A 115,343-nucleotide genomic window follows, 5' to 3' on the forward strand; every position below is an offset into this window, starting at 1 on the left:
GTGGGCCGGCCCGGCCGGGGGGTCACTGTGGGGGGGGGCCCCCCCGGCCCCCCCCCCCCCCCCGGCCCGGCCGGGGGGCGCCCCCCCCCCCCCGGGGGGCCCCCCCCCCCCCCCCCCCCCCCGGCGCACGTCTTGCGTAGGGCGGGCGGCTGCCCTTCAGGGGCCGGTCAGTCGCGGTCCAGCAGCGCCCGCAAGGCCTCGACCGCCGCGCGGTCGACGGCGCCGGAGCGGCCGGTGGTGGCCCGCCAGCCCACGAATCCGTCCGGACGCACCAGCACGGCGCCCCCGGGCATGAGCCCGTAGCGCTGCCTGAACTCGCCGTCGCGGTCGGTGTGCCGGTGCCCCGGTCCGACATGGACCGTCCTGAGGGTCACGCCGAGGGCGCCGGCTTCCTGTTCGACGGCCTTCGGCCAGGGGCCCGCCGCCGCGTCCACGAGCAGGGTGAATCCGTCGGCGAACAGGTCGGAGACCGGCAGCGGCCCGTCGGGACCGTCCAGGACCAGGTGCGGGGCGCGCGTTCCGGGGGCTCCGCTCGGATGCCCGGGGTCCTCGACCAGCACGCCAGGGGCGCCCTCCTCCCGGGCGAAGGCACCGGAGGGATAGCAGTAGCCGAAGGTCATGGTCGTCTCGCCGAGCAGTTCCTTGGCGACCTCGTGGTACTCCTTGCCCTCGCGGACCGCGAACCGCAGCATCGACTGCCGCACCGTCTCCTCGGCGACCGGACGCCGCTCCGCGTCGTAGCTCTCCAACAGGGCGGGGCCCGCGGTGCCGGACAGCACCAGGGCCAGCTTCCACGCCAGGTTGTAGACGTCCTGGATACCGGTGCTGGCGCCGAAGGCCCCGGTCGGCGGCATCACATGGGCGGCGTCCCCGGCGACGAACACACGCCGGGTGGCGAAGGAGTCGGCGACCCGGGCCGAGATGTCCCAGGCCGGCATGTCCACCGACTCGATCTTCAGCTGGAGGTCGGGCACACCGACCGCGGCCCGCACCAGGGCGGTGCAGCGCTCCTCGGTGAAGTCCTCGGGACCCTGCCCCTGGTCCGGGAAGAAGGAGACGTTGATGACCCAGCGCCGGTCGTTGTCCAACGGGATGATCGTTCCGCGCACTTCGGGGTTGTTGACGTAGGCGGCCACGAGCTTGCGGCCGCGCAGCACCTCGTCGAGGTCGGCCTCGAAGAAGAAGCTCACCAGGTTGGTGATGGTCCCGCGCCCGTGGGTCCCGATGCCGAGCATCTCGCGCAGGGGGCTGCGGCTGCCGTCCGCGGCGATCACATAGCGGGCACGGATCTGCGACGTGGTGCCGGTGGACAGGTCCGTGACCCGCGCCAGCACGCCGTCCGTCTCCTCCTCAAGCGCGTCCACGCGGGTGTGGAAGCGCACGTCGGCACCGGCCTCCACGGCCCGGGCGCGCAGGATGGGCTCCAGTTGGTTCTGGTCGATGAGCGTCCACTGCGCGGGGCTGATCCGGCCTATGTCGTCGGGTGAGGCGTTCGGCATGCGCATCCGCTCCGTGCCGGCCAGGGTCTCCACGTGCACCAGGTCGGTGTTGCCGGAGATGGGCGAACGCCCCGCCCGTACCCGCTCCTCCATGCCGACGGCGCGGTACAGCTCCATGGTGCGCGGGTTGATCGCGCGGGCCTTGGGATGCGTGGAGGTGTCGGTGTGCCGCTCCACCAGCAGGGCACTGACACCATGGTGGGCGAGGAAGACGGCCGCGGACAGTCCGGTCAGCCCCCCGCCCACGATGAGCACCGGCGTCTGTTCCGTCTTCATGCTGCCGCCTCCTTGTGGGCCGACACGAGGGTGTGGGTGCCGAGCAGCGGCTCCGCGCCGTCCGGGACGAAGCCCGCCGCGCGCAGCAGGTCCCGGCAGTCCGCCACGCGGTACTCGGAGCCGCCGGGGCTGACCAGCCGCATGTGCAGGCTGCTCAGCAGCCGTTCGGGGTCGCTGCGGTCGTCGTCGATCATCCGGTCGTAGACGAGCACCGTGCCGCCCGGACGTACCGCCTCGTGGACCCGGCGGAGCAGGACCAGGCGCTTTTCGGGACCGAAGCCGTGCAGGATGTGGCCCAGCACGACCACGTCCGACTCGGGCAGCGGGTCGGTGAAGAAGTCCCCGCCCACGAAGGTGATCCGGTCGGTCGTGCCGAGGGCGGCGACGTGCTCGGTGAACAGCGGCCGGGTGCGTTCCAGGTCGAAGCAGGTCGCCGTCAGATGAGGGTGGGCCCGGGTGAGTACGGCGGCCAGGTTGCCGCGTGCCCCGCCGAGGTCCGTGACGGATGTGTACCGGCTCCAGTCGACGCGCCGTGCCAGTTCGGCCCCCATCCGGTCGCTGTAGGCGTCGAGCCCCGCGAGGAACCGCTTCATCTTCGCGGGGTCGGTGTGCCGGTCCCCGACGAACCCGCCCTTGTCCGGGTCGAGATGCTGGGCCTCGCCGCTGCGCAGCGCCTCGGTGAGCCGGCCCCAGGTGCCGTACAGCGTCTCGTTGGTCAGCTCGACGAACCCGCCGAGGTATGCGGCGGAGTCCGGCACCAGATAGGTCTGCGCCAGCTCCGAGTTGCGGTACCGGCCGTCGTGGCGTTCGAGCAGACCGAGCCCTGCCAGGGCGTCGAGGAAGTCGGGGAGCATCTCGTCGTGGGTGCCGGTGCGGGCGGCCACCGCGGGGGCGTCGAGCGGGCCGGCGGACAGGGCGCCGAACACGCCGACGGCCACCGCGCTGTGCAGCGTCTTGGCGGCGCAGTCGGCGATCATCAGCCTGATCAGCGGCCCGGGGTCGACAGCCGCCTCCGTCCGGGTGGGGTCTTCGGTTGTGGTCACTCGGGCCTCCTGATCGCCATCGGCGTCCATGGTCTGTGCTGTTGCCGACGATGGCCGCGGGGTGTCGAGAGGGGCTCGAAGCGTGCTGAAGCGGCCGGGACGGCGGGCGTTGCACGGGTGACGCACGCAGCCCTCCCCGCGCGGCTTCGCGCGGGGAGGGCTGCTGGAGAGGCCGGGCTGGAGTCAGTGCTCGGCCGCCGTGCGGAGATGGTCCTCGGGCGTCTCCTCGCCGTTGTCGTGGTTCCCGGAGCGCAACGGCAGGTTCTTCATCCGCAGCGCCAGGACCAGGCCGACGACGAGGACGGGCACGGCGGCGAGGAAGACCGGGCCGAGCGCATGGGTGTACGCCTCCTTGACCGCCTGCCGCACGGATTCGGGGAGGCCGCCCAGGACCTTGTGGGAGGAGAGCGCGTCACGGTCGGTCCCGGCCAGCGCTCCGGCCGGGACCCGCCGGGTGAGCTCATGGGTCAGACGGCTGTAGAAGAGCGCGGCGAACGCCGAGATCCCCAGGGTGCTGCCCAGTTGGCGGGTGAAGGACACCGTGGCGTGGACGGCGCCGATGTCGTCGCGCGGCGCGGTGTTCTGCGCGGCCATGGTGAGCGTCTGCATGTTGAGCCCCGCGGCGATGCCGAACAGCAGCATGTACGCGATGACGACGCCCCTGGGGGTGCCGGTGTCCATGGTGGAGAACAGCAGCGCGCCGCCGATGCCGACGGCCATGCTCAGCACGGGGTACCACTTGTACCGGCCGGTCTGGTTGATGACGCGTCCGCTGACGATGGAGGAGGCGACGAGGCCGAACATCATCGGCAGGAGCAGCAGCCCCGACACGGTGGGGGTGGCCCCGATGACCACCTGCACGTACAGGGCGAGGAAGTTGACCACGCCGAGGAAGACGACTCCGGCCACCAGGCTGACCAGGACGCTGATGGTGAAGGTGGAGTCGCGGAACAGGTGCAGCGGGATGACCGGTTCGGGGGCCCGCCGTTCGGCGGTCACGAACAGGACGGCCGCCACGGCCGCGACAGCGGCGAGGCCGATGATCTGCGGAGACGCCCAGCCGTACTGTCCGCCGCCCCAGCTGGCGAGCAGCGTGAGCGCGACGATGGTGACGCTGAGGGTGACGAACCCGGCGTAGTCGATGTGCGCCTGACGCTTCCTCGGCGGCAGGTGCAGGCTGGTGCTGATCATGCCGAAGACGACCAGCCCGATGGGCAGGTTGACCAGGAAGACCCAGTGCCAGCTGAGCATGTCGGTCAGCACACCGCCGATCGCGGGTCCGCTGATCGCGGCCGCGGCGAAGACGATGCCGAACAGGTTGAAGTAGCGGGCACCTTCGCGCGGACTGAACATCTCGCCGATGATGGCGAGCACGGAGACGAACAGGCCGCCCGCCCCGATGCCCTGGAGGACCCGGAAGAGGATCAGCTGCTCCATGGTCTGCGCGGCGCCGGAGGCGGCGGAGCCGACGAGGAACACGGCGATGGCGATCAGGAAGACCTTCTTGCGGCCGAAGAGATCGCCGAGCTTGCCGTAGACCGGCGTGGTGACACTGCTGGAGATGATGTACGCCGTCGTCACCCAGGCGAAGACGTCCAGGCCGCCGACGTCGGCGACGATACGGGGGAGGGCGGTGGCGACGATCTGGGCGTCCAGCATGGCCAGGAACACGGCCAGCAGGCACGCCACGATCACGCTCTTGACCTTGGTCTCCGGTGCCCGCGGCGCAGCGCCTCCGGGGCCGCGGGACCCGGTGGTCGGGGATGACACGCAAGTGACCTTTCGATGAGGTGCAGTGGCCGGCCGCATACGGGGGACTGATGCGGCCGGCCACCGTCTGGGAGTGCTGACGGAGGGACCGTCAGGGGATCAGGACGACCTTGCCGAGCTGAGCCCGGGCCTCCATCAGTTCGTGCGCCTTGACGGCGTCCGTGAGCGGGAGCCGCTCATGGACGATCGGGCGCACCTTTCCGGAGCCGATCATGTCGAGGAGGTCCCGCTGCCCCGCCGCGATGGCCTCGGGCCTGTTGTAGAGCATCGCGTAGAGGGCGAAGCCGGCGATGGTCTTCATCCGGCTGAGCATCAGCGGGTTGACGGGCTGGACGTCGCCGCCGGCCGACCCGTAGAAGACCAGTCGGCCGAACTGGGCGGTCAGGGCGATGCTCTTGATGAGGATGTCCCCGCCCACGGTCTCCAGGACGACATCGGCGCCGCGTCCGTCGGTGGCGGCGCTCACCTGCTCTTCCCAGTCCGCGTCGGTGTAGTTGACGGTGACGTCGGCGCCGAGGCCGCGGACGAAGTCGAGCTTGGCCTGCGTGCTCGCGGTGGCGATGACCTTGCCGGCGCCCATCGCCTTGGCGATCTGCACCGCGAGATGGCCGACACCGCCGGACGCGGCATCGATCAGCACGGTCTCGCCGGGCTTGAGCTGGCCCGCTTCCTTGAGCGCGTGGTAGGCGGTCTGGGCCGGGCTGGGGAGCAAGGTCGCCTCGGCGGCGTCCATGGTCTCGGGAATGGCGATGGCCCAGGCGGCGTCGGCGACGACGTGGTCGGCGTAGGCGCCGCGGTCCACATCGGCCACCACGCGGTCGCCGATCTTCAGCTGGGTGACGCCCTCACCGAGGGCTTCGACGGTGCCGGCGACGTCGCCGCCGGGGGCACCCGGCAGTGTGGCGTGACCGCCGATGGGGATGCCCTGACGGCGCTGGACCTCGGCGAACGTGACGCCGATGGCTTCTGAGCGGATCAGCACTTCGCCCGGTCCGGGCTGCGGCTTCTCCACCTCTTCGACACGCAGCACCGAGGGGGCGCCGTGTTCGTAGTGGCGGATGATTCGCATGGTTGTTCTCCCAACTAGGAGGTGTCGTTCGAACCGCGGACGATCGCGGCTCCGCCCAGGGATCCGGGTTTCTTTATATGCACTAATGCATGTGTGTGTGAGTCTACATATTTGCTCGGGGCGTGCAAGCCCTTTGGCGTGCGCGGTGGTCAGTCGGTGCCGAACCAGGTGGCCAGTGCGGAGCCGAGCGACTCGCGCACCGACGCCTCGGGCCGGTTCCGGTCGACGGCCCAGGCGACGTAGCCGTCGGGCCGGACGAGCAGGCCGGCCAGTTCCGGCTCGGCGGCACAGGTCGCCCGGACGTGCCGCACCCGTCCGGCCCAGGAGACCCCCGCGCTCCACTTCTCGTGGGCCTGGGAGATCTCCGGGTGGCCCGTGAGGTCGAGGAGGAGGCCGGTGGCCCGCTTGAGATGGCCGGGCAGGGTGCTGACGGTGCCGTCCTCGGCGACCAGTTCGAGGTCCTTGGCGAAGTCGCCGAGCAGGCGGTGCTCGGGGCCGTCGATGTCGTAGCGGACGGTGACACCGCTGAGCATCTGCGCCAGGTGCAGGTTCACCTGGTCGAGGCGCATGAGGTCGGTGAACAGTTCGCGCAGCGGGGTGACGTAGGGGTCGGGGTTCATGAGGGCGATCTGGGCGCGGGTGTTGGCGAGCACCTTGCGGGCGGGGGCCTGGCGTTCCTGGTCGTAACTGTCGAGCAGGCCTTCGGGGGCCCAGCCGTGGATGTCGGCGGCCAGCTTCCAGCCGAGGTTGAGGGCGTCCTGGAGGCCGAGGTTGACGCCTTGGCCGCCGACCGGGAAGTGGGTGTGCGCGGCGTCACCGGCGACCAGGATCCGGCCCGCGCGGTAGCGGTCGGCCTGGCGTGCGGAGTCGGTGAAGACGGACAGCCAGCGCGGTGAGTGGGCGCCGAGGTCGCTGCCCCAGATCTCGCGCAGGCTCGCGGTCAGTTCGTCCAGGGTGAGTTCGGTGCCCGTCTCTCGCTCGGCTTGGAAGTCGAACGTGGACACGCGGTGGTAGGTGTCGTCGAGCGGTACGCAGAAGAGCAGTCCGCGTTCGGTGCGCTCCATGCCCATCGGCGCGTTCTCCCGGTCGGGCAGGATCACGTCGCCCAGGCGGGCGGTGACCCGGCCGCCCGTGCCCGGGAAGGCGATGCCCGCCTGTCGGCGCACCAGGCTGTGCCCGCCGTCGCAGCCGACGGCGTACCGGGCGCGCAGGGTGTAGGTGCCGTCGGGGCCGGTGACCTCGGCCTCGACGCCGTCGGCGTCCTGGCGTACGGCGGTGACCTCGTGGCCGCGGCGGATCTCCGTGTCGACCTCGCGCGCCCGCTCTTCGAGGAGCCGCTCGGTCCTGGTCTGCTCGGAGAGCAGGGCGTATCCGTGCTCGCTGTCCAGGGCGGAGAAGTCGACCCAGGCGTCGAGTCCCGCGAAGTGGCCGTTGTTCCAGGAGCGCGCCCCGTCGCGGAAGCGCTCCAGCAGGCCGCGCCGGTCGAGGGATTCGAGGGAGCGGGCGTGCAGGCCGAAGGCCTTGGAGTGCGGGGTGCGCTCGGTGAGCTGTTCCAGGACCACGGCGCGGACCCGGGAGATGCGCAGTTCCGTGGCGAGCAGCATGCCGACGGGGCCGCCGCCGACGACGAGCACGTCGTAGTCGAAGTCCTGGTCCGTGTGCTTCGTGGCCATGACCGGTCCTTTCGGTGGGGGAGGGACGGTGTGCGAGGGGCGGTGGTGCAATTTATGTTCGACTGCATGTATGTGTCTTGTGTCATGCAATAGAGTGAGAGCATACAGATGCTCGCTCGATGGAATCAAGTCGCCTAGAATGCGCGCATGGAGACCTCGACACAGAGCCCGACGGCGGCGTCAGACCTGCTCGACGCAGTGGGTCCCGCGTTCTCGCGGCTGCGCCGGACCCATGCGCTGAATGTCGAGAAACAGGTGTCCCGCAAGGACATGACAAGGACCCTGGTGCTCAACATCGTCCAGGACGGACCCGAGCACGAGGGTCAGGAGATCACCGTCGGAGTGGTCGGCGAGCGGCTCGCCGTCGATCCCTCCGTGGCCAGCCGGATGGTGTCGGACTGCATCACGGCCGGCTATCTGATCCGCGCCGCCTCGCAGAGCGACGGTCGGCGTACGATCCTCCAGCTCACCCCCGAGGGCTTGGAGATGCTGGCCCGCTTCCGCAGTCACCAGCGGGCCGCGTTCGAGCGCATCACCGAGGACTGGCCGAGGCAGGAGCGGCTGGAGTTCGCCCGTCTGCTGATCAAGTACGTCGACTCCGTGGCCGAACTCCGCTCCGAAGCGGACGAGCCCGCCTGAGGCGGGAGCGCTGCCCGGGCCCCGGCGGTCCTCGGAGCCGGCGTCCGTCGGCTCAGCCGCGCGCGAGAACGCCGCGCAGCACCTCGGTCAGCGTCGCGGTCCCGGCGCCGGCCGGATCGGCGCCGCGTGACCTCCAGGCGACCACACCGTCCGGCCGCACCAGCACCGCGCCCCCGGACAGGACGCCGTAGCGCTCGGCCCAAAGCCCCTCCGGGTCGGCGAGGACGTCCGCACCACCGCCGCCGCCCGGCACCACCCGGTGGGCGGTGATCGGCACCAGCAGCTGCGCGGAGGCGTCGGCCGCCGCGGTCAGCCACGCCCCGCCCCGGTCCCCGGCCAGCAGCACGAAACCGTCGCCGAACAGGTCGAGGGTGGCGACGGGGGCGCCTTCCCGGGCCAGCCGCACATACGGTGCCCGGGTGCCCGGCTCGCCCCGTAGCGTGCGCGGGTCGCCAGGCGCGGGCCGCGCCCCGGCGCCCGCCTCCGGGACCACGGCGGCGGACCGGTAGGCCTGTCCCATCGTCACGGTGAGCGCGTCCGCCGCCGCGGCCCGCTGCTCCTCGGTCGCGTCACCGGAACGCACCGCCAGCTGCAACGAACCCTGCTCCGCCGTGTACGCCGCGACCGGCCGACGCTCGCTGTCGTACGTCTCCAGCAGCCCCTCGCCCGCCGTGCCCCCCGTCACCAGGGCGAGCTTCCAGGCCAGGTTGTGGGCGTCGGCGATCCCGGTGTTCGCCCCGTAGCCCCCGGTGGGCGGCACGACGTGCGCGGCGTCACCGGCGAGCAGGATCCGGCCGTGCCGGAAACCCTCCGCGACCTGCTCCGCCATGTCCCAGGGGAAGCGGGAGCGGATGGTCACCGGCACGTCGGGCGCGCCGACGGCCGCGCTCACCAGTTCGGCGCAGCGGGCATCGGTGAAGTCGTCCAGGCTCTCGCCGTCCTCGGGCCGGTAGCCGACGATCAGGGTGCCGCCGGTCAGCGTGTCGTCATGCACCAGGATGCCCGTGACCTGGGGGTTCTTCACATGGACGACGCTGTAGCGCCGATCGCCGAGGACGGTGCGGAGGTCGGCGCGGAAGGCGATGCTCACATGGTGGGACAGCACTCCGCGGCCTTGCCGGGGCACCTTGAGGGCCTCGCGCACGGTGCTGCGCGGCCCGTCGCAGGCCAGCAGCCAGTCGGTACGGAAGGTGCGCGTGCCGTTCTCGTCGGCGAGGACCGCGGTGACGCCTTCGGGATCCTCCGCGAAGGAGAGGAGCTCGGTGCCGAACCGCAGATCCGCACCGAGCGCCGCGGCCCGCTCCCGCAACAGGGGCTCCAGCCGGTCCTGCGGAAGCAGCAGGAGCCGGGACGGAGTGAGATCTCCCAGTCCGTCGTCGCCCGCCAACTCTTCGCTGCTGAAAAGCACTTCACCCGCGAGGGAGGTCACCCCCGCCCGGGTGCGGTGCGTCGCGTAGCCCGCGGCCTCCCGGAGGGCGGACTCCTCGACACCGACCTGCCGCAGCAGTTCCGCGGTGCGCGGGTAGTAGCCGACCGCCCGGGGGTGCACGGAGGTTCCGGGGTGCCGCTCCACGAGGGTGCACGGCGTTCCGTGGTGGGCGAGGAAGAGGGCGGCGGACAGGCCCACCAGGCTGCCGCCCACGATCAGTACGGGTGCGTCACTGGAACCCATAAGGCAAACCTCTCTCGGACTCTCGGATTCTTGGGCTGCCGGAAACGGGCGAGGGCGTTCCGGCCGTCAGACCTTGAGGGCGTACGTGGACCAGTAGGAGTCGGCCTCGAAACCCAGCCTGCGGTTGAGCGCGACGACGGCGGTGTTGCCGACGTCGTTGAAGACTTGGACCAGCAGCAGGCCAGGACGGTCCTGGGCCGCCCGGACCAGGAGGTCCGCCTTCAGACCGGTGCCCAGGCCGTGCCGTCGGTGCCGCGGCAGCACCACGGTCTCGCCGGCGTCGGCCATGGGGCTGTCGCGTGTGAACAGCGTGCTGTAGCCGACGATCTCGCCGCGGTCCGCGCCGTGTTCGGGCAGGGCCGCGACCGTGTGCGTCCGGTGTCCCGCCCGCTCCGCCTCCGCCTCCCGGGCCCGGACGTCGGCGGGGGACGGGCGGCGCGTCCGGGGCCGGCCGTTGACCCGTTCCTCCAACGCGCTCCAGGCGCGCGCGTAGGACTCGACGAGTCCATCGGGGCAGGGGCCGGTCCAGTGCGCCAGACGGTAACCGGACGGTGGCCGGGCCGCCGCGGCCTTGAGGACCTCGTGGGCCGGCCCGGCCAGACGCAGCCGGTTGCGCACCGTCTCGCCGATCCGCTCCGCGCCGAGTCCCCGTGCGAAACCCTCCGCGGCCGTGCCGCTCGGTGCGTCCGCCAGCATCAGGTCACGGCCACGCTCACGCAGCGCGCTGCCGCCCGCCGCCGCCAGCGCCCGGCCCGCACCCCGGCGGCGGAAGCCCGGGAACACCCACAGGGAACCATGCCCCGGGCCGGCCGGATCCCCCAGGTCGAGGCCGAGCTTGAGCACCCCGGCCGGGGTCTCCGGGGCGCTGCTGTCGTAGGCGGCGAGGACAATGCGCTCGGTGCCGTGACGGCGTTGGAAGAGCCGCGCGAGCAGCGCTTCGGTCACCGGCGGATCCGCCGGCAGCTCCAGGCGCATGGTCTCCCGGAAACCGGGGAGCAGGGCGGCGAGGGTCGCCGGGTCGTCACCGTCGAGGCTGCGAATCTCCATGACGGGTACCATCTCCCGCCGTTCTCGAAGCGCCGTCGAGAGCAACTCGACGGCGCCCCCGCCCCGACGCGCCCGGCTCAGTCGCCGTTCACGGTGATGGCCTGGACCGGGCAGGCTCTCGCCGCCTCGTGTGCGGAGGGCCCGTGGGCCCCGTCCGTCCCGCCCGGGAGCAGCCGGCTCACCCCGTCGTCGTCCTGGGTGAAGACGGCCGGCGCGGTCAGGGCGCACAGGGCGGCGCCGATGCAACGGTCGGTCGCGATACTGATCTCCACCCGGGCCCCCGTCACCACTCGACGGTGAGTTCGCCGATGCCCTGGAGCACGTACGGCGCGTTCAGCGGCAGTTCGTCGGAGCGTACGGGCACCCTGAGGCCGGGGATGCGCCGGAAGAGCGTGCGCAGAGCGATCTCCATCTCGGCCCGTGCGAGGTTCTGGCCGATGCACTGGTGGATGCCGTAACCGAACGCGACATGCCGGCCGGACGAGCGGGTGACGTCGAAGACGTCGGGGTTCTCCCAGGCGTGCGGATCGCGGTTCATCAGCATGGTCGACATCGCCACACCGTCTCCGGCCCGGATGGTCCGCCCGGCGATCTCGATGTCCTCGACCGCGACCCGCATCAGCACATCGCCGATGGAGGTGAACCGCATCAGCTCCTCCACGGCGCCCGGCAGCAGCGCGTCGTCCCGGCGCAGCAGCGCCAGCTGATCCGGGTGCTCCAGCAGGGTGACGGTGCTCAGCGCGATCATGTTGGACGTCGTCTCGTGGCCCGAGACGAGCAGCAGCGAGCAGATCATCGCCAACTCGTCGCGGTCGACTGAGCCGTCCTCAAGCTGATGGGCGATCAGGTCGTCGATGACGCCGTCGCCCGGGTGCTTCTCCTTCTCGCCGACCAGGTCGTGCAGATAGCCGAGGATCTCGGTGAAGGCCTTGCGGGCCCGCTCCGCCTCGTCCTCGCCGGCCGAGGACAACACCAGCCGGGACCGCTCGTCGAAGTACCCGCGGTCCTCGTAGGGCACGCCGAGCAGGGCGCAGATCACCGCGGAGGGCAGCGGAAGCGCGTACTGGGAGAGGAGTTCGGCGGGGCTGCCGCGGTCGAGCATCTCGTCGATCAGTCCGTCCGCGATCCGCTCGATCTCAGGGCGCAGTGCGGCGATCCGCCGGATGCCGAAACCGGGGATCACCATGCGCCGCTGGCGGGCGTGCTCGGGGTCGTCGACGCCGACCAGCGGCGGGGCGGCGCGCTGCTGGGTCTGGGCGGCGATCCGCGGGGCCAGGAAGGGGAAACCCGGGTGCAGGACGTTCGAGGACAGCCGAGGATCGGGGAACAGGGTCCGGCCGACCTCGTTGCCGACGACCAGCCAGATCTGCCGTCCGTCGTACAGGGTGACCTTGGTGAGCGGACCCCGCTCACGCAACTCCTCGTATCCCACCGGCATCTGATAGGGGCAGGTCCGGGTCATCGGGTACGCCGGCGCCTCGCCGGCCACGGGCGGGCTGGTGGTCTCTGTCATGTCGGTCTCTCCTCGGTCGTCTCGCGATGGACGCCATTGAGCCCTGCCGCTCTCAAGGGGACTTGGAAGATCCCTGGAGGGAGGCAGGGCCCGGTACGGCCGCGGTGACGGGACCTCAGGCCCCGCCGGTGATCCGCAGGGTCTCGCCGTGGGTGTTGCCGTTGGCCGCGGAACCGAGGAACACCACCGCGTTGGCGACATCCCGCGGCACGGACATCCGGCCCGACGGCAGGGTCTTCCCCTTCTCCTCCAGGAAGCCGGCCGGCACGTTCGCCCGGACCGTCTCGGTCGCCGTCTGGCCGGGCACCGCCATGTTGACCAGGATTCCCTCGGGACCGAGTTCCCAGGCGAGGCTGCGCATCAGTCCGAACAGCGCCGACTTGCCCGCGCCGTAGGCGCCCGCCCCCGGCTTGCCGGCGTCCGCGAGGCCCGCGCCGACCAGGACGACCCGCCCCCAGTCACGGCCGCGCATCACCGGCAGCACGGCCTGCACGGTGTGGAAGACCGCCTCGACGGAGGTCCGCAGCACCTCCTGCCACTGCTTCGCCGGGACGTCCTCGAACCGGGGGACGGGCCGGCCGGGCCGCGGGATCGCGTCGCTCCACACGACGGCGTTGGCCACCAGCACGTCGATGCCGCCCCACTCCTCGGCGACCCGGCTCACGGCATCCCGGATGGACCGCTCGTCGGCCAGGTCGTAGCGGACGACCAGGGGAGTACCGCCCGCCCCCGCGACCAGCCGGGCCGTTTCCCGGGCGCCGTTCTCGTCGGTGTGGAACGTGATCGCGACGCGGGCTCCCTCCTCGCCGAAGGCAACGGCCGTGGCCCGCCCGATACCCGACGAGGCACCGGTCACCAACACCACTTTGTCCTTCAGATCCGTCTTCATGAAACCGCCTTGGTCGTCGTCTTCATGAAACCGCCTTGGTCGTCCGGACCCCGCTGCCCACGCTCTGCGCATGCCGGAAGACGTTCTCCGGGTCGTACACCTGTTTCACCTTCAGCAGCCGGGCATGGTTCTCGCCGAAGTAGTCCGTCTCCCATCCCTCGCTCACCCGGGAACTGGGGAAGTTGATGTACGAGCCGCAGGCCAGCGGAGCGAGTGCCGCGCCCGCCCGGTCGGCCCAGGTGGTGAGGCGGGCCGGTGCGCCCGGGTCCGCCGCGATGTCCCGGCACGCCATCTGGTAGCCGATCAGGAACTGCGCGTCGCGATGCGCGTAGGCCGTCTCCGTCCGGGCCGTCCGGTTCGCCGCGCCGCCCAGAGCGATGGCCAGGAGGTACCGCTCGGACCGCTCCTTCTCCAGAGAGGCGTCCCAGGCGTCGAGCAGCGCGGCGGACTCCGCCCGGGTCGCGGCCCGGCCGGTGAGCCGGTAGCTCTGCCGGGTGTACGGATGACGGTGCCCCCGCGCCTCCGGTCCCGAACCGGTGCGATGGCACTGGGCGACCGTCTGCGAACCGCACAGGGCCTCGTGCATCACGTCCGCGTACGGGCCCGTGGGATGCACGGTGCGACTGATCGGCTTGGCACCGGCACGCTCGGCCAGGGCGTCGAGTTCCAGCGCCAGCCGGGGAGCCGGACCCAGATGCACGCCCCACACCCGCACCACGGGCCGCCCCCCGGGACCGAACATGCCCGGCAGGACGACCAGGGAAGTGCCGAGTTCCTCCGGGCCCGCCACGGCCCACTCCTGCCAGGCGGTGAGGACGTCCACGGCGTCCTCGTAGGCCCAGAGCGTCTCGAAGCCGGTCATCGTCGGGGCGTCGATCGGCCGGACCTCGAACTCGGTGACGATGCCGAAGCTGCCGCCACCGCCGCCGCGCAACGCCCAGTACAAGTCGGGCTCCTCGACGGAGGAACAGCGCACCGTGCGCCCGTCGGCCAGTACGACCTGGGCCGCGGCGATCCGGTCGCTGCCCACGCCGAACCCGCGGGTCTGCCAGCCGAGGCCGCCGCCGGTGAGGAAGCCGCCCGCGCTCACCGTGGGGAACGTGCCGGTGACGATCTGCCGGTGCTGCGTCTTGAGCGCGTCGAGCGCGTCCAGCGACTGGACTCCGCCGCCGAGCCGGACGAGCGGGCCGTCGGCCACGGCGTGGTTCATCCGGGACAGGTCGATCACCAGACCTTCACCGGTGGACCATCCGTTCATGCTGTGGCCGTTGCCCCGGACGTGGACGCGGAGCCCCTGTTCCCGGGCGTGCCGGACACAGGCGCCGACATCCCGTGCCGACGCGCAGTACGCGACGGCGTGCGGCCGGACCGCGTCGTACTCGGTGTTCTGCAACTGTGTGGCCTGCGGGAAGCGCGGGTCGGAGGGTTCCACCAGCTCACCGCGCAGCCGGTCGCGCAGCATCAGCCGTCCACGCCGAACTTGTCGGCGGTCACCTTGGAGCCCGAGTGACCGCGCAGCTGGGTGCCCTGCGGGTCGAAGAACCGCGCGCCGCCGGTGCCCTGCCAGCTGGTCTCCGACACGAACTCGCCCTCCACCCGGACGTGGGCCTCGCCGATGTGCTTGCCCTCGGGGTCGGCCGCGAGAATGTGGAAGCCGTACTCGAAGGTGTTCGGGCCGGTCGAGCGCCAGGTGCCCAGGCCGATGTTCTTGGTGTTGAGCTGGGTCGACACGACCCCGCCGTCGGCGGAGAAGGAGACGAGCCCGGGGACTGCCTTGCCGTCGTCGTCCAGTTGGGTGGTCCAGGTGCCGACCAGTCGTGCGTCGCTCATCGCAACTCTCCAGGTGATGTCGCAGGGACGGTGCTCGCGGTCAGGCTTCAGGCCGCGTCTGGAAGGGAACTTGAGAGGTGGTGTAGAGCCGGCGGAGGTCTTCGATGTCCGCCGCGGAGTAGCCGAGCGGATCGCTCGGGTCCGGTTGTAGGTACAGGCCGACGCGCATGGCGCCGAGCGCGATCAGTGAATTCAGCGCGGGGCGCAGGAAGTAGCGGACGAGCAGTCGGCCGACCTGGCCGAGCCGGCCCAGTCGGATCCGGGCCAAGAGGTCGGCGAGCGGGCGCTGTTCGGGCATGGTGCTCCCTCCGAAGGACGGGGTGCGCACTGCGTCAGCGGGCGCGGACGGCCATTTCGAGACCGCCGCCGAACGACACGGGCAGGGAGACGTACCCGCTGCCCGGCATCCGCAGATACTCCAGGAACTGCGTGCAGCGTCCGGCGCCGTGTGCCACGACCACCGCGCCGGGCAGCATCCGTGGCTCCAGCAGGCTCAGCAGCGGAAGGTACGACTCGGGCGCGGACCCGAGCAGGAGCAGGTCGACGGGGCCGGGCACACCGGGCAGCAGGTGCTCGGGACGGCCGACCCGTACCTCGGCGTGGCGGCCGTAGCCGGCCGCCTCGACGGCCGCCGTGGCCGCCAGGGCGCGCTCTGACTCCGGGTCGCAGCACACGAGCCGCCCACGCCCGTTGTCGCTCAGCCCCGCCGCCAGAGCGACGACGGTGGACGGCTCCGGGCAGCCCGCCTGGAGCAGGTTGAGCGGCCCGACGGCCAACACCAGCTGCCGCAGGAGGGTTTCGAGGACGGCTTTCCCACTCGGTGCCGCTGCTGACGGGCTCGGGTGGAGAAGGGATGGGGATGCGGAGTTGGGCATGCGGAACTCCCCCGTCGTGAGCGTCGAAAGGCCGACGGCGGTCGTCCGCCGGCCTGTTGAACCTCACGCCCGAGCCTTGCAGACCGGTCCCGTCCCAGGCCACGCCCGTGGACGGCCGGCCGAGTGAGACTCCAGCGGTTCTCCAACCCGGCCCCGTGCGGGGGCAGATGCCAGAAGAGCCGGACCGTCACGGTCCGGCGGTACAGCGCGGTGACCCGTCCGCGCGACCGGGCGGGGGACCGGTCTGCTTTCTCCGGCCCCCCGCCCGTAACGGAACTACCAGCGTCAACGCGTGGTGCTCCTCAGGGCCTTCGCGATCACCGCCGTCACCGCGTCCGGGTGGGAGACGAGGGTGAGGTGGGAGCCGCCGTGGAAGACGGTCACGTGCGAGTGCGCGCGACGGGCCATCGCGAGCTCCGACTCCGGGGTGATGATCTTGTCTCCGGTGGAGATGAAGTACCAGGACGGCAGGGTCTTCCACGCCGCGTAGCGCGACGGCGTGTCGATGGCGGGCGTCGCGGTCATGGTCTGGGCGGCCCACAACTGGCGTGCCCGGTCCTTCGGCAGGTCGTCGCCGAAGTAGTTCACGAACGCGTTCTCCGTGAGCAGCAGGTTCGTGTTCCCGTCCGGGGTTCCGGGGACCTGCTCGAAGAGTTCGGAGGCGGGCTGGGTCGCGATCACCGAGGTGCTGCCGTCGAGCGCGCTCAGGGGCTCTCCTACGGCGGGCGCGGCGGCGTCGACGTAGACGAGGCCCACGACGTTGTCCGCCTCGGCCGCGGCGTTGCTGATCACCGCGCCGCCGTAGGAGTGGCCGACCAGCAGCACGGGGCCGGGGATGGCGCGGACGAAGGCGGCGACCTTCTCCGAGTCGGTGGTGAGGTTCTCGACGGGGTTGTCGGCGGCGCGCACCGCGCACCCGGCGCGTTGCAGTTCACTGATCTCGCCGTTCCAGCTGGAGGAGTCGGCCCACGCGCCGTGCACGAGGACCACGGTGACCGGCTGGCGACCGGGTGCCGTGCAGGGGAGGGGGCCGGGGCCCTGGGCGTGCGCGGCGGTGGGCAGACCGGCGTGGCCGGTCCCGACGAGGGCCAGTGCGGCCGTGAGGGCCACCGCTGCCGCGATCGCGCGAGGACGGCGGAGACGAGACAGTCCGAGCATCGGTTTCTTTCTCTTCCTTGAGTCGGAGTTCTTGTGTGTATGTGTGTGGGGGAAGGGGGGAGGGCTGCCGGTGGCGTGGGTCAGGCGCCCTCGTATCCGTGGCCGACCATCGACAGCGGGTCGACGAGGGAGTCGAAGGTCCGCTCGTCGACGTGGCCGCTCGCCAGGGCGGCCTCCTTCAGCGTCCGGCCGCCGGCGAGCGCGGACTCGGCGATGTGCGCGGCGTTCTGGTAGCCGATGACCGGACTCAGCGCCGTGACCAGCATCAGGCTCTCGTTCACGTACTGGTCGATCCTGGTGCGGTTGAGCCGGGTGCCGCTGACGGAGAAGGTCCGGAACTTCTCCATGCCGTCCGCGAGGATCCGCGCGGAGTGCAGGAAGTTGCTGATGACGACCGGGCGCATCGCGTTGAGTTCGAAGTTGCCCTGGCTGCCGGCGAAGGCCACCGCGGAGTCGTTGCCGAGGACCTGGACCGAGACCATGACGATCGCCTCGCACTGGGTCGGGTTGACCTTGCCGGGCATGATCGAGGAGCCGGGTTCGTTCTGCGGCAGCAGCAGTTCGGCGAATCCGGTGCGCGGGCCCGAGGCCAGCCACCGCATGTCGTTGGCGATCTTGATCAGGGCGACGGCCAGCCCGCGCAGCGCCGCATGGGCCCGGACCATCGGGTCGAGCGAGCCCAGCGCCATGAACTTGTTCTCGGCCGTGACGAACGGCTTTCCCGTCAACTCGGCGATCTTGGCGGCGATTTCGCGGCTGAAGCCCTCCGGGGCGTTCAGTCCCGTCCCGACGGCGGTGCCGCCGGCCGCCAGCGCGAGCAGCCCCTCCCGGGCGTGCTCGATCTCCTCGACACAGGCCCGCAGTTGGGCGGCGTAACCGGACCATTCCTGTCCGACCGTCAGGGGCACCGCGTCCTCCAGGTGGGTGCGCCCGATCTTGACGACGCCGGCCCACTCCCGCGCCTTGGCCGTGATCACGGCGGCCAACTCCCTTGCCTGGGGCAGGAGATGGTCGTCGATCTCCTGTACGGAGGCGATGTGCATGGCGGTCGGGAAGGTGTCGTTGCTCGACTGCCCCATGTTGACGTCGTCGTTCGGGGCGACCGGCAGCTGGGTTCCCGGTGTGCCGCCCAGCAGTTGTGAGGCGCGGTTGGCGAGCACCTCGTTGACGTTCATGTTGCTCTGGGTGCCGGAGCCCGTCTGCCAGACGAAGAGCGGGAAGTGCGCGTCGAGTTCGCCCGCGACGGTCTCCTCCGCGGCCCGCACGATCGCCGCCCTCTTCCACTCGGGCAGCCGTCCGGCGGCGGCGTTGACCAGCGCCGCCGCCTTCTTCACATAGCCGTAGGCGCGGTAGATCTCCTTGGGCATACGGTCGCCGCCGATGGAGAAGTGGGTGAGCGACCGCTGCGTCTGCGCGCCCCAGTAGCGGTCCGCCGGCACCTCGACGGTGCCCATGCTGTCGAATTCCTTCCGCGTTCCGCCGGCCCGGATCCCGATCGGCAGGTCCACCAGCACCGGTGCCGGGCGGGCCGCACCGCTCATCGCCGCGCTCCGTCGACGCCGTTGGGATAGACCGGCTGCCACATGGCGTCCTGGACGGCCTGGACCAGGTTGTCGTGGGTCCTCGTCGCGACTCCGTCCGCTACGGCGGCCTCGGCCACGGCGATCGCGACGGTGGCCGACGACGCCCGCAGGTTCTCGACGGGAGGCAGCAGCGCGGCGCCGGGCCGCGACACGTCGACCTGGCCGGCGACCGCCTCGGCGGCGGCGAGCAGCATGCCGTCGGTGACGTGCCGGGCGCCGGAGACGATCGTGCCGAGACCGAGTCCGGGGTAGAGGAGCGCGTTGTTGGCCTGCCCGATCGTGTAGGTGACGCCCTTGTACTCCACCGGCGGCACCGGGACGCCCACGGCGATCAGCGCCCGGCCCTCGGACCAGGGCACCGCGTCGGACGGCATGACCTCGATACGGCTGGTGGGGTTGGACAACGGCAGCAGGACCGGCCGTTCCACCCCGCGTGCCAGGGCCCGGACGACGTCCTCGGTGAACGCGTTGTGGGCGGTGGAGGTGCCGATGAGGATGGTGGGCCGGACGTGCTCGACCGTGGCGAGCAGGCCGGTGTCACCGTCGGCCCAGGAGCCGACCTCGGCCGCGGACCGTGCGTAGACCCGCTGGTAGTCCGGCAGTTGGTCCATGTCGTCGGTCACCAGGCCGTGGACGTCGACGAGCCAGATGTTGTTCCTCGCCTGCTCGGGTGTCGCACCGTCGCGCAGCATCGCCGCGTGGATCTGGTCGGCCATGCCGGTCCCCGCGGTGCCGGCGCCGAAGACCACGAGCCGCTGCTCGGCCCAGCGCTGTCCGGTCACCTTCAGGGCGGAGAGCACGGAGGCCATGACGATGGCCCCGGTGCCCTGCATGTCGTCGTTGAAGATCCGGTACGTGCCGGCGTTCTCCACCAGGATCCGCCGCGCGTTCGACGGTCCGAAGTCCTCGAAGTGCAGCAGCGCGTGCGGGAAGAGCTCCGCGGCCGTCCTCAGATAGCGGCCGATGAACTCGTCGTAGCGCGCGCCGGTCACCCGCGCATGGCGGTTCCCGAGGTAGCGCGGGTCGTTGAGGAGTTGTTCGTTGTCCGTGCCGACGTCCAGGTTGACGGCGATGACACGGGCGGGGTCGATGCCGGCGGCGGCCGTGTAGACGGCGAGCTTCCCGATGGAGATGTCGGTTCCGTTCACGCCCCAGTCGCCGATGCCGAGAATCGCCTGCGCGTCGGACACCACGATCAGGTCGACGTCCTCGGCGCCCAGCCCGAGCGACGCGAAGGAGACCCGTACCTCCTCCGGCCGGTCGATCGACAGGTAGACCGCCCGTGAGTCGCGGAAGTCGGTGGACCACTGCTCGACGGCGTCGCCCACGGTCGGGTCGTACACCACCGGCAGCAGTTCGGCGAGATGGTCGCCCAGGAGCTTGTAGTAGAGCACCTGGTTCTGGTTGAGGACCCGGTTGAGATAGACGTACTTGTGCAAGTCGGAGGGCTGGTCGCGGAGTTGGGCGTACGCGCGGGCGGCCTGCTCGTCCAGTGTCTCCACCGTCGCCGGCAGCCGGCCGACGATCCCGAGTTCCGCGCGCTCCGCCGGCGAGAAGGCGGTGCCACGATTGCGATAGGGGTCCTGTAGGACGGTTGGCTTGATAGGCATGGCGTTCCTCCGAAACGGTGGGGGGAGTCCTCAGCCCGATACCGGCGTCTCCGGGTCCATGTCGTACGACCGCTGGATGGCCGGGTGCCGCGTCCCCGAGCCGTCCGTGACCTTCCGCCTCCACGGCACCTCCTGGAGGCTCCGGGTCTCCTCGATCATCGACTTCGGCTCCAGGTTGCGGAAGCTGTCGACTTCTCCGGCGGCGACGGCCGTCAGCGTCACGTAGACGGCCTCCGGGTCGAACTGGGCCCGGGGAAAGGCGAGTTCGGAGTGGTCGAAGAGACGCTCCGACGCGTCGTCCGGCCAGCTCTCCCAGGTCTGGAACATACGGTCGTTGAAGCCGGTCAGGAACGGTCCAGGGTTGACCGTCGCGACCTCGACGCCGTACTCCTGCAATTCGTAGGCCATGGTCTCGGCGATCGCCTCGACCGCGTGCTTGGACGCGGCGTAGATCCCGGTGAAGGGATTGACGTTCAGGCCCTCGCGCGAGGAGACCCAGACGATACGGCCGGCCCGCCGCCCGGCCATCTGCTTCGCGATGCCCTGGGTGAGCAGGAGCGGTCCCGTGACGTTGACCTCGAACTGGTTCCGGATGTTCGCCTCGGGGATGTCGACCGTCGAACCGCCCTCGCCGACACCGGCGTTGTTCACCAGGATCTCCACGCCCCAGCCGAGCGCCTTACGGCGGTCGCCCGCGTCGGTCACGTCGAGTTTCTCCACCCGCAGCTTGACCCCGCGCTCGGCCGCACGCCATTTGAGGGTCTGCACCTGGGCCCAGATCTCGACGGCGGCGATGACGTCGAACCCCTTCTCCGCCAGGCGCATGGCCGTCTCGTAGCCGAAACCGGTACCGGCTCCCGTGACGAGGACGTTCCGCAAGTTCGCGTTCCCCATGGGGACTTGACTCCTTCCGCGTGGAAAAGGGATCAGGACTGGACGAACGCCAGCAGGTCCTTGTTGATGACGTCCGCGTGGGTCGTCGGCATGCCGTGCGGCAGACCCGCGTACGTCCGCAGTTCGCCGTTCTCGACGAGTTCCACCGCGCGCGGGCCCGACGTGGCGTAGGGCACGATCTGGTCGGCGTCACCGTTCATGACCAGGACCGGGACGGTGATCTTCTTCAGGTCCTCGGTGTAGTCCTCGTGGATGAACGCGTCGACGCATTCGTACTGGCCCTTGGCGCCGCCCATCATGCCCTGCCGCCACCAGTTGGCCACGACCGCCTCGGACGGCTCGACGCCCGGCTGGTCGAAGTTGTAGAACGGGCCCGACGGCACCGCACGGTAGAACTCACTGCGGTTCGCGGCCAGTTGGGCCTGAAGTCCTTCGAAGGCCGCCCTCGGGACGCCGGCCGGGTTGTCGGCGGTCTGGATCACCGACGGGGTCACGGCGGCGATCAGCGCGACCTTGGCGACGCGGCTCTCGCCGTGCCGGCCGATGTAGCGCGCCACCTCGCCGCCACCGGCCGAGTGCCCGACGTGGACCGCGTCGCGGAGGTCCAGGTGCGCGGTGAGGGCGGCCAGGTCGTCGGCGTAGTGGTTCATGTCGTTGCCGGTGTCCGTCTGGGCCGAACGGCCGTGGCCGCGCCGGTCGTGGGCGATCACCCGGAACCCCTGGCGGAGGAAGAACAGCAGCTGCGCGTCCCAGTCGTCGGACGAGAGCGGCCAGCCGTGGCTGAAGACGATCGGCTGTCCGTTTCCCCAGTCCTTGTAGAAGATCCGCACGCCGTCCGCAGTCGTGAATTCGGTCATCTCTGTATCTCGCCTTCAGATGTGGTGAGTTAGGAATGTGTCGGCGGAATCCGCTCCTCAGACGTCGAGGGCCACGCATTCCAACTGGATGTTGTCCGGGTCCCGGAAGACAAGGGTCGAGAAGACGAACGGCTCCTTCTTGCTCTGGATTCCGGAGTGCGCGACGCCGAGAGCGTCCAGCCAGTCCGCCCACGCCTCCAGCCCTTCCCGTCCCTCCACGCGCAGCGCGATGTGGTCGAGTCCGGTACGGATCTCGTCGAACTCCTCGCCCTGGTTCTTCTCGTTGTGGTGCAGGCCGATGGCCAGTCCGGTACGCGGCTCGATGAGCAGCCGCGCGAACCCCGTCCACTCGCGGCCGTAGTGCGGCAGATCCCCGTCCACCAATTCGGCCTGGAACACGTTCTGGTACCAGGCGATACTGGCCTGGAGATCGCGGACGGTGAAAGCGAAGTGGTGCAGCCCGCCGATGGCCGGTGCGGTCGACAATGCCATTCCTGGATCCATTCGCAGTCGGGTGACATCTCACGGATGCGATTCGTGTTCTCCGGCCGACGGTACGGAGAATCGATTGACGGAAAGTGGAAGCTTTGTGGATGCCGAGTCGGCGGGGAATGGGTAGGTTCCCGAGCCGACGACGGACGACGGACGGCGGGTGCGACACGCGTCAACGGTCCGTGGAGCGGAAGTAGACGTGCCGTAGACACCCGGCCGGTTGTCTTGGCCGCGCAGCGCCCGCACCGTTCCTGTCCGGTAGGTACGCCATCACACCCGTGAGCACCGGGCCTGCACCGATGATCGGGAGTTGCAGGCGTGGCGGTACCAACTCGTTCCATCCCGTCCGGCGACGGACGGCCGGCCGAAGACGCTTCGCTGCGGCTCCAGATCCTCGGTCCGCCGCGGATCTGGCACGGCGGTGTCGAACTGGACCCCGGACCGCGGCAGCAGACCCGCGTGCTCGCTCTTCTCCTGGCCCGTGCGGGCAAGCCGATCAGCGCCCCCGAACTCATCGACCTGATCTGGGACGACGACGTACCGGCCAGCGCCCTGAACGTCATCCACAAGTACGTCGGAGTCCTGCGGCGCCTGCTGGAGCCCGGGCTCCCCGTCCGCGGCGTCGGTTCGTTCATCCTGCGCCGCGGCAACGGCTACCTGTTCACCGTCGCCCCCGGCACGCTCGACCTGGCGGTCTTCCGCGAACACGTGGTGAGGGCCGAGGCGGCCCGCGCGCAGCGGCGGTACGAGGCCGCCCTCGACCACTACGTGCGGGGGCTGGGGCTTTGGCGCGGTCCAGCGGGCGACGGTCTGGCCCACGGGCGCACCATGACGTCCGTCTTCGCCGCCCTCGACGCCGAGTTGTACGAGGCGTGCGTGGCGGCGGCCGACCTCGCGGTGTCGCTGCCCCGGCCCGAGCGGGTGCTGCCCGCGTTGCAGCTGGCCGCGTCGATGGCTCCTCTGCACGAACCGGTCCAGGCCGGTCTCGTCCGCGCTCTGGCCGCCGCCGGCCGGCAGGCGGAGGCGCTGTCCGTGTTCGGCGCGGTCCGGGCCCGTCTCGTCGAAGACCTCGGCGTCGACCCCGGTCCGACATTGCTGGCGGCCCACCGGCAGGTACTGACACGCACCCCGCCACCGGCGACCGCGACGGAGCCGGACCCGCGCTCGCACCCGTACCCGGACATGGGCATGGACACGGACACGGACAGCCGCGTCGGCTGCCCGTCGGCGGGTACGGCCGGCGCGCTGGTCGGCCGGACCAAGGAACTCGCGGCGCTGCGGCGGACCATGGAACCGGCCTTCACCGGTGGCACGGCTGTCGGCATCGTCCAGGGCGAGCCGGGCGTGGGCAAGACCCACCTGCTGGAGGAGGCCGCCGCCGAGGCCGCCCGACGCGGGGCACTCGTCGTCCGGGGCCGCTGCCTCAACGGCGAGGGAACGCCCCCGATGTGGCCGTGGGCGCAGGCGATCGGCGCGCTCGTCGACGCACTGCCGTCCGTCGCCCGGGAGAAGTGGCTGCAAGGCGAACTCGGGCGGCTCGTCGAGCCGCCCGGCGACGAGTTCACGGCAACGGTATTACCCGAGGGCGGCGTCCGCTTCCGCCTGTTCGAGCGCGTGGTCGCCGTCCTGGGGGAGGCCGCGGCCGAGCGGCCGGTGGTCCTGGTGATCGACGACCTCCAGTGGGCGGACGGCGCCTCGCTGGAGTTGTTCGGGCATGTGGCCGCCCGGCTGCCGGGCGGCACCGTGCTCCTCGGCGCGCTGCGCGACCGGGCACCGGCACCCGGCCCACGGCTGTCCCGCACCCTCGCCGCGGTCAGCCGGACCTCCGGCCACCGCCGGTTCCGGCTCGGCCCGATCACCCCGGACGCCGTGGCCGAACTGGTCCGCCACGAGACGGGCCGGGCCACCGTCCCCGACGCCGCCCGCACCCTCCACGCACGCACCGCCGGCAACCCGTTCCTCGCACGGGAACTGATCCGGCTGCTCGCCGACGGCGGTGCGCTCACGGACGCCACCGCGGCCCGCGCCGGGGTGCCGACCACGGTGCGGGACGTCGTACTGGACCGGATGGCCTGCCTCGACAGCGACACCAGGGACCTGGTCCAGGCCGCCGCGCTGATCGGCCCGGACGTCGAACTCGGCCTGCTCGCGCGGGTGGTGGGGGCCGACGCCGAGAGCTGTCTCGAACACCTGGAGCCGCTCACCGCCCTCGGCATCCTGGAGCCGGGTCCGGACGACCCGTTCTCGTTCCGGTTCGCGCACGACCTGGTCCGCGAGACGGTCCGCGCCACCATGCCGCCGTCGCGGGCGAGCCGACTGCGGTCGGCCGCGCGGGAGGCGACGGGCCGGGACCCACCGGACCGGAACCGATGGACCGGTGCCGTTGGACCACTGGCAATGGACCGGAACCGATGGAGCGGTCCACAAGCTGTCCACTCGCCGCTCGCCGGTTCACCGTTCCCTCACTCGTCGTCAAGCGGGGCTCCCTAACTTGGCACACGCCGTGGCCGCTCGGCACGGGACCCCCCGATGTGCCTCCCGCTCGTGTTCGGCGCCCCGACGCGCCGGACCACCACAGTGCGGCCTCCCGGGCGTTCTCGCCCTTCAACACGTGAACAACACCAAGGGATAAGTAATGACGCGTTCCTACGCATCTTTCGGCATGGTCGCCGCGCTCAGTGGCGTCCTGCTGCTCTCCGGATGCGGCGGCTCCGGCAGTCCGGCGGCGGTCTCGGCGGCCTCCGTGCCGCCCGCCGCCGCATCCAGCACCGGCGCGAGCGGGGCGCCGGCCGCACAGGGCTCACAGGCCGCCCAGCCCTCGCAGTCGACGAATCCGTCCGGCGGCTACTGGCCCGCCACCGTGCAGCTCGGCCACAACGACAAGCTCGGCGCGACCGTCGTGGACGGCGAGGGCTTCACGCTCTACCGGTTCGACCCGGACTCCCCGGACCCGTCCAAGGCGACCTGCGTGGGCGCCTGCGCGGTGACCTGGCCGCCGGTCCTCGCCAACGACAAGATCGTCTTCCAGGGATTGGACCGGGACAAGATCTCCACGGTCCAGCGGCCCGACGGCACCAACCAGGTGACCATCGGCGGCTGGCCCGTCTACCGGTTCTCCAAGGACACCGCGGCCGGCGAGACCAGCGGCGAGGGCGTCGGCGGCACCTGGTTCGCCGTGGCACCGGACGGCCGGAAGGCCAAGGACAGCGACTACTGACCGGCCCGGCCGGGCCCGGGACGCGGGGCACACGCCCGCGTCCCGGGCCCGCACCCCATGGGGGGAGACATCCATGACGACGAAGCTGATCACCGTGACCGTGCACGCCGACGACCCGCTGTCGAGGGCCGGCGTCACCAGTTGCCTGCGGGGCCACCCGGACATCGAGGTCCTGGAACGGTCCATGCGGGCCGTCGGCCGCCGCTCCGTGGCCGTCGTACTCGCCGACCGCATCGACGCGTCGGCCACCACGGCGCTGCGCCGACTGGTCCGCGGCGAGTCCCGCCAGGTCGTCCTGGTCGTCGACGGGCTGCGCGAGCGGGAGTTGCTGACCGCGGTCGCCTGCGGAGTGCACACCTTCGTATGGCGCCACCAGGCCACCGCCGAACGGCTGGAGCAGGCCGTACGGTCCGCCGCGCGCGGCGACAGCGAGGTCCCGCCCGACCTGCTCAACCGGCTGCTCGTCCAGCTCGGACGGCACGGCTCGGGCAGCTCCGTGGTGACCTCGGTCACCGGCCTCGCCGACCGGGAGGTGGAGGTGCTGCGGTTCGTGGCCGAAGGGCTGGAGAACCGGCAGATCGCGGGCAAGCTCGCCTACTCGGAGCGGACCGTGAAGAACATCCTGCACGGCCTGATGACCCGGATGCAGCTGCGCAACCGGGCCCACGCGGTGGCGTTCGCGCTGCGGGAGGGATACCTGTGAGGCCGCCTCGGCGCCCGCGCCACGACGGACCGGAGAACCATCGGTGATCCACGAGATCGACGAGGCCCTGCGACGGCTGCTGCGCGCCCGCGCGCTGCCCGCGGGCGTGGCCGAGGTCGTCTTCGACGCGCCCACCCGCGACTGGGCCGCCCGCCGCAACGCGCCCACCGTGGACGCCTATCTGTACGACATCCGTGAGGAGGTGGCCCGCCGGGAGCGCGGCGCGATGGCGTTGCGCGACGCGGCCGGCACGGTGACCGAGCGCCGCCAGCCGCCGCGCTGGTTCCGGCTGTCGTACCTGGTCACGGCCTGGACCAAGCGCACGGAGGACGAACACCGGCTGCTGTCCGCCGTCCTCGCCGGACTGCTGCCCTACGAGGTGCTGCCCGCCGAGCACTTGGAGGGCTCCACCCTGCTCGCCCTGGGCGCGGCGATCCCGCTCACGGTCGGGGTGCCGCCGGCCGAGTCCCGCTCCATCGCCGACATCTGGTCGGCGCTCGGCGGCGAACTCAAGCCCTCGCTGGACGTCGTGGTGATCGCGCCGGTGCCGGTCTCGCCGGACTACACGGTGGCACCGCCGGTCCTGGAACCCGCCGTCGCCCACCTGCACGACATCGCCCACCCGCACGGCATTGCCGACGGCCGCCCGGCCGAAGGCAGTTCGACGGTTCCGGCCCGACGACGGGAGCCGCGGTGAGCGACGCCCTGCTGAAGCGGCTCGGGCTGCTGAAGGAACGCGTGAGCGCCCTGACCGACGCCCGCGGCGCCCACGACCCGTCGGCGGACGATCCGCTGCGCGGACTGTACGTGTCGCCCGAACGGGTCGAGCACCTGTTGCACGGGCCCGAGCGGGCACCCGTACGGCTCGACGACGCGTACGGGGGAGCCGAACCGGACGACGCGCTGGGCGAGTTGGCCACCGGGTTCGGGCTCACGCCCCTGGACACGCACATCCTCCTCGCTGCCCTGGCACCGGACGTGGACCGGGACTTTGAGCCCCTGTACGGCTACCTCAACGACGACGTCGGACGCCGGCGCGCCAGTGTGGCCCTCGCCCTCGAACTGGCCGGGCTCGCACCGCACGACCCGGCGGCGCGGGCCCGCTTCCATCCCGGGGCCCCGCTGTCGGCCGCCGGCCTGCTGACCCTGGAGGACGCCGAACGGCCGTTGCCGGGGCGGGCGTTGCGGGTGCCGGAGCGGGTGATCGCTTATCTGCTGGGGGACACCCGCCTCGACGGTGAACTCCTGGGCGTGGTCGAGCTGTTGACGGGGGAGACCGCCGCGAGCCCCTTCGTGTCCCGGCTCGGCGCGCTCCTCGCCGCCCGCCCCGCCACCGTCTACCTCAAGGGGCGCGGCACGGAGTCCGGGACGGCCGCGGAGGCGCTCGCGGCGGCCGGTCTTCCGGTGCTGCGTCACGACCCGGCGTACGGGGACCGGCAGTTGGTGCCCGTCCTGCTGCGGGAGGCGCGACTGCGCGGGGCGGGTCTCGTGGTCGGGCCGATGCCGGAGCAGACGGAGCAGGCGGGCGCACTGGTACGGGCCCTGGAGTCGCCGGGAGCCGTACCCGTGGTGCTGTTCGGCAGCGCGCCCTTCGACCCCCGCTGGTCCGCCGACGGTGATGTGCTCTGCCTCGACGCACCGCCCGGCGCCGACGACACCGGCCCGCTCTGGACGGCCCAACTGGGCGCGGACGCCGAGGGGTTCGACCTGGCGGCGGCCGTGGCGCCGTACCGGCTCGCCCCCGAACAGATCCGCCGCGCGGCCCGGTCGGCGCGGACGCTCGCCGTGCTGGACGGCGGGCCGCTGACCGCCGCCCATGTGCAGCGGGGCGCCCGCCAGCAGTCGGCGCCCGCGCTGGACCGGCACGCGCGCCGGGTGACACCCGCGGTCGGCTGGACGGACCTGGTGCTGCCGGCCGAACCGCGCGCACTGCTGGAGGAGTTGGTGGTCCGTGCCCGGCAGCGCGAGCGCGTGCTCGGCCGGTGGGGGCTGCGGGCTGGCGGCGGACGCGGCCATGGAGTGGTCGCCCTGTTCGCCGGCGAGTCCGGGACCGGGAAGACCCTCGCGGCGGAAGTCCTCGCCGGCGAACTGGGCGTGGACCTGTACGTGGTGGAGCTGTCCGCCGTAGTCGACAAGTACGTCGGCGAGACCGAGAAGAACCTCGAACGGATCTTCGCCGACGCGGACCGCACCGACGCCGTGCTCCTCTTCGACGAGGCCGACGCGGTGTTCGGCAAGCGCTCCGAGGTGAAGGAGGCGAGCGACCGCTACGCCAACCTGGAGAGCGCCTACCTGTTGCAGCGACTTGAGTCCTTCGACGGAATCGCCGTCCTCACCACCAACCTTCGCGCCAACATCGACGACGCCTTCACCCGCCGTCTCGACCTGGTGGTCGACTTCCCCTTCCCCGACGCCGACCAGCGCCTGGCCCTGTGGTGGCAGAGCCTCGCCCGGGTGCCCTGCGCCGAGGACGTCGATCCCGGCCCGTGCGCGCGGGACTTCACGCTGGCCGGCGGCTCGATCCGGGGCGCGGTGGTCACCGCCGCCTACGCCGCGGCCGGCCGGGACGGCCGCGTCACGACCGACGACCTGCTGACCGGCGCGGTCCGGGAGTACCGGAAGGCCGGGCGGCTGATCGTCGGCCGCGACGACAACTCGTAGAGTCCGCGCCCCGGTTCGGGCTCCGGAGGGTTCTACGCGGTGGAGGCGAACTTGGCGGCGATGAGCTTGGTGCCGCGCTCCGGATCACCGTTCAGCTCCGCCCAGTCCAGACCGAGAGCGACCAGGGTCCGACGCGCCTCCCCGGCGCGTTCGGCCTGTGTCTCGTCACGCGCCATCTCGTAGAGCGCGGCGGCGTACTGGTTCCGCTCGTTGGGACCGGACTTCTTCCAGAAGGCCAGCGTGTCCCGGAGCCGTGCGCCCAGCGTGGGGGCAGGGCCCTGTGTGCCGCCCTGGGCCGCGCTCTGCTCCCAGCGGTGCTGGAAGAACCGCCAGGTCTTCCAGCCGGCGACACCGAGGGCCACCGTCGCGGCGGCGCCCGCGAGGGCCCAGCCGACCGGGGTCGCGACCAGCACACCGGCCCCGGCCGCGACACCGGCGGCGAGGGCGGCCCCGGCGACCAGCGCGGCCACGGACCCGCCGACACCCAGCAGAGCGGCGACGGCGCCGATGGCCTTCACGGTCACACCGCGACTGTTCTTCCCGGCGGCGTACTCCTGGATCTCACGCAGGGACACATCGGCCGGTGCGCCCTCGTTGTAGTGCCGGACCTTCTCCGTCTGCGTCCGCAGGGCGCTCTCCATCTTCTCCGAGACGTCCTGCCGCTCCTGCTGCCGGAGCCTCGCGGCTGCCAACTCCGCCTCGTTCCCCAGCAGTTCCGCCTCGATCTCCTTGATCCTGGGTTCCAGCCCCAGCATCTGCACGAGCCGGGAGTGGTCGACGTCCGCCCCGTTCAACCGGCCCTCCGCCTGCTTGCGCAGTTCGCTCTGGAAGTCGCGATGCCACTGCTCCACATCGGCCCGGCCCTCCAGCACGGCCCGCTCCAGCTCCGCCACCTCGCGGTTCGCGGCCTCCAGCGCCTGCCCGGGCGCGTTCTCGTCGGCCATGAGCGTCCGCAACGCGTCCAGCCGCCTCCGGGCCTTGTCCGCCTTCCTGATGAAGCGGACGCTCTGCACCAGACCGGCGAGCAACCCGGCCCCGGAAGAGGCGGCGCCCACCCCGCCCGCGACCTCCTGGGCCACCCCCCTGAGGTTCATCACGGCAGCGGCCAGACCGGTGGAGGTACTGACGAAACCCAGCCCCTGCTCGGCCGTCCCCGCCCCGCCGGCCTTCACCTCGCGGTCGTACACGTGGTACGCGGCGGTGCCCGGGGTGGCGCCCCGCATCCCCTTGCGCGCCCGGACGACGTTGGCGGCCTGGGCCAGCACCCCCGCCGACGAAGTGGCCACACCGAACGCGGAACCCACGACACCGCCGTACTGCGCGGCGTTCGTGGCGGCGTTCGGATCCTTGTAGCCGCCGGCGACCGACGCCCCGGTGAACTGGTTGTTCGCGTCTCCGGCGGGCGCGAGATCCGCGACCTTCTCGGCCACCTCGCCGAGCGACACCCGCTGGACGGCGGCCACGTCACCACGCCCTCTTGACACGGCGCCGTCGCGAACGGGACCGGGAACGGGACCGGCCAGGGCGCGGGTCGCGCCCGCCTCCGCGGCCCGTTCGAACCGGTCGGACGGGTCGGACACCCGCAGCCCGGTGCCGTCGTCCGTGCCCGCGACGGGGCCGGAGCGCTGCTGGATCACATGGGTCAGCTCATGGGCGAGGGTGTGCCGGTCGCCGCCGCCCGCGCCGAGCACGACATGGCTGCCGGAGGTGTAGGCGCGGGCCCCGATCTCCGCCGCCGAACGCCGGGCGGTGGGGCCGGTGTGCAGCCGTACGTCGGAGAAGTCGGCGCCGAGGCGGGCCTCCATCTCGGCGCGGACCGGGGCGTCCAGCGGACGGCCGGGCGCGCGGAGCACTTCGGGGACGGAGGAGCGCTGGACGGAGGAGCGCTGGACGGGGGAGGACTGGGCGGGGGAGGCGTGCCCGCAGCCGGCCCCGTGCGTATGCCGGGCCTCCTCGACCGCGCGCAGGACGGCCGCGTTCCCGGCGGTCCGTTGCAGCTGCGCCACGTGCGCGGGGGAGAGCGCACCCGGTGAACCGCCTTGTTCCGTACGGGAGTCGGGCACCCGGGACGGCGGCCGGGGCTCGGCCTTCTCGGGCCTGGGGGGCTGGACGCGGGGGCGCACGGCGACCCGCCTTTCTGTCGGGCTGCGGTGCTCAGGAGTCCCCGAGCCGCCACTGCTGGAGGGAGGCGAAGCGGTCGTCGCAGGCCAGGGCCTGGACCTGGGCGTTGTCGCCGGTGTTGGTCAGGCACTCGCCGGTCTGCGCGTTGACGATCGTCACCACGCCGTCCGACACCGGTTGCAGCCGCCAGCGCTGGAGCGCGGGCACCTGGCCCTGGCGTACGGCGGTGTCGCCGCCCTGGACGGTACGGATCCGCACCTGCGGCTGACCGTCGGTCTTGTCGAGGACGCTGTCCGGCGAGTTGCCGGGGGTGAGGGCCACCGTGCCGTCGGAGAACGGGAGTTGGGCCCAGAACTGGTTGAGTCCCTGCTGCTTGTCCGTCCAGTCGGAGACCACGACCGGGGTGCCGTCGCCGGTGCCGCCGTCCTGGACGGTGAGGTCCTTGCCGTTCTGGACACTGCGGATGGTCACCACTTTGTTGCCCGCCTGGTCCGTGGCCTGCTGCCCGCCGCCCTGGTCCTGGCCGCCGCTCTGCTGCTGTTCCTCGGACTGAGAGGCGGACGGCGAGGGTGAGGGCGAGGGTGGGGGTGAGGAGGAGGCGGCGGCCGACGGGCTGGGCGCGGGCGGTGGCGCCTGGGACGCGGGCGCGGCCGGCAGCGCGGCGGCGGCCGGCGCGGCGGCCGACTGCTGCCGGACCACCGCGTTCGAGACGAGCGAGGGCCGCGGAACGAACCACAGCGCGGCGAACACCCCGGCCGCGGCCAGCAGCAGCCCCAGCAGCACGAGCAGCCACTTCGGGAACAGGGCCACCCGGATGAAGGTGCCGCGCAGTTGGGCGGGCGGGACCGCCCCGGCAGCGCCCGGGAACGCGGCAGGCCGGGCGGGGGCGTCCCCCTCCGCGGCGGGGGTCACGGTCAGCGCGAACGGATACCGCTCCGGCCGGCCGAACAGCTTCACCCCGCTCGGCCGGATGCGGACCCGGGCCAGCCGGGTCCGCCCCTGCGCGACCCGCACCAGCTCGGGCACGGGCCGGAACGTCAGCACGTCCTCGTCGTCTTTCCCCGAAATGCCGGTCGACAGCGTCGAGTTGCCAAGGTTGTCGACCGCCACCCGGGGCCGCCCGGACAGCCGCCCGCGCACGGTGACGGGCAGCAACTCGGCCCGCATCTCACCGAACGCCGAGACGGTCAGGACGCCTTCGGCCACGTTCGACAGCTCCGGGTTCTCGCGCGGATGCACGAGGACCCCGAACCGGACCGTGCCGGCCGTCGTGCCCGCCGAGCGCGGCGGGGTGAACACCACCTCCGCCGACCCCTCGTCACCGGGGTAGAGCCGCAGCGTGTCGGGGGCGACCCGGGTCCACTCGGCGGGGTCGCCGACGACGGAGAGCCGGTACTCCTCGACGGTGTCGCCGTCGTTGCGCAGCCGCAGGGTCGCGACCGCGCTCGATCCGGGATCGACAGCGGCTGAGGCGGGTTCGAGCAAGGCGAAGGTGGTCACGCGGCCACCGTAGGAACCGGCTCGCGCGCACGTCAGAAGCGGCCGGGCACGGTTCGGTGGCCGGACGACCGGCCGTACGGCCACCGGCCGCCCCGCCGTCCCCGTCCCCCGGGCGTCCCACGGGCCAGGTCCGGCCCGATGTCCCCTGCGGCACTGGCCGTACGGCCATCACGGTCGGCCCCAAGAGCCTGCCGGGCGGCCGTTTCCCGCCGGGCCCGCCCACGCCAGCCTGGACCCACGCAACCACCCAGCTGTCGTACGAATGCCATACGAGTGTCATACGAGGAGAAGCCACCATGCCCACCTATCTCTCCCCCGGCGTCTACGTCGAGGAGGTGGCCAGTGGATCCCGCCCCATCGAAGGGGCGGGCACCTCGGTGGCCGCCTTCGTGGGCCTGGCGCCGACCGGGCCGCTGAACGAACCGATGCTGGTGACCAACTGGTCCCAATACACCGCCGCCTTCGGCGACTTCACCGAGGGCCTCCTGCTGGCCCACGCGGTCTACGGCTACTTCAACAACGGCGGTACGGCCGCCTACGTCGTACGGGTCGGCGGCGCGGGCGCGTCCGGGACCGGGGTTGGGGTCGGGGCCGGTTCCGGCAGCCGCCGGGCGATCGAGGCATCCGCCTGGGAGGCGACCCTCGGCACCTTCCAGGTCTCGGCGCTGGACGGCGCCGGCCTCGGGAACGCCCCCGCCGTCGAGGTCTCCGACACCTCCGGCGAGGGACCCGACGACCGGTTCACGCTCACCGTCAAGGACGGCGACAAGGTCCTGGAGACCTTCGACGTCTCGGCGAAGAAGAGCAACCGCAACTACGTCGTCACCCAGGTCAAGCAGCGCTCCAAGCTGATCGCCGTCGAAGAGGCCGCGCCCGCGGGCCAGTTGGCGCGGCCCGCGAACGGGGCGGTACGCCTGGCCGCGGTGACCGCGTCCGCACCGGCCACGGCACCGGCACCGGAGGCCCTCACCAGCGGCCAGTTCCTCGGCGACCCCGCCGACCGGACCGGGTTCGGCGGCCTTGAGGCGCTGGACGCGATCACCATGGTCGCCGTCCCCGACCTGATGGCCGCCTACGAGCGCGGAGCCATCGACCTCGACGCCGTCAAGGCCGTCCAGTTGGGGATGATCGCGCACTGCGAGCTGATGGGCGACCGGATGGCCATCCTGGACCCGCCCCCGGGCATGAACGCCCAGCAGATCCGCGACTGGCGCCAGGACACGGCCGGCTACGACTCCGCGCACGCCGCCCTCTACTACCCGTGGATCAAGGTCTTCGACCCGTCCGGCGGCCGGCAGCGCCTGGTCCCGCCGAGCGGCCACATGGCGGGCATCTGGTCCCGCAACGACTCCGAACGCGGGGTCCACAAGGCGCCCGCGAACGAGGTCGTACGCGGCGCGGTCGACCTGGAACTCCAGATCACCCGCGGCGAGCAGGACCTGCTCAACCCGATCGGCGTCAACTGCATCCGCGCCTTCCCCGGCCGCGGCATCCGCGTGTGGGGCGCGCGCACGGTCGCCTCCGACCCGGCCTGGCGCTACCTGAACGTCCGCCGCTACTTCAACTACCTGGAGGAGTCGATCCTCGCGGGCACCCAGTGGGTCGTCTTCGAGCCCAACGACGAGGCGCTGTGGGCCCGTATCCGCCGCAACGTGTCGGCCTTCCTCGTCAACGAGTGGCGGGCCGGTGCCCTGTTCGGCTCCCGCCCCGAAGAGGCCTTCTACGTCAAGTGCGACGCCGAGACGAACCCGCCGGAGTCGGTGGACGTCGGGCGCGTGGTGTGCGAGGTCGGCATCGCGCCGGTCAAGCCCGCCGAGTTCGTGGTGTTCCGGCTGGCCCAGTTCTCGGACGGCACGGGCGAATCGTCCGAGTGACGCCCGTGACCGACCGCCTTCCCCGACCAGTTTTCGGACCAGTTCTCTCATCGGTTTTCTGATCGGTTCTCTGATCGGTTCTCCCGATCCCTCGACTTCGGAAAGAGAAGCCAACACGCATGTCCCTTCAGCCCGGTGACGCCCTCACCTCACACAACTTCGGCCTCCAGATCGACGGCGTCATGGTCGAGTACCTCCAGGAGGTCAGCGGCCTCTCCGTCGAACAGGACGTCATCGAGTACCAGCAGGTCTCGGCGGACGGCAAGCCCGTCACGAAGAAGATGCCCGGCGTGAAGAAGGCCGGCGAGTGCACGGTCACGCGCGGGATGACCGAGTCGGCGGCGTTCACGTCGTGGATCAACGACTCCATCGCGGGCAACATGGGCGCCGCGCGCAAGAACGCGACGATCATGATGATGGACTACCAGAACAGCCCGGTGAAGCGCTACAACATGCGCAACGCCTGGTGCAGCAAGGTGGAGACCAGCGGGGTCAAGGCCGGGGACACCTCCGCGCTGACCGAGCAGGTGACCATCGTCTTCGAAGAGCTGGTCATCGAGTGATCAGGCGAACGGCCGCGCGGGCGGGGGGCGTTGCCACGGCGGAGCCACCTGCCGCCGGCTCCGCGCCGACCCCGCCGCCCGCGCCTGCCGTCTCCACAGCGGCGGAGTCGCGGACGGAGTCGCGTACCGACCTGCGTGCGGAACTGCGTACGGAGTTCGCCTTCGAACTGCCGCGCGGCTACGTCGACGAGTCGGGGACGCTCCACCGTTCCGGCACGATGCGGCTGTCCACCGCCCGGGACGAACTCGTCCCCCTGCGGGACATGCGCGTCCAGGAGAACCCCGCCTACCTGTCGGTGGTCCTGCTCGGCCGCGTCATCACCCGCCTCGGCACGCTCCCCTCGGTGCACGACGGGGTGGTGGAGAACATGTTCGCCTCCGACCTCGCGTTCCTCCAGGACTTCTACCGGCAGATCAACGCGGAGGGCCACACCCGCGCGGCGGTGTCCTGCCCGCACTGCTCGGAGCCGTTCGAAGTGGAACTGGCCGGGAGCCGCCTGGGGGAATCGTGACGTACGCGGCCGACCGCCTGCACGAGGAGGTCGCGTACCTCGGCTTCCATCTCGGCTGGGGGCTGGGGGAGTTGCTGGACCTGGAACACGCGGACCGCAGGAGATACGTCGAGCGGACCGCGGCACTGCTGAACCACGAGGAGAGGTGAACCGACATGGCGGGATTCCTGGCCGGGGTCCGGGGCCGGATGCGGGGCACCGCGCCGGACCCCGCCCCGGACGCGCCGAGCACGTCGTCGGCTGAGCCTGGTCCGGCTCCGTCCCGTCCCCCCGGCCCGGCATGGCGTTCTACGGCTCCGGTCCAGCGGGTGCTGGGCGCGATGCCGCCCGTGATCACGCCGGACTTCGCAGCCGCGCTGGCCACCCACGGGAATCCGGCGTTCACCGGAGGGATCGTGGCGGCCGGCGGCGGGGGGATGCGGGTCCTGGACGAGGCGGGGCGCGGAGCCGAGCCCCGCACCGGCGGACCGATCGTTCCGCACAACGATCCGTTCAACGATCGGTTCGACGTCCCGCCCGACGAGACGGGTGAACTCTCGGCCCCCGACGGGGAATCCGGCTCCCGAGGGCCATCGGCCCAGCGCGCGGTACGCACCACCTTCTCCCGCTCCGCGCGACCGCGGTTGCTTTCGGCGCCGTCCGTGACCCCACTCCGGCGATTGGCGACCACGGGTGGTGTGGCATCAACTGCGGCGCGATCCGCCGAGGTTGCGATGGCGCCGGACCCTATCGGCCCAAGTGCGGTGGGGCGGAGGGCGGTTGAGGGAGCGGTAGGAGAAGCGAACTCGGGGCCTCCGAGGTCTGCCAACGGGGCGCTCGGCGCGACCGGAACTGCACGACCCCGAGGCGGACTTGGCGCACGGCTGGCCTCGCCAGCTGAGGAATCCGGCGCTGTGCCCGTGCTGCCTGCCGGTGCCTCTGCGGTGACTGCCCAGGCCGAGGGCCACGGCCAGTTGGGAGGCGCTCCTCCGGCCTCCCGCCGTTCCGGGCTCGGCGCGCCCCTGCGGCCGACACCGTCACCTGCCCCTGCGGTCACCGTGTCGCGGTCGGTCGCGCCAAGTGCGGCTCAGACTGCGGCTGTTCAGCCCTCGGCCCGTGAAGCGGCGGCCTTCGGCGTCGGTCCGGGTTCCTTGGGCGGGAGTGGCAGGCCCGTTTCCACCTACGTTGCGGATCAGGCGAGCAGGTCCGCACCCTCCGAACTCGGCGCGGCGGGCCCACCCCCTGGTCCGCCGCGTCGTCCCACCGTTCCGCCGCCCATGGTGCCCGGTACCGCAGAGCCGGGGACGCCGAAGGATGCGTCACGGATCGCTGCTCCCACGGCACAACGTTCCGCCGGGCCCGAGCCCGGGCCCGAGGCTGCTCGTTCTGCTCGACGACCGAGTGTCGGCCGTGCGCCCGCGAACGACGGTGGTCGCAGGACCTCTCAGCCGGACTCCGCCGCCGCTTCCAGGAACAGAGGCTCTGCGGCCACACCTACGGCGCCTGCCGGCCTCACCGAACCCCACAGTCCCGGCATCGAAGTCGCGCTCTCCGACACTGCGCGCACCCCAGCACCCACCACTCATACCGCCACGCCGACTGTGTCCCGCGCACTCGCCGAGCCGACCGGCCGACCTGACGTCAGGAATCCCAACACGCCTGTGTCTCCCACCCGTTCCGGGACATCCGCTCGAACTTCTCCTGCTCCGGCTCCACCCACGACACCCATCGCGCCCGCGCCGTCCACCACGACGGAAGCACCTGTCATACCCACTCCCCGAGCGGTGACCGGCCCCAACGTGCCGAGCGTGACACTGCCCTCGCCCGGCCCGCGCTCCCCGCGAACCATCCGCCCCTTGGCGGCCACCCGTATGACGACGATCCTGTCCCCAGCGGTGCAACGCTCACCGGAAAGCACGTCGCGTACTCAAACTCCCGCGCCCGCAAGGCTGTTCGCGGTTGCGGTGGCGGCGAGCCATGGTTCCGCACGTTTCTCGGAGGGGTCCGAGAACTTCGGCATCGAACCCGCATTGGCCGCACCATCGGTCGCATCCCGCGCCACCCCCGTGCCTGGTGCTGCGGCGACATCGGTCGTCGGCGGGTACCGGCCTGCGGCGCCGTCCGCCCAGCGGCGGCCGACGACCGGGCCGTCCGTGAACCAGGCAGCCCAGAAAGGTGGGGCAGCCCAGGCCGTGGTTCCTCTACGTCGGACCACCGCCGGCGGCCCGGCGGCAGCGGCCCCACAGGCGAGGCGCACCCAACCCACCGTCCAGCAGCGCCCGTTGTCCGACAGCGAGTTGTCCCCATCCATCCCAGGACTCCTCATCGCAGCGCCGGAGCCGAACGAGAAGGCCTACAGCTTCGGCGGCACACCGCTGACAGAAGCCGACGGGGCGACCTCAAGGGCCCCCTCCGCCCTCGCACTGGCAACCGCCCCGACGGCGTCGCCGTACGCACGCAGGTCCCGGTCTGGCCGCCCGCCGCTCCAGCGAACACCCCTCGCGCGCTTGGCGCACCGGTCAGTGAAGATTCCGGCACCGGCCACCCCGGCGGACTCCCGCGCCGCGATCACCCGATCCGCCCCGAGCACTGCCAACCATCGGGCCCTCGGCGGTGCCCGGACAGTCACGCCGATGATCGGCCCGTCCAGGCCAGGGACCACGCAGCCCTGGTTCGTGAACGCAGCCGCGCTCCAGCGGGCCCACGACACTCGCGCCGCCACGCCTACGACCGGCCCTTCCACACCCGGGACCACCCAGCCCGCCCCCGCGAACGCGCCTACGAACGCACCCACGATCCATCGCACCCAGACCCCGCCCCCACCTCCACTCCCACTACCTCCCGTACAACGCCAAACCCCCGCACCCCCCGCACCCCCTGTGCCCTCCGCACCCCGCGCGCCACACGCCCCCCAGGCATCCGCGCCGGCCGCCCCCGCCCCTGCCATCGACAGTCTGCCTCCCGAAGCCCTCGACTCTCTCGCGCACTCCCTCCTGGGCCCGCTTTCGCGCCTCCTGCGCTCCGAACTCCGCGGCGACCGCGAGCGCCTGGGCCTTCTCCGCGACGCTCTCTGACCACCCCCACCACCCCCACCACCCCCACCACCCCCCAATCTCCACGCCCACCGCCACCAACCGATCGCCACGACCCCCGAGGACCCGCCCCATGCCAACCGCCCTGGACCCCGCCTCCACCGTCTTCTTCCGGCTCTCCATCGACGGTCTGGACCTCGGGCTCTTCAACAGCTGTGAGGGGCTCGCCTCCGAGGTGCAGGTGGAGCAGCGGGAAGAGGGGGGCAACAACGGGTTCGTGTGGCAGTTGCCGACGCGGGTGACGTACTCGACCATCCGGCTCACCCGGCCGCTGACCCCGGACACGGGGAAGGCCGCCGCGTGGATCTCGTCCATCGCGACCGGGATCACCCGGCCGACCGGCCAGATCGCGGCGCTGCGCGCGGACGGGTCGGTCGTCGCGCAGTGGGGGCTCATCGAGGTGCTGCCCGTGCGGTGGCAGGGGCCGAGCATGGACCCGGCCAACCCCGGTGTCGCCACGGAGACGTTGGAGATCGCCCACCACGGTTTCACCGATGCCAGGGGGACCTGATGGCCCCCGCGAACGCTAACAGCAGCCTCGTACGGGCGCGGTTGGCCATCCACCATCCGCCGAGCGGGGCGAGCCGCACCATGGGCGGGCGGATCGGGGAGGTCGAATTCCAGTTCAACCCGGGGCAGTTGGAGCTGTCGCGGTCGGCCTCCTGGTACGCGCAGCGTGCCGTCGGGTTCGATCGCGGGGCGCAGCAGGAGTTCTCCGGGGCCGATCCGGCCTCGCTGTCCGTCGAGGTCTTCCTCGACGCCTCGGCGACCCCCACCAGCCCCCAAGTCCGCAAGAAGGTCGAGCAGTTGCTGTCCTGCTGCGAGGTGGATCCGCAGAGTCTGCCGACCAACCGGCCGTCCCCGCCGTGGGTCCGCTTCTCGTGGGGCGGTTTCAGCACGGTCCAGTTCACCGCGTACGTGGAGAGCGTGAGCGCCGCCTACTCGTTGTTCAGCCCCACCGGGGAGCCGCTGCGGGCCACGTGCCGGCTGTCGCTCAAGGAGATACCGACACCGGTCAGGGGCCAGAACCCCACGTCCGGTGCGTTGAGCGCGCGGCGGGTGCACCAGGTGGTCGTGGGCGACACGCTGCCCGCCCTGGCCTGGCGGGAGTACGGCAACGCCACCCGCTGGCGTGTCATCGCCGAGGCGAACGACATCGACGACCCCATGCGGCTGCGGCCCGGCAGCGAACTCCTGCTGCCGTCGGCCGACGACGTACGACGAGGACCAGGAGCAGGACCAGAACCAGGGGGAACACCGTGACGTCGAAGTCCTACACGACCGTCCTGAAAGTGCGGGTCCAAGGGGTCCCGCTGCCCGACGCGGTGGCCGGCCGGCTCGTCTCCGCCTGGATCGACGCGAGCGTGAACGTGCCGGCCGCCTTCCGGCTCGTGTTCAGCGATCCGGCCCGCGATCTGCTGAGCACCTTCCCGGCACTCGCCGTAGGAGCGAAGGCGGAGTTGGTCCCGTTCACGGACGGGACCCGGGGGCGTCCGCTGCTCACCGGCGAGGTCACCGCGCTGGAGGCCGATGCCGACGGGACGGGCAAGTCGCTGATCGTGCGCGGTTACGATCCCGGTCACCGGCTGCTGCGGAATCGTAGGGTCGCCGGGTATCCGAACATGACGGCCGCCGACATCGTGCGCCGGCTCGCCACCGAGAACGGGCTCGGAGTCGGGACGGTCGACTCGACTCCGACCGTGTACGAGCTGGCCACTCAACCCAACCTCACCGACTGGGACTTCCTGTCCCGGCTGGCCCGCGAGAACGACGTCCGGCTGTACTTCGACGAGGAGGGCCGCCTCCAGTTCACCGCCCTGCGCACGGCGTCCGGCGCTCCCGCCGACACCACTCCGGCCGCCCAGAGCCCGTACGTCCTGGAGCTCGGTGTCAACGCCGGGGAGAGCCGGGTCTCCGTCACCGCCGCCGGGCAGGTGCCCTCGGTCTCGGTGCGCGGGTGGGACGTACAGACCAAGCGGCCGTTGACCGCCGACGCGCGCGCCACCGCGAGCGCGGAGATCCTGACGGGGACCACGCCCGCCGAGGTCGCCGCCCCGTTCGGCGCGGCCTCGCTGACCGCCACGGGGGTCCCGTACGCCACCCAGGCGCAGGTGCGGCACGCCGCCGAGGCGCTGGCCGACGATGTGGCGGGCTCCTTCGCCGAGTTGGAGATCGCCGTCGACGGCAATCCCGAACTGCGGCCCGGTGTAGCGGTGGCGCTCAATGGCGCGGGCGCGCCGTTCGAGGGCAAGTACACGGTCACGGGTGTACGGCATGTCTTCGCGTCCCGGCAGCGGTACACGACGTGGGTGCAGGTCAGCGGGCGTCAGTTCCGCTCGCTGTACGGGCTGGCGGCCGGTCCCCGGGAGGCGCCCGCGCTGCCCGGGGTCGTCGTCGCCGTCGTCAGTAACATCAAGGATCCGCTGAGGATGGGGCGGGTGAAGTTGCGGTTCCCCTGGCTGTCCGACACGTATGAGAGCGACTGGTGCCGGGTGGCTCAGTTCGGCGGGGTGCGCGGGGGCGGGCTGATCCTGCCCGAGGTCAACGACGAGGTGCTGGCCGCCTTCGACCGCGGCTCGTTGGAGCACCCGTACGTCCTGGCCGGTCTCTACAACGGTGTCGACAAGCTGCCCCGCATCAAGGAGGGCAGCCCGCCCGTGGACGCCACCAGCGGCACGGTCAACTGGCGGAGTCTGGCCTCGCGCAGCGGCCAGGCCGTGGAGCTGCTCGACGACGGGCGCAGGGCGCGCGGGGTGCGGCTGCGGACCGGTGACGGCGCGCTCACCGTGCATCTGGACCAGAACCGTACGACCGTGACCGTCCGCAGCGACGGCAGCGTCACCATCCAGGGGGCGCGCGGTGTCGACGTGAAGGCGGGCGCGGATCTGAATCTCACGGCGGGACGGGCCGTGAACATCACGGCCGGGGCCGCGCTGAACCTCAAGGCCGGCGGCAAGGTCGAACTCGCCGCCGGCGGCGCGGTGAGCCTCGACGCGGTCGGCACCGCCAGCATCAAGGCGGTCGGACCGGTGGCACTGACCTCGGCCGCCAACGCCTCCGTCACCGCCGCGACCGTGACGCTGTCCGGTCTCACCCTGGCCAACGGGGTGCCGTTCTGATGGGCGAGCAGTTCGTCGGCGCGGGCTGGGCGTTCCCGCTGCACACCGACGCCTCCGGTGGGATCGCCCTGGTCCGCCGCGAGCGCGAGATCGAGGAGTCCATCCGGCTCGTGCTCGCCACCGCGCCGGGCGAGCGGCCGATGCGTCCCGAATTCGGCTGTGCCGTCCACGACTTGGTGTTCGCGCCGGTCAACGAGGCGACCGCCGGCCGCATCGGCTACGAGGTGCGGACCAGCCTGGACCGCTGGGAACCCCGGATCGAGGTCGCCGAGGTCGCCGTCACCGCGTCCCCGGACGACCCGGCGGTGCTGCTGATCGACGTCCGCTACGCGATCCGCGGCACCAGCAACCCGCGCAGCCTGGTCTTCCCCTTCTACGTCATCCCGTCCAGCGAAGGCGATGTGTGACCCCCCATGGCCCTGCCCGCCCCCAACCTCGACGACCGGCACTTCCAGCAGTTCGTCGACGACGCGAAGCGCTACATCCAGCGGCGCGCCCCGGAGTGGACCGACCACAACGTCTCCGACCCCGGCATCACCCTCGTCGAGGCCGTCGCCTACATGACCGACCAGCTCGTCTACCGGCTCAACCGGGTCCCGGACAAGAACTATCTGTCCTTCCTCGACCTGTTGGGGGTGACGCTCTTCCCGCCGTCGGCGGCCCGCGCGGACGTCACCTTCTGGCTGTCGGCCGCCCAGCCGGAGCCCGTCCTGCTGCCCGCCGGGACCGAGGTGTCCACCCAGCGCACCGAGACGCAGGAAGCGGTCGTCTTCACCACCGAACGGGACCTGACCGTGCCGCCGTGCTCGCTGCGGCGCGTGCTGCGCCAGGAGAACAAGGGGAGCCCCCAGGACCGTACGAGCGCCGTCCTCGGAGCCACCGACGTGCCCGCGTTCGCCGCGAAACCGCAGCCCGGGGACGTCCTGCTCTTCGGCCTGTCCGCGGCCGTCCCCGACTGCGCGGTCGTGCTCGCCCTCGACAGCCGTGTCGACGGCGTCGGAGTGGACCCCCGTCAGCCGCCGCTCGCCTGGGAGGCGCGGACCGCGTCGGGCTGGGAGGCGTGCGAGGTGGACGAGGACACCACGGGCGGCCTCAACCGGGCCGGTGAGGTGATCCTGCACGTGCCGGGCGGGCACACGCTCTCCCCGCTCGGGCAGCACGAGGCGGGCTGGCTGCGCTGCCGGGTCCTCAAGCCCGCCGACAACCAGCCCTTCTACTCCGCCACCCCCACCATCCGGTCCGCCACTGCCTACACCATCGGCGGCACCGTCCGCGCCGTGCACGCGGTCGAGATCCGCGACGAACGGCTCGGCGAGTCCTCCGGCGCGCCCGCGCAGCGGATGCGGCTCGGACAGGCGCCGATCGTCGCCGACGACCCGCCGCTTGAGGTCGAGGTCGCGGAGGGCGACACCGGCTGGCGGCCCTGGCGGATCGTCCCCGACTTCGCGGCCTCGGGACCGGCCGACCGGCATCTCACGGTCGACGCGACGACAGGAGAGATCGCCTTCGGCCCCTCCGTGCGTCAACCGGACGGCAGCCTGCGGCAGTTCGGAGCCGTGCCCGCCAAGGGCGCGGTGGTTCGCGCGGCGCGCTACCGGGCCGGGGGCGGTCGCGGCGGCAATGTCTCGCGCCGCGGCCTGCGGGTGCTGCGCAGCTCCATCCCGTACATCGCCCGGGTCGAGAACCGTGAGGCCGCCCGCGGCGGGGTCGACGGGGAGACCGTCGAGGAGGCCAAGGTCCGGGCGCCGATCGCGCTGCGGGCCCAGGAACGGGCGGTCACCGCCCGGGACTACGAGGAACTCGCCCGGCAGGCCGCCCCGGAGACCGCGCGGATCGTGTGTCTGGGCGCCGAGTCGGACCGGGACGGGGAGGGAGCGGTACGGGTTCTGGTCGTGCCCCGGGCCGTGCCCGATCCCGGGGGGCGGCTGCGGTTCGAGCAACTCGTCCCCGAGGACGAGCTGTTGGCGCGCGTGACCCGTCATCTCGACGAACGCCGTCCGCTGGGCACTCGGCTCGCCGTCGGCCCGCCCTACTACCAGGGCGTCTCCGTCACGGCGACCCTGCACGCCTACCGGAGCGTCTCCGCACAGGAGGTGCGCGCCGCCGCGCTCGACTCCCTGTACGCCTACCTGGACCCGCTGAGCGGCGGAGCGGACGGCACGGGATGGCCGTTCGGCCGCCCGCTCCGCTCCGGGGAGATCTTCGCCGCGCTCCAGCGCGTACCGGGCGTGGAGCTGGTGGACGAGGTGGAGCTGTACTCCGTGGACCCGCTGACGGGCCGCCGCGGCGAGCCGACCGACCGTATCGAACTGACCGCGTCCGCCCTGCTGTTCCCGTACGACCACCGTGTCCGGGTCGTGGGGGAGCGATGACCACTCCTGTCGTCTCCCCCTGCCCGCTGCGGGACCAACTGCCGGGCGTGTACGCCGAGGACGGCTTCGCCGGGGTGTTCGCGGACGGGCTGGACACCATGCAGGCCCCGGTGCTGAACACGCTGGACTGCCTGGACGCGTACTTCCGCCCCGGGCTGGCGCCCGTCCACTTCCTGGACTGGATCGGGAGCTGGATCGGAGCCGAACTGGACGGCCTGGCAACGGAGTTGGCGCGCCGCGAGGCGGTCGGGACGGCGATGGCGCTGCACCGCCGCCGGGGCACGGCGTACGGGCTCGCGACCGCGATCCGCCTCGCCTTCGGCGTCACCGCCGAGATCACGGAGAGCGGCGGCGCGGCCTGGTCGGCCCGGCCGCGCGGCCCGTTCCCGGGCGACCCGCGCCCGGGACTGCGGGTCGTCGTACGGGTCCCCGACCCCACGGCGTTCGACGCCCGCCGCCTGGAAGATCTGGTCGCCGCGGCCCGACCGGCACATCTGCCCTTCACCGTCGAGGTGTTGGCTGAGAGGACTGAGAAGAGATGAGCGAGAAGCCTACGGCCGACGGGCTGTGCCCGGTGTGCGGCACCCCGGGCCCCGGAAGCGGGGAGTCGTTCTGCGAGGTGTGCGGGACGCTGGTGGACTGGGACGCGGCTCGGGCTCCGGCCTCCGCGCCCGAATCCACCGCTTCGGGTTCCACGTCAGGGGGATCGGCACCCGCGCCCGCGCCCACGCCCGCGTCCGGGGAGGGGCGGCCGGGTCGGCAGCGGCCCGTGTCCGGGTCCGACGGGACCTTGCCGACGACCTTCGCCTCGCGTGCGGAACGCGCCGGAGGCGCCGCGCGTCCGTCGGCGGGTGGTGCGGTACGTCGTCCCGACGGCGGGACAGCCGGCGCGGGAGCGGCACCGGTCCCGACGCCGGAGGCGTCGTCGTCGTCCGGGGCGGCGGTCTCCGTGTCTCCCGGTGAGCCGGAGCGCCCTCTGCCGGCCGGTGGCGAGACCCGGGCGAGGGCACTCCTCGTCCCCGTGCCCGAGGCCGGGGCCGCCGCCCCGGACGTGGCCCCCGTGCTGCCCGGCCGCCCCGAGCCCGGGCGGCCGAGCGTGCGGGCCGCGACGGCGGAGGAGGAGAGCGGCGTCACCTGCTGGCGGTGCGGGGTGCGCAACCGTCCGGACCGTACGTTCTGCCGGAACGACGGCGCTGTGCTGGACCGCGGCGGACAGCGGACGACCACGGTGACCCGGCGGCGGGGCGAACGGTTCGCGGGATGGCGGCCCCGCGTGTCCGGGGCGCGCGTGCTGATCGCCGCGGGAGTCGTGGCCGCGCTGGTGGGTGCCGCGTTCCTGACCCCCGCCGCGGCCGACGCGATACGCGACCACTTCACCGACCCCGCCCCGCTCCCGCCCGCCGCGGTGAGCGCGTCCAACTCCGACGCCGCGCACCCCGCGCAGTCCGCGTTCGACGGCGTCAGCAACACCTGGTGGGGGACCGGCTTCTCCGGCGACTCCGCGGGCCAGTACCTCCAGGCGAACTACAGCCGACCGGTCGACCTCCAGAAGATGATCATCACGCCCGGTGTGTCGACGCGCTCCGCGGACCTCGGCGCCGAGGCCCGCCCCCAGCGCTTCGACCTGCTCATCACCGACTCCTCGGGCCGCACCTCGCTGACGCACTACCAACTCGCGGACGGCGGCCCCCAGGTGGTCGACGCCTCGATGCGCGACGCCGTGCAGGTCGACATGATCCTGCGCAGCGCGTACGGCACGGCCTCGAACAAGCAGGTGGCGATCGCCGAGGTGGAACTGCTGGGCCGCGCGGCCGGCTGAACAACCCCGCCGCGCCTCACGAAGGCTGCGCCGGGCAGAGGGAACAGGCCGAGGGAGCGCCCGACTCGTCGAGGCCCCGCAGCTTGGTGCGGAAGGACTCCGCGTCGGTGTGGCCGAGCCGCTCCGCGACGTCCAGTCCTTTCCGCCACGCGGCGCGGGCCTCGTCCGCCCGGCCGAGGCTGAGGTACGCGTCCCCGAGGCCCATGAGGGTGTCCGCGGTCAGCCAGGAGGCGTCGATGGTCTCCCGCCAGATCGCGAGGGCGCTGCGGAAACTGGCGACGGCCTCCTCGTACTGCCCGAGGTGGTACTGGGCGTGGCCGATGCTGTCGTGGATGTGCGCCGCGGTCAGGTCGTCCCCGAGCCTTCGATACAGGTCCAGCGCCTCCCGGCAGTGGTCGAGGGCCTGTTGGTACTGGCCGAGGAGGATGAGGCTCCAGCCGACCCCGTTGAGCCCGGCCGCGATCCTGAGCTGCCCCCGGCTGTCGTCAGCGCCCCGGCACACGGACCGGTACAGCGCGAGGGATCGCCGCGCGGCGGCGAGCGCGCCCTCCAGGTCTCCCTGCAACTCCACGATCCAGGCGAGCGTCCGGTAGGCGTCGGCACAGGCACCCATGTCACCGGCGCGGGTGAACAGTTCTACGGCACGCTCGACGTGACCGCGCCGGTCGGCCAGGTTGCCCAGCCCCGGGGCGGCGGCGCCGAGCCCCCGATGCGCGTGGCCCTGGGCGACCGGGTCGTCCAGCCGGAGCGCCGCGTCCAGCGCCGCGCGGTGCACGGCCTCCTGCTCCCGCCACAGCCCGCAGATGTGCAGATGGCTCGCCATGGCCCAGGCGAGTTGCCAGGTGTGGACGTCGAAGTGATGGGCGGCGGCCTGTTCGACCAGCGCGAGGAGCACGGCCTGCTCCGCGGCGAACCAGGCGTTCGCCTTCGCGGCGTCCCCGGCGAAGTCCTCGGCGCGCACTCCGTCGGCGGCCGGGGCGAGAGAGATCAGCACGCGTGCGGTGCCGGTCAGCGCGACCGCGTTGTGGCCGGTGTGGAGGTAGTGGTCGAACATGCGGCGGCGGGCCGCCGCCACCTCCTGGGGTGGTTCGAGGGTCTCGGCGAGTTCGGCGGCGTAGGCGCGCAGCAGGTCGTGGGAGGCGTAGCGGCCGGGCGCGGTCTCGTCGGCCAAGTGGGCCTGGATCAGCTCCGACAGCAGTTGCTGGGTGTGCGCGGCGCTCAGGCCGGCCAGGCCGGCCGCCGCGGGCAGGGTGATGTCGGGTCCGGGATGCAGCCCCAGCAGCCGGAACAGACGGGCGGCATCAGTGGTGAGGGCGTGGTACGACCAGGAGAAGACGGCGCGGACGTCGGCCGCGGCGTCCTGGTCGCGCAGGACGTCCAGGCCGGTGACGCTCTCCCGGAGTTCCTTCGCCACGGCCGCCATCGAGATGGCGGAGCGGGTCGCCACCCGGGCGGCGACGACCGCCAGGGCCAGCGGCAGCCGGGCGCACCGGGCGATGATCTCCTCGACCGCCTGCGCCTCGGCCTCGACCCGGTGGTGCCCGAGCCGCCGGGCGAGCAGCGCACGGGCCTGCGCCAGCGTGAGCACGTCGAGGTGGAGGGGATGGGCACCGTCCATCGCGACCAGTCCGGCGAGCCGGTTGCGGCTGGTGACGATCACCAGGCAGCCGGGAGTACCGGGCAGCAGGGGCCGTACCTGTGCGGCGTCACGGGCGTTGTCCAACAGCACGAGCACCCGTCTGCCGCTGAGCAGGGTGCGGTACCGGGCGGAGAGCTGGTCCACGTCCTGCGGCAGCCCGTTCACATCGGCGCCCAGGGACTCCAGCAGCGACCGCAGGGCCTGCCCCGGCGCGACCGGCAGACCGACCGGGTCGAAGCCCCGCAGGTCCAGATACAGCTGCCCGTCCGGGAAGCGGTCGGCGACCTGCCGCGCCCAGTGCACGGCGAACGCGGTCTTGCCCACACCCGCCATCCCCGCGACGGCACTCACCACCACCGTGGAGCCCAGCGGCAGCGCGGCCACCTCCGCCAACTCCGCCTCCCGGCCCACGAACACGGCCAGAGCGGCGGGCAGTTGGGCCGGGACGGTGGCGGTGTCGGCAGGGGGAGCGGCGGGAACGGACGGTTCAACGGGAGCGACCGGCTCGGCGGATGCGGATGCGGATGCGGGTGCGGGTGCGGGTGCGGATGCGGTCGGGGTCGGGGGCGGTGGGGCGAGGAGGTCGATGTCGGCCCGCAGCACGCGCTGATACAGCGACTGGAGTGCCGGACCGGGATCCACCCCCAGCTCCTCCGCGAGCAGCGACTGCGCCTCACGGTAGGTGGCCAGGGCCGCGGCCTGCCGCCCCGAGCGGTACAGGGCGAGCATCAGCAGCTCCCGGAACCGCTCGTCGAGCGGATGCTCCGCGACCAGCGCGGTCAGCTCCGCCGCCGCCTGTCCGTGAGCGCCCAGGGCGAGTTCGGCCGTCAGCCGGACCGCCTCCGCGGACCACCGCAGCTCCTCCAGCCGCTGCCGCTGGGCCCGCGCGTACTCGCCGCGCACGCCCGCCAGAGCCACCCCCCGCCACAGACCGAGGGCGTCCCGCAGCTGTGCCACCGCGCCTTCGGTGTCGCCCGCGTCCCGTGCCCGCGCGGCCCGCGCCGTCCGGTCCCGGAACACGTCCACATCCAACTCCGCCGATCCCAGGCGCAGTTGATAGCCGCTGCCGGTGGAGCGGATCACCGAGGACGCGGGGTCGCCGTCCGGCTCCAGGACCTTCCGCAGCCGGTGGACGTACGTCCGCAGGATGCCCGCCGCCGAGGACGGCGCGCTGACTCCCCACACCGCGTCGATCAGCCCGCCGGCCAGCACCTGCGCACCGTCCGCCAACAGCAACACCGCCAGCACGGCCCGCTGTTGGGGCGGACCGAGTTCGATCTCCGCCCCACCGCGCCACGCCCTGACCGGACCGAGCACCGAGAACCGCAGCCCCTCCTCCAACTGGTGTCCTTTCCGGGCGTTGCACGGCCGAGGCCGACCGTCGATCCGATCACACGGATCACTGTGTATGAGCACTTGTCACGTCGGTTGATGCGATGCGCCGGAACCGCCGCTGGTTCACGAGGCGGCTCGTGCGCGTGCCGCCACCGCCACCGCGACCGGCGCCGGTCGGGCGGCCGTGCGGCTGTGCGGACGACGGAGTGTGCCCGGACGGCTGTCGCGGAGGGCTGTCACGGACGGGGCGACGAGCGCGGGCGCGGCTTCGACCGTGACGTCATCGGCCGGTTCGAAGCCGGCGGCGGCCAGGGGAACAGGCCTGCTGCCGAGAGGGGCTGCACGAGCGGTGGAGGTCGGCGAGGGCTCGGCTCACGCCGGCTTCGGCGAACAACACCCCCACCATGTCACGGAGTTGCCGGTCTTTCGGACGGTGCCGACATCGGTGCACGCCACGGCCGGCGGCAGGCAGTCTCCAGGGTGGTGCGCCTGCCGGTCGTCACGGTTCCCTCCGCGTCTCGTCGTGTGGCCGCGCGGCACCGCGCGCCGCGTACCGAACGGGCACCGCGCCCGCTGGAGTCAGACTCTATTCACTGGATGGTATCTCTACTGACGAAGCCCTGGATCCGGTCGCTAGCATCTCGGTATGGATGGCACCACAGTCCGCCCCCGCCGCGACGAGTACCCCGCCCTGACCAGGGCCGCCGTCGTCGACGCGGCGCGTCGGCTGTTCGCGGAGAAGGGCTTCTTCCAGACGACGGTCCAGGAGATCGCGAAGCTGAGCCGGGTCTCGCCCGCGACGGTGTACGCGCAGTGCGGCGGCAAACAGGGTCTGCTGCGGGCGCTCATGGACGACTGGACGCGGGCCTCGATGGCCGAACGGGACCAGCGGGAGCCGCTCACCGGCGCTGACGCCTCCCTCGTGCTGCGGGCCCTGGCCGCCGCCTATCTCCACATCACCGAGGAGTGGGGCGACGTCATCCAGGTGGTCATCGACGTCGCACCGCACGACGACGAGTCCAGGGCGGTGCTGGCCACCGCGCACAAGCGGCACCATCACAGCCTCGCCGCGATCTGCCGTCACCTTGAGGACATCGGCGCCTTGCGGGACGGCGTGGACGCACGGTCGGCGACCCGGATCATCACCTACTACTACGGCCTCAACGGCCTGCTCCGCACCCGCGAGGTCTTCGGCTGGTCCTTGGAGCGTTCCAACGAGTGGCTCCTCACCCAGGTGACGGCCGCCGTCCTGCGACCGCCGTCCACCTGAACCGAGGCGCTGACGTCCTTCTGCCGAGGCACTGTCGTTCTATTCACCCCGGCGCTCCGTGGCGAAGTATCAGAGTTCCTGACCTCCACAACGAGTGCCGAAAGAAGAACGATGAGGACCAAGAAGACACTGTCCGTCATGGCCGGAATCGGAGCCATGGCAGCCGCCGTCACCCTCGCCGTCCCGGGATCCGCCGACGCGGCCACCGCCGTGACCATCTGCAAGGACACCAACTACGGCAACTGTTCGAGTGTCCCCACCACGGTCTCCAACCTGAAGACGAGTGCCATAGGCGTCGGCTCCTGGAACGACGCGATCTCCTCGATCCATCCCGTCCCCGTCAAGATGTGCTTCTACGAGAACACCGACTACGGAGGCTCCTACGTGGTGTTCCCGGCCGGGGACTCCGCCGGTGACCTCACCAAGGTGACCTTCATCGAGGGCGGAAGCGTCCTGAACTGGAACGACAGGATCTCCTCGTTCAGGCCTTGCTGAGACCGCCCTGCTCCCGGTCCGTCACCCCACCGACGCCAGGTTCGCGGTGCTCTTTGACGAACGCCGTCGGAGTGGTCCCGTAGGCCGCCTTGAAGTGCCGTAGGAAATGGCTGGTGTCCGAGAAGCTCCAACGCGCGGCGACGTCGGCCACTCGTGCGCCGGGCGTCATCAGATCGATGCGGGCCCTGCCCAGCCGTCGACGTCGGGTGTACGCCATGACGGATTCGTCGGCGTCCTCGAACGCCCGGTGCAGGGTACGCGGTGAGACGTGCAGCGCTTGAGCGATCATGCCCGGGGCGAGGCTCGGGTCGTCGAGCCGCTCGTCGATGAACCGGCGGGCCGCGGCCAGCACCACGTTCGAGTGCTCGCCGGTCTCGGCGCTCCGGGCGGCGCCCATGGCGGCGGCCAGGGCGGCGGCCAGCAACTGGATCCCGACGTCCTCGCTGACACTCCGCCCGAGAGGGGAGAGGGTGTCGTCCCCGAGGCGCCGCGCCAGATCCAGGAATCCGGTGAGGAGCCTGACCTCGGCGAGATCGGTGTCCGCCACGACGACCTGAGGCAGTCTCCCCGGCACCGCCGCATGGCGGACGAGTCGGTCCCGCGGCACGACCACGGTGCGTGATCTCGTCGCGGGACCGAACCAGAACCGCCAGGGCTTCGCGGTGTCCCGGAAGACCACCTGCCCAGGGCGGACGGTGACGGATTCCGTCCCGTTCTCGAACCGGGCCCACCCCGAGCGGATGACATGCGCGACCACGGAATCACCCTCCGGGACACCGCCCGAGACGCCGGAGAACTCGTCGGAGTAATGGACGGCGTGCAGAAGGCTGCCGACCTGCCCGCCGCGCGCGTGGCAGCGGAAACCGTCGCGTTCCGCCGAGGGCCCCAACCGCAGGCTGCGGATGTAGGAGAACGGCCCGAAATCCCACTCCCTCGCCGAGTGCGGGTGATCCCTGTGTTCCCTGTGTTCCCGGTGATCCTGGTGACTTCCGCCGCTCCGTGCCGGCAGATACAACTGGGCCAGGATCGGCCCGTGTTCGGGTCGTACGAGATATCGCTCGGTATGTCGCTCGGTCGCGCGGGCTTGCACAGTGCGAGACCGTAGTGCGACCGACTTCCTGTCGAGTGGACGCTTTGTGGACCGCCCGGGGCGTCGCGCTCCGCTGCGGCAACAAGACCTCTTCATCGGTGCCTGACAATCCCATGACATCGGCCCGGGACTGTTGAGCCATGTTCACGATCACAGACGGAGGGCGGCGTACGGCCGCCACAGCACGGTCCGAGCGCGGTCATGGCTGAGCGTGCCGCGCCCCGCGGATGGCGTGGCCATGGCCGGGTCGTCCCGACGGTGGTGCTCGGCACCGTGGTGGCCGTCGGCGCGGTCGGTGTCACCGCCGTGGCGGGACACTCGTCCGGCGCCTCCGACTCCCATGCCGCCGCCGCGCCTTCCGTGCGCACCGCCACGGTGACCCGCCGTGACCTGAGCAACAGTCAAACCGCGCAGGGCCACCTGGGATTCGGGCCGGTGACGGAGCTCAAGGGCGCAGGCACGGGCACGTTGACGAAGCTTCCCGCGAACGGGACGACGACCGGGCGCGGCAAGGCGCTCTACCGGGTCGACGACAGACCCGTACCGGTCTTTTACGGGGACACCCCGTTCTTCCGGGACCTGAAGAAGGTCGGGGTGGTCGGAAACGACGTGACCGTGCTGCGGAACAACCTCTCCGCCCTGGGCTACGACGTGGGCCACGACGTGGGCCATGAGGACACGGCGCGGCGATCGGCGGACCGGACGCGGGCGCAGGGTTCGGCGTTCACGGCGTCCCTCGCGTCGGCGCTGAAGAAGTGGCAGCAGGACATGGGCCTGGAGCCGACCGGCGAGCTGAAGACGGGGGACGTGCTCGTGCTGCCCGGGCCCGTACGCGTGAGCAGCGTGAAGGCGCAGGTCGGCGACCCGGTGGCCGAGGACATCCTCGGCTATGTCGCGCCGAAGAAGGTGATCACTGTGCCCGTCGACGCCCAGCAGGTGTCCGCGATCGAACCCGGTGACTCCGTGACCGTCGCGCTGCCCGGACGGGACGTCCCCGGCACGGTGTCGGCGGTCGGCGACCCAGGGCAGAACGACTCCGGGCAGAACGACTCCGCGCAACCGGACGCGGGAGACGGCTCCACGCCCAAGACCGACGTGACGGTCCTGCCGAAGCGGGCGTCGGACGTGGCGGACCTCGATGACGCGGACGTCCAGGTCGAGTTCGTCTCCGAGATCCACAAGAACGTGCTCACGGTGCCGATCGGCGCCCTCCTCGCCCTCAGCGGCGGTGGTTTCGCCGTACAGCGCCCCGACGGTGAACTACTGCGCGTGCGGACCGGCATGTTCGCCACCGGGCTGGTCGAGATCAGCGGCAAGGGCCTCAGCGCGGGCCTCGACGTGGTGGTCGCCTCGTGAGCCCCGTCCAGCCCGTTTACCCCGTGAATCCCCTGCGCCCCGTGAACTGCCCGCCGTCGGACGGCGACATGTCCCGTCCCGTATTGCTCCTGGACCGGGTCGGCCGGAACTTCCCGGGCGGTGTCACCGCGCTGCACGAGGTGTCGTTGTCGATCGACGCGGGCGAACTCCTCGCCGTCGTAGGGCCGTCGGGGTCCGGGAAGTCCACACTGCTCCACCTCATGGGCACGCTGGACCGGCCCAGCAGCGGCCGGGTGGAGATCGGCGGCACCGACGTCACGGCGCTCGACGACCGCCAACTCTCCACCCTGCGGGGCCGCATGCTCGGCTTCGTCTTCCAGCAGTTCCACCTCACAGACGGGCTGACCGCGCTGGAGAACGTGTCAACAGGCCTGCTCTACGCCGGAGTTCCGCGCCGCGACCGACCTGGCCTGGCCGAGGAGGCGCTCGGCCGGGTCGGGCTCGCGCACCGAATCGGTCATCTGCCGCCCCAGCTCTCCGGCGGTGAGCGACAGCGCGTCGCCATCGCGCGCGCACTCGTCCACGGCCCGGCCCTGATCCTCGCCGACGAACCGACCGGCGCGCTCGACACCGCCAACGGGGAGTCGGTCATGGAACTGCTGGCCGAACTCCACCAGGAGGGCACGACCATCGCCGTCATCACCCACGACCGCGACATCGCCGCCGGGTTCCCGCGCCGAGTGGAGATCCGCGACGGACGTCTGACCAGCGACACGCGAAGCGGAGCGACCCATGCCCTCGGATGACCGGACGCAGCCCCTCCGGCGCGCGACCGCCCGCAACGGCCGTGCGCGAACGGCCCAGGTGGTCCGCCTGGGACCCGCCGACCTGATCAGGGTCGGCGTCATGGGACTCCGCATGCGCAAGGTGCGGGCCCTGCTCTCGGCGCTCGGCATCTCGGTGGGCGTCGCCACGCTCGTCCTCGTCACCGCCGTCCCCGCCTCCAGCCAGCAGGCCCTGCTGGACCGGCTGACCGCGCTGGGCACCGACCGGCTCAAGGCCCAGCCCCTGGTCCCCGAGGGACAGAAGCCGATCGAACTGCCGTCACAGGCCGCCGACATGGCCGCGCGGATCGGACCCGTGACGGCCACCAGCGAGGTCGCCAACACCCACCGAACGGTACGGCGCACCGAGGCCGACAACCCCGACGACACCGCCGCGCTGACCGTGCTGGCGACCCGGCCCGATCTGCTCGACCTGGTCGGCGGCTCGGTCCGTACCGGACACTTCATCGACGCCGGAACCGCGGCACTTCCGAGGGTGGTCCTCGGGTACCAGGCCGCCCGGACCCTCGGCTTCGACCGGCTGACGGTCGGCGCGGACGCCCCGTTGCTCCGGCTGGGCGACCGGTGGTTCACCGTGACCGGCATCCTCGACCCGATGCCGCTCGATCCCGACCTGGAACTGTCCGTGTTCGTCGGATGGAGCGCGGCCCGGCGCTATCTGGGCTTCGACGGACATCCCACCGTGGTCTACGCGAAGGCTCCGGACCGCGCGATCGACTCCGTCAAGTCCGTACTCGCCGCGACGGTCTACCCTCCGCTGCCGAGCTTCGTGAGCGTCACCAATCCCTCCGACGCGCTCAAGGCCCAGCGTGCCGCCCGGAGCACCTACTCGACGCTGTACGTCGCGCTGGCCGGCATCGCGCTCGCGGTCGGCGGCATCGGCGTGGCCAACACCATGTACATCTCGGTCCTCGAACGCCGCCGCGAGATCGGCCTGCGGCGCGCCCTGGGCGCCGGCCGCGGGCACATCCGGGGCCAGTTCCTCACCGAGTCGGTGGTGCTGACGCTGCTGGGCGCGTGCGGCGGCGCGGCCATCGGGACGGCCTGTGCCACCGCCTACGCGGTGCTCCAGGGCTGGCCCGTCGTCATCCCCCTCGGCATGTTCGCCGGCGGAGTCGGCGCCGCACTGGCGGTCGGTGTCCTGGCCGGCGTGTATCCGGCCGTCAGCGCGTCGCGGCTCACCCCGACCGAGGCCCTCGCCACCACCTGAACTCCGCTCGATCCTCCAGGGAAAGGACCCGCACATGCCTGTGCACCAGAGCCGATCCGGGCTCGCTCTGCCGTCGCTCGCCGCCGCCGTGCTCCTCGGGGGACTGCTGGTCGGCGGCTGCTCCGGCCCCGACCGACAGACCGCGAAGACGGCCGTGGTCTCGTTGCCGCCGGCCACGGCTACGGCCACGGGTTCGCCGGGCTCTTCCGCTTCCGGCAACGGAAAGTCCGTCTCGCCGGACGACTCGGCGGACGCTTCTCCGGGCGTACAGCTCCGGCTCGACGACACCACCGAGAAACGGCAGCAGATCCGGAAGATCTACGCGAGCTGTCTCGCCGAGAACGGCATGGGGCCGAACGGCCAGGTGAGCGACACCGTACGCACGAAGGCGGAGGCGGCCTGCAAGGACAAGGCCCCGATTCAGCCGCCCGAGCTGGATCCCGCCAGGAATCCGCACTACAACCAGGACGTGGTGGCCGAGGTGAAGTGCCTCAGCGGCCACGGCATTCCGGCGGTGATCGTACCGGCCACCGCCGGCACACCGATGAGCTGGACGCTGACCACCGCCGACGTCCCCGACGACTACCCGCAGATCAACACGGCGTGCCTGGTCGCGTCGTTCGGGTCCGCGTCCTGATGGCGATGACGCGCGGCGGACTCCGCCGCCCCATCGCTTATATTGTCCGTCAGCTTTCCGCTGCCGAGCGCAGGGTGCGAATCGTCCCCTCTCCGGCATGACATCCTCTGGAAAAGCCCGCATGCGCGCAGACATAGTGTTGGCGGAGGACGACGCCGATCAGGCCGAACTGATTCGCCGTTACCTCGAACACGAGGGTCACACCGTCACGGTGGCGGGTGACGGCCGGCTCGCTCTCGACGTGTTGCGCCATCGGCTCCCGGACCTCCTGGTGCTCGACGTGATGATGCCGTGGATCGACGGACTCGACGTGTGCCGCATCATCCGCGCCGATCCACGGCTCGCGCACCTGCCAGTACTGCTGCTGACCGCCAGGTCGTCGGAGGACGACCTCCTGACCGGGCTGGATCTCGGCGCCGACGACTACATGACGAAGCCGTTCAGCCCGCGTGAACTGGTGGCTCGCGTACGGTCGTTGCTGAGGCGCGGCGGATTGACCGCGCCCGCCGTCACGGAGCCGGCGGAACGCGACTCCGTCGTACGGGCGGGTCCCGTGTCGCTCGACGTCGCCCGGCACGAGGTGTACGCGTACGGGCAGCACATCACCTGCACGCCCGGCGAGTTCAAGCTGCTGGAGATGCTCGCCGAACACCCCGGTCACGTGTTGTCGAGAAGTCAGATACTCGAACGGCTGCACGGCTCCGATCCCTTCATCACGCCCAGGACGGTCGACGTGCACGTCATGAATCTGCGCCGCAAGCTGCGCGTGGCCGGCGGCGACGACCGACCGCCCAGCCCGCTGGTGACCGTGTACGGGGTGGGCTACAAGCTCGTGGACGAGCACCCGAAGCCACGCCGTGGCTGACCGCGCGACGATCCCGTTACGACGCAGCCTGCTGATACGTCTGCTCGCGGTGTCGGCCCTCGTCTCGATCTGCTCGATCACGGTGACGGCCTGGGTGGTCCTGCACACCACCGCCGTCGCCCTCGGCGGGGAGCGGGGACAGGCGCTCGCCGACGAGAACCGTGTCTACGACAGCCTGATGGGCTACGCGGCGACCCACACCGGCTGGAGCGGGGTACGGAGCACGGTGGAGCGACTCGGCCGGCAAGCCGGCCACCGAGTGGTTCTGACGGCCGAGGACGGACGGATCCTCGCGGACTCCGACTCCGACTCCGGTTCCGACTCCGGTTCCGACTCCGGCTCCGGTTCCGGCTCCGCACCGGAGCGCGGCCACGTCTTCCAGCCGCCCGCGAAGGCGACCGCCGTCGTCAACCCGCTGTCCGTCGACGCGCGGTTGGGCACCACGGCCCAGGGTGCGGTCGGCGTCCAGTTCCCCGGGACCGTCGGGTCGACGGCACCGGCTATCGACCCCCGGGCGGTCGGCCCCTTCGGGCTCTCCGCCCGGGACGCCCGCCACTTGCGCGTGGTCGCGAACCGCGTGGCGAAGTGCGTGGACGAGGACGCGGGTGTGCGGGCACGCGTCGAACTCCTGCCGAGCGGGCGCCCGCGCGTGATCGTGCCCGGCATCGACGAGGACGGCCTCCTCCTCACCAGGCCGTGCGCCGGAAGCACGCTCAACGAGCCGGTCGCGTCGGAGGTGAAGCCGCTGAAGACGCTCAACTCGCTCGTCAACGCCTGTCTACGGCACCTGAGGACCGGCACGGTGATCCTGAACATCGCCGGAGGCTGGTCGTCCTTCGACACCCCGGCTCCCTCGGGCGAGGCCGTCTCCTCGTGCCTGACGACGAGCCGCGCGCAACAACTCACGCCGTACGTGGCACCGGAGGCGCTGCTGTACGTCGACAGCGACAGCCGTACCGCGTCGACGTTCTTCGACCTGTCCGAGGCGAACCGGTTGAAGATCGCGGGCTGGGCGGCCGTCGTCGTCCTGCTCACCGTGATCGTGACGACCCTGGCGGGCATCCGCCTGGTGCGCCCGCTGCGCATGGTCACCGTGGCGGCCACGCGCATGGAGGACGGTGATCTGACCGCCCGGGTCCCGGTACGGGGCCGCGACGAGGTCGCCCGGCTGTCGGCCGCCTTCAACGCGATGTCCGAGCGCCGCGAGAAACTGGAGGTCCTGCGCCGTGACATGACCAACGACATCGCGCATGAACTGCGCACACCGGTCAGCAACCTCCGCGGCTGGCTCGAAGCGGTGGAGGACGGTCTCGCCCGCCCGGATTCCGCCCTCGTGACGTCACTGCTGGGGCAGGCGCTCCAGTTGCAGCACATCATCGACGACCTGCGGGACCTCTCGGCGGCGGAGGCCGGCGAACTGCGCCTGTCACCGGCTCCGGTGCGGGTCGCCGAACTCCTGCACAGCGTGGTGACGGCCGGCCGGGCGGCGGCCGTCCCGGCCGGTGTCCTGCTGCGCGCCGAGGCCGACCCGTCGATCACGGTCGGCGCCGACCCCGTCCGGCTCCGGCAGATGGTGGACAACCTCGTGTCGAACGCGATCAGACACACACCGGCGGGCGGCACGGTCACGCTCCGCGCCCGCGTCGAACACCGGGACGGCCCCGGCAGCCACGACACGGAGCGACCAGGACCCGGGACGACCGCCGTCGTCATCGACGTGTCCGACACGGGATGCGGGATCGACCCCGCCGAGCTCCCGCACGTCTTCGACCGCTTCTGGCGGGCCGAGAAGTCACGCAACCGGCAGAGCGGCGGCAGCGGCCTCGGGCTGGCGATCGTACGACGCCTGGCCGAGGCGCACGGAGGCTCGGTCACCGTCAGGAGCACGGTCGGCGCCGGGTCGACCTTCACCCTCGACCTGCCGTTGTGAAGGATGTGTCCGGTGGTGTCGACGGCTGTTGGCGTGACCGCGGCGACGGCGTGTAGGGTAAACCGTTGTTCGAAGGCGATGGCAGGGTCCGTCGCGCGGTGGCCGGGACTCGTCACGGCCATCCGGTACAGGTCATGTCGGTCTTCGGACACCCGGCTGAGACCCCACTTCGCGTGGGGTTTTCTGCTTGCCAGGGCCGCCGTGCGGTCGGCCGGCGGACGACATCCCACCTACCGGATCCCACCTACCGGGCGGGCCCGGCGAGGTTCGAAGCGATGTCGACGTATCCTTCTTGAGGTCTACGGCGTCAAATAGTGGGCGCCGAAAATGGAGGCAACACCCCGTGCTCATTGCTCAGCGTCCGTCCCTGACCGAAGAGGTCGTCGACGAGTTCCGTTCCCGGTTCGTGATCGAGCCGCTGGAGCCCGGTTTCGGCTACACCCTCGGCAACTCCCTCCGCCGTACGCTCCTCTCCTCGATCCCGGGTGCGGCGGTCACGTCCATCCGTATCGACGGTGTCCTGCACGAGTTCACCACCGTGCCGGGCGTCAAGGAGGACGTCACCGACCTGATCCTCAACATCAAGCAGCTCGTCGTCAGCAGCGAGCAGGACGAGCCCGTGGTCATGTACCTGCGCAAGCAGGGCCCCGGTCTGGTCACCGCCGCCGACATCGCGCCCCCGGCCGGTGTCGAGGTCCACAACCCCGACCTCGTCCTCGCCACGCTCAACGGCAAGGGCAAGCTGGAGATGGAGCTGACCGTCGAGCGCGGTCGCGGCTACGTCTCCGCCGTCCAGAACAAGCAGGTGGGCCAGGAGATCGGCCGGATCCCGGTCGACTCCATCTACAGCCCCGTGCTGAAGGTCACCTACAAGGTCGAGGCGACGCGTGTCGAGCAGCGCACCGACTTCGACAAGCTGATCGTCGACGTCGAGACCAAGCAGGCGATGCGTCCCCGTGACGCCATGGCCTCGGCGGGCAAGACCCTGGTGGAGCTGTTCGGTCTCGCGCGCGAGCTGAACATCGACGCCGAGGGCATCGACATGGGCCCGTCCCCGACGGACGCCGCCCTGGCCGCCGACCTGGCGCTGCCGATCGAGGAGCTGGAGCTCACGGTCCGCTCCTACAACTGCCTCAAGCGCGAGGGCGTCCACTCCGTGGGCGAACTGCTGGCGCGCTCCGAGGCCGACCTGATGGACATCCGCAACTTCGGTGCGAAGTCCATCGACGAGGTCAAGGCGAAGCTGGCCGGTCTGGGCCTGGGCCTGAAGGACAGCCCTCCCGGATTCGACCCGACCGCCGCGGTCGACACCTTCGCGGCCAACGACGCGGACACCCGGTTCGTGGAGACCGAGCAGTACTAGAACGCGGTACTGAACGCAGTACTGGAACGCGGTAAGCGGTAGGTCCCGGCGCCCCGGTCGAGCAGCAGCCCGACCGGGGCGCCGTGCTGTGCCGGGCCCCAGGGCCTGCTGCTGAGCGCCCGGCACCTCGGGCACCCGTGCCCGAGGGCTGCCCCCGCCGACAGGGGCAGCCCCATGTGAGTACCGCCAGGGGAGGTGCGGTGACGGGCGCCCTGCCATGACAGCCGTGGGGTTGACCAACACTGCCGGCGCCCGCGACGTCCCGTTCCCCTGGCGGTGCGACCAGCCTGCGGTGCCGGGCGGGTGCGGGGGGTGCGAACCCCGCGAGATCGGTGCACCCAGTCGTCGGCACGGCCCCGGAAGGGTGTACCTAGGTATGCGGGGACGGCCGGATACCTACGCCGTCGAGGTGCCCTCCGGCTGTGCCGGGGCCAGGATCTCGGTACGGGAGGTGATCCCCAGCTTGGCGAGGATGTGCTCCACGTGGGCGTCCACGGTGCGTTTGGAGATGACGAGGCGTTCGGCGATCTCCCGGTTGGACAGGCCCCGGGTCACGAGTGCGGCGACCTCGCGTTCGCGGCGGGTGAGGGGATCGGCGGGACGGCCGTCGGCGGTGCCGGGGCGGGGCGCGGGGAGACCGGGCGGTTCGTCGGCGTCCGCCCGTACGGCGTCCAGGAGTTCGCGGCCCGACATCCGGGCCCCCGCCTCCCGCCAGCGCTCGTACGGCTCGTCGCCCAGCGCGGCACGCACCGCCCGCTGCTGGGCCTCCTGCTCCTCCAGCAGCCGGGGCAGTATGCCGACCGGGTCGCCGCCCAGCCGGCGCGCGTGCTCGGCGTAGCCCAGCAGCCAGCAGGCCCTGACGTACCGCCGCTGCCCCGCCGCGTGCCAGGCGAGCCCCAGGGAGGCGAGCGCCGCGACGAGGACCTCGCCGATCTCGCTCGCCGCCTCCAGCCCCCGGCGCAACGCCACCGCGCTCTCCTCCGGCCGCCCGACGAGCCACAGGATGACTCCCTGGACGGTCAGCGTGGACCCGTACAACTGCCGCTCGCCCCGGCCCTCCAGATAGGCCAGCCCCCGCTCGCACCACTCCAGCGCCCGGTCCGTGAAGCCCAACGCCCCGTACAGCAGGGCCCCTTCGTAGTGCACGACACCGATGCCCAGCGCGTCGTCGGCGGCCACCATCCGCGCGCGGACCGCGTCGAGCGCCGCCATTCCCTCCTCGACGGCGCCGCCGAGCACGGTCATGGCGGCCAGATAGCCCTCGCTGAACAGCTCCACCCGGCTCTCGCCGACCCGCCGCGCCATGTCGAGGGCCTGCGGAAACCGGTCCAACGCCGTCTCCAGATCGGCCGTCCACACCCCGAACACCCCGGTCATGAACAGCGCCCAGGCCCGCACCGGGGAGTCCTGTTGGACCGGTCCGAGCCCCTTGTCGATCCAGTACCGGCCCTCGGACAGCGTCCCCGCCGCCCGCCAGTACGCCCCTAGCCGGGTCGCCAGCCACAGCGCGTCCGCGCCCCGGCCCTCGGTGGCACAGCCGTACTCCAGGGCCGCCCGCACATCGGCGATCTCCGCGCGCACCGCGTGGTGCAGCGGGACCTGCGCCGGGCCCACCAGACCGTCCCAGAAACGGCCGACGAGTTCCTCGTAGTACGCGAAGTGCCGTCGCCGTAAGGCCTCCGCGTCCTCGCTCGCCGCGAGCCGCCCGGCGCCGTACTCGCGGATGGTGTCCAGGAGCCGGTAGCGGCCCCCGTCCTCGCCGAGGCGCTGGACGACCGACTTGTCGACCAGGCCGATCAGCGCCTCGACGACCTCCTCGCCGCCCGGGACGCCCGCGCCACCCGGTCCCTCTGCGCCACCCGGGCCGTCCGTGCACACCCGCTCGGCGGCGGCCAGCCCGAAGGAACCGGCGAACACCGACAGCCGTGCCCACAGCAGCTGTTCCTGGGGTGTGCACAGGTCGTAGGACCAGTCGATGGCCGCGCGCAGCGTCTGGTGCCGGGTCAGGGCCGAGCGCCGGCCGCCGGTCAGGACCTCGCAGTGGCGGTCCAGCCGGGCGACGAGTTCCGCGAGCGGTACGGCGCGCAGGCGCACGGCCGCCAGTTCGAGTGCGAGGGGGATGCCGTCGAGGCGGTCGACGAGCGCGAGGACGTGCTCCCGGTCGGCGCCGTCGAGGGCGGGGCCGCCGGTGACGGCGGCGGCCCGCTGGGCGAACAGGTCGACGGCGTCGGCGCGAGCCAGCGGGGCGACCGGCAGACAGTACTCACCGGGCACGTCGAGCGGCTGCCGGCTGGTGGCGAGCACACTCAGGCCGGGAGCCTCGCGCAGCAGGACGTCGCAGAGCATCGCGCACGCGTCGACCAGGTGCTCGCACGTGTCGAGGACGATCAACATCCGCCGCCCGCGCAGGTGTTCCACGATCGCGTCCAGCGGCGTCATCCCGGACTGCTCGGGCAGCTCCAGCACGCCCGCGAGCGTCGGCGGCACCAACTCCGGGTCGCGCAGGGCCGACAGCTCCACCAGCCGCACCCCGTCGGCGAACCGGTCGGTGACCGCGCGGGCCGCCCGCAACGCCGTACGGCTCTTGCCGACACCGCCCGGACCGACCAGCGTGACCAGCCGCGAACGCGCCAACTCGGCCTGTAGCGAGGCGAGTTCGGCGGTGCGTCCGACGAAGCTGGTCAACTCGACGGGGAGTTGACCGCCGCGCCGCTGTCCGAAGCCGTATCCCATGCCGCCCCCATACCCGTCCGCCATCGGTCACCACAGCGTAGGCGAGTGACTCCCGAGCGTGAACGGTAATCGAGTCCGGCGGGTGGACGCGAGATCGCGCCGGTGGCTCAGTGCGGGGGCGCGCAGGTCGGCGTGCGCGCGCACCCCTCGCGCCGGTCTCAGCGGGTGCCGCCCACGTCGCTCACGCCGGGCTCTCCCAGCCGCCGCTCTCGACCGAACGCACCATGGCGTCCAGTACGGCCGCGCTGTGCACGGCGTCCGGGACGGTGGCGCCGTAGGGCTTGCCCTCGGCGACGGAGCGCAGGAAGCGGTACGCCTCGATCACCTTGAGGTCGTCGTAGCCCATCGCGTTGGCCGCGCCCGGCTGGAAGGCGCCGAACTCGCCGTCGCCCGGGCCGACATACACGGTGGTGACGGGCTGGTCCTGGTACGAGGTGCCCCGGCTGACGGCCAGTTCGTTCATCCGGCGGAAGTCCCAGAACACCGCGCCCTTGGTGCCGTGCACCTCGAAGCCGTAGTTGTTCTGCTCGCCGACCGAGACCCGGCACGCCTCCAGGACACCCCGGGCGCCGGAGGCGAAACGCAGCAGGCAGTTGACGTAGTCCTCGTTCTCCACCGGGCCCGACTCGCCGCCCGTGGCCAGCGCGTGGCCCGCGGTCGCGCCCGTGGGGCGGGCCCGCCGCGGCAGGAAGATCGCGGTGTCGGCGGTGAGGGAGGCGATGTCGCCGAGCAGGAAGCGGGCGAGGTCGGCGCCGTGCGAGGCCAGGTCGCCGAGGACTCCGTGGCCGCCGCGCTCCAGCTCGTAGCGCCAGGTCAGGGCGCCGTCCGGGTGGGCCGCGTAGTCGCTGAACAGGCGGACGCGGATGTGGGTGAGCGTGCCCAGCTCGCCCGAGGCGATCAGGTCGCGGGCGGCCTCCACGGCGGGCGCGTTGCGGTAGTTGAAGCCGACCGCGCCCTGCACGCCCGCCTTGGCGACCGCGTCGGACACGGCGGAGGCGTCCGCCGTGGACAGGCCCACCGGCTTCTCGATCCAGATGTGCTTGCCCGCCTCGGCCATCGCGACACCGATCTCGCGGTGCAGGAAGTTCGGCGCGGTGATGCTCACCGCCCGCACGCGCGGGTCGGCCACGACATCGCGCCAGTCGCGGGTGGTGGCGGCGAAACCGAACTGCTCGGCGGCCTGCTCGGCCCGCCCGGGCACGTCCTCGGCGACCGTCACGAGCTCCGGCCGCAGCGTGAGCTGCGGAAAGTGGTGCGGGACCCGGGCGTACGCCTGGGTGTGCACCCGCCCCATCCATCCGAAGCCCACGACGGCTACACCCAGCGAGGTCACCATGACTGCCCTTCTTTGGACCGGTCCATAAGCTGTTCCCGCCACCCTGAAACGCATACGTCCTTATGTCAATACCTTTAGCTGCCTTTGACAGCCGACCGGAGCGCGTGGAACGGTCCAACCATGAGAGCACCGACCATCCGAGATGTCGCCGAACGCGCCGGTGTGTCGAAGTCCCTGGTCTCCCTGGTGCTGCGCGGCTCCGAACAGGTGCGGCCCGAGAAACGGCAGGCCGTGCTCAGTGCCGTCGAGGAGCTCGGCTACCGGCCCAACGCCGCCGCCCGCAGCCTCAGCGAGCGCCGCACCCGCTCGGTCGGCGTCCTCCTCAACGACCTGCGCAACCCCTGGTTCGTGGAACTCCTCGACGGCCTCGGCTCCCGGCTCCACGAGCGCGGCCTGCACCTGCTGCTCGCCGACGGCCGCCTCAACCGGCGCCTCGACGACGACCTCTCCCGCACCTTCACGGAACTGCGCGTCGACGGACTCGTCGCGGTCGGCACCCTCCCCGCCACGGACGAACTGCGCGCCGCCGCCACCCACATCCCGACCGTGGTCGCGGGCGCCCGCGAGCCGGTGCTGCCGCACGTCGACGTCGTCGCGGGCGACGACGCGCACGGCGCGCGCCTGGCCACCGAGCACCTCGTCGACCTCGGCCACCGCCGCATCGCCCACATCGCGGGCCACGGCGTCGTCGGCGAACTGCGCCGCACCGCCTTCGAGACGGTCGTGCGCGAACACGGCCTGACCGACCTCGCGCGGGTCGAACAGGGCGACCTCACCGAGGAGGGCGGCTACCGCGCCATGGTCCGCCTGCTCCACACCCCCGAACCACCCACCGCCGTCTTCGCCTTCAACGACATCGCCTGCGTCGGCGCCCTGTCGGCCGCCGAGGAGTCGGGCCTGCGGGTCCCGCACGACCTCTCCCTCGTCGGCTACGACAACACCTACCTGGCCCGCCTACGACACCTGTGGCTCACCACCGTCGACAACGCCAGCCACGACATCGGCCGCCGCGCCGCCCAACTCCTCCTGGACCGGATGACGACCCCGACCCGCCCGGCCGAGACAGTCCTCTCCCCACCGACCCTCCAGGTACGCGGCACCACGGGCCCACCCTCGACGCCGTAGGCCTGGCACGGGGATGATCGGCACGGTGCCGATCGAAATCGCACCGCTTCCCACCCCCCGTTCCACGACTTCGCCCGCATGTCCGGAATAGGTCGCTACATCGTCCTCTGCCCCGCGCTGGTACCTTGCTCGGGCGTCGGAGCCGTCCGGCGCCCCATCGCACCCGGGAAGAAGGGGAGGCGTCCAGTGGCCCCGCGCGGGACGCGCCGCAGGTCGGCGGCACTGTTCACCTTCGTCCTCGGGCTCGTCCTGCTGGCCGGACCTGGCTGTGTGCCCGGTGGCGAACCCCCGCCCCCGCCCCCGCCCGTGCGGGCGGCCCCGGCGGACCCGTCCGGGCCGTCGACCGCCTACGGCGCCTATGTCGGCTACGGTCCCGAAGCGGTGCGCAGGGTCGCGGAGTTCGGGGCCTGGCTCGGCCGGTCCGAACCCCGGGTCGGTCACGCGTATCTGCCCGGTGACACCTGGGCCGGCATCGAGGGTGCCACCGGCGACCTGGAACAGTGGGCCGCGTGGCGCCGGGACCGCCAGGACCGGCTGCTGGTGCTCAACGTCCCGATGCTGGACCGCAGCGAGGCCCATCTGTCCGACGACGTGGTCCGCGCCGAGTTGGGGGACGGAGCGGGCGGACGCTACGACGACCACTTCCTCGCGCTCGCCCGCCGACTGGTCGATCTCGGCGTCCCCGACACCGAGATCGTCCTCGGCTGGGAGATGAACGGCACCACCTACACCCACCGTTGCGCGCCCGACCCCACGTCCTGGAAGCGGTACTGGGCGCGTATCGTCACCGCGATGCGCTCCGTCCCCGGCCAGCGCTTCCGCTTCGACTTCACCCCGAACCGCGGCCACGACGCGATCCCCTGGCCCGACTGCTACCCCGGCGACGCCTACGTCGACGTCATCGGCATGGACGCCTACGACGCCCCCCGAGGCCTGTCCTTCACCGACCAACTGACCGAGCCGTACGGCCTGTTGGCGCAGGTCGACTTCGCCCGCGCCCACCACAAGCCCATCGCCTACCCGGAGTGGGGACTGTTCGACAACGGCGACAACCCCGCCTACATGGGCGGCATGCTCACCTGGATGGCGGCGCAGCACCCCCTCTACCAGACCATCAGCGACTACTGCCCGCACGGAGTGTGGCGCTGTCGCGCCAACCCCAAGTCCGCCGCCGTATACCGCGCGCTGACGGATCGTCTGTCCTGAGCGCTGATCGCCGAGTGGTGGCGGGAGCGAGCGGCGCCGCCCGTCCGCCGGACGGGCGGCGCCTTTCGCGGGGCGTCGAACTACCCCGCTACGCCGTCCACTTCACGTTCGGATTCACCTGGCCGGTCCAGTTGAAGATCGCCATGTTGTCCCAACCGTCGCCGCTGGTCGCGATGTTGGCCGGGTCCCAGCCGTTGCCCGTGACCGCGTACCAGGTCGGCTCCCAGTAGAAGACGCCGATCGCACCCGCGCTGCGCGCCGTGTTCTGCACGGCGGTGAACTCCGCGCCCTGGCCCGCCCAGGTGAGCGGATAGCCGGAGCAGCCCGACGTCACCGAGTTCGCCGTACTGTCCGCGTCGGACGACGTGAACGGATAGGCCGTCTCCGCGATGATGACGTCCTTGCCGTAGCGGGACTTCATGTCCGAGACGACGCTGCCCATGTTGGCCAGCGTGCCGTGCCACATGCAGTAGTAACTCAGCCCGGTGATGTCCCAGTTGACGCCCTGCGCCTTGATGCCGTCGTAGAACCAGCGCGCGTTGGAGTCGCTGTCCGCGTCGGCGGTGTGGATGATCACCTGGGTGGAACTGTTGCACGCCTTGGTCGCGTTGTAGCCCGACTTCAGGAGCAGTCCGAGGTTGGTGAAGTCGTTGTTGACGACCTTGCCGTCGTCCCACAGCATGCCGACGTTGATCTCGTTGCCGATCTGCACGCTGTCCGGGGTGGTGCCCTGGGACTTGAGGCTGTTGCAGACGTCGTAGGTGTAGTTGTAGACGTCGGTCTGCAGTGCGCTGATGCCGTGGCTCGCCCAGGCCGCCGGCTTGTACTGCTTGCCCGGGTCGGCCCAGGTGTCGGAGTAGTGGAAGTCGATCAGCAGTTTGAGGCCCTTGGCCTTGACCTGCTTCGCGTAGGCCAGCACCTTCGCCTTGTTGTTGTAGCCGCTGGCGGGGTTGTTCCAGATCCGCAGGCGTACGTAGTTGACGCCGGCGCCCTTGAGGATGTCGAGCGGGTCCTTGGCGGTCCCGGTGGAGTCGTAGTACTTGGCGCCGAGATCGATCGCGCGCTGGGCGGAGGAGACGTCGGCGCCGAGCATCGTGAGCGAGTTCGCGGCGGCGGCGTCCGTGGGGGTGAGCATCGCCGCCGGGAGGGCGACTGCGGCCAGCAGCAGGGCGGCCTTCACTATGCGGCCCGGGATTTTCACGGTGTACCCGACCTCCTTGGGTCGACTGACATGCGCATGCGGTTGGTTCTGAGAACGTTCACAGTAAGAGAGGTAACAGGCACTGTAAATATGTGTGACGGTTGCATTTCCCGCAGTTGGTGGACGTGAAGTGTGTGTTTGTGGAGTGGGAACGTACACAACTCGCTGAGTGGTGTCGTACCGAGGTACTACGCCCGGCCCCGCAACGGCCCCTCGGTACGACGGGTTCGGGGCCCCCTCCCTCCTAGCGTTTCCGGTGTCCGGCAGGGGCCGTGACCCGAGCGTGAGGGAAGCCGATGATCGAGGCGCAACAGCTGACGAAGCGGTACGGGGAGAAGACGGCGGTCGACCGGCTGGACTTCGTCGTCAAGCCGGGCACGGTCACCGGCTTCCTGGGGCCCAACGGCGCCGGGAAGTCCACCACGATGCGCATGATCGTCGGCCTGGACGCGCCCACCGCGGGCACCGTCACGGTCAACGGCAAGCCCTACGCCGAGCACACCGCGCCCCTCCAGGAGGTCGGCGCGCTCCTGGAGGCCAAGTCGATCCACCCGGGCCGCTCGGCCTTCGACCACCTGATGGCACAGGCCCACACGCACGGCATCCCGCGCCGCCGCGTCGATGAGGTCATCGAGCTGACGGGCCTGCGGTCCGTGGCCAGGAAGCGGGCCGGGGCCTTCTCCCTCGGCATGGGGCAGCGGCTCGGCATCGCCGCCGCGCTGCTCGGCGACCCGGCGACCGTGATGCTCGACGAACCGGTCAACGGCCTCGACCCCGAAGGGGTGTTGTGGATCCGCAACCTGCTGACCGGGCTCGCCGCGGAGGGACGTACCGTCTTCGTCTCCTCGCACCTGATGAGCGAGATGGCACTGGTCGCCGACCACCTGATCATCGTCGGACGCGGACGGCTGCTGGCCGACACCACCGTGCGGGACCTGGTCCGGCAGGCGGGCGGCGACACCGTCACCGTGGCCTCCGAGCAGCCCGTCCGGCTGCGCGAGGTGCTGGCCGGACCCGGTGTGGAGATCACCGGCGCGGTCGGCTCCGAGGAACTGCACGTCACCGGGCTGAGCGCGCGGGCCATCGGCATCAGGGCCGCCGAGCACCGCATCCCCCTCTTCGAACTCAGCGCGCGCACCGTCTCGTTGGAGCAGGCGTTCATGGACCTGACCCGGGACGCCGTCGAGTACCACGGCACCACCACCGTCGACACCCCCGGGAGGGCCGCGTGAGCACCGCCACCACGACCGACACCGCCGCACCCGCGGACCTGCGCCCGACCCGTCCGGCGTACAAGGTCACCGGGCGCCGCGTGCTGCGCTCCGAGTGGGCCAAGCTGTGGTCCCTGCGCTCCACCTGGATCACCCTGGGCCTCGGCCTGCTGTTCCTGATCGCGTTCGGCCTGATCGCCGCCGCGCACTACAAGTCCGACTACGGATCAGGGCACTTGAGGCCCGACGACGCCCACGACACCGCCCTCGACCTCTCCCTGTTCGGCACGAACTTCGCGCAGCTCGCCCTCGGGGTGCTGGGCGTCCTGGTCACCGCGGGCGAGTACTCGACCGGCATGATCCGCTCCACGCTGGCCGCCGTACCGCGCCGGCTGCCGGTGCTGTGGTCCAAGGCCCTGGTGTTCGGCGCGGTCGCGCTCGGCGTCTCCCTCGTCGGCGTGTTCGTCGCGTTCCCGATCGTCGGCGGCATCGTCTCCGGCACCCCCGCCGCCCTCGCGTTCGGGCACTCCGGGGTCCTGCGCAGTCTGCTCGGCGCCGGTCTCTACCTCGGCCTGGTCGGTGTGATCGGCACCGCGCTGGGCGCGTGGCTGCGCTCGGTGGCGGGCGGCATCTCGGTCCTGGTCGCCTCGCTGATGCTGGTGCCCGGACTGATCTCGCTGCTGCCCAGTTCCTGGCAGGACGACATCAACCCCTATCTGCCGAGCAACGCCGGCCAGGCGATGTTCGCGCTGACCCACGACTCGACGACCCTCTCGCCCGGCGCCGGACTCCTGGTCTTCGCCGGCTGGACGGCGCTCGCGCTGGCCGGCGCCGCCCACCGCCTGGCGCGGACCGACGCCTGAGCCGCGGAAACGGCATCCGGCCCGGCCGCCGGCCGGATGCCGCTTCCGCGCGGAGCGCCACAATGGACAGGTGACCTCCATGGACCCGGACCGGTGACACCGATGAGCCCCGACGACCCCGCCCGCGCGCCGCTCGCGGAGACGGACCTCCCGTGGAGCCACCCCGTGGCCGGCGGGCTGTCCCGGTTCGGCCGCCGGGTCAAGCAGGGCGACCGGCGCCACCCCTGGGTGCTGGACACGGCGCTGATCGTCCTGGTCGTACTGATGTTCTGCCTGCCGGACCTGCTGGACGACGACCACGGCCGACGACGCGGCTTCGACAACAGCTTCATCCATCTGCCCTGGCCCGCCACCGTCGCCCTCCAGGCCGGACTGGTGCTGCCCCTGCTGTGGCGGCGGCGCAGACCGACCCTCGCCTTCGCGCTGATCGCCGCGGTCTTCTTCGTCCAGGCCGCGCTGGGCGTCTGGCTGCGCGCCGACGTCGCCCTGCTGATCTCCCTCTACAGCCTGGTCCTGCACGGGCAGTTGCGGCGGGTGCCCGCCGCCTGCGCGGTCGCGCTGGCCGCCCTGGGGCTGTTCACGCTCCGGCTGCCGTCCCAAGTGCCGTTCCTGGACGCCCTGTTCGTCCTGTTCAGCACCGTCACCGCGGCTGTCGCGCTCGGCTTCGTGGTGCGTATCCGACGTGCCCAGCTCGCCGTGCTGCGCGACCGCGCGGCCCGCCTGGAGGTCGAGCGCGACCAGCGCAGCAGACTCGCCGCCGCCGCCGAACGCACCCGGGTGGCACGGGAGATGCACGACATCATCGGCCACAACCTTTCCGTCATCATCACCCTCGCCGACGGCGGCGCCTACGCCACCGACCTCGCCCCCGAACGCGGAAAGCAGGCACTGCTCCTCATCGGCGACACCGGCCGCCAGGCGCTCGGCGAACTCCGGCGCATGCTGGGCGTGTTGCGCGTCCAGAGCCCCACCCCGCACGCCCCCGAACTCAGCCCGCAGCCGGGGGTCGCCGACCTCGACGCCCTGTGCGCCCGCATCCGCGCGGCCGGTCCGCAGGTCGTGTACCGCACCGGCGGCGACCCGGCCGCCCTGGACCGGGGGGTCCAGCTCGCCGTGTACCGCATCGTGCAGGAGGCCCTGACCAACGCCCTCAAGCACGCGGGCCACGACACCCGCGTCGAGCTCACGGTCGTAGTGGAAGACACCCGCGTGCTCATCGACTGCCACGACACCGGCCCCGGCACGGCCGGCACCCGACCCGCACCGAGCCACGACGAAGGACACGGACTCGCCGGCATGAGAGAACGCGCCGCCCTCTACCACGGCACCGTCACCACCGGCCCCGCCCCCGGCGGCGGCTGGACGGTCCGGGCCGTCCTCGACCTCACCCCGCTCGACGCGATCGGGCCGGCCGTATGACGACCGTGCTCATCGTGGACGACCAGCCCCTCCAACGGCTCGGATTCCGCATGCTGCTGGAGGCCAACCCCGACACCGAGGTGGTCGGCGAGGCCGGGCACGGCGGCGAGGCGGTGCGGATGGCCGCCGAACTACGCCCCGACGTGATCCTGATGGACGTACGGATGCCCGGCATGGACGGCATCGAGGCCACCCGCCGGGTCGTCGCGGCCGGCGACCGCTCCCGCGTCCTGATCCTCACCACCTTCGACCTCGACGAGTACGCCCACGAGGCCCTGCGCGCGGGAGCCAGCGGCTTCCTCCTCAAGGACGCCCACCCCGAGGAACTCCTCGCCGGCATCCGCGCGGTGGCCTCCGGCGACGCGGTCATCGCGCCCGCCCTCACCCGCCGCCTGCTCGATGCCTACGCCCAGCACCTGCCGAAACACGCGCCGCGGGCCCCGGACCGGGCTCCGGCGGCGGACGACCCCCGCATCAGCTCGCTCACCGAACGCGAGCGCGAGATCCTGCTCGCCATCGGCCAGGGCTGGACCAACGGCGAGATCGCCGAGCGCCTCTTCGTCTCCGAGTCCACGGTGAAGACCCACGTCGGCCGCGTCCTGGCGAAGGTCGGCGCCCGCGACCGGATCCAGGCGGTGATCCTCGCCTACGACCTCGGCCTCGCCCGCCCCAACTCGTCCGACCAGTAGGCCGGGGCGTCCGCCGCCTGGCCCGAAAGAGTGCCCCACCGGTTGCCCGCCGACCGGTGAAACCCCTGCTCACACCGGGTTTCCCACCCATCAGGCCGACGGGCAACAGGAAACCCGTCGACCCCACGACAGCCCGGGGACAGGCTTCTCTCCGTCAGCACGAAGCACGTCCTGCCACGACGCAGGAGTCCCATTAGGGGGATACATGCGCAAGATGTTGGGTGCCGCCGCCGCGTTCGCCACCGCCGCCGTCACGGTGGTCGCGATGAGCGGAGCGGCCCAGGCGAAGCCCGCCGACGGGCCCTCGTGGGACGGGTGTCCGTCCGGAGCGGTCTGCATCTACGGCGAGGGAGTCGTCCCCGCGAACAACCCGCACCCGACCGACGTGTACTACAGCTACGGCGCCCACAACCTCAGCAACCAGACCGGACAGCACTGGATCCTCAACCACCAGACCGGCGGCGCGTCCGTGAGCCTGTGCAACGGCTACAACGGCACGAACTGCACCGAGACCATCGCCCAGGACAACGGCCTGCTCCGCAACTTCACCCCCATCAACTCCATCGTCCTCAACCGCCCGTAGGGGGACCCTCCACCACGGGGGAGCACTGCCGGGACCGGTCCCCACACCGGTCCCGGCAGTCCCGCTTTCGTCTCTCCGGGTGAAAATCCTGTCTTCGCGTCCGACCCCCGCAGTAACCTGGGCATCCGCCGTCTCACGATCCGGACAGGCCATGCCAGGGGGGACGCCTTGGGGGATCAGCACCACGACCACGCGGGCGCCGACCGGTCCGACCAACCGGCAGGCACCGCACAGGCCACACCGTCCTTTCCCGCGCAGCTACGCCGGCTGCGCCGGGAGCGCGGACTGTCGCTGGCCGATCTCGCACGTCAGACGCACTACAGCAAGGGCTATCTCAGCAAGATCGAGACCGGCGTCAAGCGGGCCACGGTCGACGTGGCCCGCCAGTGCGACCACATCCTGCGCGCCGACGGCGAGCTGCTCCGCCTGGTGCGGGAGACGGGACCGGCCGAGCGCGGCGCCGGCGCGGCCACCGACACCTCCGAGCCCGCCTGTCCGTATCGCGGACTGTCCGCGTTCACCCCGCAGGACGCGGCCTGGTTCTTCGGCCGGGAACGGTCCACGGCCGCGCTCGTCGAGCGGGTCTTCCAACGCGTCGGCGGCGGACCGCTGTTGCTCGTCGCCCCGTCCGGGGCCGGCAAGTCCTCGCTCCTGAACGCCGGACTGATCCCGGCGCTGCGCCGCCCCGGCGGCTTCCCGATGCCCGGTGCCGAGCGCTGGCCGGTGGTCGCCCTGACCCCCACCGTGCATCCGCTCGACGAACTCCTCGAACGGACGGCGAAGGCCCTCGGCAGCGATCTCCACCTCACCGCGCGGGAGTTGACCGAGCGGCCCGAGGCCCTGCTGGAAGCGGTCCGGGCCCGCTCCGAAGGCGCCCCGCCCGGGCCCGACGGGCGCCGCCCGCCGCCGGTCCGCCCGGTGCTGCTGGTCGACCAGTTCGAGGAACTCTTCACCCTCTGCTGCGACGACAGCGAGCGACGGGCCTTCGTCCGGGTGCTGCGCGCGCTGTCCACCGGCGGCCCGGACCCCGCCGTCGTCGTGCTCGGCTTACGCGCCGACTTCACCGGCCGCTGCCTCGAACTCCCCGAACTCGCGCCGGTGTTCACCGACGGACTGTTCGTCCTGCTGCCCATGTCCGTGGCGGAACTGCGCGAGTCCATCACCCGCCCCGCCGAACTCGCCGGCATCACCCTCGAACCCGGTCTGGTCCCCCTCCTCCTGCGCGACGCGGGCCTGCGCGAGGACCCCGGCACCGAGCCGCACAGCGCCACCCCCGACACGAACCCCTCCGACACCACCCCCTCCGGCGCCCTGCCCCTCGTCTCGCACGCCCTCCTCGCCACCTGGCAGCAGCGCGAGGACACCACCCTCACCGTCGCCGGGTACGAGCGCACCGGAGGCATCCAGGGCGCCGTCGCCCGCACCGCCGAGACCGTGTTCGCCCAGCTGTACCCGGCCGAACAGCACACCATCCGGCGGGTGTTGTCACGTCTCGTCCGCGTCTCCGACGAGGACACCGCCGCGACCCGCCGCCGCGCCGGCCGCAGCACCCTGATGGAACAACTCGCCGACGCGGACGCCGCCTCGGCCGCCCTCGACGTCTTCGTCCGGGCCCGGCTCATCACCGTGGACCGGGACACCGTCGAGATCACCCACGAGGCGCTGCTGCACGCCTGGCCCCGGCTGCGCGACTGGATCCACGCCGACCGCGCCGGACTCCTCATCCACCAGCAACTCGCCCACGCCGCCGCCGAATGGGAGCGCGAGGACCACGACCCGTCCGCCCTCTACCGCGGCACCCGCCTCGACACGGTCCGCTCCTGGGCCGACGACCTCGACGGCCGCAGCCGCCTCGGCCCCCGCGAACTCGCCTTCCTCCAGGCCAGCCAGACCGAGGAGGACGCACGACAGCAACTGGCGCGACGTCAGATCCGGTTCCGCCAGGCCCTGTTCGCGACGCTCGCCGTCCTGCTGGGCCTCGCGCTCACCGCCGGAGGCCTCGCCTACCAGCAGCGCGCCGGCGCCCTCGACCAGGAACGCGTCGCACGCTCCCAGGCACTCGCCGTGCAGTCCACCTCCCTGGCCGGCGGCCGGCCCGAGGCGTCCATGCTGCTCGCCGAGGAGGCCTACCGCGCCGACCGCACCCCCGAGGCCCGCGGCGCCCTGCTGAGCACCCAGGCCCAGGCGTTCTCCGCCCGCCTCGTCGGCCGGCACGGGCCGGTCAACGCCGTCGCCTTCGCACCCGACGGCCGCTTCCTCGCGACCGGCGGCGCGTACGGCGCCGTACAGCTGCGCCGTATCGCCGACCGCCGGACGACCGCCACGCTCCCGGTGCCCGGACGGGTCCGCTCGGTCGCCTTCAGCCCCGACGGCTCCACCCTCGCGGCGACCTCGTCGGACGGGCCGGTTCGGATCTGGGGCGCCACCGACCACCGGCTGCGGACCCTGCTGCCCGCGGCCACCACCGGCGCCCGCGCGCTCGCCTTCGACCCGCGCGGCCATACCCTCGCGGTCGCCGGGGACGGTGGAACGGTCCAACTGTGGGACATCGACGCCGACCGCCCCACCGTGGTGCGGCTCGTCGGGCACACCGGCCGGGTCAACACGCTGGCCTACGCCCCGGGCGGCCGGACCCTCGCCTCGGGCGGCTCCGACCGGACCGTACGCCTGTGGGACACCGACCGGGGACGGCCGCTCGCCGTGCTCAGGGGGCACACCGACGAAGTGCTCGGGGTGGCGTTCGCGCCGGACGGGCGGAGCGTGGCCTCCGGGGGCGTCGACCGGACCGTACGCCTGTGGGACGTGGCCTCGGACCGGTCCACGGCGACGCTGACCGGCCACAGCGACGACGTCAACGCGGTCACCTTCACGCCGGACGGCGCGACGGTCGTCAGCGCGGGCGGCGACGGCACGACCCGGCTGTGGGACGTGCGGACGGGCCGGCCGGTCGCGGTCCTCGCCGGGCACACCGACTACGTGATGTCCGTCGCCGTCGACTCCACCGGGACGACGCTCGCCACCGGCGGCTTCGACCAGTCGGTGGTGCTGTGGGACCTGCGCGGCCCGGTGCTGACGGCCCGTCCCTTCACCGAGGTCTCGCAGTCCGCGTACAGCCCGGACGGAAAGCTTCTCGCCGCCGCCGGCGCCGACCACACCGTACGGCTGTGGGACGTGGCCCGGCGCCGGCTCGTGACCACGTTCACGGGCCATCACGAGAGCGTGTTCTCGGTGGCGTTCGCGCCGGACGGACGGACCCTCGCGTCGGCGGGCTCGGACGGCACGGTCCGGCTGTGGGACGTCCGTTCGCACCGCGCGCTCGCGACCCTCACCGGCCACACCGGCGACGTGTTCTCGGTGGCGTTCGCGCCCGACGGCAGGACCCTCGCCTCGGCGGGCGCCGACCGCACGGTCCGCCTCTGGGACGTCGCCGGCCGCCGTCAACTCGCCGTCCTCGACGGCCATACGGACTCCGCCAACGATGTCACGTTCAGCCCCGACGGCCGCACGCTGGCCAGCGCGGGCGACGACCTGACCGTCCGCCTCTGGGACACCGCGACCCACCGCCCGCTCGCCACCCTCACCGGCCACACCGGCGCGGTGCGGGGCGTGGCCTTCAGCCCCGACGGCCGCACCCTCGCGAGCAGCGGCAACGACGGCACCGTCCGCCTGTGGGACGTCCGCCACCGCCGCTTCGAGGCCTCCCTGACCGGCCACACCGGCTCCGTGCGCGGCCTCGCCTTCTCCCCGGACGGCACGCTCCTCGCCAGCAGCGGCAGCGACCGTACGGTCCGGATCTGGGACGTCGCCGGGCGGCGGCCGTGGGCCACACTCACCGGGCACACGAACGCGGTCTGGGGCGTCGCGTTCGCACCCGGCGGGGGGACCCTCGCGAGCAGCAGCAACGACGGGACCGTACGACTGTGGGACCTCGACCCGGCCGCCCAGCTCACCCGGATCTGCCGGCTGCGCGGGGCGATCGGCCCCGAGGAGCGCAGGACGCTCATGCCGGGTCTGCCCGTGTCCCGCACCCCCGCCTGTGTGAAGCACTGAGCGCCGATGGTCGACTCCCGCAGGTGGGAGGGGGTTTCCCAAGGGTTTCCCGTTGCCTCTCGGGGTGGGGTGACGCCGGGTCCTCGACCGGCCCGGCCCGGGTCGGCAGGCTGGTGCACGACCACTTGCGGATCACAGAAATCGGGGGTCCCGGCATGCTCCGGCGGACCGGAATCATCGGCACACTCATCGGACTACTCGCCCTCCTCCTCTGGGCGCCCGCGGCCCTCGCGGTCCCGGCCGCACCGGCGACGGGCGGCTGCGGGGTCCTCGCACCGGGCGCCTCGGCCGCCGCGCGGAACGCGATCGCCGCGGCCTGCGCGCAGGTCGACGCGAACACCTGGTACAGCTGGGGCGGCGGCCACGGGGACACACCGGGCGCCACCCTCGGCCACTACGACGGCCACGACGAGGCCAGCAGGCAGGACGGCGAGCGGGTCGGCTTCGACTGCTCGGGCCTGGTCCGCTACGCCTACGCGCAGGCCGCCGGCTCCGACATCCTCGACGGCGACGCGAGCGGGCAGTACTACACGACCCGCGCCGCCGCCCGCTTCACCGCCGCCCAGGGCGAGGCCCCGCTGCTGCCCGGCGACCTGCTCGCCTACGGCGACTCCGCCGACCTCCACCACATCGCGATCTATCTCGGCGCGGGCAAGATGGTCGAGGCCCGGCAGTCCGGCACCCATGTGATGGTCAGTGATGTGCGCCTGGGCGGCGACTACTTCGGGGCCGTCCGCGTCAACACCGGCGCGGTGACCGGGCATGTCTTCCAGACCTGGGGCACCGGCGTCTGGACGAAGACCGCACCCTCCGCCGGCGCCGCGCGCGTCTACGCCTTCCCCGGTCCGACCGGCATCCGCGTCGAGTGCCAGAAGCACGCCGAGACCGTCACCTCCGACGGCTACACCAACGACGCCTGGGCCTACCTGCCCGACTACCAGGCGTGGATGACCAACATCTACATCCAGGGCGCGGCCTGGCTGGACGGCGTCCCCACCTGCACCACCCGATAAATACCGCGCTCCGCACCCCGGGCTTCCCTACACTCGCCACATCCGTCGACGAGTGAGGGGAGCCCGGCCGTGTGTCACACCACCGCTGTCCCCGCTCCCCGCTCCCGGTACGAGGTGATCCTCGTGTCTCGGCTCCTCCGGTGCCCGCCGCGCGGCCGGTACCGGAACACCCGTGCCGTGACAGCTTTCTGACGCTGCGTCAACTGCCTTGCTCCGCACGGGAATCGCGCCGCCCTGCACGGAATCACTCTCGAAAGGCCACGGGCCGTGCGCACCGAACGCCCTGTCACCAACCCGCTCACCGCCGTCCGCAACCTGGGCATCCTCGCCCACGTCGACGCCGGGAAGACCACCGTCACCGAGCGGTTCCTCTACCTCACCGGCGGCACGCACAAGCGCGGCGAGGTCCACGACGGCACCACCGTCACCGACTTCGACCCCCAGGAACGCGACCGCGGCATCACCATCTTCGCGGCGGCCGTCAGCTGCGCCTGGGACGGGCACCGCGTCAACCTGATCGACACCCCGGGGCACGTCGACTTCGCCGACGAGGTGGAGCGTTCGCTGCGCGTCCTCGACGGCGCCGTCGCGGTGTTCGACGCCGTCGCGGGCGTGGAGCCGCAGAGCGAGTCGGTGTGGCGGCAGGCCGACCGGTACGGCGTGCCGCGCATCGCCTTCGTCAACAAGCTGGACCGCGCGGGCGCCGACCTCGACACGGCCGTCGCGTCGATCCGCGCACGGCTCCATCCGGCGCCGCTGGTCGTGCAGTTGCCGATCGGCGCGGAGGACGGCTTCACCGGAGTCGTCGACCTGCTGCGGCTGAGGGCGCTGGTGTGGACGGACCCGGACGGCCCGATGGCCGAAGTCCCGGTGCCGGACGACCTGTTGGCGGAGGCGCGACACCGTCGGCGGCTGCTGGAGGAGGCGGTCGCGGAACTGCATCCGGGCGCGCTGGAGGAGTTCTGCGCCCGATCCACCCTGTCCGCCGGGGCGTTGGGCTCGGCACTGCGCGACCTGACCCGCACCGGCGACGGTGTGGTCGTGCTGTGCGGCTCGGCCTACCGCAACCGGGGCATCGAACCGCTGCTGGACGCCGTGGTGGCGTATCTGCCCTCGCCCTTGGATGTGCCCCCGGTGCGGGGGACGTACGACGGCGGCGAGCAGGAGCGGCCGGCCGATCCCCAAGCCCCGCTGTCCGCGCTGGCGTTCAAGGTGAGCGCGGCGGGGACCGGGCGGCTGACCTGTCTGCGGATCTATTCGGGAACGATCGAGAGGGGGGACACGGTGTGGGATCCGGGCACGCGGCGCACCGAGCGGATCGGGCGGATCCTGCGGGTGCAGGCCGACCGGCACGAACGGCTGGAGCGGGCGGTCGCCGGGGACATCGTCGCCGTGGCCGGACTCAAGTCCGTCCGCGCCGGCTCGACCCTGTGCGCCCCGGACGCCCCGATCCTCCTCGAACCGCCCGCGGTCGCCGACCCGGTGGTGTCCGTGGCGGTCGAGGCGCGCCGCGGCACCGACACCGACCGGCTGACGTCCGCCCTGGCCCGGCTCGCCGAGGAGGACCCCTCGCTGGTCGTGCGCACCGACGCCGAGACCGGCCAGACGGTCCTGTCCGGCATGGGCGAACTGCACCTGGAGGTCGCGGTGGAGAAGATCCGCCTGGCCACCGGGGTCGAGGTCGACGTCGGCCGCCCCAGGGTCGCCTACCGGGAAACCGTCGTGCGCGGGGTGTCCGGGACGGTCTTCCGGCATGTCAAACAGGACGGCGGGGCAGGGCAGTTCGCGCACATCGTCCTCGACGTCGAACCGTTGGAGGGACCCGGTTTCGAGTTCCGCTCGGCGGTCGTCGGCGGGCGCGTGCCGCAGGAGTACGTCCGCTCGGTGGAGGCCGGGTGCCGTGACGCCCTCACCGAGGGGCCGGTCGGCGGCTTCCCGGTGACCGGGCTGCGCGTGACGCTGACCGACGGGGCGACCCATGTGAAGGACTCCTCGGAGCAGGCGTTCCGCACCGCGGGCCGGCTGGGTCTGCGGGAAGCCCTCCGCGCGTGTACGACGGTCCTGCTCGAACCGGTCGTCGAGGTCACCGTCACCGTCCCCGAGGACGCGGTCGGCGGTGTGCTCGGCGATCTCGCCGCCCGGCGCGGACGGATCACCGGCTCGACGGCCCGGACGGGTTCGGCGACCGTCACGGCGACCGTGCCGCTGGCCGAACTCTTCGGCTACGCGACGCGGTTGAGGAGCCGGACGCAGGGCCGGGGCACGTTCACCGCCCGGCCGACGGGTTACGCGCCCGCGCCGGGAGCGGTGACCGTCCGGTGACGGTGGCGGGTGCGGGCCGAAGGGGGAGCTTCGGCCCGCACCCGCCACGACCTCAGGGGTACGACACCACCGTGGACGGGACCGTCGACGTGCCCGAGGTCGCCGCTCCCGTCTCGTTGACGACGTGTTCGTACTGCCCCTGCCCGCCGAGCGAGACGACGAGCAGGTCGTGGAACCTCACGCCCGGACGGTTCGGCGCCGCGAAGCCGTTGTGCTGCACGATCGTCGGGTCGACGTTGTAGTAGCAGTAGCTGCCGAGGCCCCAGCCTTCGTGCGTCGTCACCTGGGAGCCGACCTTGTAGGCCGCGTACCCCTTGACCGGGCCGTTCTGGATCGCCGCCTGGTTCGGGGCGTCGTAGGCCTTCTCGTTCTGGAAGAAGATCGTGCGGCCCCGCTCGCCGTTCCACTGCACGTCGTACTTGTTGAAGTGCTCGACGAACAGGCCGGTGGCGAGGACGTCGGCGCCGCCCACCACGAGGCCGTAGTCGGCCCGGTTGGTGTCCCAGCCGACGCCCGTGCCGTGGTCGGCGCGCCAGAGCCAGGTGTGGTCGACGATGGTGTGCCGGTTGTTGACGACCATGCTGGTGGTGGCCCGGCCGGCGCCCGCGCCGCCGATCCGGACGAACACGTCCTGCACGGTGGTCGGGTTGGCGGAGTGGTCCGTCGTGGTGCCCGAAGGACCCACCTCCAGCAGGGTGTTGGAGGTGACCGGGCCCGCGTCGATCAGGAAGCCCGCGAGGCGCACGCCGTCGACGTCGGCCGTCCTGAGGGCGGTGACCCCGTTGTCGGGGACGAGAGTCGCGTAACCCAGGCCCAGCACGACGGTGTTCGCGCGGTTCACCTGGATCGGCCGGTCCAGGTGGTAGATGCCCGGCGTCAGCAGGAGGTGAAGCCCTTGCGCGAGCGCCTGGTTGAGGGTGGCGGCCGTGACGCCCGGCTTCGCGACGTAGAACTGCGACAGCGACAGCGAGGTGCCGCGCGGGGTGCCGTTGCCCCAGGTGACACCACTGGAGTTGGTGCGCTTCGCGGGCAGGAAGACGCGGTACTCGCCGCCGTTCAGGTACAGGAAGGGCTTCTCGCGGGAGACCGGGGTGGTGGCCAGCGTGGTGTACACCGGGTCGGGGAAGCCCTGCGCGGGAGCGCCCTGCACGCCCGAGAAGACCATGTTCCAGACGCCGTTGAGCCAGCCGCCGATCGCGCTGTCCCGGGTGTACCACTGCTGCTGCGAGTACGGCTGGACCTGGCCGTCGATCCGGCTGTCGGCGATGTAGCCGCCGCTGGCCCAACCGTAGCCGCTGGGCGCCAGGTTGAGGTTGCCGCGCACGTGGATACGGCGGAAGGGGGCCGCCTGAGCCACGGCCCACCGGTTGGTTCCGCTGACCGGGACGAGCGCGAGGTTCTCCGCCGAACGCCAGAAGTTCTGGGTGGCGTTGCCGTTGAACCAGCCCGCGTCGACGGTGACGTCGCCGTTGATGGTGGTGTCGTCGGGGGAGAGGCCGAGGCCCGCGATCGAGGTGTAGAAGCCGAGTTGGGCGTTGAGCCCGGAGTAGGTGCCGGGCTTGAGGAGGAAGGCGTAGCGGCCGGTGCCGAACTGGGCGCTCTCCTGCTGGGCGAAGACCTGGTCGAGCCGGGCCTGGATGCCGGGCGTCGACGGGTCGAAGACGATGACGTTCGGGCCGAGGTCGCCACCGCCGGGCAGGGCGCGCGGTGCCGCGGCGGTCCGGCCGGCGGGGGTCCGGGTCGCGGGGGCGGCGGAGGCGGTGGCGGGCAGTCCGGCCACGGCGGACACGGCGGCGGCCGTGCCGAGGACGGCTCTGCGGGGAACTGGGGTCATGTCGCGGCTCTCCTTGCTCATCGTTCATGAAATGAACGCCGGTGGGGTTGGGAGCGCTCTCTCGCGGGGGAATGCTTCAGGTCCGTGAACGCGGCCGTCAAGAGGTACGACCGAGTTCGACGAGTGGCGTCCAAACTCTTGACGCCTCCACCTTCCGAGGTTTAACTCACGTCCTAAATTAAGTCGTGAGTGCATTCCCTGAAGGGACATCCGGAGTATGCGCAGCATCCGAGCCGCGGCCGTAGGCGCCGTCACCATGTCACTCGCCCTGGCGGCCACGGCCTGCGGAGGCGGTTCGTCCACGGGTGGGGGATCCAACGACTCGCCCAAGACGCTCACCTACTGGGCCTCCAACCAGGGCGCCAGCATCGCGATCGACAAGAAGGTCCTCCAGCCCGAACTGGACAAGTTCAAGAAGCAGACCGGCATCACGGTCAAGCTGGAGGTCGTGCCCTGGTCCGACCTGCTCAACCGCATCCTGACCGCGACCACGTCCGGCCAGGGCCCCGACGTCCTGAACATCGGCAACACCTGGAGCGCCTCCCTCCAGGCCACCGGCGCCTTCCTGCCGTGGAACGCGGCCAACTTCGCGAAGATCGGCGGCAAGGACCGCTTCGTCGACTCCGCGCTCGGCTCCACCGGCGCCACCGGCAAGGACCCGGCCGCCGTCCCGCTGTACTCGATGGCCTACGCGCTCTACTACAACAAGCAGATCTTCGCCGACGCGGGCATCTCCCAACCCCCGGTCACCTGGGCCGAGTTGGTCGCCGACGGCAAGAAGATCCAGGCCAAGGGCAAGCAGGTCCTCGGCGCCGAGGGCGCCAACGTCTCCGAGAACATCCACCACACCTTCGTCTTCGCCAAGCAGCACGGGGCCGACTTCTTCACCGCCGACGGCAAGGCCGACTTCACCAACGACGGGGTGGTGGCCGCCGTCAAGCAGTACGTCGACCTGATGGCCACGGACAAGGTCATCCCGGTCGGCAACGCCGAGTACGCGCAGAACCAGTCCGTCAGCGACTTCGCCAAGGGAAAGACCGCGATGCTGCTGTGGCAGTCCGCGTCCGCGAACCTCAAGTCCCAGGGCATGAGCGAGAGTTCGTACGGCATAGCCCCCGTCCCCGTGCAGTCCGGCACCCCCGGCACGGGTTCGCAGGTCAACTCGATGGTGGCCGGCATCAACCTCGCCGTCTTCAAGAACACCGACAACCTCGACGGCTCCACCCGGTTCGTGAAGTTCATGACGAGCGACGCCGAGCAGCAGATCCTCAACACCGCCTACAGCTCCATCCCGCCGGTGAAGGCGGCACAGCAGGACACGGCGTTCAACACCCCGGCGAACTCCGTCCTGAAGAACACCCTCGCCACCAGCGCCGCCGCGCTGCCGCAGGTCGCCGACGAGTCGCAGTTCGAGACGGCGGTCGGCACCGCCGTCAAGAACCTGTTCGCCGACGCCGCCGCCGGACGCGCGGTCACCACCGCCACCGTCAAGGCGGAACTCGAAAAGGCCCAGCAGCAGATGCCGGCGAAGTGAGCGCGACCGTGACGAGCACTGTCACCCCGGAGGCCGCCGTGCGGAAGACCCCTTCCGACCCGGCGGCCCCCGGCCCGCGCCGCCGGCGCGGCGAACGGATCCGCCGGATCGGACTGCCCTACCTGCTGCTCCTGCCCGCCCTGTTCCTCGAACTCCTGGTCCACCTGGTGCCGATGGTCATCGGCATCGTCATGAGCTTCAAGGAACTCACCCAGTTCTACATCCGCGACTGGGGCACCGCGCCCTGGTCCGGGTTCGGCAACTACAAGGTGTCGGTGGACTTCAGCGCCCCCGTGGGCAAGGCGCTGCTGCACTCCTTCTTCGTCACCGTCGCCTTCACCCTGCTCTCGGTCGGCCTGTGCTGGCTGATCGGCACGGTCGCCGCGGTCTACATGCAGGACACCTTCCGCGGCCGGGGCCTCCTGAGAGCGCTCTTCCTCGTCCCGTACGCGCTGCCGGTCTACGCGGCCGTCATCACCTGGGTGTTCATGTTCCAGCACGACAACGGCCTGGTGAACCACGTCCTGCACGACCAGCTGCACCTCACCGACAAGCCGTCGTTCTGGCTGATCGGCGACAACAGCTTCTACGCGCTGCTGGTCGTCTCGGTGTGGAAGGGCTGGCCGTTCGCCTTCCTCATCGTGATGGCGGGCCTCCAGAACATCCCCAAGGAGCTGTACGAGGCGGCCTCCATCGACGGCGCGGGCCGCCTCCAGCAGCTCGGCCGCATCACCCTGCCGTCGCTGCGCCCGGTCAACCAGGTGCTGGTGCTCGTCCTGTTCCTGTGGACGTTCAACGACTTCAACACGCCCTACGTCCTGTTCGGCAGGTCGGCGCCCGAGTCCGCGGACCTCATCTCGGTGCACATCTACCAGGCGTCGTTCGTCACCTGGAACTTCGGCACCGGATCGGCGATGTCGGTCCTGTTGCTGCTGTTCCTGCTCGTCGTCACCGGCGGGTATCTCGTGCTCACCTCACGCGGACGGAAAACGGCCGATGCCTAGTCACCCCCCGGCCATGGCCTCACCCATGGCACCGCCCCGCTCCTTCGTCTGGTCGCGGCGGATCTTCCTCACCCTGCTCACCGGCTTCGTCCTGGTGCCGGTGTACGTCATGCTCTCCAGCTCCCTGAAACCGCTCTCGGACGTCACGGGCGAGTTCCGCTGGCTGCCGAGCGGGCTCACGGTCCGCCCGTACATCGACATCTGGTCCACGGTCCCGCTCGCGAAGTACTTCATGAACTCGCTGGTCGTGTCCGTCGCCGCGACCCTGTGCTCGGTGGTGATCGCGGTCTTCGCCGCGTACGCGGTCAGCCGCTACGAGTTCCGCGGCAAGCGCGTCTTCACGGTCACCGTCCTGTCGACGCAGATGTTCCCGGGCATCCTCTTCCTCCTCCCGCTGTTCCTCCTCTACGTCAACATCGGCAACGCCACCGGCATCGCCCTGTTCGGCTCGCGCGGCGGCCTGATCCTGACGTATCTGACCTTCTCGCTGCCCTTCTCCATCTGGATGCTGATCGGGTACTTCGACTCCGTCCCCAAGGACCTGGACGAGGCGGCGCTGGTGGACGGCTGCGGCCCGCTCGGCGCGCTGCTGCGGGTCGTCGTACCGGCCGCGATCCCCGGCATCGTCGCGGTCGCCGTCTACGCCTTCATGACCGCGTGGGGAGAAGTCCTCTTCGCCTCCGTCATGACCAACGACTCCACCCGCACGCTCGCCGTCGGACTCCAGGGCTACTCCACGCTCAACGACGTGTACTGGAACCAGATCATGGCCGCCTCGCTGGTCGTCAGCGTGCCCGTGGTCGCCGGCTTCCTGCTGCTCCAGCGCTATCTCGTCGCCGGGCTGACGGCGGGCGCCGTCAAGTGAACCCTTCCCCCGATTCCCCTCACCGCAAAGGGACTTCAGTGACCATCGATTTCGCCGCACTCCCGCACGACTTCCTGTGGGGCACGGCCACCGCCGCGTACCAGATCGAGGGAGCCGTCGGCGAGGACGGACGTTCGCCGTCGATCTGGGACACCTTCTCGCACACCCCCGGCCGGATCGCGAACAACGACAACGGCGACATCGCCTGCGACCACTACCACCGCTGGCGCGAGGACATCGGCATCATGCGTCAACTCGGCGCCAACGCCTACCGGTTGTCGATCGCCTGGCCCAGGGTGGTGCCGGGCGGCGACGGCCCGGTGAACCCCAAGGGCCTCGCGTTCTACGACGAGTTGGTCGACGGACTCCTCGAAGCGGGCATCACGCCCTCCGTCACCCTCTACCACTGGGACCTGCCCCAGGCCCTCCAGGACCGCGGCGGCTGGCCCGAGCGCGCGACCGCCGAGCACTTCGCCGCCTACGCCTCGGTCGTCGCCGACCGCCTCGGCGACCGCGTCACCTACTGGACGACCCTCAACGAGCCGTCCTGCTCGGCCTGGATCGGCCACCTCGAAGGCACGATGGCACCGGGTTGGACCGATCTCACGGCCGCCGTCCGCGCCTCCTACCACCTGCTGCTGGGCCACGGCCTGGCCGCCCAGGCCATCCGTGCCGCCGCCCCCGACGCCCAGGTCGGCATCGTCAACAACCTCTCCACGGTGCACCCCGCCAGCGACCGCGACGAGGACGTCCGTGCCGCCCGCAGGCAGGACGGCCATGTCAACCGCTGGTGGCTCGACCCGGTCCACGGCCGCGGCTTCCCCGCCGACATGGTCGAGACCTACGGCGTCGAACTCCCGGAACAGCCCGGCGACTTGGCGACGATCGCCGCCCCGTTGGACTGGCTCGGCCTGAACTACTACTTTCCGGCGACCGTCGCCGACGACCCCACCGGCCCCGCCCCCCACACCCGCGCCGTGCGCCGCCCCGGTGTCCCGCGCACCGGCATGGACTGGGAGATCGACGCCTCCGGCATCGAGACCCTGCTGCTGCGCCTCACCGAGGAGTACGCCCCCCGCCGGATCCATGTCACGGAGAACGGCTCGGCGTTCCCCGACGTCGTACGCCCCGACGGCACCGTCGACGACCCGGAGCGCCAGGACTACCTGGTCCAGCACCTCGCCGCCTGCGCCTCCGCGGCCCGCAAGGGCGCCCCGCTGGGCGCCTACTTCGCCTGGTCGCTGCTCGACAACTTCGAGTGGGCCTACGGCTACGAGAAGCGCTTTGGACTGGTCCACGTCGACTACGACACCCAGGTCCGCACGATCAAGGGCTCCGGCCACCGGTACGCGGACATCATCCGCGACCACCGCAGCCGGGCCCGCCGCGCGGCCTGACCGGGACAGCTCCGGTGGGTGTGAGCGGGGGAGCCCGCACCCATCGGAGCCCGCACTCATCGGGGCCCGCGCCCATCGGGACCCGCACGCACCGGAATCCGGTTGCCGCGCGTCCCGCCCCCTGACACCCTCGCGCCCATGCCGACCTTCACCGCACCCGACGGAACCCGTCTCGCCGCGCACGCCTCCGGCGACGGCCCGCCCCTGGTCTGTCTGCCCGGCGGGCCGATGCGGGACTCGGCCTATCTCGGCACCCTCGGCGGTCTCACCGCCCACCGGCGGCTGATCCGGCTGGACCTGCGGGGCACGGGCGCGTCGCAGGTGCCCCGCGACGAGGCGTCGTACCGCTGCGACCGGCTCGTGGCCGACGTCGAGGCGCTGCGCGTCCACCTGGGACTGGACCGGATGGATCTGCTGGCGCACTCGGCCGGGGCCAACCTGGCCGCGCTGTACACGGCCCGGCACCCGGACCGGGTGGCCCGGCTGACGCTGGTCGCTCCCAGCGTCTACGCGGTCGGCATCGAGATCAGTGCCGAGGACCGGCTCGCGGTCGCGCGGCTGCGCGGGCGCGAACCGTGGTTCGCCCCCGCGTTCGCCGCCCTGGAGGAGATCACCGCCGGCCGGGCCACCCCCGACTCCTGGCAGGCCATCGCGCCCTTCGCGCACGCCCGTTGGGACGAGACGGCGCGCGCCTTCGAGGAGGCCGACGCGAAGGAGAAGAACCCGCGGGCGGCGGCCGGCTACGCCGCCGAAGGCGCCTTCAGCCCGGCCGACACCCGCGCCGCGCTGGCCGGTTTCACCTCCCCGGTGCGCGTTCTCGCCGGGGAGTTCGACATCTCCGCCCCGCCGCAGGTGATGGCCCGGTACGCGGAACTGTTCCCGAACGCCGAGTTCGTCGTCCAGCCGGGCGCCGGGCACATGCCGTGGCTGGACGACGCCGAGCGGTTCCTCGCGTCGGTCCTGCCGGTCAGCAGTCCCTGAACTCCGGTGACTGGTTCAGCACTTGGGAGCGCAGCGAGGTGAACTTGGCGTAGGTCTCGCCGTCCCGCGCGGCCGGCCGGAACGCGGCCACCCGGTGGCAGTTCTGGAAGGCGAGCGCCACCCCGAAGTGGCGCTCCAGGCTGCCCCGGATCGCGTCGCTGGCCAACGCCCGCAGCAGCTGGCCGCGTTCCCTCTCGGACGGCGGCGGGGTCTGGTTGTCGGTGAACTCGGCCGTGCCGTCGCGGAGTTCGGCGGCGAGCGCGGCGACGAGGTCGTAGGCGTACGGCAGGGACGTGCGGACCGTGTCCACGAAGTCCGCCTCGCGGATGTCACCGTGCTCGGCTGCGGCGAGGAGCTTCGGGGAGACGTCGAGAGACATGAGAAGAGGTGTCCTGTCGGGTAGGTGGTGAGTGGTGAGTGGTGAGTGGTGAGTGGCGAGTGGTGAACGGGTGAGGGTCAGGCCAGGGCGGGCGGGCCCGGTACATAGCCCGGGTCAACCTGGGCGGCCAGGTCCAGGCCGGTGGCCCGGTCCGCCCAGGCGCGCGCGTTGCGCAGATGGAACTCGACGGCGTGGCGGTGCAGGGCGGCCCAGTCCCGGGGGCAGGAGTCCACGGCCTCGCGCAGCACCCGCAGGGCGTGCGTGTTGTGCGGTTCCAACTCGCCCTGCGTACGGCCCTGTTCGGCGGCGCGGACGGCGGGGGAGTGGACCAGGTGGGTCAACAGGTCGTCGCCCACCTCCTGTTTGAGGAAGAGCAGGTCGTCCTCGCCGGTCACCTTGTTGCCGATCACGGCGATCCGGATCCCGAACTCCCGCGCGTGGTCCCGGTACTGGCGGTAGACGCTGACGCCCTTGCGGGTGGGTTCGGCCACCAGGAAGGTGAGGTCGAAGCGGGTGAACAGGCCGGAGGCGAAGGCGTCGGCGCCGGCCGTCATGTCGACCACCACGTACTCGCCGGGGGTGTCGACGAGGTGGTTCAAGTACAGCTCCACCGCGCCGAGTTTGGAGTGGTAGCAGGCCACCCCGAGATCGCTCTCGGTGAATTCGCCCGTCACCATCAGCGGTACGTCACCGGCCCGGACCACGTGCCGGGCGTGCACCTCGTCGTCGCCGAGCAGCCGCAGCAGACGTGAGCCGCGCCCCGGCGGGGTGGTCTTGATCATGGCCTCGCGGGAGGCGACGCGCGCGTTGGTGCCGCGCAGGAAGTCCTTCAGCTCGCCGAGGCGGGCGCCGAGCGGCGGGGCGAGGACAGGGGCGCCGTCCGGGGCCAGGGCCTCGGCCAGGTGCTGGTTGATGTCGCCGTCGATGGCGAGCACGGGCGCGCCGGAGCGCGCCAGGTGGCGGGCGAAGAGGGCCGAGAGCGTGGTCTTTCCGCTGCCGCCCTTGCCGACGAACGCGACGCGCACTACCGGTCCGCCGCTTTCGCGGTTTTGAAAATGAATGTCATGTGGCTAGGTTTTAGGGGCTGGCCCCAGGGCTGTCAAATCGAGAGCGATCACATGCGTGATCAAGAGTGGGAGTCTTAATGCATATGATGTGCAAGTGCTTGACTACTGCATCAGGGCGGCAGGCCCGGACGACGTCGACGGTGCGCGTGCCGTGATGCTCGACACCGTCTACCGCGACTTCGCCACCGGCTACGTGCCCCGCTGGCACGCCGACATCATCGACCCGGCCGCCGCCTATCTCGCCCCCGAACGGCACACCCTCCTCGTGGCCCTCGACCCGGCCGACGAGCAGATCGTCGCCACCGCCGCGCTCGACTCCCGTGGACCGGTCCACCCGCCGAACCCGCGCGAACTCGCCGAGCGCTACCCCTGCGGCGAGACCGCGCAACTGCGCCGGGTCTACGTCCGCCCCGCGCACCGCCGCCGCGGCCTCGCCCGGCACCTCGTCGCCGAACTCCTCGCCTTCGCCGCGGCGGACGGCGGCTACCGCGCCGCGTATCTGCACACCGATCCGGCCGTCGCGGGCGCCGAGGCCTTCTGGCGCTCGCTCGGCACGGTGGTCCACGACGAACGCGACGACGCGGGCGGCGGACAGGGAATCGTCCACTTCGAACTGGCGATGGAGCGATGACCGTGCCGCGACGACGACGCACCCGCCCCACCCGACTGCTCCTCGCCCTCGCGCTCGCCCCGCTCCTCACCGGCTGCTTCGCCTCCGCCGGTGAGGAGAGCGGGGAACAGACGACCGGGAAGTCCGGTTCCCGGCTGCGGGTCGCCCTCGCGTTCCCGCCCGCGGAGAACCTCTCCCCGTACGGCGCCGACGCCACCATCCTCAGCCGGCTCGGCGTCACCGAGGGCCTGACCTCGCTGGACGCCAACGGCGCCGCCGCCCCCGCGCTCGCCCGCTCCTGGCAGCGCGAGAGCGACCGCCGCTGGACCTTCACCCTGCGCGAGGCCACCTTCCAGGACGGCACCGAGGTCACCCCGGCCCGCGTGGCCGCCGCCCTCACCCACGCCACCGAGGCCAAGCCCGCCCCCGCCGCCCTCTCCGGCGTCACCCTCACCGCCGAACCCGCGGGCGGCGACCGGATACGCGTCACCACCGACGCCCCCGATCCCGTCCTGCCGTTGCGCCTCGCCGGACCCGCCCTCGCGGTCCTCTCCCCGAAGGCGTACGAGACCAAGGGCCGCGTCGACCCCGTCGGCACCGCCACCGGCCCCTTCGAGATCACCGAGGTCACCGGCTCGACGGCCGCCACCCTCGACCGCTTCGACGACTACTGGGGCGGCCTCGCCCACGCCACCGGCATCGACGCGCGCTTCATCGCCGACGGCACCGCCCGCACCAACGCGCTGCGCACCGGGCAGGTCGACATCGCCGAGGCGATACCCGTCGCCCAGGCCGCGACCCTCGACGGCGCGGTCCGCCGCGAGACCGCGACCACCCGCACCACGAGCCTCCACCTCAACACCCGCACCGGCCCGTTCAAGGACCCGGCGCTCAGGGCCGCCGCCCGCGCGGCCCTCGACACGGGTGCCCTGGCCAAGGGTGTCTACGAAGGTCACGCCGACGCCGGCACGGGCATCTACGGCCCCGCCGTCACCTGGGCCGCAGGCCTGCGCGAACAGCCCCTCGGCCGGGCGAAGCCGGCCACGGCGGACGGCACGGCGATCACCCTCGCCACCTACGACAACCGGCCCGAACTGCCCGAAGCAGCGCAGGTGTTGAAGCAGCAGCTGGAAAAGGCCGGATTCCGGGTCGAGTTGGTGGTGCGCGAGTACTCGCGGATCGAGAGCGACGCGCTGGCCGGGAAGTTCGACGCGTTCGTCGCGGCCCGCAACTCCCTGCTGGACACCGGAGATCCGGTCGCCGTGCTCGCCGGCGACTACACCTGCGACGGCGGCTACAACCTCGCCCTCCTGTGCGACCAGGACGTCGACCGGGCCGTGGCGAAGGCCGAGGCCGCCACCGACACCTCCGCGCGCCAGAGTGCCGCGATGGCGGCCGAGGCCGCGATCCTCGGCACCGACGCGATCGTGCCGCTCGTGCACCAACGCGTCGTCACCGGCGTCGGCGCCTCCGTCGAGGGCGTCCTCCTCGACCTGTACGAGCGCACCCTCGTCGGCACCGGAACCCGGCGCTGAACCATGCCGCACCGCACGACCGCGCCGCTGTGGCGCGCCCTGCTCGCGGCCGGACTCGTGTGCGCCGTGGGCCTGTTGCCCTGGCTCTCGCGCACCGACCCGGCGCTCACCGTCCTCAGGGCGCGGTCGGCGGAACGCGACCCCGACCCCGAGGTCCTCGCCGCCATCCGCGCCCAACTCGGCCTCGACGACGGCCCGTTGCGACTTCTCGGGCGCTGGCTGGCCGGTCTGCCGCGCGGGGACGCCGGGCGTTCGTGGATCTCCGGCGACGAGGTCATGCCGGGGGTGCTGCACGCGCTGGGCGCGTCCCTGCTGCTGATGGCCGCGGCCCTCGTGGTGGCCGTGGTCACCGCCGGGCTGGTGTGCGCCCGCACCCTGCGGCGGGCGGGGGCCGGGGCCGGGGCGGTGCGCCGGGGCGGCTCCGGGTCCGCCGTGCTCGCCGCGCTCCCCGAGTTCCTGATCGCGTCCGTGCTGGCCACCGTCGTCGGGGTGCAACTGGGCTGGCTGCCCGCGCTCGGGTGGTACGGGCCGCGGTGGACCGTACTGCCGGCGCTCGCCCTCGGGCTGCCCGCCGGGGCCGTCATGGGGCGGCTGCTCGACGACCTGCTGCCCGGTGCCCTCGCCGAGCCGTGGGCGCGGGCCGCCGTCGCGCGGGGGCTGCCCCGGCGGCGCATCGCCCGGCAGGCCGTACGGCGGTGTCTGCCCGGACTGCTGCCGAACCTCGGGCTGTTCGTCGTCGGGCTGACCGGCGGGGCCGTCGCCGTCGAGCAGCTCTTCGACATCCCCGGCCTCGGCCGGACGACGCTCCAGGCCGCCCTCGCCCAGGACCTGCCCGTGCTCCAGGCCGGCACCCTCGCCCTCCTCCTGCTCGCCGCCCTCGCCGCCGGACTCTCCCGCACCGCCACCCACCTCCTCGTCGGCCCCGCCCTCCGGGACGGCTCCCTCCCCTCCCTCCACGGCCCCACCCCCGCACCCGCACGAACCCCGCCCCTCGTCTACGGCTGCCTCCTGCTGGGCGTTCTCGCGCTCGGCCTGCCCCGCGACCCCCTCGCCCTGGACACCGGGCTGCGCCTCCAACACCCCACCTGGGCCCACCCGTTCGGCACCGACGCGCTCGGCCGCGATCTCCTCGCGCGGATCGCCCACGGAGCCCTCGACACCCTCCTGCTCGCCCTCGGCATCAGCGCCGTCGCGCTCGTGACCGGCGTCCTGCTCGGACTGCTGCCCCGGCTGTCCGGACCGCTCGCCGACACGCTGAACGCCGTACCGCCCGTCCTCGCCGCCCTGTTGGTCACCGCCGTGGCCGGCGGCGGGAGCCGTACGCCCGCCCTCGCCGTGGCCGTGGTGGCGTGGACCCCCCTCGCCGCGCACACCTCCGCGCTGCTGCGGCAGGAACGCGCCACCCTGCACATCACCGCCAGCCGGGCCCTGGGCGCGGGCCGCCTGCATCTCCTGCGCCGTTCGCTGCTGCCCGCCGTGCTGCCGCCCGTCACCCGGCACGCCCTGCTCCGGCTGCCCGGTGTGGCCCTCGCCCTCGCCTCGCTCGGCTTCCTCGGCCTCGGCGCCCAGCCGCCCGCCCCCGAGTGGGGCCTCCTCCTCGCCGAGAACCAGCCCTACGCCGAACGCGCCCCCTGGGCCGTCCTCGCCCCCGCCGCCGTCCTCGCCCTCCTCGGCGCCCTCGCGGTGACGGCGGCGGGCGGCCTGCGCGCCGCCGGGCAGAGCTCGTCGGCGGCCCGGTGAGCGCGCCTAGCGGCGTGCGGACGCCGCTCCCGCCCCTGCTCCGGCTGCTGATCCTCACCCAACTCGCCTTCAACGTCGGCTTCTTCGCCGTACTGCCGTTTCTCGCCGAGCACCTCGCGGACGTGATCGGCATGGCGGGCTGGCTCGTCGGACTGGTGCTCGGGCTGCGGACCTTCAGCCAGCAGGGGCTGTTCGTGGTCGGCGGGGCCCTGGCCGACCGGTACGGAGTGCGGCCCGTGGTGCTCGCCGGGTGCATGCTGCGGATCGCCGGGTTCGGCTGGCTCGGATACGCCGAACACACCCCCTCGGTCGTGGCGGCCGTGCTGCTCATCGGGTTCGCCGCCGCGCTCTTCTCCCCGGCCGTGGAGTCGGAGGTCGCCCGGCAGGCCGTCGAGTGGGAGGCGGCGGGCGGCGGCCAACGGGCGCGTGTGCTCGCGCTGTTCACCGTCGCGGGTCAAGCCGGCGCGTTCGTCGGGCCGTTGCTCGGCGCGCTGCTGCTCGCGGTGGACTTCCGGGTGGCGTGTCTCGCCGGGGCCGGGATCTTCGTGCTGGTGCTCGCGGGGCACGCCTGGCTGCTCCCGCAGCACATCCCCGGGCGCACACGCGTCACGGAGCGCGGCGGCCTACGCGCCCTGCTGCGCAACCGGCCCTTCCTGGCGCTGTGTTGTGCCTACGGCGCCTACCTCCTCGCCTACAACCAGCTCTATCTGGCCCTCCCCGCGGAGGTCGAGCGCGCGGCGGGCTCGCAGGCACCGCTGGCCTGGCTGTTCGCGCTGTCCTCGCTGCTGGTGGTGACCGCGCAGCTGCCGGTCACCCGCTGGGCCGGGACCCGGCTCGATCCGCGCCGGTCCATGGCGGCCGGGCTGCTGCTGATCGCCGCGGGATTCGCCGCCGTGGCCGTCGCCCGACCCGCCCAACTCACCGGTACCACCGGGCTGTTGCCCGCCGCCGTCCTTGTCGTGCTGCTCACCCTGGGCCAGATGCTGATCGCCCCCGTCGCCCGCGCCTGGATCCCCGACCTCGCCGAATCCGGCCGCCTCGGCCTCTACACCGGGGCCCTGTCCTCCGTCTCCGGGCTCGTCGTGCTCGTCGGCAGCGCGGCCACCGGCACGCTCCTCGACACCGCGCTGCCCGCCGCCGTTCCCTGGCTGGTGCTCACCGCCGTCCCCGTCGCGGCGATCACGCTGCTGCCCCGCACCGGCGCCCCGGCCGACGTATCCCGGTAAATCGCCGCATCCGCGCACGAGAGGGCCCACCCGCGCTGAACGCCCCACGCGTCACCGCCGTACCAAGCCATGAACCAGATATGAGCTGCCCCCTAAACAGCCATCGACGGCTGCGGCGGCAGCGGCCCGTGGGAGGATCCGTCACCATGAGCGCGTCCCCGGCGGTACGGAGCCTGCGCGCCGCGGTGTTCGCCGCGGTGTGCGTGCTGCTGGCTGCCGCCGGACACGGGCTCGCCACCGGCGCGACACCCCCGCTGTGGGCGGACGGTGCCGGATTCCTCGCCGTGTTCGGCATGGGCTGGCTGCTCGGCGGGCGGGAACGGTCCCTGTCCGGCATCGGCGCCGCGATGCTCGCCACCCAGGCGGGACTGCACGTCGGCTTCGGCCTCGCGCGGCCCCGGGCCGCGATGGCGATGGCCGGGATGTCCACCCTGCCGGGGCACTCCATGGCCGCCATGCGGCCGACGCAGGCGATGACCCCGCACGCGGTGGCCGCGCACGTCGTCGCCGCACTCGTCGCGGCCTGGTGGCTGCGGCGCGGCGAGGCCGCGCTGTGGTCGCTGCTGCGCTGGGCCGTCGCCCTCGTGCCGGGCCTGGCCGCCTGGTGGCGGGACGCCCCCGCCCCGCTGCCCGCCCGCACCGCGGGCCGCCCCGGACGCACCGCCGCCGACGCGGCCCCCGCCCGCCAGCTCCTGCTGCGGCACGCGGTCAGCCGCAGAGGCCCGCCGGTCCCGGTTCCGTACCCGGTCTGACCACCCAACGTCCTTTTCCCGTACGGAGATCACCTCACCATGTCCGCACACCGCACCACCCTGCGCCGCGCAGGCACCGTCGCAGCGCTCGCCACCGCCGGAGTCCTGGCCGCCGCCGGCGTCGCCTCCGCGCATGTCACCGTCCACCCCGAGAGCTACGCCAAGGGAGCCACGGACGGTGTCATCACCTTCCGGGTCCCCAACGAGGAGGACAAGGCCAGCACCACCAAGGTCCAGGTGTACCTGCCCACCGACCACCCCGTCCTCGGCGTGCTGGTCACCCCGCAGAGCGGCTGGACCGCGAAGGTCACCACCAGCAAGCTGAAGACGCCGGTCAAGACCGACGACGGCACCATCACCGACGCCGTCTCCGAGATCACCTGGACCGGCGGGAAGATCGGCGCCGGGCAGTACGAGGACTTCAATATCGCCTTCGGCCAACTCCCCGACGACACCGACCAGTTGACGTTCAAGACGCTCCAGACCTACTCCGACGGCGATGTCGTGCGCTGGATCGAGGAGGCCGCGCCGGGCGACGACGAGCCGGAGAACCCCGCGCCCGTCCTCAAGCTCACCGCGAAGGGCGCCGAGGACGGCGACCAGACCCCGGCCGCCTCCGCCTCGACGGCGGCCACCGCCACGAAGACCACCTCGGCCTCCTCGGCGGGTTCCGACAGCGACTCCACCGCCCGCGGACTCGGCATCGCCGGGCTGGTCGTCGGCGTCCTCGGCCTCGCGGCCGGCGCCTTCGCCGTCGTACGCAGCCGCTCCCCGCGGCCGTAGCCCCCGCGCCGTTCATGGCGTAGGAGCACCACCGCACGCCGAAGGGCCCGGATCCACCACCTGGTGGTCCGGGCCCTTCCGGTGGGAACCGGTGCTACCGCGCGGCCAGTTCGAGGACCTTCTCCTCGGCCGGGGTCCCGGCGACGGCGGCGGTGCGGGAGGTGCGCCACAGCCACAGCACGTCGCGGCCGAAGGACCACACCAGCGTGGTGAGCGCGAGGGTCACCACGGCGAGGTTGGCCGCGTGCGGGAGCAGGTCCGAGCCCGCCAGCAGCAGCAGGATGCCCTGGGTGGCGGCGACCGTCTTGCGGGCCGTGCTCGGCGGCAGCGGGGCGTTCAGCCACAGCCAGACGCGGGCGGCGGCCACGAACACGTACCGCATGGCGCCGATCAGCAGCACCCACGGGCCGAGCTGCGCCGACACGTACACGCTCAGGACGAGGATCAGGAACGCGTCGACCTCCATGTCGAAGCGCGCGCCCAGCGCCGTGGAGGTCCCGGTGCGGCGGGCGACCTTGCCGTCGACGCCGTCCAGGATCAGCGCCACCGCCGTCAGCCCGACCAGCAGGGTGACCGGGGGCGAGCTCTCGAAGGAGTCCGCGACCAGCGCGGTCACCCCGCCGACCAGGATCGCGCGGCCGAGCGTGACCCGGTTGGCCGGGCCGAACGTCCGCGTCCGCGACCTGTGCAGGGCCTGCGAGAGCACCGCCCAGGTGGCGATCGCGAACGCGAGTCCGGTCAGCCAGCCGGCCGGGCCCATCCCGATCGCCGTACCGAGCAACGCCAGCACCAGGATCTGAACGCCCGCTCCCACAGCGGTCTCCTGCTGGACCAGCCTTGCTTCGTATGTGTTGTTCAGGGCCACCGCACACCCTCCGGCCAGATGACAGAGTCGATCAACGCCGCGTACTGTGCGCGGCCTGTGGTTACCCGTACGTGAACAGCTTCCCGATCGTTCAGGAGGATTCCGATGAAACGCACCGCGAGGGCGTTCTGGATCGGCTCCCCGGGTCACGGCGAGATCCGTGACGTGCTCCTGCCGGACCCGGCCGAGGACGAGGTCCTGGTCCGTTCCCTGTGGTCGGGCGTCAGCCGCGGCACCGAGACCCTGGTCTTCCGCGGGGGAGTCCCCGAGAGCCAGCACGCGGTGATGCGGGCACCGTTCCAGGAGGGCGACTTCCCCGGCCCGGTCAAGTACGGCTACCTCAACGTCGGGGTGGTGGAGGAGGGCCCGGCCGCGCTGCTGGGCCGTACCGTCTTCTGCCTCTACCCGCACCAGACGCGCTACGTCGTCCCCGCGAGCGCCGTCACCCCGGTGCCCGACGCGGTGCCCGCCGGGCGGGCCGTGCTCGCCGGGACCGTGGAGACCGCCGTCAACGCCCTGTGGGACGCCCGGCCGCTGATCGGCGACCGGATCGCGGTCGTCGGCGGCGGGATGGTCGGGTGCTCGGTGGCCGCGCTGCTGGCCCGCTTCCCGGGCACCCGCGTGCAGTTGGTGGACGCCGACCCGGCGCGCGCCAAGACCGCCGAGGCACTCGGCGTCGGCTTCGCGCCGCCCGCGGACGCGCTCGGCGCGTGCGACCTCGTCGTGCACGCCAGCGCCACCGAACAGGGCCTCGCCCGCGCGCTGGAACTCCTCACGCCCGAGGGGACGGTCCTCGAACTGAGCTGGTACGGCGACCGGAAGGTGAGCCTCCCGCTCGGCGAGGCCTTCCACTCCCGGCGCCTGGTCATCCGCAGCAGCCAGGTCGGCACCGTCTCCCCGAACCGCGCCGACCGCAGCTACGCCGACCGCCTCGCCCTCGCCCTCGACCTCCTCGCCGACCCCGCGCTGGACGCGCTGGTCACCGGGGAGAGCGACTTCGAGGAGCTGCCGGACCTGCTGCCGAGGCTCGCCTCGGGAGAGATTCCGGCCCTGTGCCACCGGGTCGGGTACGCCGACATCGGCTGAGAACTGTTCAATTCCGTACGACAAGCACGTCTGACCTGAGAAAAGAGTGAGAGAGGGCTTGAACAGGGGGCAGCGTGCAGCCGTACTACACGGCATCCCCCGGCAGGGATCAGCCGGGGGACCAGACGCGCCGCACCTGGAGGGTCGTCCGTTGTTCAGCATCACCGTCCGCGATCACATCATGATCGCCCACAGCTTCCACGGCGAAGTGTTCGGACCCGCGCAGCGCCTGCACGGAGCCACGTTCCTGGTGGACGCCACCTTCCGGCGCGCAGAGCTGGACGACGACAACATCGTCGTCGACATCGGACTGGCCACCCAGGAACTGGGCGCAGTCGTCAGCGAGTTGAACTACAGAAACCTGGACAACGAACCCGATTTCGCCGGGGTCAACACCTCCACCGAGTTCCTCGCGAAGGTCATCGCCGACCGGCTCGCCGAGCGGATCGAGAAGGGCGCGCTGGGCGAGGGCGCCCGCGGCCTGGCCGCACTCCAGGTCACCCTGCACGAGTCGCACGTCGCCTGGGCGAGTTACGAGCGTGCCCTGTGAACGACACGACCATCGACCGCGCCCCCTCGCTGGGATTCCTGCCCGCACAGCGCGCGGCCTCCCGGAATGCCGAGCTGCTCCCCATGTCCCTGCGCACCGTGCACTTCGTCCTGCCCGGCGGCGTCGACGACCCGGCCGCGCCCAGCGGCGGCAACGCCTACGACCGGCGGGTCAGCCTCGACCTCCCCGGCTTCGGCTGGCAGGTCCACCAGCACGCCGTGGACGGCACATGGCCCCGGCCCGGTGCCGCCGCCCGCGCTGAACTCGCCCGGGTGCTGCGCGAGTTGCCCGACGGCGCCGCCGTACTCCTGGACGGACTGGTGGCCTGCGGCGTCCCCGAGATCATCGTCCCGGAGGCCGACCGGCTCGGCCTCGCGGTCCTCGTCCACCTCCCGCTCGGCGACGAGACCGGCCTCGAAGCCGCCGTCGCCGCCGAACTCGACGCCAAGGAACGCACGGTGCTGCGGGCGGTGTCCGCGGTCGTCGCCACCAGCGACTGGGCGGTCCGCCGCCTCGTCTCCCACCACGGCCTGGCCCCCGAGCGGGTCCATGTCGCCACCCCCGGCGCCGACATCGCGCCCCTCGCCTCCGGCACCGACGGCGTCTCCCGCCTCCTGTGCGTCGCCGCCGTCACCCCGCGCAAGGGCCAGCACCGGCTGATCGAGGCCCTGGCCGCCGCGGCCGACCTGCCCTGGACCTGCACCTGCGTCGGCGGCCTCGGCCACGACCCCGAGTACGTCGCCCACCTGCGCGGCCTGATCAGGCAGTACGGCCTCCAGGACCGGCTGCACCTCGCCGGCCCGCAGGCCGGCGCCCAGCTCGACGCCAGCTACGCCGCCGCCGACCTCATGGTCCTCATGTCGTACGCCGAGACCTACGGCATGGCCGTCACCGAGGCCCTCGCGCGAGGCATCCCCGTGCTGGCCACGGACGTCGGCGGACTGCCCGAGGCGGTCGGCCGCGCCCCCGACGGCGGGGTGCCCGGCATCCTCGTCCCGCCGGAGGACCCCGCCGCCCTCGCCGCCGAACTGCGCGGCTGGTTCGGCGAGGCCGACGTACGCCGGCGCCTGAAGGCCGCGGCCCGCGGCCGACGCGCGGCGCTCGACGGGTGGGCCACCACCGCCCGCAGTCTCGCCGGTGTCCTCACCCGGCTCCCCAGCGAACCCCGGAGGGCGGCATGAGGAAGACGGCGACCACCCCGCCGGCCACCGGACAGGGCATCCCGGCCCAGCCGGGCCCCCGGGGCGTACCGCTGGGGATGCTCGTGCCCCCGGCGCAGACCGCAGTGGAGGACGCGATGGCGGCAACCGTCCCGGCGGACACCGGCGAACAGGCCGGACACGGCGCCGTGATCCCCGGCGCCGGACCCGCGACCCGCCCCGGCGAACGCGCCACCGTACGGCTGCGGGACGTCGGACCCGACGACCCGCCGCGCTACGCGCCCGAGTGGCTGGAGCTGCGCGAGGGCGCCGACGCCGTCGCCCGGGCCCCCGAACTCCTCGACCCGCTGCGCATCCGGCTCGCCAACCTGCCCGGCCGCTCCGGGGTCGTCATCCACGACCTGGGCTGCGGCACCGGCTCGATGGGCCGCTGGCTCGCCCCCCGCCTGGACGGCGCCCAGCACTGGATCCTGCACGACCGCGACCCCTACCTCCTGCACTTCGCCGCCGTCGCCTCCCCGCGCGCCGCCGCCGACGGCAGCCGCGTCACGGTCGAGACCCGGCGCGGCGACGTGGCCCGGCTGACCCCGGACGCGCTGGTCGGCGCCTCCCTGGTGACCGCCTCCGCGCTCCTGGACGTGCTCACCCGCGAGGAGGTCGACGCGCTCGTCGCCGCCTGCGTCGGCGCCGGCTGCCCCGCCCTGCTGACCCTCTCGGTCGCCGGCCGGGTCGAACTGACCCCGGCCGACCCGCTGGACGCCGAGATCGCCGACGCGTTCAACGCCCACCAGCGGCGCGACGGACTCCTCGGCCCCGACGCCGTCACCGTGACCTGCGAGGCCTTCGCCGCGCACGGCGCCACGGTCCGCGTCCACCCGAGCGCCTGGCACCTGGGCCCCGACGACCTCGCGCTGACCGCCGAGTGGCTGCGCGGCTGGGTCGGCGCGGCCGTCGAGGAACGCCCGGAACTGAAGGAACGCGCCGACCGCTATCTGCGCGAACGTCTCGCCGCCTGCGCGGCGGGGGAGTTGACCGTGCTGGTCCACCACAGCGATCTGCTGGCGCTGGCCCGGCCGACAGGGGGAACATCATGAGCGTCGAGACGATGCGGACGGTCGCACCGCGACCGGGCACCACCAGGCGCCGGGTACGCGTCGAGCGGAGCGCGCCGGTCGCACTCCAACTGCGCGACCGGGGCACCGTCGAGGAGGTGCGCAGGCGGCCCGCGCACACCCCGCCGCTGCACCGCGCGGCCGTCTCCGGCGACCGTATCGGAGTGATCGTCGCCGCCCCCCGGCCCGGCACCGACCGCGCCTCCGGCGCCCGCCGGGTGCTGCGCGCGATCCTGACCCGGGTGAACTCCCGCGCGGTACGCACCCACTTCGGCTCCGTCGCCGGTCTCACCATCCTCGGCGTCCTGCTGTGGCGCCTGGGCACCGGCGTCTTCCTGGACGGCCTGCGTCGCATCGACGCGCCGACCCTGCTGATCGGCCTCGCCATCGGGGGCGTCACCACCGTGTTCAGCGCCTGGCGCTGGGCCCTGGTGGCGCGCGGACTGCGCATCAGGCTCCCGCTGGGCCCGGCCGTCGCCGACTACTACCGCGCCCTGTTCCTCAACGCGGCCCTGCCCGGCGGCATCCTCGGCGACGTGCACCGCGCGGTACGCCACGGACAGAGCGCCGGCGACATGGGCCGCGCCGTCCGCGCCGTCGTCCTCGAACGCGTCGCGGGTCAACTCGCGCTCGCCGTCGTGGGAGTGACCGTCCTGCTCGGCCTGGACTCCCCGGTGATGGCCGACGCCCGCAGCATCGCCCCGCTCGTCCTGCTCGGCGCCGTCGGCGCGTTCGCGGTCGTGGCCGCCCTGCGGATGAACCGCCCGCCCACCGCCACCCGGCGCGGCCGGGCCCTGCGCACCACCCTCGACGAGGTACGCGCCGGACTCTTCTCCCGCGCCAACTGGCCCGGCGTCGCCCTGTCCTCGCTGGTCATCCTGGCCGGCCACCTCGCGATGTTCGTGGTCGCCGCGCACGCCGCCGGATCCGCCGCCACCGTGGGGCAGCTCCTGCCGATCGCGATCCTCGCGCTGGTCGCCATGGGCCTGCCGCTGAACATCGGCGGCTGGGGCCCCCGCGAGGGCGTCACCGCCTGGGCGTTCGGCGCCGCCGGCCTCGGCGCCAGCAGCGGACTGTCCGTCGCCGTCATCTACGGCGTCCTCAGCTTCGCCGCCGCCGCGCCCGGCCTGCTCGTCCTGCTCGCCCGCTGGTACACCGGCCTGCGCACCGCCGGGCCCGCCACCGCGGCGGACCCGGCGCCCGCTCAGGAGTCCGCGGTCAGCACCGAGAAATACGCGCCGAAGGAATCGGCGAGGCTCGCCAGCAGTGCCTTCCCCTTTTCCGCCGAGCCGAGGGACGGGCGCCCGATGACGCCCGACTCGGTATAGCCGGCCATACCGAGCGTCAGGAGATGGCGACGGTCGTCGGCGACGAAATCGGAGGTCTCATAACCGGGACGGATCAATTCGGGATGAGCGTGCAGAAGAATGGAGGTCTCGATTTCCCCCGCGTGCATATCGGTGAGCAGCGAGGTCAGCACCCCGGCCCGCTCCCGCGCCGTCTCCCAGTCCTCGGCGGCCGGGAACAGCGCCATCCGCTCACCGCGCGCGGAGGACTCCTGAACGACGTTGCCCAGTACGTAGTTTCCGCCGTGTCCGTTGACCACCACCAGGGTCTCGACCCCCGAGCGGCGGAGCGAGTCCGCGATGTCCCGCACCACCGCATGAAGGGTCACGGAAGAGATGCTGACGGTCCCCGGCCAGGCCGCGTGCTCCTGCGAGCAGGCGATCGTCACCGGCGGCAGCAGGTGCACCGGGTACGCCCCGGCGATCTCCCGGGCCACCGCACAGGCGACGAGGGTGTCGGTCGCCAGCGGAAGATACGGTCCGTGCTGCTCGAAACTGCCGACCGGAAGGACGGCGACCTGTGACGGGACACCTGCCCCCCGGGCCCGTACGTCCTCCGTGGTGTCCGCCGGCACCAGTCCGTATGCCGCCGTCCGTGAGCCCGAACCATTCATTGTTTCACGGCCTTTCGTCTCTGCTTAGGAACCAGATCATGACAGAAAACATTGGCGTACTCGGCAAGCAGAAGTCCGCGCAGCCCAGGGGCGCGGAACGTGTCGTGAATGCTCCGTTGCCCACTGTGTACGGCAAATTCCAGGCGGTCGGTTACCTGGACCACGACCGCGGTGACGAGCAAGTGGCCCTGGTCTACGGCGACATCGGCACGGACGACGTACTGACCCGGCTGCACTCGGAGTGCCTGACGGGCGACGCCTTCGGCTCGCAGCACTGCGAGTGCGGCGACCAGCTGGACGCCGCGATGCGGGCCGTGGTCGCCGAAGGCCGGGGCATCGTCGTCTACTTGAGGGGCCACGAGGGCCGCGGCATAGGCCTGCTGGCCAAGCTGCGCGCGATGGCGCTCCAGGCGGAGGGCCTGGACACCGTCGAGGCGAACCTCGCCCTCGGCCTGCCCGTCGACGCCCGCGACTACGGCGTGGCCGCCGAGATCCTGCACGACCTGGGGGTGTCGAGCGTCCGCCTGCTCTCCAACAACCCGCGCAAACGCGAGGCGTTGCTCGAACACGGCATCAAAGTCTCCGAAGAGGTACCGCTGTTGATCCCGCCCTGCGAGAACAACATCACCTACCTGCGCACCAAGCGGGAGCGCCTGGACCACCACCTGCCCCATCTGGACGCGGTGGCGCACTGGTCCTGATTCCGGTGGGCGGAGTCCGGACAGGAAGAGGGAATGACCGACGACGTCCTCTTCCTCTCCGGCGACCGGGTCACGCGCCTGCTCGACCCCGACGCGGCCATCGCCTCGCAGCGCGCGGCCTTCACCGCGCTCGGCGAGCGCACCGCCGACCTGCCCGGCAAGATCATGCACCCGAGCCGCTTCGACGACAGCGTTGTCTTCGCCTACGTCTCCCGGCTGTCGGCGGACACCGGGGCGGTGGCGAAGTTCGGCAGCGTCAACCCCGCCAACGCGCGCGCCGGACTGCCCACCGTGCACGCGGTGATCAGCGCCCTGGACCCGCACACCGGGCGGCTGGTCGCGGTCATGGACGGCACGGCGGTGACGACCCTGCGCACGGCCGCGGGCAGCGCGCTGGCCGTCGACGCCCTGGCCAACCCCGACGCCGCGCACCTCGCGGTCCTCGGCTCCGGCACCCAGGCCCTGGCCCACGTCCGCGCCATCGCCCAGGTCCGCGACCTGGCGGCCGTACGACTGTGGAGCCCGGACCCCGCACGACGCACCCGCGCCGCCGCCACCCTGGACGCCGAACTGCCCTTCCCCGTCGAGGCGGTGGACAGCGCACACCGGGCCGTCACCGACGCGTCCCTCGTCGCCACCTGCACACTCAGCACCACCCCCGTGGTGCGCGGCGCATGGCTCGCGCCCGGCTGCACGGTCGTCAGTGTGGGCTCCTTCGAACTCACCCGCCGCGAGGCCGACCCCGAGGTCCTGCGGCGGGCGGCGGCCGTCGTGGTCGACGACCCGGAGACCGCCGCCGCCCACGCCGGGCCGATCGTCGACGCCCTGCGCGACCGCACGCTCGCCCCCGACGACCTCATCCCGCTCGGCGCCGTCCTCACCGGCCGCCGCAGCGCCCGTACCGGCCCGGACGACATCGTCCACTACAACAGCGTCGGACTCGGCATCCAGGACGCCGCGGCGGCCTGGGCCGTGGTCCGCGCGGCACAGAAGGAGCGCCCGTGAAGCGTCAGGCTGAGGTCGTCGTCATCGGCGGCGGGGTCATCGGCACCAGCATCGCCTACCACCTGGCCCGCGCCGGCGTCAGAGACGTCGTCCTGGTCGAACGGGACGAACTCGCCGCCGGTTCCACCTCGAAGGCGGCCGGCGGGGTACGGGCCCAGTTCTCCGACGAGCTCAACGTGCAGCTCGGCGCCCGCAGCCTGGAGGCCTTCGACCGCTTCGAGGAGGACACCGGGCACGACATCGGGTTACACCGCGTCGGCTATCTGTTCCTGCTGTCGCGGCCCGAGGACGTCACCTCCTTCGAGGCGGGCGTCCGGCTCCAGAACTCCCTCGGCGTGCCCAGCCGGCTGATCGACCCGGCCGAGGCCCGCCGCCTCTCCCCGCTGATCGACACCGAGGGCCTCATCGCCGCCGCCTACTCGCCCGACGACGGCCACTGCACCCCCGAGGCCGTCGTGCACGGCTACGCCTCCGCCGCCCGCGCCCACGGCGCGACGATCATGCGGCACACCGACGTCACCGGCATCGAGACGTACGGCGACCGGATCACCGCCGTGCTCACGACCCTCGGCCGCCTCGACACGGACACCGTGATCTGCGCGGCCGGCGCCTGGTCCCGGGGCATCGGCGCGATGGCCGGCGTGGACCTCCCCGTGCAGCCGCTGCGCCGGCAGATCGCCGTCACCGAACCCGTCACCGGCCTCCCGCCCGTGCTCCCCATGACGATCGACTTCACCACGAGCCTCTACTTCCACGCGGAGGGCCCCGGCCTCCTCGTCGGCATGTCCGACCCCGAGGAGCGCCCTGGCTTCGCCACCGACACCCACGACCGCTGGATCCCGCGCCTGGCCGAGGCCATGCGGCGGCGCGCCCCCGGCCTCCTCGACCTGCGCCGCACCGGCGGCTGGGCGGGCCTGTACGAGAACACACCGGACCACAACGCCCTGATCGGCGAGGCGAGTTCGCTCTCCCGCTTCCTGTACGCGACGGGCTTCTCCGGCCACGGTTTCCTCCAGGCGCCGGCCGTCGGCGAGGTTGTCCGCGACCTGTACCTCGGCCACGTACCCTTCGTGGACGTCAGCCCCCTGAGCGCCGGCCGGTTCGCGGCCGACGCCCCGCGTCCGGAGGTCAACCTCGTATGACCGAGCTGCATCTGTGGCTGCGCCACGAGCCCCGCACGACCGAACGCCGCACCCCGGTCGTCCCCGCCGACGCCCGCCGGCTCGTCGAGAGCGGGGTGCGCCTCACGGTCGAGGAGTCCCCGCAGCGGATCTTCCCGATCGAGGAGTACGAGGCGGTCGGCGCCGCGGTGGCCCCCGCGGGTTCCTGGGTGTCGGCGCCGAAGGACACGGTGATCCTGGGACTGAAGGAACTCCCGGACGAACCGGCCCGGTTGACGCACCGTCACATCTTCTTCGGGCACGCCTACAAGGGTCAGCCGGGCGCGCGGGAGCTGCTGCGCCGCTTCGGCGCCGGGGGCGGGGCGCTGCTCGACCTCGAATACCTGGTGGACGACACCGGCCGCCGCCTGGCCGCGTTCGGCTTCTGGGCCGGCTATCTCGGCGCGGCCCTCGCCGTCCTCCAGCACCGGAACCGCCTGACCGCGCCGCTCACGCCCACCTCGAAGGAGGAACTGGACGACAGGCTCCGACCCGCCCCGGGCGACGAGGAGTTCGGCGCGCTGGTGATCGGCGCGCTCGGCCGCAGCGGACGCGGGGCGCGGGCCGCGTTCGCCGCGGCCGGGATCGAGCCGACCGGTTGGGACCTCGCGGAGACCCACGACCTGGACCGTCCCGCCCTGTTGGCGCACGACGTCCTCGTCAACTGTGTCCTGGCGACCACCCCCGTCCCGCCCTTCGTCCGCCCGCGCGACCTCGACGACCCGGCCCGCCGTCTGCGCACCGTCTGCGACGTCACCTGCGACGTCGGCTCCCCCCTCAACGTCCTGCCCGTCTACGACCGCACCACCGAATGGGACGCCCCCGTACGGCGGTTGCACGAACGGCCCCCGCTCGACCTCATCGCCATCGACAACCTGCCGTCCCTGCTGCCCCGGGAGTCCAGCACCGACTTCTCGGCCGCCCTGCTGCCCCAGCTCCTGGACTTCGGCACCGGCGGCGCCTGGGGGCGCTGCCTCGACCTGTTCCGCACGAAGACCCGGGAACTCGGCATCGCCGTACCGGAAGGGGAGTTGGGCCATGTCTGAGGTGGTTCGCGCGAGCGGCACCGTGCACTGGATCGGTGCCGGGCTGTCCACGGGCAGCGGACTGGCCCGGCTGTGCGAGAAGGCCGCCCGGGTCCGGCTGTGGCACCGCACCGAGGAGCGGGCGGCGCGGGCCCTGGACCGGCTGGGGCTGACCGGCCGTGCCGAGCCGCGCGCCTTCGATCTGGCCGCGCTCGACGCGGAGTTGGTGCCCGGAGACGTCGTCGTCTCCATGCTGCCCGCGCCCGGACACGCGGACCTGCTGGCCGTCTGCGTCCGGCGGCGGGCCCACTTCGCCTGCTCCAGCTATGTCTCGGACGCCGTTCTGGAACAGGTGCCGGCGGCCGAGGCGGCGGGCGTCGTGGTCCTCACCGAGGCCGGACTCGACCCCGGCATCGACCACCTCTTCGCGCACAGCCTGGTCGCCCGCGCACAGGAGGCGATCGGCGCGGACACGGCGGCCGACCACCGCTTCACGTCGTACTGCGGGGGTGTCCCCGCGGTGCCCAACGACTTCCGCTACCGCTTCAGTTGGGCACCCGCCGGAGTCCTGGGCGCGCTGCGGTCACCGGCACGCTATCTGGCGGACGGGACGGAGACCGTCGCCGACCGGCCCTGGGAGGTGACCCGGCCGTACGTCCTCGACGGCGAGACCTTCGAGGTCTATCCCAACCGGGACAGCGTGCCGTTCATCGCGCAGTACGGGCTGCCCGAGGCCTGGCAGGCGCACACGTTCGTGCGGGGCACGCTGCGGCTGGAGGGCTGGCTGCGGGCCTGGGAGCCGGTGTTCGAGGAGCTGAAGGCGGGCGACGACACCCGGATCGCCGCGCTGGCACAGGAGTTGGCGGCCACCTACCCCACCACGGAGGCCGACCACGACCGGGTCGTCCTCGCCGTGTCCCTCGACGTCCGCGCGGCCACCGGCCCCACCTGGTCCGGGAGTTACCTCCTCGACCTGGTGGGCGACGAGGAGGAGAGCGCGATGGCCCGCTGTGTCTCGCGCCCGCTGGCCCTCGCCGTACGGCACATCCTCGCCGACGACCTGCCGTCCGGCCTGAACCGGGCGGCCGAAACGGCGACCCGGTCCCGCGAGTGGCTGAGCGAACTCGCGGGGGAGGGACTGGAGTTCACCCTGCGGGTGGACGAGTGAGCGGGCGGTCGGCGGACCGGTGAGCGGGCGGTCGCGGCTCAGTCCGTGACCGCCTCGTGCACCAGCTGCTTCAGCTCGGACATGATCTTCAGCGAGGACTTCGGCCGGAGCTGGGTCATGAACTGCACGGTCAGGTCCCGGCTCGGGTCCACCCAGAACGTCGTCGTCGCGACCCCGCTCCACCCGAACGTGCCGAGCCCCGCCGGGGCCTGGGTGCGCTCGGGGTCGACGACCACCGAGACACTGAGGCCGAAGCCGATGCCGTCGTTGCCCGGCTCCTGGTGGGCGGGGCTGCCGAAGGCACGCATGTCCACCCCGCCCGGGAGGTGGTTGCTGGCCATCAGGTCGACGGTCTCGGGGGCCAGCAGCCGGACCCCGTCGAGTTCGCCCCGGCGCCGCAGGAACTCCGCGAACCGGTGCACGTCGTAGGGGCTCGCCGCCATCCCGCCGCTGCCCGACAGGAACCGCGGCCGGCCGCCCCGCAGCGGCAGCCCGAGGATCGGCTCGATGCCGCCGCCCTCGGCGTCGCCGTACAACTCGGCGAGCCGGTCGGCCTTTTCGTCCGGGACCTGGAAGCCGGCGTCCGGCATGCCGAGCGGGCGGAAGATCCGTTCGGCGAAGAACTCGTCGAGCCGCTGCCCGGACACCACCTCGACGACCCGGCCCAGCACGTTCGAGGAGACGGAGTAGTTCCACTGGGTGCCCGGCTCGAACTGGAGCGGCAGGCTCGCGTACACCTCGATCGTCTCGGCCAGGTCGGCGCCGGCCGGCACGGACGACTCCAGGCCCGCCTCCCGGTAGAGGGCGTCGACGGGGTGCGAGTGGTAGAAGGCGAAGGTCAGGCCCGAGGTGTGGGTCATCAGATGCCGGATCAGCATCGGCCGCGCGACCGGCCGGGTCTTGAGGTCCGCGCCGGAGCCGCTGTCGTAGACCCGCATGTCGGCGAAGGCCGGGAGGTGGTCGGCGACCGGGTCGTTCAGGGAGAGCTTTCCCTCCTCCATCAGCAGCAGCGCGGCGACGGCGGTGACCGGTTTGGTCATGGAGTAGATCCGGTACAAGGTGTCGGGCGTGACGGGCAGTCGGGCCGCCACGTCGCGGTGCCCGTGGGCGGTGAGGTGGGCGACACGGCCGCCGCGGGCCACGGACACCAGGAAGCCCGGCAGGCGCTCCACGTCGACGTAGTGGGCGAAGTGCTGGTCCAGGCGGTCCAGTGCCTTGTGATCCAGTCCGACCTCGTCCGGGTCGACTTCTTGTCGCAGCTGTGCCATGGCTCTCCTCCGAAGTGCGTTCACGAGGTGGGGTCCCGCATACCCGGCCCCGGACACCTCGGAACTCATCGTCCCGCAGGAACACCTGCGCGGTCTCCAGTAACGGGGGGATGTGTGAGCGACGCGACTGTCCGGGCGGGCAGCGCGCGAGCGGCGAGAGCGCCGGTCAGGGCCACCGCGGCCAGGACACGGAGGGCCGCCGCCGGGCCGCTCGCGGTCAACAGCGCGCTCCCGGCGGCGATCCCGAGCACCGGACCGATGTTCACCGCGGTCTGCTTGAGCCCGCCCGCTACCCCGGCCGACTCCACGGCCGCCGCCCGCACCACCACCTGGGTCGCCGCCACCGTCACCGTCCCGAACCCCGCGCCCAGCAGGGCGAATCCGCCGCACACCGCGACCGTGCCCGAGGCCCCCGACAGCAGCAGGACGCCCAGCGCCACGGCCACCGTCGCCGCCGCGGCGGTGCGACGCGCCCCGGCCCGGCGCAGCAACCACGGGCACACAGGCGCCGCGAGGACCATCGCCGCCGCCAACGGCAGTCCGCGCAAGGCGCTTTGGAAGGGGCTGAGCCCCATCGCGCCCTGGAGGACGCAGGTGACGACGAACAGCGTTCCGCCGAGCGCGGCCGAGACCGCCAGCAGCACGGCGAGCGCGCCGCGGATCGCCGCCGACCGGACGACGTCCGCCGGCAGCAGCGGCTGCGCGGTACGACGCTCATGGCGGACGAAGGCGCAGCCGGCCGGCGCGGACACCGCCAGCCCGGCCGCCGCGCCGCGCGGATCCGCGAGCGCCCGGACGAGCGCGGCCAGGGACAGCGCGAGCAGCAGGGCCCCGGCCAGATCGAACCGCACGTCAGGAGACTTTGGCCGCTGAGGCTCCGGCGCGGTGAGGGCGAGCAGACCGAACACCAGCGAGGGCACGACATGGAGGAAGAACACCGCCCGCCAGCCCACCGCGCTCACCAGCGCCCCGCCCACCAGGGGTCCGGCCGCCGCGGCCACACCGATCACACTCGTGCGTACGGCGATCGGCGTCCCGAGCCGGTCGGGCGGGAACGCGGTCCTCAGCATGCCGAGCGTGGCCGGCTGGAGCAGCGCCCCGAACACCCCCTGCGCGACCCGCAGTCCGATGACCCAGCCGATTCCGGGCGCCAGCCCGACGCCCGCCGAGGCGGCCCCGAAACCGAGCATCCCCAGCGCGAACACCCGCTGATGCCCGTACCGGTCCCCGATCCGCCCGGCCGACACCAGCAGACTCGCCACGGCGACCAGATACGCGGTGCTCGTCCACTGGACCTCGGCGAGCGAGGCCCCCAACTCCCGGCGCAGCGTGGGCTGTACGACGGTGAGCACGGTTCCGTCCAGGGCGACCAGCGCGGCCCCCGCCACACTGCACGCCGACACCAGCCGCCGGTGCCCGGTCACCGGGCGGGCCGCGGACCGAGGTGCGCGTCGAGGACCGACCGCAGCAGGGGCGTGAAGTCGTCGGCACCGGTGGCGAGTTGGAGACTGCCCCAGCGCCAGAGCTGGGCCAGGCCGTGCAGGTTCGCCCACAGCGCGCCCGCGACCCGGCGGGCGTCCACATCGGGACGGGCCCGCCCGACCAGGTCCACCAGCACACCGAACAGCGGCAGGCTGGTCTCCCGCAGCCCCAAGTGCCCGCTCTCCAGCAGATCGTGACGGAACATCAACTCGTACATGCCGGGGTTGTCGAGCGCGAACTCCAGATAGACCCGCCCCAGCGCCGCCACCTGCGCGCGCGGGAGGGCCGTGCCGTCCCCGACCGCGCCCGCCGCCCGCTCGCCCAGGTCGGCGAAGCCGCGCCGCGCGATGGCGGACAGCAGTTCCAGGTGGGTGGGGAAGTGGCGGCGCGGCGCCCCGTGCGAGACCCCCGCCCGCCGGGCGATCTCCCGCAGGGTGAGCGCCCGCACCCCCTCACCGGCCAGCAGCTCGACGCCGACGTCGACGAGCCGGTCCCGCAGTCCCGTTGCCTCCGCATCACTCATGGACACGGTCTACCAGTCGGCCGTAGACAGTGTCTACCCGGGAATGGAGGAGGCGCCCCGCCCGTTGTGCGCGATATGACTCAGGACACGACACAGGACGACACCCCGCTCCTCCGACTGCTGTCCGAGGGCCACGGCGGAGTGCTGGTCACCCTCAAGAGCGACGGCCGGCCCCAGCTCTCGAACGTCAGCCACGCCTACGACCCCGACGAGCGCACCCTCCGCGTCTCGATCACCGACGACCGCGCCAAGACCCGCAACCTGCGCCGCGACCCCCGCGCCTCCTACCACGTGACCAGCGCCGACCGCCGCGCCTACACGGTCGCCGAGGGCGCGGCCGACCTCACCCCGGTGGCGGCCGACCCGCACGACGGCACGGTCGAGGAACTGATCCGCCTCTACCGCGACATCCTCGGCGAGCATCCCGACTGGGACGAGTACCGGGCGGCCATGGTGCGCGACCGGCGACTGGTCCTGCGGCTGCGGGTGGAGCGGGCGTACGGGATCCCCAAGGGCGCCGGCCTCGGGTGATGGATCGTCACCTCCTGCCTCCCACCCGCGCCCGGAGCGGTGACGTAGACGGCGAGGGCGCGGCGCGGATGCCGGGCCGTACCGGAACACCACGTCGGCCAGGGGGAGTTGGTCCCGCTCACGCGTGTCCTCGTGTACTGCCCTAGGACCGGCACCCGGATCCACTCGGCCCCCGTACGCGCCTCGACCACCTCTCGCGCATGTGATCGGGCAACGGCGGTCAGCCCCGGGGCCGCGTGCACCGGCCGCCCCTGAAATCGGCCGGTACACGCGGAGACCCCACCGGGCGGCGCGGGGCCGCAGGGCCTTGTCGGCGCCCCGCGCGCGCAGGTCCACCGGGGTCGGTGCCACCCGGCACCGGCCCCTTCAGCGTCCTACCCCGGTTGGAGTCGTGCCACGTGCCGGCCGGGGGAGCAATGCCGTCGCCGTGCGGCGGCGGTGTCCTTTTCTGCTCGCTCGGGCCGATGTTCTTGCGTGAAACGTCAACTGTCAACGGAGGCGGTCAGGCCGTCACCGTCTCCGGCCGCGCGGTCTCGTGGGGCTCGCGCGCGCCGAGCAGTTCGGTCGGGACCTTGTGGGTCTCGCGGGCCGACAGCGCGGCGACGACCGGCGGGACGCACAGCGCCGCCGTGAACAGGGCCACCGACGACCAGTCCGTACCGTCAGGCCCCGCGATCCGCGCCGCGAACGTGACCGCGAACCCGGCCACCGCGAACCCGATCTGCGTGCCGATGGCCATGCCCGACAGCCGGACCCGGGTCGAGAACATCTCGCCGTAGAAGGCGGGCCACACGCCGTTCGCCGCGCTGTAGACCACGCCGAAGGCGACGATGCCGAGGACCAGGGTGAGGGCGTAGGAGCCGGTCGAGATCGCCCAGAGGTACAGGAACATGGTGAGCGCGCTGCCGATCGCGCCGATCAGATACACCGGGCGGCGGCCGATGCGGTCGGACAGGGCGGCCCACAGGGGGATTGTGCCCAGGGCGACGAGGTTGGCGAGGGCGCCGACCCAGAGCATCGACGTACGGGACATGCCGACCGAGTCGCTGGTCGCGTAGGCCAGCGCCCACACCGTGAAGATCGTGGAGACGGAGGCGATGAGCGCGCCCGCGATCACCCGCAGGACGTCCGCCCAGTGATCGCGCAGCAGCACCACGAGCGGGAGTTTCACGACGCCTTCGGTCGCCGCCTGCTCGGCGAAGGCCGGGGTCTCCTGGAGCCTGCGGCGGATGAACCAGCCGGCCACCGCGACCAGCACGCTCGCCCAGAACGGGACCCGCCAGCCCCACGACAGCAGCTGCTTGTCGGGGAGCTGGGCGACGGCGAGGAACACGAGGGTGGCGATGAGCTGGCCGCCCTGCGTGCCGCTGAGGGTGAAGCTGGTGAAGAAGCCGCGCCGGTCCGACGGCGCGTGCTCCAGCGTCATCGAACTGGCGCTGGCCTGCTCGCCCGCCGCGGAGATCCCCTGGAGGACCCGGCACAGCACGAGCAGGACCGGGGCGAGGGAGCCGACCTGGTCGCGGGTGGGCAGGCAGCCGATGAGGAACGTCGACAGGCCCATCAGCAGCAGCGTGAAGATCATGACCTGCTTGCGGCCGACCCGGTCGCCGAAGTGCCCGAGGAACAGCGCGCCTACCGGGCGGGCCGCGTAGGCGACACCGAAGGTCGCCAGGGAGAGCAGGGTCGCGGTGGCGGGGTCCGAGTCGTCGAAGAAGACCTTGGGGAAGATCAGCGCGGCGGCGCTGCCGTAGATGAAGAAGTCGTAGTACTCCAGGGCGCTGCCGATCCAGGCGGCGGTCGCCGCCTTCTTCGGCTGCCCGACGGCTTTGGCGGGGACGGACACGGCTTGCTCCTTCGGGGAGACTCCACCGTAGGCGGAGGGTGCGGAGGCAGGGGAGACGGAGGGGGTGGGGGGAGGTGGGGGAGGAGACGGGGAGCGGTGAGGGTGAGTGCCGGGTCGCGGCTAATTAACCCACTGGGTAGTTAGTCTCGGTGGGTAGGGATGTTGCGCTCACGTTTCCCGGGTGTCAAGAGGTGCCGCCGGACCGTCTCAGTCCGTCGTGCGCTCCGCCGTCAGATAGGCGATCACCATGTCGCCGAGCATGGTCCGGTAGTGCTCGCGCCGGTCCGGGGCGGTCAGGTCGCGGCCGAACAGGGCGCCGAAGGTGTGCCGGTTGGCGACCCGGAAGAAGCAGAAGGAACTGATCATCGCGTGCAGGTCGACGGCGTCCACGTCCGCCGTGAACAGGCCGGACTCCTGCCCCGACGCCAGGATGCGGCGGATCACGTCGACGGCGGGCGAGCCGATCTTGCCGAGCTTCGCGGAGGCGGCGATGTGCTCGGCGCCGTGGATGTTCTCGATGCTCACCAGGCGGATGAAGTCCGGGTGCTGCTCGTGGTGGTCCAGGGTCAGTTCCGCGAGCCTGCGGATGGCCGCGACCGGGTCCAGGTGCTCGACGTCCAGGCTCTGTTCGGCCTCGCGGATCACGCCGTAGGACCGTTCCAGGACGGCCGTGAAGAGCTGCTCCTTGCCGCCGAAGTAGTAGTAGATCATCCGCTTGGTGGTGCGGGTGCGGGCGGCGATCTCGTCGACGCGGGCGCCGTCGTAGCCGGCCCGCGCGAACTCCTGGGTCGCCACGTCGAGGATCTCGGCCCTGGTGCGGACGGCGTCGCGGATCCGCCCGCCTTGTCGTGCCGGTTCTTCGACGCTGGTCATCGGGTTCCTTCGGGCGAGGGGCCAGTGCCGGTGATTGTAGAAGCCGGGCCCGGGCGGCGGGGCGCCTAGTTCCCCGCCGGGGGTTCCCGGGGGCCACCGATCCTGATATAGCTAACGTACTGGTTCGTACATTAAAGAGTCGCTCGGGAGGACCGCCGTGGCCGATGACGTCAAGGACTCGTATCTCATCGGGCTGATCGGTGCCGGTATCGGACCCTCTCTCAGTCCGGCCCTGCACGAGCGCGAGGCCGACCGGCAGGGGCTGCGCTGTCTGTACCGGCTCATCGACATCGACGTGCTCGGCGTCGCCCCGGAGGCGGTCGGCGAGCTGCTGCGCGCCGCCCGCGACCTGGGCTTCGACGGGCTGAACATCACCCACCCGTGCAAGCAGCTCGTCATCGAGCACCTGGACGGGCTCGCCCCGCAGGCCGAGGCGCTGGGCGCGGTCAACACCGTCGTCCTCGCGGCGGACGGCCGCGCGATCGGCCACAACACGGACGTCACCGGCTTCGCGGCCTCCTTCGCGCGCGGGCTGCCGGACGTGCCCATGGAACGCGTCGTCCAGCTGGGCGCGGGCGGGGCCGGCGCGGCCGTCGCGCACGCCACGCTCACCCTGGGCGCCGAGCGCGTCACCGTCGTCGACGCGCTGCCCGAGCGGGCCGCCGCGCTCGCCGACTCCCTCAACCGCCACTTCGGCCCCGGCCGCGCGGCCGGCGCCGCCCCCGACCGGCTGCCCGCGCTGCTCGCGGGCGCCGACGGCGTCGTCCACGCCACCCCCACCGGTATGGCCGCCCATCCCGGACTGCCCTTCCCCGCCGCCCTGTTGGACCCCTCGCTGTGGGTCGCCGAGGTGGTCTACCGCCCGCTGGAGACCCAACTCCTGCGCACCGCACGCGCGTTGGGCTGCGCCACCCTCGACGGCGGCGGGATGGCGGTCTTCCAGGCGGCCGACGCCTTCCGCCTGTTCACCGGCCGCGAGCCGGACAGCGCGCGGATGCTGGCCGACATCGCCGAGCTGGCCGGTGCGGTGACCGCGCCCAAGTAGCAGTGCCCCCAGCGGAATCGAGAGGTACCCCGATGCGTACGTCCATCGCCACCGTCTGCCTCAGCGGCTCCCTCACCGAGAAGCTCACCGCCGCCGCCCGGGCCGGCTTCGACGGGGTCGAGATCTTCGAGAACGACCTCCTCGCCAGCCCGCTCACCCCCGAGGAGATCCGCGCCCGCTGCGCCGACCTCGGCCTGAGCATCGACCTCTACCAGCCGATGCGGGACGTCGAGGCCGTCCCCGAGGCCGAGTTCGCCCGCAATCTGCGCCGCGCCCGGCACAAGTTCGAGCTGATGCGCAGGCTCGGCACCGACACCGTCCTCGTCTGCTCCAGCGTCTCCCCGCTCGCCGTCGACGACGACGCCCTCGCCGCCGCACAGCTGCGCCGACTCGCCGACCTGGCCCAGGAGTTCGGCGTCCGCGTGGCCTACGAGGCGCTGGCCTGGGGACGGCACGTCAGCACGTACGACCACGCCTGGCGCATCGTCGAGCGGGCCGACCACCCCGCGCTCGGCACCTGCCTGGACAGTTTCCACATCCTCTCCCGGGGCTCCGACCCCAAGGGCATCGCGGACATCCCCGGCGAGAAGATCTTCTTCCTCCAACTCGCC

Annotated in this window: 96 protein-coding genes and 1 pseudogene (1 of these 97 running past the window's edge); 60 read left to right on the plus strand and 37 right to left on the minus strand. The window is 72.2% G+C overall.

Features of this window, described 5'->3' with window-relative positions; genetic code table 11:
- Positions 1-167: 167 nt before the first annotated feature.
- The 5 genes from ACIQPR_RS06630 to ACIQPR_RS06650 all read right to left on the minus strand — a co-directional run bounded on the left by ACIQPR_RS06630 (position 168) and on the right by ACIQPR_RS06650 (position 7,330).
- Positions 168-1,775 carry an FAD-dependent monooxygenase gene (locus ACIQPR_RS06630; RefSeq protein WP_403642986.1) on the minus strand — a complete coding sequence of 536 codons (1,608 nt, stop codon included), beginning with the start codon at positions 1,773-1,775 and terminating at the stop codon, positions 168-170.
- On the minus strand, positions 1,772-2,818 hold the full coding sequence (locus ACIQPR_RS06635) for a methyltransferase (RefSeq protein WP_403642988.1): 1,047 nt from the start codon (positions 2,816-2,818) through the stop codon (positions 1,772-1,774). The genes ACIQPR_RS06630 and ACIQPR_RS06635 overlap by 4 nt, the downstream gene beginning before the upstream one ends.
- A gap of 183 nt (positions 2,819-3,001) precedes the next feature.
- Positions 3,002-4,588: an MDR family MFS transporter gene (locus tag ACIQPR_RS06640; protein ID WP_403642991.1), complete on the minus strand. Its 1,587-nt coding sequence runs from the start codon at positions 4,586-4,588 to the stop codon at positions 3,002-3,004.
- 91 nt (positions 4,589-4,679) lie between these two features.
- Entirely contained in the window at positions 4,680-5,657 is a 978-nt protein-coding gene (locus ACIQPR_RS06645) for a zinc-binding alcohol dehydrogenase family protein (protein WP_403642993.1), read from the minus strand.
- A 149-nt stretch (positions 5,658-5,806) separates the two neighbouring features.
- Positions 5,807-7,330: an FAD-dependent monooxygenase gene (locus ACIQPR_RS06650; RefSeq protein WP_403642996.1), complete on the minus strand. Its 1,524-nt coding sequence runs from the start codon at positions 7,328-7,330 to the stop codon at positions 5,807-5,809.
- A gap of 147 nt (positions 7,331-7,477) precedes the next feature.
- Here ACIQPR_RS06650 and ACIQPR_RS06655 point away from each other — a divergent pair, with 147 nt between their 5' ends.
- Entirely contained in the window at positions 7,478-7,969 is a 492-nt protein-coding gene (locus tag ACIQPR_RS06655; protein ID WP_403642998.1) for a MarR family winged helix-turn-helix transcriptional regulator, read from the plus strand.
- Positions 7,970-8,021: 52 nt separating this feature from the next.
- On the opposite strand, the gene ACIQPR_RS06660 is transcribed toward ACIQPR_RS06655, so the two are convergent.
- The 15 genes from ACIQPR_RS06660 to ACIQPR_RS06730 all read right to left on the minus strand — a co-directional run bounded on the left by ACIQPR_RS06660 (position 8,022) and on the right by ACIQPR_RS06730 (position 22,389).
- Positions 8,022-9,641 carry an FAD-dependent oxidoreductase gene (locus ACIQPR_RS06660; protein WP_403643001.1) on the minus strand — a complete coding sequence of 540 codons (1,620 nt, stop codon included), beginning with the start codon at positions 9,639-9,641 and terminating at the stop codon, positions 8,022-8,024.
- 66 nt (positions 9,642-9,707) lie between these two features.
- Positions 9,708-10,688, minus strand: a complete 981-nt coding sequence (locus tag ACIQPR_RS06665; protein ID WP_403643003.1) for a GNAT family N-acetyltransferase — start codon at positions 10,686-10,688, stop codon at positions 9,708-9,710.
- Between the two features lie 77 nt (positions 10,689-10,765).
- Entirely contained in the window at positions 10,766-10,960 is a 195-nt protein-coding gene (locus ACIQPR_RS06670; RefSeq protein WP_403643005.1) for a ferredoxin, read from the minus strand.
- An 11-nt stretch (positions 10,961-10,971) separates the two neighbouring features.
- Positions 10,972-12,201, minus strand: a complete 1,230-nt coding sequence (locus tag ACIQPR_RS06675; RefSeq protein ID WP_403643008.1) for a cytochrome P450 — start codon at positions 12,199-12,201, stop codon at positions 10,972-10,974.
- Positions 12,202-12,316: 115 nt separating this feature from the next.
- Positions 12,317-13,090, minus strand: coding sequence for an SDR family NAD(P)-dependent oxidoreductase (locus ACIQPR_RS06680; protein ID WP_403643010.1), 774 nt, complete (start codon positions 13,088-13,090; stop codon positions 12,317-12,319).
- A 22-nt stretch (positions 13,091-13,112) separates the two neighbouring features.
- On the minus strand, positions 13,113-14,552 hold the full coding sequence (locus ACIQPR_RS06685) for an FAD-binding oxidoreductase (RefSeq protein WP_403643013.1): 1,440 nt from the start codon (positions 14,550-14,552) through the stop codon (positions 13,113-13,115).
- The gene (locus tag ACIQPR_RS06690; protein ID WP_403643016.1) at positions 14,552-14,920 is read right to left on the minus strand and encodes a hypothetical protein; all 369 of its coding nucleotides are present in this window, start codon (positions 14,918-14,920) and stop codon (positions 14,552-14,554) included. The genes ACIQPR_RS06685 and ACIQPR_RS06690 overlap by 1 nt, the downstream gene beginning before the upstream one ends.
- 40 nt (positions 14,921-14,960) lie before the next feature.
- Positions 14,961-15,218 carry a hypothetical protein gene (locus ACIQPR_RS06695; RefSeq protein ID WP_403643019.1) on the minus strand — a complete coding sequence of 86 codons (258 nt, stop codon included), beginning with the start codon at positions 15,216-15,218 and terminating at the stop codon, positions 14,961-14,963.
- A gap of 34 nt (positions 15,219-15,252) precedes the next feature.
- Complete coding sequence (locus tag ACIQPR_RS06700) at positions 15,253-15,795, minus strand: O-methyltransferase (RefSeq protein ID WP_403643022.1); 543 nt, start codon at positions 15,793-15,795, stop codon at positions 15,253-15,255.
- A 285-nt stretch (positions 15,796-16,080) separates the two neighbouring features.
- Positions 16,081-16,953 carry an alpha/beta fold hydrolase gene (locus ACIQPR_RS06705; protein ID WP_403643025.1) on the minus strand — a complete coding sequence of 291 codons (873 nt, stop codon included), beginning with the start codon at positions 16,951-16,953 and terminating at the stop codon, positions 16,081-16,083.
- 80 nt (positions 16,954-17,033) lie between these two features.
- Complete coding sequence (gene fumC, locus ACIQPR_RS06710) at positions 17,034-18,494, minus strand: class II fumarate hydratase (protein ID WP_403643027.1); 1,461 nt, start codon at positions 18,492-18,494, stop codon at positions 17,034-17,036.
- Complete coding sequence (locus ACIQPR_RS06715) at positions 18,491-20,146, minus strand: NAD-dependent malic enzyme (protein ID WP_403643030.1); 1,656 nt, start codon at positions 20,144-20,146, stop codon at positions 18,491-18,493. Before ACIQPR_RS06715 ends, fumC begins: the two co-directional genes overlap by 4 nt.
- Positions 20,147-20,176: 30 nt before the next feature.
- Positions 20,177-21,040 (minus strand): SDR family oxidoreductase, encoded by an 864-nt coding sequence (locus ACIQPR_RS06720; RefSeq protein ID WP_403643032.1) that lies wholly within the window; start codon positions 21,038-21,040, stop codon positions 20,177-20,179.
- A 32-nt stretch (positions 21,041-21,072) separates the two neighbouring features.
- The gene (locus ACIQPR_RS06725; RefSeq protein WP_403643035.1) at positions 21,073-21,897 is read right to left on the minus strand and encodes an alpha/beta fold hydrolase; all 825 of its coding nucleotides are present in this window, start codon (positions 21,895-21,897) and stop codon (positions 21,073-21,075) included.
- A 57-nt stretch (positions 21,898-21,954) separates the two neighbouring features.
- Entirely contained in the window at positions 21,955-22,389 is a 435-nt protein-coding gene (locus tag ACIQPR_RS06730) for a VOC family protein (protein ID WP_403643038.1), read from the minus strand.
- 318 nt (positions 22,390-22,707) lie between these two features.
- Here ACIQPR_RS06730 and ACIQPR_RS06735 point away from each other — a divergent pair, with 318 nt between their 5' ends.
- The 5 genes from ACIQPR_RS06735 to ACIQPR_RS06755 all read left to right on the plus strand — a co-directional run bounded on the left by ACIQPR_RS06735 (position 22,708) and on the right by ACIQPR_RS06755 (position 28,970).
- Entirely contained in the window at positions 22,708-24,879 is a 2,172-nt protein-coding gene (locus ACIQPR_RS06735; protein WP_403643041.1) for a BREX system ATP-binding domain-containing protein, read from the plus strand.
- Positions 24,880-25,024: 145 nt separating this feature from the next.
- On the plus strand, positions 25,025-25,606 hold the full coding sequence (locus ACIQPR_RS06740) for a hypothetical protein (protein ID WP_403643044.1): 582 nt from the start codon (positions 25,025-25,027) through the stop codon (positions 25,604-25,606).
- Positions 25,607-25,679: 73 nt separating this feature from the next.
- Positions 25,680-26,309 (plus strand): LuxR C-terminal-related transcriptional regulator, encoded by a 630-nt coding sequence (locus ACIQPR_RS06745; RefSeq protein WP_403643046.1) that lies wholly within the window; start codon positions 25,680-25,682, stop codon positions 26,307-26,309.
- A 43-nt stretch (positions 26,310-26,352) separates the two neighbouring features.
- On the plus strand, positions 26,353-27,006 hold the full coding sequence (locus tag ACIQPR_RS06750; RefSeq protein WP_403643049.1) for a DUF4255 domain-containing protein: 654 nt from the start codon (positions 26,353-26,355) through the stop codon (positions 27,004-27,006).
- Positions 27,003-28,970: an ATP-binding protein gene (locus ACIQPR_RS06755; RefSeq protein ID WP_403643052.1), complete on the plus strand. Its 1,968-nt coding sequence runs from the start codon at positions 27,003-27,005 to the stop codon at positions 28,968-28,970. Before ACIQPR_RS06750 ends, ACIQPR_RS06755 begins: the two co-directional genes overlap by 4 nt.
- A 32-nt stretch (positions 28,971-29,002) precedes the next feature.
- Here ACIQPR_RS06755 and ACIQPR_RS06760 read toward each other — a convergent pair whose 3' ends face one another.
- Both ACIQPR_RS06760 and ACIQPR_RS06765 read right to left on the minus strand, forming a co-directional pair.
- On the minus strand, positions 29,003-31,093 hold the full coding sequence (locus tag ACIQPR_RS06760) for a DUF4157 domain-containing protein (RefSeq protein ID WP_403643055.1): 2,091 nt from the start codon (positions 31,091-31,093) through the stop codon (positions 29,003-29,005).
- 31 nt (positions 31,094-31,124) lie between these two features.
- A complete protein-coding gene (locus ACIQPR_RS06765; RefSeq protein ID WP_403643058.1) occupies positions 31,125-32,591 on the minus strand; it encodes an RICIN domain-containing protein in 1,467 nt (488 codons plus the stop codon).
- Positions 32,592-32,887: 296 nt separating this feature from the next.
- Here ACIQPR_RS06765 and ACIQPR_RS06770 point away from each other — a divergent pair, with 296 nt between their 5' ends.
- The 11 genes from ACIQPR_RS06770 (at position 32,888) to ACIQPR_RS06820 (ending at position 45,921) form a co-directional block, all read left to right on the plus strand.
- The gene (locus ACIQPR_RS06770) at positions 32,888-34,465 is read left to right on the plus strand and encodes a phage tail sheath family protein (RefSeq protein ID WP_403643060.1); all 1,578 of its coding nucleotides are present in this window, start codon (positions 32,888-32,890) and stop codon (positions 34,463-34,465) included.
- A gap of 119 nt (positions 34,466-34,584) precedes the next feature.
- Entirely contained in the window at positions 34,585-35,028 is a 444-nt protein-coding gene (locus tag ACIQPR_RS06775; protein ID WP_352345023.1) for a phage tail protein, read from the plus strand.
- Entirely contained in the window at positions 35,028-35,540 is a 513-nt protein-coding gene (locus tag ACIQPR_RS06780) for a hypothetical protein (protein ID WP_403644726.1), read from the plus strand. Before ACIQPR_RS06775 ends, ACIQPR_RS06780 begins: the two co-directional genes overlap by 1 nt.
- The gene (locus ACIQPR_RS06785) at positions 35,537-35,689 is read left to right on the plus strand and encodes a DUF6760 family protein (RefSeq protein ID WP_403643063.1); all 153 of its coding nucleotides are present in this window, start codon (positions 35,537-35,539) and stop codon (positions 35,687-35,689) included. The genes ACIQPR_RS06780 and ACIQPR_RS06785 overlap by 4 nt, the downstream gene beginning before the upstream one ends.
- Positions 35,690-38,684: 2,995 nt before the next feature.
- The gene (locus tag ACIQPR_RS06790) at positions 38,685-39,122 is read left to right on the plus strand and encodes a phage tail protein (protein WP_398996899.1); all 438 of its coding nucleotides are present in this window, start codon (positions 38,685-38,687) and stop codon (positions 39,120-39,122) included.
- On the plus strand, positions 39,122-39,874 hold the full coding sequence (locus tag ACIQPR_RS06795; protein WP_403643066.1) for a LysM peptidoglycan-binding domain-containing protein: 753 nt from the start codon (positions 39,122-39,124) through the stop codon (positions 39,872-39,874). Before ACIQPR_RS06790 ends, ACIQPR_RS06795 begins: the two co-directional genes overlap by 1 nt.
- A complete protein-coding gene (locus ACIQPR_RS06800) occupies positions 39,871-41,730 on the plus strand; it encodes a VgrG-related protein (RefSeq protein WP_403643069.1) in 1,860 nt (619 codons plus the stop codon). Before ACIQPR_RS06795 ends, ACIQPR_RS06800 begins: the two co-directional genes overlap by 4 nt.
- Positions 41,730-42,137, plus strand: coding sequence for a GPW/gp25 family protein (locus ACIQPR_RS06805; protein WP_403643072.1), 408 nt, complete (start codon positions 41,730-41,732; stop codon positions 42,135-42,137). The genes ACIQPR_RS06800 and ACIQPR_RS06805 overlap by 1 nt, the downstream gene beginning before the upstream one ends.
- Before the next feature lie 6 nt (positions 42,138-42,143).
- Positions 42,144-44,102 carry a putative baseplate assembly protein gene (locus ACIQPR_RS06810; protein ID WP_403643075.1) on the plus strand — a complete coding sequence of 653 codons (1,959 nt, stop codon included), beginning with the start codon at positions 42,144-42,146 and terminating at the stop codon, positions 44,100-44,102.
- Positions 44,099-44,644 (plus strand): phage tail protein, encoded by a 546-nt coding sequence (locus ACIQPR_RS06815; RefSeq protein WP_403643077.1) that lies wholly within the window; start codon positions 44,099-44,101, stop codon positions 44,642-44,644. The genes ACIQPR_RS06810 and ACIQPR_RS06815 overlap by 4 nt, the downstream gene beginning before the upstream one ends.
- Positions 44,641-45,921: an NADase-type glycan-binding domain-containing protein gene (locus ACIQPR_RS06820; protein ID WP_403643080.1), complete on the plus strand. Its 1,281-nt coding sequence runs from the start codon at positions 44,641-44,643 to the stop codon at positions 45,919-45,921. Before ACIQPR_RS06815 ends, ACIQPR_RS06820 begins: the two co-directional genes overlap by 4 nt.
- A 16-nt stretch (positions 45,922-45,937) precedes the next feature.
- On the opposite strand, the gene ACIQPR_RS06825 is transcribed toward ACIQPR_RS06820, so the two are convergent.
- Complete coding sequence (locus tag ACIQPR_RS06825) at positions 45,938-48,901, minus strand: AfsR/SARP family transcriptional regulator (RefSeq protein WP_403643083.1); 2,964 nt, start codon at positions 48,899-48,901, stop codon at positions 45,938-45,940.
- 640 nt (positions 48,902-49,541) lie between these two features.
- Between ACIQPR_RS06825 and ACIQPR_RS06830 the strand changes: the two genes are divergently transcribed.
- Positions 49,542-50,165, plus strand: a complete 624-nt coding sequence (locus tag ACIQPR_RS06830; RefSeq protein WP_403643085.1) for a TetR/AcrR family transcriptional regulator — start codon at positions 49,542-49,544, stop codon at positions 50,163-50,165.
- A gap of 138 nt (positions 50,166-50,303) precedes the next feature.
- Complete coding sequence (locus ACIQPR_RS06835; protein ID WP_403643087.1) at positions 50,304-50,660, plus strand: peptidase inhibitor family I36 protein; 357 nt, start codon at positions 50,304-50,306, stop codon at positions 50,658-50,660.
- On the opposite strand, the gene ACIQPR_RS06840 is transcribed toward ACIQPR_RS06835, so the two are convergent.
- Positions 50,647-51,870, minus strand: a complete 1,224-nt coding sequence (locus tag ACIQPR_RS06840) for a helix-turn-helix domain-containing protein (RefSeq protein ID WP_403643089.1) — start codon at positions 51,868-51,870, stop codon at positions 50,647-50,649. The genes ACIQPR_RS06835 and ACIQPR_RS06840 overlap by 14 nt on opposite strands.
- Before the next feature lie 81 nt (positions 51,871-51,951).
- Between ACIQPR_RS06840 and ACIQPR_RS06845 the strand changes: the two genes are divergently transcribed.
- The 7 genes from ACIQPR_RS06845 to ACIQPR_RS06875 all read left to right on the plus strand — a co-directional run bounded on the left by ACIQPR_RS06845 (position 51,952) and on the right by ACIQPR_RS06875 (position 59,917).
- Positions 51,952-53,106: a peptidoglycan-binding protein gene (locus tag ACIQPR_RS06845; RefSeq protein WP_403643093.1), complete on the plus strand. Its 1,155-nt coding sequence runs from the start codon at positions 51,952-51,954 to the stop codon at positions 53,104-53,106.
- 68 nt (positions 53,107-53,174) lie between these two features.
- Positions 53,175-53,873: an ABC transporter ATP-binding protein gene (locus tag ACIQPR_RS06850; RefSeq protein WP_403643096.1), complete on the plus strand. Its 699-nt coding sequence runs from the start codon at positions 53,175-53,177 to the stop codon at positions 53,871-53,873.
- Complete coding sequence (locus tag ACIQPR_RS06855; protein WP_403643099.1) at positions 53,860-55,122, plus strand: ABC transporter permease; 1,263 nt, start codon at positions 53,860-53,862, stop codon at positions 55,120-55,122. The genes ACIQPR_RS06850 and ACIQPR_RS06855 overlap by 14 nt, the downstream gene beginning before the upstream one ends.
- Positions 55,123-55,156: 34 nt before the next feature.
- Positions 55,157-55,759, plus strand: a complete 603-nt coding sequence (locus tag ACIQPR_RS06860; RefSeq protein WP_403643101.1) for a hypothetical protein — start codon at positions 55,157-55,159, stop codon at positions 55,757-55,759.
- Between the two features lie 121 nt (positions 55,760-55,880).
- Complete coding sequence (locus ACIQPR_RS06865; RefSeq protein ID WP_403643104.1) at positions 55,881-56,624, plus strand: response regulator transcription factor; 744 nt, start codon at positions 55,881-55,883, stop codon at positions 56,622-56,624.
- The gene (locus tag ACIQPR_RS06870) at positions 56,617-58,554 is read left to right on the plus strand and encodes a sensor histidine kinase (protein WP_403643107.1); all 1,938 of its coding nucleotides are present in this window, start codon (positions 56,617-56,619) and stop codon (positions 58,552-58,554) included. The genes ACIQPR_RS06865 and ACIQPR_RS06870 overlap by 8 nt, the downstream gene beginning before the upstream one ends.
- 343 nt (positions 58,555-58,897) lie before the next feature.
- On the plus strand, positions 58,898-59,917 hold the full coding sequence (locus ACIQPR_RS06875; protein ID WP_403643108.1) for a DNA-directed RNA polymerase subunit alpha: 1,020 nt from the start codon (positions 58,898-58,900) through the stop codon (positions 59,915-59,917).
- A 396-nt stretch (positions 59,918-60,313) separates the two neighbouring features.
- Here the strand turns inward: ACIQPR_RS06875 and ACIQPR_RS06880 are convergent, their stop codons facing one another.
- Positions 60,314-62,650 carry a LuxR C-terminal-related transcriptional regulator gene (locus ACIQPR_RS06880; protein WP_403644727.1) on the minus strand — a complete coding sequence of 779 codons (2,337 nt, stop codon included), beginning with the start codon at positions 62,648-62,650 and terminating at the stop codon, positions 60,314-60,316.
- 181 nt (positions 62,651-62,831) lie between these two features.
- Complete coding sequence (locus ACIQPR_RS06885) at positions 62,832-63,986, minus strand: Gfo/Idh/MocA family protein (RefSeq protein ID WP_403643111.1); 1,155 nt, start codon at positions 63,984-63,986, stop codon at positions 62,832-62,834.
- A 120-nt stretch (positions 63,987-64,106) separates the two neighbouring features.
- On the opposite strand from ACIQPR_RS06885, the gene ACIQPR_RS06890 reads away from it, so the two are divergent.
- A complete protein-coding gene (locus tag ACIQPR_RS06890; RefSeq protein WP_403643114.1) occupies positions 64,107-65,111 on the plus strand; it encodes a LacI family DNA-binding transcriptional regulator in 1,005 nt (334 codons plus the stop codon).
- A gap of 186 nt (positions 65,112-65,297) precedes the next feature.
- Positions 65,298-66,317: a glycoside hydrolase family 26 protein gene (locus ACIQPR_RS06895; RefSeq protein ID WP_403643116.1), complete on the plus strand. Its 1,020-nt coding sequence runs from the start codon at positions 65,298-65,300 to the stop codon at positions 66,315-66,317.
- Positions 66,318-66,405: 88 nt separating this feature from the next.
- Here ACIQPR_RS06895 and ACIQPR_RS06900 read toward each other — a convergent pair whose 3' ends face one another.
- Positions 66,406-67,518 (minus strand): arabinogalactan endo-beta-1,4-galactanase, encoded by a 1,113-nt coding sequence (locus ACIQPR_RS06900; protein ID WP_403643119.1) that lies wholly within the window; start codon positions 67,516-67,518, stop codon positions 66,406-66,408.
- Positions 67,519-67,814: 296 nt separating this feature from the next.
- Between ACIQPR_RS06900 and ACIQPR_RS06905 the strand changes: the two genes are divergently transcribed.
- From ACIQPR_RS06905 to fusA, 8 genes are all read left to right on the plus strand, one after another.
- Positions 67,815-68,750 (plus strand): ABC transporter ATP-binding protein, encoded by a 936-nt coding sequence (locus ACIQPR_RS06905; RefSeq protein ID WP_403643121.1) that lies wholly within the window; start codon positions 67,815-67,817, stop codon positions 68,748-68,750.
- Entirely contained in the window at positions 68,747-69,592 is an 846-nt protein-coding gene (locus tag ACIQPR_RS06910; protein WP_403643123.1) for an ABC transporter permease, read from the plus strand. Before ACIQPR_RS06905 ends, ACIQPR_RS06910 begins: the two co-directional genes overlap by 4 nt.
- A 102-nt stretch (positions 69,593-69,694) precedes the next feature.
- Entirely contained in the window at positions 69,695-71,011 is a 1,317-nt protein-coding gene (locus ACIQPR_RS06915) for a sensor histidine kinase (protein ID WP_403643125.1), read from the plus strand.
- A complete protein-coding gene (locus ACIQPR_RS06920; RefSeq protein ID WP_403643128.1) occupies positions 71,008-71,700 on the plus strand; it encodes a response regulator in 693 nt (230 codons plus the stop codon). The genes ACIQPR_RS06915 and ACIQPR_RS06920 overlap by 4 nt, the downstream gene beginning before the upstream one ends.
- 205 nt (positions 71,701-71,905) lie before the next feature.
- Complete coding sequence (locus ACIQPR_RS06925) at positions 71,906-72,283, plus strand: hypothetical protein (protein WP_403643130.1); 378 nt, start codon at positions 71,906-71,908, stop codon at positions 72,281-72,283.
- 168 nt (positions 72,284-72,451) lie between these two features.
- The gene (locus tag ACIQPR_RS06930; protein WP_403643133.1) at positions 72,452-76,333 is read left to right on the plus strand and encodes a helix-turn-helix domain-containing protein; all 3,882 of its coding nucleotides are present in this window, start codon (positions 72,452-72,454) and stop codon (positions 76,331-76,333) included.
- Positions 76,334-76,488: 155 nt separating this feature from the next.
- Positions 76,489-77,346 carry a C40 family peptidase gene (locus ACIQPR_RS06935; RefSeq protein ID WP_403643136.1) on the plus strand — a complete coding sequence of 286 codons (858 nt, stop codon included), beginning with the start codon at positions 76,489-76,491 and terminating at the stop codon, positions 77,344-77,346.
- Positions 77,347-77,613: 267 nt separating this feature from the next.
- On the plus strand, positions 77,614-79,668 hold the full coding sequence (gene fusA / locus ACIQPR_RS06940; RefSeq protein ID WP_403643139.1) for an elongation factor G: 2,055 nt from the start codon (positions 77,614-77,616) through the stop codon (positions 79,666-79,668).
- 52 nt (positions 79,669-79,720) lie between these two features.
- On the opposite strand, the gene ACIQPR_RS06945 is transcribed toward fusA, so the two are convergent.
- Positions 79,721-81,502: a coagulation factor 5/8 type domain-containing protein gene (locus ACIQPR_RS06945; protein ID WP_403643142.1), complete on the minus strand. Its 1,782-nt coding sequence runs from the start codon at positions 81,500-81,502 to the stop codon at positions 79,721-79,723.
- 217 nt (positions 81,503-81,719) lie between these two features.
- Between ACIQPR_RS06945 and ACIQPR_RS06950 the strand changes: the two genes are divergently transcribed.
- The 5 genes from ACIQPR_RS06950 (at position 81,720) to ACIQPR_RS06970 (ending at position 87,283) form a co-directional block, all read left to right on the plus strand.
- The gene (locus tag ACIQPR_RS06950) at positions 81,720-83,036 is read left to right on the plus strand and encodes an ABC transporter substrate-binding protein (protein WP_403643145.1); all 1,317 of its coding nucleotides are present in this window, start codon (positions 81,720-81,722) and stop codon (positions 83,034-83,036) included.
- Between the two features lie 8 nt (positions 83,037-83,044).
- Positions 83,045-84,040, plus strand: a complete 996-nt coding sequence (locus ACIQPR_RS06955) for a carbohydrate ABC transporter permease (RefSeq protein WP_403643147.1) — start codon at positions 83,045-83,047, stop codon at positions 84,038-84,040.
- 13 nt (positions 84,041-84,053) lie between these two features.
- On the plus strand, positions 84,054-84,905 hold the full coding sequence (locus tag ACIQPR_RS06960; RefSeq protein WP_403643150.1) for a carbohydrate ABC transporter permease: 852 nt from the start codon (positions 84,054-84,056) through the stop codon (positions 84,903-84,905).
- Between the two features lie 38 nt (positions 84,906-84,943).
- On the plus strand, positions 84,944-86,302 hold the full coding sequence (locus ACIQPR_RS06965; RefSeq protein WP_403643152.1) for a GH1 family beta-glucosidase: 1,359 nt from the start codon (positions 84,944-84,946) through the stop codon (positions 86,300-86,302).
- A 138-nt stretch (positions 86,303-86,440) separates the two neighbouring features.
- A complete protein-coding gene (locus ACIQPR_RS06970) occupies positions 86,441-87,283 on the plus strand; it encodes an alpha/beta fold hydrolase (RefSeq protein WP_403643155.1) in 843 nt (280 codons plus the stop codon).
- Here the strand turns inward: ACIQPR_RS06970 and ACIQPR_RS06975 are convergent.
- Together ACIQPR_RS06975 and ACIQPR_RS06980 are read right to left on the minus strand one after the other, a co-directional pair.
- Complete coding sequence (locus tag ACIQPR_RS06975; RefSeq protein ID WP_403643158.1) at positions 87,270-87,662, minus strand: SCO5389 family protein; 393 nt, start codon at positions 87,660-87,662, stop codon at positions 87,270-87,272. The genes ACIQPR_RS06970 and ACIQPR_RS06975 overlap by 14 nt on opposite strands.
- Positions 87,663-87,739: 77 nt before the next feature.
- Complete coding sequence (locus tag ACIQPR_RS06980; protein WP_403643161.1) at positions 87,740-88,687, minus strand: ATP-binding protein; 948 nt, start codon at positions 88,685-88,687, stop codon at positions 87,740-87,742.
- Positions 88,688-88,823: 136 nt separating this feature from the next.
- On the opposite strand from ACIQPR_RS06980, the gene ACIQPR_RS06985 reads away from it, so the two are divergent.
- The 6 genes from ACIQPR_RS06985 (at position 88,824) to ACIQPR_RS07010 (ending at position 95,375) form a co-directional block, all read left to right on the plus strand.
- Entirely contained in the window at positions 88,824-89,360 is a 537-nt protein-coding gene (locus ACIQPR_RS06985; RefSeq protein ID WP_403643164.1) for a GNAT family N-acetyltransferase, read from the plus strand.
- Entirely contained in the window at positions 89,357-90,874 is a 1,518-nt protein-coding gene (locus ACIQPR_RS06990) for an ABC transporter substrate-binding protein (RefSeq protein WP_403643166.1), read from the plus strand. The genes ACIQPR_RS06985 and ACIQPR_RS06990 overlap by 4 nt, the downstream gene beginning before the upstream one ends.
- Positions 90,875-90,877: 3 nt before the next feature.
- Positions 90,878-92,614: an ABC transporter permease subunit gene (locus ACIQPR_RS06995; RefSeq protein WP_403643169.1), complete on the plus strand. Its 1,737-nt coding sequence runs from the start codon at positions 90,878-90,880 to the stop codon at positions 92,612-92,614.
- Positions 92,615-92,628: 14 nt separating this feature from the next.
- A complete protein-coding gene (locus ACIQPR_RS07000; RefSeq protein WP_403643171.1) occupies positions 92,629-93,840 on the plus strand; it encodes an MDR family MFS transporter in 1,212 nt (403 codons plus the stop codon).
- 146 nt (positions 93,841-93,986) lie between these two features.
- Positions 93,987-94,592 carry a hypothetical protein gene (locus ACIQPR_RS07005; protein WP_403643173.1) on the plus strand — a complete coding sequence of 202 codons (606 nt, stop codon included), beginning with the start codon at positions 93,987-93,989 and terminating at the stop codon, positions 94,590-94,592.
- 39 nt (positions 94,593-94,631) lie between these two features.
- Positions 94,632-95,375, plus strand: a complete 744-nt coding sequence (locus ACIQPR_RS07010) for a YcnI family protein (protein ID WP_403643176.1) — start codon at positions 94,632-94,634, stop codon at positions 95,373-95,375.
- A gap of 94 nt (positions 95,376-95,469) precedes the next feature.
- On the opposite strand, the gene ACIQPR_RS07015 is transcribed toward ACIQPR_RS07010, so the two are convergent.
- Entirely contained in the window at positions 95,470-96,240 is a 771-nt protein-coding gene (locus ACIQPR_RS07015; protein ID WP_403643179.1) for a CDP-alcohol phosphatidyltransferase family protein, read from the minus strand.
- A gap of 105 nt (positions 96,241-96,345) precedes the next feature.
- On the opposite strand from ACIQPR_RS07015, the gene ACIQPR_RS07020 reads away from it, so the two are divergent.
- The 5 genes and pseudogenes from ACIQPR_RS07020 to ACIQPR_RS07040 form a co-directional block, all read left to right on the plus strand.
- Positions 96,346-97,326, plus strand: a complete 981-nt coding sequence (locus tag ACIQPR_RS07020; protein ID WP_403643182.1) for a zinc-binding alcohol dehydrogenase — start codon at positions 96,346-96,348, stop codon at positions 97,324-97,326.
- A gap of 151 nt (positions 97,327-97,477) precedes the next feature.
- Positions 97,478-97,876 carry a 6-carboxytetrahydropterin synthase gene (locus ACIQPR_RS07025; protein ID WP_019073017.1) on the plus strand — a complete coding sequence of 133 codons (399 nt, stop codon included), beginning with the start codon at positions 97,478-97,480 and terminating at the stop codon, positions 97,874-97,876.
- Positions 97,873-99,057 carry a glycosyltransferase family 4 protein gene (locus ACIQPR_RS07030; RefSeq protein ID WP_403643186.1) on the plus strand — a complete coding sequence of 395 codons (1,185 nt, stop codon included), beginning with the start codon at positions 97,873-97,875 and terminating at the stop codon, positions 99,055-99,057. Before ACIQPR_RS07025 ends, ACIQPR_RS07030 begins: the two co-directional genes overlap by 4 nt.
- The gene (locus tag ACIQPR_RS07035) at positions 99,054-100,130 is read left to right on the plus strand and encodes a trans-aconitate methyltransferase (RefSeq protein WP_403643189.1); all 1,077 of its coding nucleotides are present in this window, start codon (positions 99,054-99,056) and stop codon (positions 100,128-100,130) included. Before ACIQPR_RS07030 ends, ACIQPR_RS07035 begins: the two co-directional genes overlap by 4 nt.
- 11 nt (positions 100,131-100,141) lie before the next feature.
- Positions 100,142-101,251 (plus strand): annotated as a pseudogene (locus tag ACIQPR_RS07040) (YbhN family protein); the annotation flags it as partial.
- 101 nt (positions 101,252-101,352) lie between these two features.
- On the opposite strand, the gene ACIQPR_RS07045 reads toward ACIQPR_RS07040, so the two are convergent.
- Complete coding sequence (locus ACIQPR_RS07045) at positions 101,353-102,108, minus strand: creatininase family protein (protein WP_403643192.1); 756 nt, start codon at positions 102,106-102,108, stop codon at positions 101,353-101,355.
- Positions 102,109-102,146: 38 nt separating this feature from the next.
- Here ACIQPR_RS07045 and ribA point away from each other — a divergent pair, with 38 nt between their 5' ends.
- From ribA to ACIQPR_RS07070, 5 genes are read left to right on the plus strand one after another with little or no spacing between them, the layout of a single operon-like run.
- The gene (gene ribA / locus ACIQPR_RS07050; RefSeq protein ID WP_403643195.1) at positions 102,147-102,809 is read left to right on the plus strand and encodes a GTP cyclohydrolase II; all 663 of its coding nucleotides are present in this window, start codon (positions 102,147-102,149) and stop codon (positions 102,807-102,809) included.
- A 33-nt stretch (positions 102,810-102,842) separates the two neighbouring features.
- Positions 102,843-103,814: an ornithine cyclodeaminase family protein gene (locus ACIQPR_RS07055; RefSeq protein ID WP_403643198.1), complete on the plus strand. Its 972-nt coding sequence runs from the start codon at positions 102,843-102,845 to the stop codon at positions 103,812-103,814.
- The gene (locus ACIQPR_RS07060) at positions 103,811-104,956 is read left to right on the plus strand and encodes an NAD(P)/FAD-dependent oxidoreductase (RefSeq protein ID WP_403643201.1); all 1,146 of its coding nucleotides are present in this window, start codon (positions 103,811-103,813) and stop codon (positions 104,954-104,956) included. Before ACIQPR_RS07055 ends, ACIQPR_RS07060 begins: the two co-directional genes overlap by 4 nt.
- Positions 104,953-106,020 (plus strand): saccharopine dehydrogenase, encoded by a 1,068-nt coding sequence (locus tag ACIQPR_RS07065; protein ID WP_403643204.1) that lies wholly within the window; start codon positions 104,953-104,955, stop codon positions 106,018-106,020. Before ACIQPR_RS07060 ends, ACIQPR_RS07065 begins: the two co-directional genes overlap by 4 nt.
- Positions 106,013-107,167: a saccharopine dehydrogenase family protein gene (locus tag ACIQPR_RS07070; protein ID WP_403643207.1), complete on the plus strand. Its 1,155-nt coding sequence runs from the start codon at positions 106,013-106,015 to the stop codon at positions 107,165-107,167. The genes ACIQPR_RS07065 and ACIQPR_RS07070 overlap by 8 nt, the downstream gene beginning before the upstream one ends.
- Positions 107,168-107,205: 38 nt before the next feature.
- On the opposite strand, the gene ACIQPR_RS07075 is transcribed toward ACIQPR_RS07070, so the two are convergent.
- From ACIQPR_RS07075 to ACIQPR_RS07085, 3 genes are all read right to left on the minus strand, one after another.
- Complete coding sequence (locus ACIQPR_RS07075) at positions 107,206-108,435, minus strand: serine hydrolase domain-containing protein (protein ID WP_403643209.1); 1,230 nt, start codon at positions 108,433-108,435, stop codon at positions 107,206-107,208.
- A gap of 65 nt (positions 108,436-108,500) precedes the next feature.
- Positions 108,501-109,859 carry an MFS transporter gene (locus ACIQPR_RS07080; protein ID WP_403643212.1) on the minus strand — a complete coding sequence of 453 codons (1,359 nt, stop codon included), beginning with the start codon at positions 109,857-109,859 and terminating at the stop codon, positions 108,501-108,503.
- On the minus strand, positions 109,856-110,440 hold the full coding sequence (locus ACIQPR_RS07085; RefSeq protein ID WP_403643215.1) for a TetR/AcrR family transcriptional regulator: 585 nt from the start codon (positions 110,438-110,440) through the stop codon (positions 109,856-109,858). Before ACIQPR_RS07085 ends, ACIQPR_RS07080 begins: the two co-directional genes overlap by 4 nt.
- Before the next feature lie 75 nt (positions 110,441-110,515).
- Here ACIQPR_RS07085 and ACIQPR_RS07090 point away from each other — a divergent pair, with 75 nt between their 5' ends.
- Entirely contained in the window at positions 110,516-110,971 is a 456-nt protein-coding gene (locus tag ACIQPR_RS07090) for a PPOX class F420-dependent oxidoreductase (RefSeq protein WP_403644730.1), read from the plus strand.
- A 502-nt stretch (positions 110,972-111,473) separates the two neighbouring features.
- Here the strand turns inward: ACIQPR_RS07090 and ACIQPR_RS07095 are convergent.
- Together ACIQPR_RS07095 and ACIQPR_RS07100 are read right to left on the minus strand one after the other, a co-directional pair.
- On the minus strand, positions 111,474-112,814 hold the full coding sequence (locus ACIQPR_RS07095; protein WP_403643218.1) for an MFS transporter: 1,341 nt from the start codon (positions 112,812-112,814) through the stop codon (positions 111,474-111,476).
- A gap of 207 nt (positions 112,815-113,021) precedes the next feature.
- Positions 113,022-113,687 (minus strand): TetR/AcrR family transcriptional regulator, encoded by a 666-nt coding sequence (locus ACIQPR_RS07100; RefSeq protein WP_403643221.1) that lies wholly within the window; start codon positions 113,685-113,687, stop codon positions 113,022-113,024.
- A gap of 157 nt (positions 113,688-113,844) precedes the next feature.
- Here ACIQPR_RS07100 and ACIQPR_RS07105 point away from each other — a divergent pair, with 157 nt between their 5' ends.
- Both ACIQPR_RS07105 and ACIQPR_RS07110 read left to right on the plus strand, forming a co-directional pair.
- Entirely contained in the window at positions 113,845-114,732 is an 888-nt protein-coding gene (locus tag ACIQPR_RS07105; protein WP_403643224.1) for a shikimate dehydrogenase, read from the plus strand.
- A gap of 32 nt (positions 114,733-114,764) precedes the next feature.
- On the plus strand, positions 114,765-115,343 hold the beginning of the coding sequence (locus tag ACIQPR_RS07110) for a bifunctional sugar phosphate isomerase/epimerase/4-hydroxyphenylpyruvate dioxygenase family protein (RefSeq protein WP_403643227.1). The gene runs 1,221 nt beyond the window's last position; only the first 579 of its 1,800 coding nucleotides appear in the window; its start codon is at positions 114,765-114,767; the stop codon falls past the right edge of the window.

The organism is Streptomyces sp. NPDC091280, assembly GCF_044768565.1.
In the GTDB taxonomy this organism is placed as follows: domain Bacteria; phylum Actinomycetota; class Actinomycetes; order Streptomycetales; family Streptomycetaceae; genus Streptomyces.

Coding starts and splice junctions, on each gene's coding strand:
- ACIQPR_RS06630 (WP_403642986.1), bottom strand. CDS start 1,775: ATGAAGACGGAACAGACGCCGGTGCTCATCGTGGGCGGGGGGCTGACC.
- ACIQPR_RS06645 (WP_403642993.1), bottom strand. CDS start 5,657: ATGCGAATCATCCGCCACTACGAACACGGCGCCCCCTCGGTGCTGCGT.
- ACIQPR_RS06650 (WP_403642996.1), bottom strand. CDS start 7,330: ATGGCCACGAAGCACACGGACCAGGACTTCGACTACGACGTGCTCGTC.
- ACIQPR_RS06655 (WP_403642998.1), top strand. CDS start 7,478: ATGGAGACCTCGACACAGAGCCCGACGGCGGCGTCAGACCTGCTCGAC.
- ACIQPR_RS06660 (WP_403643001.1), bottom strand. CDS start 9,641: ATGGGTTCCAGTGACGCACCCGTACTGATCGTGGGCGGCAGCCTGGTG.
- ACIQPR_RS06665 (WP_403643003.1), bottom strand. CDS start 10,688: ATGGAGATTCGCAGCCTCGACGGTGACGACCCGGCGACCCTCGCCGCC.
- ACIQPR_RS06675 (WP_403643008.1), bottom strand. CDS start 12,201: ATGACAGAGACCACCAGCCCGCCCGTGGCCGGCGAGGCGCCGGCGTAC.
- ACIQPR_RS06680 (WP_403643010.1), bottom strand. CDS start 13,090: ATGAAGACGGATCTGAAGGACAAAGTGGTGTTGGTGACCGGTGCCTCG.
- ACIQPR_RS06685 (WP_403643013.1), bottom strand. CDS start 14,552: ATGCTGCGCGACCGGCTGCGCGGTGAGCTGGTGGAACCCTCCGACCCG.
- ACIQPR_RS06690 (WP_403643016.1), bottom strand. CDS start 14,920: ATGAGCGACGCACGACTGGTCGGCACCTGGACCACCCAACTGGACGAC.
- ACIQPR_RS06695 (WP_403643019.1), bottom strand. CDS start 15,218: ATGCCCGAACAGCGCCCGCTCGCCGACCTCTTGGCCCGGATCCGACTG.
- ACIQPR_RS06700 (WP_403643022.1), bottom strand. CDS start 15,795: ATGCCCAACTCCGCATCCCCATCCCTTCTCCACCCGAGCCCGTCAGCA.
- ACIQPR_RS06705 (WP_403643025.1), bottom strand. CDS start 16,953: ATGCTCGGACTGTCTCGTCTCCGCCGTCCTCGCGCGATCGCGGCAGCG.
- fumC (WP_403643027.1), bottom strand. CDS start 18,494: ATGAGCGGTGCGGCCCGCCCGGCACCGGTGCTGGTGGACCTGCCGATC.
- ACIQPR_RS06715 (WP_403643030.1), bottom strand. CDS start 20,146: ATGCCTATCAAGCCAACCGTCCTACAGGACCCCTATCGCAATCGTGGC.
- ACIQPR_RS06720 (WP_403643032.1), bottom strand. CDS start 21,040: ATGGGGAACGCGAACTTGCGGAACGTCCTCGTCACGGGAGCCGGTACC.
- ACIQPR_RS06725 (WP_403643035.1), bottom strand. CDS start 21,897: ATGACCGAATTCACGACTGCGGACGGCGTGCGGATCTTCTACAAGGAC.
- ACIQPR_RS06730 (WP_403643038.1), bottom strand. CDS start 22,389: ATGGCATTGTCGACCGCACCGGCCATCGGCGGGCTGCACCACTTCGCT.
- ACIQPR_RS06740 (WP_403643044.1), top strand. CDS start 25,025: ATGACGCGTTCCTACGCATCTTTCGGCATGGTCGCCGCGCTCAGTGGC.
- ACIQPR_RS06745 (WP_403643046.1), top strand. CDS start 25,680: ATGACGACGAAGCTGATCACCGTGACCGTGCACGCCGACGACCCGCTG.
- ACIQPR_RS06770 (WP_403643060.1), top strand. CDS start 32,888: ATGCCCACCTATCTCTCCCCCGGCGTCTACGTCGAGGAGGTGGCCAGT.
- ACIQPR_RS06775 (WP_352345023.1), top strand. CDS start 34,585: ATGTCCCTTCAGCCCGGTGACGCCCTCACCTCACACAACTTCGGCCTC.
- ACIQPR_RS06790 (WP_398996899.1), top strand. CDS start 38,685: ATGCCAACCGCCCTGGACCCCGCCTCCACCGTCTTCTTCCGGCTCTCC.
- ACIQPR_RS06795 (WP_403643066.1), top strand. CDS start 39,122: ATGGCCCCCGCGAACGCTAACAGCAGCCTCGTACGGGCGCGGTTGGCC.
- ACIQPR_RS06805 (WP_403643072.1), top strand. CDS start 41,730: ATGGGCGAGCAGTTCGTCGGCGCGGGCTGGGCGTTCCCGCTGCACACC.
- ACIQPR_RS06810 (WP_403643075.1), top strand. CDS start 42,144: ATGGCCCTGCCCGCCCCCAACCTCGACGACCGGCACTTCCAGCAGTTC.
- ACIQPR_RS06815 (WP_403643077.1), top strand. CDS start 44,099: ATGACCACTCCTGTCGTCTCCCCCTGCCCGCTGCGGGACCAACTGCCG.
- ACIQPR_RS06820 (WP_403643080.1), top strand. CDS start 44,641: ATGAGCGAGAAGCCTACGGCCGACGGGCTGTGCCCGGTGTGCGGCACC.
- ACIQPR_RS06830 (WP_403643085.1), top strand. CDS start 49,542: ATGGATGGCACCACAGTCCGCCCCCGCCGCGACGAGTACCCCGCCCTG.
- ACIQPR_RS06835 (WP_403643087.1), top strand. CDS start 50,304: ATGGCCGGAATCGGAGCCATGGCAGCCGCCGTCACCCTCGCCGTCCCG.
- ACIQPR_RS06840 (WP_403643089.1), bottom strand. CDS start 51,870: ATGTCATGGGATTGTCAGGCACCGATGAAGAGGTCTTGTTGCCGCAGC.
- ACIQPR_RS06845 (WP_403643093.1), top strand. CDS start 51,952: ATGGCTGAGCGTGCCGCGCCCCGCGGATGGCGTGGCCATGGCCGGGTC.
- ACIQPR_RS06850 (WP_403643096.1), top strand. CDS start 53,175: ATGTCCCGTCCCGTATTGCTCCTGGACCGGGTCGGCCGGAACTTCCCG.
- ACIQPR_RS06855 (WP_403643099.1), top strand. CDS start 53,860: ATGCCCTCGGATGACCGGACGCAGCCCCTCCGGCGCGCGACCGCCCGC.
- ACIQPR_RS06860 (WP_403643101.1), top strand. CDS start 55,157: ATGCCTGTGCACCAGAGCCGATCCGGGCTCGCTCTGCCGTCGCTCGCC.
- ACIQPR_RS06865 (WP_403643104.1), top strand. CDS start 55,881: ATGCGCGCAGACATAGTGTTGGCGGAGGACGACGCCGATCAGGCCGAA.
- ACIQPR_RS06880 (WP_403644727.1), bottom strand. CDS start 62,650: ATGGGATACGGCTTCGGACAGCGGCGCGGCGGTCAACTCCCCGTCGAG.
- ACIQPR_RS06885 (WP_403643111.1), bottom strand. CDS start 63,986: ATGGTGACCTCGCTGGGTGTAGCCGTCGTGGGCTTCGGATGGATGGGG.
- ACIQPR_RS06890 (WP_403643114.1), top strand. CDS start 64,107: ATGAGAGCACCGACCATCCGAGATGTCGCCGAACGCGCCGGTGTGTCG.
- ACIQPR_RS06905 (WP_403643121.1), top strand. CDS start 67,815: ATGATCGAGGCGCAACAGCTGACGAAGCGGTACGGGGAGAAGACGGCG.
- ACIQPR_RS06915 (WP_403643125.1), top strand. CDS start 69,695: ATGAGCCCCGACGACCCCGCCCGCGCGCCGCTCGCGGAGACGGACCTC.
- ACIQPR_RS06920 (WP_403643128.1), top strand. CDS start 71,008: ATGACGACCGTGCTCATCGTGGACGACCAGCCCCTCCAACGGCTCGGA.
- ACIQPR_RS06925 (WP_403643130.1), top strand. CDS start 71,906: ATGCGCAAGATGTTGGGTGCCGCCGCCGCGTTCGCCACCGCCGCCGTC.
- ACIQPR_RS06935 (WP_403643136.1), top strand. CDS start 76,489: ATGCTCCGGCGGACCGGAATCATCGGCACACTCATCGGACTACTCGCC.
- ACIQPR_RS06945 (WP_403643142.1), bottom strand. CDS start 81,502: ATGACCCCAGTTCCCCGCAGAGCCGTCCTCGGCACGGCCGCCGCCGTG.
- ACIQPR_RS06950 (WP_403643145.1), top strand. CDS start 81,720: ATGCGCAGCATCCGAGCCGCGGCCGTAGGCGCCGTCACCATGTCACTC.
- ACIQPR_RS06960 (WP_403643150.1), top strand. CDS start 84,054: ATGGCCTCACCCATGGCACCGCCCCGCTCCTTCGTCTGGTCGCGGCGG.
- ACIQPR_RS06970 (WP_403643155.1), top strand. CDS start 86,441: ATGCCGACCTTCACCGCACCCGACGGAACCCGTCTCGCCGCGCACGCC.
- ACIQPR_RS06975 (WP_403643158.1), bottom strand. CDS start 87,662: ATGTCTCTCGACGTCTCCCCGAAGCTCCTCGCCGCAGCCGAGCACGGT.
- ACIQPR_RS06990 (WP_403643166.1), top strand. CDS start 89,357: ATGACCGTGCCGCGACGACGACGCACCCGCCCCACCCGACTGCTCCTC.
- ACIQPR_RS06995 (WP_403643169.1), top strand. CDS start 90,878: ATGCCGCACCGCACGACCGCGCCGCTGTGGCGCGCCCTGCTCGCGGCC.
- ACIQPR_RS07005 (WP_403643173.1), top strand. CDS start 93,987: ATGAGCGCGTCCCCGGCGGTACGGAGCCTGCGCGCCGCGGTGTTCGCC.
- ACIQPR_RS07010 (WP_403643176.1), top strand. CDS start 94,632: ATGTCCGCACACCGCACCACCCTGCGCCGCGCAGGCACCGTCGCAGCG.
- ACIQPR_RS07020 (WP_403643182.1), top strand. CDS start 96,346: ATGAAACGCACCGCGAGGGCGTTCTGGATCGGCTCCCCGGGTCACGGC.
- ACIQPR_RS07035 (WP_403643189.1), top strand. CDS start 99,054: ATGAGGAAGACGGCGACCACCCCGCCGGCCACCGGACAGGGCATCCCG.
- ACIQPR_RS07045 (WP_403643192.1), bottom strand. CDS start 102,108: ATGAATGGTTCGGGCTCACGGACGGCGGCATACGGACTGGTGCCGGCG.
- ribA (WP_403643195.1), top strand. CDS start 102,147: ATGACAGAAAACATTGGCGTACTCGGCAAGCAGAAGTCCGCGCAGCCC.
- ACIQPR_RS07055 (WP_403643198.1), top strand. CDS start 102,843: ATGACCGACGACGTCCTCTTCCTCTCCGGCGACCGGGTCACGCGCCTG.
- ACIQPR_RS07065 (WP_403643204.1), top strand. CDS start 104,953: ATGACCGAGCTGCATCTGTGGCTGCGCCACGAGCCCCGCACGACCGAA.
- ACIQPR_RS07070 (WP_403643207.1), top strand. CDS start 106,013: ATGTCTGAGGTGGTTCGCGCGAGCGGCACCGTGCACTGGATCGGTGCC.
- ACIQPR_RS07075 (WP_403643209.1), bottom strand. CDS start 108,435: ATGGCACAGCTGCGACAAGAAGTCGACCCGGACGAGGTCGGACTGGAT.
- ACIQPR_RS07085 (WP_403643215.1), bottom strand. CDS start 110,440: ATGAGTGATGCGGAGGCAACGGGACTGCGGGACCGGCTCGTCGACGTC.
- ACIQPR_RS07090 (WP_403644730.1), top strand. CDS start 110,516: ATGACTCAGGACACGACACAGGACGACACCCCGCTCCTCCGACTGCTG.
- ACIQPR_RS07100 (WP_403643221.1), bottom strand. CDS start 113,687: ATGACCAGCGTCGAAGAACCGGCACGACAAGGCGGGCGGATCCGCGAC.